We start from the raw sequence: 107369 nt of genomic DNA on the forward strand, positions 1-107369 counted from the left end.
AGCGGCAATGATTGGAGCGTGTAGATGGCATTCGTTCAGGAAATATCACCCTTAGCCACTCATGAACGCTCAGGGGCTTTGTTCCGTATCCTGCGTGGAATGTCGGCTTTCGGGCGGCGCGTGTTGGGGCACGGTCAATGCGCCAGCCGCGACGCGGAGTTGCTGCGGCTTGCGGAGTTGTCCCCGCATCTTCTGGCGGATATCGGTTTTCGGAAGGATGAGCACGGGACCAACGATGCCCATCAGGTCTGGCGCAAGGGTCACATCGTGCTGGAGGTTCCCGCGCCTGAATGAGTGCCCTCTCAGCCGCGGGGCCGCCTAGTGGATGCGCACGCCCTGCCGGGTCAGCTCCGCCTGAGCGGCGGACAGGTCCACATCCGCCAGACCCCGGTTCGATTTGAGCGACAGTGCCGCCGCCACGCCCGCGCCTTGCCCCGCGACCGCACAGCAGGCCATGTTGCGCACCGCTGCATGGGATACCTTGTCGCCGCCGATGGCGCGGCCCGTGACCAGCAGGTTGTCGATCCCCTTGGGCAGCATCGACCGGTAGGGGATCTGCATGTATCGCCCCGTCGTGGGCAGGATAAGGATGCCATAGCCGTCGATGAATTCGGGGTAGATGCCAATCGTGTCCTCGAACCGGCCCTGATGGCGGACATCCGCCTCGGTCATGTTGTAGACCGCGTCGATCTTGCGGCTGTCGCGGATGCCGATGGACATGCCGAAATTGCGCAGCCGCACGCCCTCGCAGCCAGGCGTGTAGCGGCGCAGCGCCTCGATGGCCAGCATCGCCTGTTTGCGGCCCTCGATCTCGAACTTCGTCAGGCTGTCGGGATCGACCCCGTCGCAGCCCGCGAGGTGGACGAGGTTCATGTAGGTCATCTCGCCACTGTCATGCACCGCGCCCCAGGTGCCGCCGATGGTATTGAGATGCGCGGGGATCACCCCGTCGCGGATCGCCTGCGCGAAGGGTTTGGCGAGGAAAGGCGAGAACATCTCGTCTTCCTTGCCGTCCGTTTCCACCTGCCATTCGCCGGTGGACCAGTTGGCATAGGTCTGCGGGTCGGCCTTGACGCCCTCCATGAACCGTTGCTTGTCGACGCCCGCAACGTGGAACATGACCGATGCGGCCTGCGTTTCCTCCAGCGGGGTCTTGCGGGTGGGGGCACCGGCGCGATGCGCAACGTCCGCGTCGCCGGTGGCGTCGATCACGCGCTTGGCCAGCACCGCCTCGCGCCCGGCTTTGCTTTCGACGATCACGCCCTTGATCACGTTGCCCTCCATGATCGGAGCCACGAAGACCCGGTGCAGCATCGGGTGAATACCCGCCTCCTCGACCAGCCGATCCGCGACCAGCTTGAAGCCTTCGCTGTCGAGCTCATAGGACAGCGACTGGCTTTCGGGCACCGCCGCGCCCATGGCCTTGGCGCGCTCCTCGAATTCCCAGCCGATGCCGCCAGCCTCGACGGTCTGTTCATGCCGGTACCAGGCGAAGCCTTCGACGCCGACCACCGTGATATTGCCCCCGAAACAGCCGAACCGGTCGAGCAGCGTCACCTCCGCCCCCGCCCGTGCAGCGGCCAATGCGGCGGCCAGCCCGCCAGGGCCGGAGCCCACGACCAGCACATCGGTCTGGTGCACGACGGGAACTTCGCGGGCCGGTTCTGTGATGGTCAGCATTTGGGGCGCTCCGCCTGTGGTGTCATCAAACGGTTACAATCACCATCCGCGCGGCGGGGTCAATCGACTTGACAGTTCCGGGCTGCTTGGCCCTGATGCGATCCAGCAGAAAGGACCCTAAATGCGCACAGACTTCGACGCCGAACTGGAGGACCGGTTGGTCCGCTACGCCGCCATCGACACCCAGAGCGATGAGGCTTCTCCGACCTCTCCCAGCACCGCGATCCAGCTGGATCTGGCGCGCGTCCTGAAGGCGGAGCTGGAGGAGATCGGGGCAAAGGACGTGACGCTGACCGAGTACGGCGCGGTTCTGGCGACGATCCCCGCTACGGTAGACGGCGCGCCGGTTATCGGGTTCTGCGCCCATATGGATACCGCGCCCGCCTTCAACGCGACCGGGGTGAAACCCGTGGTGCATCGCCATTACAACGGCGGCGACATCACCTTCGCCGATGCGCCGGGGCTGAAACTGTCCCCCGACAACGCGCCCTACCTGGCCGAGAAAGTGGGCGAGGACATTATAACCGCCAGCGGCACAACGCTGCTTGGGGCCGATGACAAAGCGGGCATCGCGATCATCATGACGATGGCGCGCAAGCTGCTGTCTGACCCGGATCGGAAACACGGAAAAGTCCGCATCGCCTTCACCCCGGACGAGGAAATCGGGCGTGGGGTGGACGCGCGCCTGCCCGCCGATCTGGGGGCCGATTTCGCCTATACGCTCGACGGGTCGATGCCCGGCGAGCTGGAATATGAAAGCTTTTCCGCCGATGGCGCGCTTGTGACCGTGAAAGGCGTCGCTGCGCATCCCGGTTGGGCGAAGGACAAGCTGGTCAACGCGCTGCATCTGGCGGCCAAGATCGTGCAGACCCTGCCGCATGTGACGATGACGCCCGAAACGACCGAGGGGCGCGACGGGTTCATTCACCTCTATGCCATGTCGGGCACCGCAGCCGAGGCCGAACTCAGCTTCATCCTGCGCGATTTCGAACTCGACGGCCTCGCCGCGAAAGGCGCGCTTCTGCAACAGGTCTGCGATACCGTCGCCGCCACAGAGCCCCGCGCAGAAATCTCCTGTGCGATCCGGCCCCAATACCGCAACATGCGCTACTGGTTGGAAAAGGATATGTCGCCCGTGGACCTCGCGCGCGAGGCATACAGGGAACACGGGATGGACCCGGACAGCACCGCCATTCGCGGCGGCACCGATGGCTCTCGCCTGACCGAGCTTGGCGTGCCATGCCCCAACATCTTCTGCGGGATGCAGGAAATCCACGGGCCGCTGGAATGGGTCAGCGTGCAGGATATGGCGCTGGCCACCAAGGTCTGTCTCAGCCTTGCCGCCCGCGCCGCGCAAGCCTGATTGCCCCCGCGCGCCCTTTCCCCTAATCAGGGGCCAAACGAACCTATAGGTCTGCCCACATGCGTCTGTCCCGCTACTTCCTGCCCGTTCTGAAAGAAACCCCGTCCGAGGCCCAGATCGTCAGCCACCGCTACATGCTGCGCGCCGGCATGATCAAGCAGCAGGCCGCCGGCATCTATTCCTGGCTGCCGCTCGGCTTCAAGGTGCTGCGCAAGATCGAGAATATCGTGCACGAGGAACAGGCCCGCGCCGGTCACATCGCGATCCAGATGCCGATCCTGCAACCGGCGGACCTGTGGCGCGAATCCGGGCGGTATGACGACTACGGTCAGGAAATGCTGCGCATGCAGGACCGGCACGAACGTGACCTGCTCTATACGCCGACCGCCGAGGAAATGGTGACGGATATCTTCCGCAGCCATGTCAGCAGCTACAAGGATCTGCCGCTGACGCTATACCAGATCCAGTGGAAGTTCCGCGACGAGATCCGCCCACGTTTCGGCGTGATGCGGGGGCGCGAGTTCTACATGAAGGACGGCTACAATTTCGACCTCACCAAAGAGGACGCGCTGCACGCCTATAACCGCCACCTCGTCAGCTACCTGCGCACCTATGAACGGATGGGGTTGCAGGCCATCCCGATGCGCGCTGACTCTGGCCCGATTGGCGGCGACGATACCCACGAGTTCCTTGTGCTGGCCGAAACGGGCGAGTCGGAAGTGTTCTATGACAGCGCCGTGACCGATCTGACCTTTGGCGACCGCGAGATCGACTACGACAGCGTCGAACAGTGTCAGGGCGTGCTGGAGGAGTTCACCTCGAAATACGCCCGCACCGACGAGACCCATGACGAAGCCCTGTTCAACCAGATCCCCGAAGAGCGCCGCCGCGTGGCGCGCGGGATCGAGGTGGGGCAGATCTTCTATTTCGGCACCAAGTATTCCGAGACCATGGGCGCCGAGGTGCAGGGGCCGGATGGGAAGAAGGTTCCTGTCCACATGGGCAGCCACGGCATCGGCGTCAGCCGCCTGCTTGGCGCCATCATCGAAGCGAGCCATGACGACAAGGGCATCATCTGGCCCGAGGGTGTGACTCCCTTCCATGTGGGGATCGTGAACCTGCGGCAGGGAGACGAGGCCACGGATGCCGCCTGTGAACAGCTTTACAAGGCGCTGACCGCTGCCGGTCTGGAACCGCTCTATGACGACACCAACGAACGGGCCGGGGGCAAATTCGCCACCATGGACCTGATCGGCCTGCCCTGGCGGATCACCGTGGGACCGCGTGGGTTGAAGAACGGCGTGGTGGAACTGACCAGCCGCCGGACGGGCGAGAGCGAAGAGATGAGCCCGGAGGCCGCAATTGCCCGTGTGCAGGAGATCTACGCGCCGCATATGGGCTGACAGCCGGACCAGTCCCACAAAGAAGAACCGCGCCCCGAGAGACTGGGGCGCGGTTTTTTACTTTCTGGGGGTAGAGGGCTCAGCGGATGTAGACATTCGCCGTGCTGTTGTGACGGCAGGTGAAGGTGTTGCCCTGCGCCCGGTGGTTGCCCCGCCACTGGCCGCTGCCATTGGTGGTGCGGTAACGGACGCGCAGCAGCGTGTCGGCGTTTTCCACGTCTTCGAGGTTCCGGGTGAAGCTGAAGTAGTAGCCATCCTGGATTACGCGGTTCTCGAACGGCTCGGACCGCCAGATGCCCTGGCCGTAATCGTAGTAGTCCACGTCGTAGATCTGGATCGCGGCACCGGTGTTGTTGTGGAAGCGCATGGTGACGTCTTCACAGATGTCGAAGCCCCAGGCGCTGGCGGTCGTGGCGGTAGCGGCGAGGGCAGCGGCGGCGAGGGCGGCTTTAGCGAAGGTCTTGATGGTCATTGGTCTAGTCTCCTTGGTGTCGGTGTTTTCCGTGTTTCGATGATCCTGTTGTGCCGGATGGGGGCCGCGCGGGGCATGGGGTCGATCCCCCAATATGCGCGCCTGATCTGTTAATTTCGGTGCAAGCCCCTGACGCCAAAGAAAAACCGCGCCCCGGTTTCCCAAGGCGCGGCGCATGACGGAAGGAGGGGTCTTCAGCGAACGCTGACGGTGACAGACCGGTTGTGGCGGCAGGTGAAGGTATTGCTCTGCGCGACATAGCCGCTTTCCCACCGGCCCTGGCTGTTCGTCGCGCGGTAGCGGAAGCGCAGCATGGTCTGGGCATTTTCCACGTCTTCGAGGTTGCGGGTGAAGGAGAAGCTGCCGCCGTTCTGAATGACGCGGTCGGGCAGCGGCTCGGACCGCCAGATGCTCTGGCCGAAATCGTAGTAGTCGAGGTCATAGATCTCGATCGCCTGACCGGAATTGTTGTTGAGGCGCATGGTGACATCCTCGCAGATGTCAAAGCCCCAGGCGCTGGCGGTCGTGGCGGTGGCGGCGAAGGCAGCGGCGGCGAGGGCGGCTTTGGTGAAGGTCTTGAAGGTCATCTTGGTGTCTCCTGAAGGATGCTGTGTTTCGATGACCCAGTTGTGCCGGATGAGGGCCGCGCAGGGCATGAGGTCGATCCCCCAATATGCAGGCGGCAGGGTTTTGCCGGGGCCGGGCAGGGGCCTCAACAGATGGGGACGTCCTGTGCTATGCTGGCCGAAAAGCAGAGAACAGGCAGACCCATGAGACTATTGGCACTGGCAGCCGGACTGGCAGGCGCGGGCGCTATGGCGCAGTTTCCTGAGGCGTCGCAGCATTACGTGCAGCGGCTGGCGGGCGCGGTGGATGAGCTGTCGGTCGTGGTGGCCGACTTCGACCGCTCCGCGCAATCCGCGGGCCTGACGCGGGAGGAGGCGCTGGCAGAGCTGTCCGGGTCAGCCTTCCTGGCTGCCCGCAATGCCGACATGACCCGGACGATCACACGATACGAGGCGCTGTCCTCTGACCTGACGCTGCTGCGCGCGGCGGGGCCGGTGGAACGCGCCCTGTTGCTGCCCGCCCGGCTGGACAGCGAAATCGGTCGCCGCGCGCTGGAGGATTTCCACCCCGCCCTGCCCCTGACCGCCAGCGGCGCGGGCTTCGCCGGGGTGGGGTTTGTGGGTGGCTATGGCCTGCTGGCTCTGATCCTGTCCGGTTTGGGGCGTTTGATGCGGCGGCGGCCTGTCGCCGAAACGTGAAACGGGCATGTGAAAGGGCGGTTCCCGCTGCCCGCGCCTTGCGCTAACCTGCGTCCCAAGCGCCCGAGCCATCAGCGGCGCAAGACAGGAGCAGCCATGCCAACCCCGCCCAAGCCCTTTGCCCGGTTCGAGTTCATGATCGCCTGGCGCTATATCCGTGCCAAGCGCGCCGAAGGTGGGGTCAGCGTCATGACCTGGATCAGCTTTCTGGGCATCATGCTGGCGGTCATGGCGCTGATTGCCACGCTCTCGGTGCGCGCCGGGTTCCGGCATGAATTCGTCGGCACCATCCTGGGCGCGAACCCCCATGCCAGCGTCATCCCCGTGGGCCGTCAGGTCGAGGGCGGGCGCAGTCTTAGGGTGCTGTCGGACTATGACGCCATCGCCGAGCGCCTGCGCGACGTGGAGGGAGTGACCAGCGCCTTCCCGGTCATTCGCGGGCAGGTCATGGCCACTGCAAACGGGCGCAATGCGGGTGTGGAAGTCATTGGAATTACGCCGGAAAATCTGGCTGAGGTGCCTCTGGTCGCCAACCCGGAACTGGCCTATGGTGCGCTCGGCGACTTTCCCTATGGCGTGGCGTTGGGCATCGGCGTAGCGCGGGAACTGGGCGTCAGCGTGGGCGACCGCATTCGCCTGATTTCCCCTGATGGCGCACGTACGGCCTTTGGCACCAGCCCAAGGATCAGCGCCTATGAAGTAACCTATATCTTTCAGGTTGGGCGTTACGACATAGATCGCATTCGCATCTATATGCCCTTTGGTGAGGCGCAGACCTATTTCAACCGCGACGAGGTGGCCGATGAGATCGAGGTCAGCGTGGCGGACCCCGATACCGTCCTGAACATGGTCATCCCCCTGACCCGAGCGGCTGAGGCAGACGTGATCATCTGGACCTGGCGAGACAGTTCCGGCGCGTTTCTGAGGGCCTTGCAGATGGAGGATAACGTGATGTTCATCATCCTGTCGGTCCTCGTCCTGATCGCCACGATGAACATCGTTTCGGGCTTGATCATGCTGGTGAAGAACAAGAGCCGAGACATCGGAATCCTGCGCACCATGGGGCTGTCAGAGGGCTCGATTCTAAGGGTTTTCTTCATCTGCGGGTCCTCCATTGGTGTCGCCGGGACGCTGGCGGGCGTCGCCCTTGGCTGCGCCTTCGCGATCTGGATCGACCCCATCTTCGCCGCCGTGAACTGGATGGCGGGGGGCGGGGTCTGGGACCCGTCGGTGCGGTTCCTCTCGACGCTTCCGGCGCGGCTGGAACTTGGCGACGTGTTGTCGGCGGTGACGCTGTCGCTTGGGCTGTCTTTCGTGATCACCATTTTCCCGGCCCGGCGCGCGGCGCGGATGAACCCGGTGGAGGCGCTGCGTTATGAGTGATCCGGTGCTGGCGCTCGACGGGATCGAGAAGGGCTACAAGCTTGGAAAGCCTGGGGAAATTCGGGTATTGCGGGGTGCGTCCGTGGCCATTCAGCCGGGCGAAGTGGTGGCGTTGGTGGCGCCCTCTGGCGCGGGGAAGTCGACGCTGCTGCATATTGCCGGGCTGCTCGATACGGCGGATGCCGGAACTGTGCGGATCGGGGGCGATGATCTGACCCGCGCAAGGGACCGGGCACGCACGACGGCGCGGCGGCAAGGTGTTGGATTCATTTATCAATTTCACCATCTGCTACCAGAATTCACCGCCGCCGAGAACGTCATCCTGCCGCAGCTGGCCAATGGCGTTCCCCGCACGGAGGCCGAGGCGCGCGCGGCGGAACTTCTGGCGCGCGTGGGGCTGGGAAACCGCGCCGATCACCGGCCCGCGGCGCTGTCTGGCGGCGAACAGCAGCGCGTGGCCTTCTGCCGGGCACTGGCCAATAAGCCTTTGGTTTTGCTGGCAGATGAGCCGACAGGCAACCTCGACCCCGGCACCGCCGACGTGGTCTTTGACGCGCTTTTGACACTGGTCAGGGAAACCGGGATGGGGGCGCTCATTGCCACCCATAACCTGGACCTGGCCGCCCGGATGGACCGGGTTTTGCACCTGCAGGACGGGGTTCTGGTGGCGCAGCCCGAGGGCTGAAAACAGGGGGGTGCCATGTGTACACCCCCTGTGCACCCCCCGTACACCCCCCGTGCAGACAGATGGCGGGTACAGGCACGGTCCTTTGCGGGCAGACGGCCTAGCCGGTCTTGCGTTTGACGGTCAGAACCTCGGCGCACCAGTCGGCGATCATCTTCACCACCGGGCCGCGCATCGCGTCGCCCTCCATCAGGATCTCGTGCCGCCCGCCGTCGATCTGCTGCAACCGGCTGCCCGGCCAGCTTGCGGCGCGGGTGTGGATGGCGGGTGTCTCGACGATACGCTCATCGCTGCCCAGAAACACCATCATCGGCAGATCGGGCGGGTCCATCTCCATCAGCGCGGCGGTTTCTTCCAGCGCCGCATTGACCCACCGGATCGAGGGGCCGCCAAGGGCCAGTTCCGGGTGTTTGGCGACCTGGCCTTCCATGTAGTTGAACATGTCGCGGTCATTGGTCAGCGGATTGTCGTTGTATTCCATCGCGGTGGCGGGGCCGGTGGTGGGGGCAAAGTTCTTGTCCAGCCCGAGCGGTTTGGACAGGCCCATGACCACGCCGGAAATCGCCTTGAGGAAGCCCGACATGCGGATGCCCCACATCGGCGAGGAAAAGATCACGCCCGACACCGGCAGCCCGTCATAGATCGCCCGCAGGCCAATCGCCCCGCCCATGGAATGGCCCAGAAGGAACCAGGGTTTTGGCAGGTCGAGTTTGTCGAGTACGGAGCGCAGGGCATCCACGTCTTCGCGGTATTCGTCGAAGCTGACCACATGGCCCATGTCGCGGCGATGCGCGGGCCGGTCGGACAGGCCCTGACCGCGCCAGTCCATCGCCAGCATGCCATAGCCGTGATCCGCCAGCTCGCGGGCGAGGCGGCCGTATTTCTCGATATATTCGGTCCGGCCCGGAAACATCAGGATGGTGCCCTTGGGCCCCGCCGGCCAGACGCCCACGCGCAGGCGCGTGCCGTCCCTGGCGCGCAGCCAGTAGGCATTGGCCCCTTCGGGACCTTCGGCGATATCCTGAAGAAACGGGGCCGGTTCCATCGTCGCTTATCCCAGAAGGCCACCCAGACGCATGGCGGTGCCCATGTCGCCGTCAAGGCGCAGGCGTCCGCCCATGAAGGCGGAGGTCGGGTTCAGCTCGCCCGACAGAATCTCCTGAAAGGTGTCGGCGTCGGCAGACAGGGTCACGTCGGCCTCGTCGCTGTCATCGGCGGCACGCACGCCGCTGCCGTCGACCATGATCGCGCCTTCGCCGTCGATGGAGAATTTCGCGGTTCCGTCAAAGCCGCCCGACAGTTTTTCGGAAAGTGCGGCCACGGCTGCTGTGATGATCTCGCTCATGTGATGCGTCCTTCGTCAGGTTCAGGCCGGAAATCACTGGAATGACCGGCCCCAGATGCTAAGTTCGGGAATGACCATGCGGAATATGCGTTCAACATACAACAGTGTCGTGACGGCATCCATTGCCTTGTGTCTGTGTCTGTGGCTGCTGCCGGGGCAGGGGCTTGCCGATCAGCTGGACGAACTGTTTCGGCAATTGGCCGACCCCGGCACCACCAATTGGCAGACGGTGGAACGCGATATCGAGATCCAGTTGAGTCTGTCGGGCTCGGCCTCTGCCGATCTGCTGCTGCGACGTGGGCAGGACGCGCTTGAGGAACAGGATTTCGAGGCGGCGATTGACCATCTGACCGCCCTGACCGATCACGCGCCGGAGTTCGCAGAGGGCTATAACAGCCGCGCGATTGCCTATTTCCTGGCCGGGCTGATCGGGCCTGCTCTGGAGGATCTGCGCCATGTGCTGGTGCTGGAGCCGCGCCATTACGGGGCGCTGGCCGGGATCGGGGCGATTTTGGAAGAAGTCGGTGATCAGGAGGCCGCACTTGCCGCTTATCGTGCCGCCTTCGCTATACATCCGCACCGCGCCGACCTACATGGTGCGATAGCCCGGCTGGAACGGGCGACCGAGGGCACCGCCCTTTAACGTTACGCGATCCCGGATAAAGGGCGACAGAGCAGAACCATGCAACGCCAGGGGCGCATCACGGCCGTTCTCGGGCCGACCAATACCGGCAAGACCCATTACGCCATCGAGCGGATGCTGGCGCATCGCACGGGGGTGATCGGCCTGCCGTTGCGGCTGCTGGCGCGCGAGGTCTATGACCGGATCGTTGCGCTGCGCGGGCCGCGCGTGGTGGCGCTGATCACCGGGGAAGAACGGATCGTGCCGGATAGTGCCCAATACTGGGTCTGCACGGTCGAGGCGATGCCTGCGGGGATGGGCTGCGATTTTCTGGCGGTCGATGAAATCCAGCTTTGCGCGGACCCCGAGCGGGGGCATGTCTTTACCGACCGGCTGCTGAACGCGCGGGGGCTGCATGAGACGCTGTTCCTCGGCTCTGACACCATGCGCAGCGCGATTGCGGCGTTGGTGCCGGGTGCGCAGTTCATGCGGCGGGAGCGGTTTTCGGAGCTGACCTATACCGGGTCGAAGAAACTGTCCCGCATGGTGACGCGGGCAGCGATTGTCGGGTTCTCGGTCGAGAATGTTTACGCGATTGCTGAATTGCTGCGCCGCCAGCGGGGTGGGGCCGCCGTTGTGATGGGGGCGCTTAGCCCACGCACGCGGAATGCGCAGGTGGAGCTCTATCAGAACGGCGATGTGGATTACCTGGTGGCGACGGATGCCATTGGGATGGGACTGAACCTAGATATCCGGCATGTGGCCTTTTCGGGCCTGCGCAAGTTCGACGGGCGCAAGATGCGGATGCTTGCCCCGAATGAGCTTGCCCAGATCGCGGGCCGTGCCGGGCGACACACGCAGCCGGGGACGTTCGGGGTGACGGGCGAGGCCAGCCCGCTGGAGGATGAGGTGGTGCAGGCGATCACCAATCATTCCTTCCGGCCCGTGGGCAAGCTCTTCTGGCGCAATGAGCGGATGGCGTTCGGCACCGTGGACCGGCTGATTGCCTCGCTGGAGGCCCCGGCAGAGGATGAATGGCTTACGCGCGCGCGCGAGGCCGACGATATCCGCGCGCTCAAGACCATCGCGGCGATGCCGGAAATGGCCGACCGGATCAGCGGTGCCAAGGATGTGCGCCTGCTCTGGGATATCTGCTGTATCCCCGATTTCCGGGGCATCAGCCACGCCGAACACGCGGCCCTGCTGGCGCGGATCTACGAATTCCTGCACGGGGTGGGCAGGGTGCCCGATGACTGGATGGCCCGTCAGGTCAAACGGCTGGACCGGACAGATGGCGATATTGACACGCTCTCGAAACGATTGGCGTATATCCGCACATGGACCTATGTGGCGCAACGTTCCGGCTGGGTTGATGACGAAAGCCATTGGCGCGGGGCCACGCGTGCCGTAGAAGACCGCCTGTCAGATGCTTTGCATGAACGTCTGACCCAAAGATTTGTTGACCGGCGCACCAGCGTATTGCTGCGCCGGTTGAAGCAGAAGGAGGGCCTTGTGGCCGACGTGAACGAAAAGGGTGAAGTGACGGTAGAAGGCGAATTCGTCGGCCGTCTGGAAGGGTTCCGCTTCCGGCAGGATGCCAGCGCAACCCCCGATGAGGCAAAGACGCTGCGCCAGGCGGCGGTTGCGGCTTTGCGGCCCGAATTCCACCTGCGCGCCGACCGGTTCTACAACGCCCCAGATACGGAGTTCGATTTCACCGAACAGGGCGGCCTGATGTGGGGCGACCAGGCGATCGGCAAGCTGGTGAAGGGTGCCGAGCCTCTGAAGCCCGTGGCCGAAGCCTTCGTGGATGAGGAAGCCGGCCCCGAGGTGATGCAGAAGGTGCAGCGCCGGTTGCAGCATTTCATCGACCGCAAAGTGGCGACCCTCTTTGAACCGCTGCTGGCGATGAGCCGGGATGAGGCGATCACCGGGCTTGCCCGTGGCTTTGCCTTCCGGCTGGTCGAGGCGCTTGGCGTGCTGCCGCGTGCCGAGGTGGCCGAGGACGTGAAGGCGCTCGATCAGGACGCACGCGGGCTGCTGCGCAAGCATGGTGTCCGCTTCGGTCAGTTCACGATCTTCCAGCAATTACTGCTGAAACCCGCGCCCACGCGCCTGCGCCTGGTGCTGTGGGGTCTGGCCAATGACCATGACGAGTTCCACGAAAGCCCGCCGCCGGGTCTGGTGACGATCCCCGCTGTAGAGGGCGCGCCGCGCGAGTATTATACCAATTCGGGCTATCGCCTGGCTGGCACCCGCGCGATCCGCATCGACATGCTGGAACGTCTGGCCGACATGCTGCGCCAGCAGGACAGCCGGTCGGGTTTTGAGGCCACCGCCGATATGCTGTCGATCACCGGCATGACGCTGGACCAGTTCGCCGATCTGATGGGCGGGCTTGGCTATGCCGCCGAGAAGGGCGAACGCGCCAAGGTGAAAGCCGCGCCTGCCGCCGGTGGCGAGCCCGAGGCCCCCGTCGAAGTGCCGGGCGACGCGCCTGCGGAAGCGCCCGAAGCGCCTGCCGAGACCCCGGCGGAAACGCCTGTCGAAGCACCGGTCGAGGCCCCGGTCGAACTGCCCGAGGAGGGCAGCGCCGAGGCCGCCGAGCCGGAGATGGAGACCTACTACACCTTCACCTGGGCACCCCGCCGCCGGTCCGGCCCGCAAGGCCCGCGCCGGGATGGTGGCAAACAGGGCGGCAAGCCCCGTGGCAAAGGTGGCCCGAAAGGCAAGGGCGGACCCAAGGGGCCCCGCAACGACAAGCCCAAGTCCTATTCCGCCAAGCCCGAGCGGCGTGAAAAGAAGATCGACCCCGACAACCCGTTCGCGCAGGCGCTGGCGGGGCTGAAGGGCAACTCCTGACCCAGGGGGCACCCCCTCGGCTGCGGCTTGACAAGTGGCTGTGGCATGCGCGGTTCTTCAAGACCCGCACCCTGGCCGCGCGCGTGGTTGCGGGCGGTCATGTGCGGGTGAATGCCCAGAAGGTCCACAAGCCTGCCGCGACCGTTAGCCCCGGCGATGTGCTGACCTTCGCGCAGGGGCGCGAGGTGCGGGTGGTGCGCGTGGCGGCGATCGGGGAAAGGCGCGGTCCGGCCCCTGAGGCGCAACAACTCTACGACGATTTGACACCGGTCAAGGAAACCGTCCCGCAAAACCCGTCATACGAGGGAAAGGGGCGGCCCTCTGGCAAGGATCGCCGGGCGCTTGGTTCTTTACGCCGCAGCCCGCTTGAATGATGCCCCGGCCCGGATTAAACCGGCCCAGGAGTTGCTGAACGGAAGTGCCATGACCTACGCCGTGATCGAAAACTGCATCAACTGCAAATACACCGACTGCGTCGAGGTATGCCCGGTGGATTGCTTCTACGAGGGGGAGAACTTCCTCGTCATTCATCCCGATGAATGCATCGATTGCGGCGTCTGCGAACCGGAATGTCCGGCGGACGCGATTCGGCCCGATACCGAGCCGGACATGGAAAAATGGGTGGAGCTGAACCGGAAATATTCCGAGATGTGGCCGGTTATTGTTTCCAAGAAGGATCCGCTGCCGACGGCAGAGGAATTTGACGGCAAGGACGGCAAGCTGCCGCTGCTGTCGGAAGCCCCGGGCGAGGGCGGCTGACCGATTCGCCCCGGCGCCGGCGGTGTTGCTGGTGCCAAATGTGATGTTGCACTGCGGCAAAACCCTGTGAAAACAGGGCTTTTGGCGATAGTTGCATTGCGAATCTTTGAAATGGTCGAATTTTGTGCTATATTCCTGTTACAAAGGATGTCTCGTGAACGCACAAGACGCGGTCGTGCCACACCGCGCATGAAATCAAAGAATGACAGCCCGTAGTGGAAAGTCCCGCTTTCCTCGCGGTGTTTTTGTCGCCCGTGACCGGGCTGTAAAAGGAAAACCATATGAGCAAATCGCGCAAATCGCAGGACTTTCGCCCGAACGACTATGTCGTCTACCCCGCGCATGGGGTCGGGCAGATCGTGTCCATCGAGGAACAGGAAATCGCCGGGCTGTCGCTCGAACTTTTCGTGATTTCCTTCGAGAAGGACAAGATGACCCTGCGGGTGCCAACGGCAAAAGCCACCGAGGTCGGGATGCGCTCGCTGTCCAGCCCCGATGTGGTGAAGAAGGCCATGGATACGCTCAAGGGCAAGGCCCGGGTGAAGCGCGCCATGTGGTCGCGCCGGGCGCAGGAATATGAACAGAAGATCAATTCGGGCGACCTGATTTCGATCGCCGAGGTGGTCCGCGACCTGCACCGCGCCGATGACCAGCGAGAACAGTCCTATTCCGAGCGTCAGCTGTATGAAGCGGCGCTGGAGCGTCTGACCCGCGAACTGGCTGCCGTGAACGGCATGGATGAGGCCGGGGCGCAGAAGCGCGTCGACGAAGTGCTGACCGCCCGCGCCGCCTGATCCGTCCCTTCGGTTGAACAGATTGACCCCGTTGCATTTTATGCGGCGGGGTTTTTTCTGGGCGGGGAAGGGCCTTCGAAGGCCCTTGAAAGCGGTTTCGAAACCGCTTCCCCAAAGGCGCTTGCAAGCGCCTTGTCACCCGGATCAAAGCGTTGTGGCCAGAATGGCGAGCGCCGCGATTTCGGCAAGCTGTTGGCTGGCACCCAGGATATCGCCGGTCTGCCCGCCGATCTTGGCCCGTGCCAGCGCACCGGTGCCGAGCGCCACGAGCGACACTGCCAGCGCCGCCCAGATCGCGGCCCCACCGGTCAGGATCAAGGCCAGCAGGAGCGCCACGCCTGCGCCGATCGCGGCCGACTCCAGAGGGGGGCGTCCCACCGCCCGAGACAATCCGCCCGCGCGGGCGGGTGGCATCCAGGCCATCAGCGCCACCATCGGCACACGTGACAGCATCGCGGTGGCCATCAGTGCGGGCAAAGCCTGCCCCGCCGCAATCAGCCCTGCCAGCAGCGACCAGCGCGCCAGCAGCGACAGGACCAGCGCCAGCACGCCATATGTGCCGATATGGCTGTCCTTCATGATCTCCAGCCGTCGCTCTGCCGTCCAGCCGCCCCAGAGCCCGTCCACCGTATCGGCCAGACCGTCCTCATGCATGGCACCGGTGACCATGGCCATGATCGCAAGCGCCAGGGCTGCCGACAGCCCGGCCCCGAGCCCGGAGCTCAGCCAGATCGTCAGACCGGCCAGCAGGGCAGGGGCCAGCCCCGCCAGAGGCCAGGCCCAGGCCGCTGCGGCGCCACGGGTCATATCCGGCTCACCCGGCAGGGGTAGGCGGGTCAGCAGCCCGAGAGCGAGGCGCAGATCGCCGGTAATCTGTTGCAGAATGTCGCGCGGGGCCATGATCCCGGATCCTTTCGGTCGCATTCCATTGGACAATCCGGCATATCCGCCCAAACGCCCCTTTGGCAATGACAGAGAGACCGACGCCGATGACCACGCCCTTCACCAGCCTTGCCGAGTTCCGCGCCCTTCTGGCGGAGGCCCCCGGCCCGGACAACGCCGCCGTTTCGGGTGCACAGGACCGCAACGGGCAGCTGACCAAGCCGCCGGGGGCGCTCGGTCGGCTGGAGGATCTGGCGATCTGGTATGCGGGTTGGCGCGGCGATGCGCGGCCGTCGCTCACCGCGCCGCAGGTGCTGATTTTCGCGGGCAACCACGGGGTGACGGCGCGCGGTGTCTCGGCCTTTCCGGCAGAGGTCACGGTGCAGATGGTCGCCAATTTCGAGGCGGGCGGCGCGGCGATCAACCAGCTGTCGAAAGCGGCGGGGGCCTCCATGCAGGTTCATGCGCTGGATCTGGATCGGCCCACGGCGGATTTCTCGGCCGGCCCGGCGATGAGCGAGGCGGAGGTATTGGCGGCACTGGTGACCGGCTGGACTGCGGTCGACCCTGCGGCGGACTTGCTGGTCACCGGCGAGATGGGCATTGGCAACACCACCTCCGCCGCTGCCATCGCGCTGGCGCTCTTTGGCGGGGAGGCCGCCGACTGGACAGGCCGGGGCACGGGCGTCGATGACGCGGGCCTGGCGCTGAAGGCGCAGGTCGTGGCCGAGGGGCTGGCGGCGAACCCGCAGGCGGGCGAGGACGCGCTGGAGGCGCTGCGCTGCCTTGGCGGGCGAGAGCTTGCGGCAATGGCGGGCGCGATTGCCCGCGCGCGTGTCCTGCGCATTCCTGTCATCCTCGACGGGTTCATCTGCACGGCGGCAGCGGCCACGCTGGAACAGGCCGTTCCGGGCGCGCTGGATCACGCGGTGGCGGGGCACCTGTCGGCGGAAACCGCCCATGGCGCCGTGCTCAAACGGCTTGGCAAAGAGCCGCTGCTGGCGCTGAACATGCGGCTTGGCGAAGGGTCGGGCGCGGCGCTGGCGATCAACGTGCTGAAAGGTGCGATTGCCTGCCATTCGGGCATGGCGACCTTTGCAGAGGCCGGTGTGTCGGACGGCTAAACGCCGTCCCGAGAGGACTCTTCGTCCTCAACCGGCTCCGGCAACTCGGCCTCGTCCAGATGCGTGGCGATGGCGGTTTCCAGATTGGCGTTCAACTCGCGCGAGCGGGCCACATAGGCGTCATTCTCGGCCAGAGGGATGCCGGGCTGCCACAGCTCGGCCAGTTCGCGCAGCACATGGCGGTCGTGGCGGTAGAAGGCCATCTCCATTTCATGCGCCTCGTATTCGGACAGCCCCATGTTTTCGAGCACGTAGCGCCCGGCGCGCAGCGAGCTGTCGAACATCTCGCGCACGATGTCGTTTGCGCCCGCTTGATACAGTTCATAGGTGTGCACCCGGTCATAGGCGCGGGCGACGATATGGATATCGGGGCGACGGCGGCGGGCGTAGCGTACCAGTTTCAGCACGTCTTCCTTGCCGTCCATGGCCACCACAAGCACCTTGGCATGGTCTAGCCCCGCCGCATGCAGCAGTTCGGGCCGCGTAGGGTCGCCGAAATAGCCGTGAATACCGAAGCGGCGCAAAAGCTGGATCGTGGCAAGATCCGCGTCCAGCACCACGGTCTTGAAGCCTGACAATTGCAGCATCCGGTTCACGACCTGCCCGAACCGGCCTGTGCCCGCGATGATGATGCTTTCGGGGTTGTCGATCTCATCGTGGGCGGGGCCTTCCTCGGCGGTGTCTTTCACCAGCTTTGACAGGAGCTCGTAGAGGATGAAGAAAAGTGGCGTCAGCAGCATCGACAGGGCGACGACCAGAAGCAGGATTTCAGAGATGTGATTGGGCAGAACGTGACTGCCGACCGCGTAGGAGATCAGCACGAAGCCGAACTCGCCCGCCTGCGCGAGGCTGAGGGTGAACAGCCATTGGTCGCGGCCCCGCAGGCCCGCTGCAAGGCCGATCCCGTAGAGGATGAGCCCCTTGGAGATCATCACTGCCAGCGTCAGGCCGATGATCGTGAAAAGATGCGTCCAGAGCACATCGAAATGAATGCCCGCGCCCACGGTGATGAAGAAAAGCCCCAGAAGAAGGCCCTTGAAGGGCTCGATATTCGCCTCAAGCTCGTGCTTGAACTCGGAATTGGCCAGCACCACGCCCGCGATGAAGGCCCCAAGCGCGGGGGAGAGGCCGACCAGCACCATCAGAAACGCGATGCCTACGACGATGACCAGCGCGACGGCGGTATACATCTCGCGTAGCCGCGCCATGTGGATGAACTGGAACAGCGGGCGTGTCAGGAAGCGGCCCCCGATAATGACGGCGGCGACGGCGGCGATGGTGATCAGCGTCACGCCCCAGGCGGGCAGGCCCTCGACCAGCGACAGGCCGGTCTCGGCGGCGGCCTCCATGCCGGGGCGCTGGATCGAGCCATCGGGGGAAAATTGCGCCGCCGGAACGGTGGCCAGCAGCGGCAGCAGCGCCAGCATCGGAATGACGGCGATATCCTGCGTCAGAAGGACGGAAAAGGCAGATCGCCCGCCACCGGTGCGCAGCAGCTTCTTTTCGGTCAGGGTTTGCAGGACGATCGCGGTTGACGACAGCGCGAAGATCAGCCCGACGGCCAGCGCCTGTTGCCAGGGCAGGCCGAGGATGAAGGCTCCGCCCCCCAGAACCGCCGTAGACAGGCCGATCTGTGCGCCGCCAAGCCCCACCAGCTTGTCGCGCATTTCCCACAGGCCCTTGGGGTTCAGTTCCAGCCCGATCAGGAACAGCATCATGACGACACCGAACTCCGCCACATGTTGCAGCCCGTGCGGATCGGCCCCCACCTGATAGAGGATCGGGGCCAGCGCGATGCCCGCGATGAGATAGCCCAACACGGACCCCAGCCCGAGCCGCACCGAAAGCGGCACCGCGATCACCATCGCGGCGAGGTAGAGCGTGGCCTCGAAAAGGATGCTGTCCATGGGGCGGGTCGTCCTGAAAATGTTCGCAGGTGCAGCATCGCGGGTCTGCGGCGGTTTGGCAACAGGACAGGCTGTCAGGTGGGCAGCGGCGCGTCGGGTTTCTGCTGGTCCATGACGATCTGGCTTTGCACCCGCGCGACGGCGGGGGTGGGCAGGATGACCTCGTGAATCAGCCGGTGCAGCGCGCCCAGATCGGTGCAGAAGACCCTGAGCAGGTAGTCGGCCTCGCCGGTCAGGGTCCAGGCCGAGATGATTTCGGGCCGCGTGTCGACGATCCGGGTGAAGGCGCGGACCTGCGCGGGATCATGGGTGGCCATCTGCACCTGCACGAAGGCCTGAACGGTGAGCCCGAGCGCTTCGGGCGAGACCACGGCGCGGGAGCCGGTGACAATGCCCGCCTGCTCCAGCCGCTGGCGGCGGCGGCCTGCCTGGCTGGCCGACAGGTTCAGCCGGTCGCCCAATTCCTGCGCGGTCAGTCCCGCATTGTGCTGAATCGCTTTCAGAAGGCGGCGGTCGATGTCGTCGATCATATGCGCTTATCTCGCGTGATGTTCCATCATCACGCTAGTTCATCGCACAGAATTCAGAAATGGCAATGAATTTCGCGCATTTCATGCGGAGTGTATGCGGTAATCTCTGCCCAAGCGAACACCAGACAGGAGGAAACGCCCATGGGCCCGTTCCCGCATGACGCCCCCCGCGCCACCATTTCCGAAGAGAACCCCGCCGGTACCGACGGGTTCGAATTCGTCGAATTTGCCCATCCCGAGCCGCAGGAATTGCGCGATCTTTTCGCCAAGATGGGCTTCGTGCACACCGCCAACCACAAGACCAAGGCGGTGGAGCTGTGGCAGCAGGGCGATATCTCTTACCTCCTGAACGCCGAGCCGGGCAGCTTTGCCGCCAAGTTCGTGGAAGAACACGGGCCTTGCGCGCCTGCCATGGCCTGGCGCGTCGTCGATGCGCAGCACGCCTATGAGCACGCGATTTCCAAGGGTGCAGAGGCCTATGAGGGCACGGACAAGACGCTCGACTGGCCCGCGATCAAGGGGATCGGCGGCAGCCTGATCTACTTCACCGACCGGTATTTCGATACCTCGCCCTATAACGAGGAATTCGACTGGATCAGCAGTGCCCACCCGCAGGGCGCGGGCTTCTACTACCTCGACCACCTGACCCACAATGTCCACAAGGGCAATATGGACGTCTGGTTCAACTTCTATGGCGACCTCTTCAACTTCCGCGAAATCCGCTTCTTCGATATCGAGGGCAAGTTTACCGGGCTTTATTCCCGTGCACTGACCTCGCCCTGCGGGCGCATCCGCATCCCGATCAACGAGGACCGGGGCGAGAAGGGGCAGATCGTCGAATACCTGCGCCGCTACAAGGGCGAGGGCATTCAGCATATCGCCGTGGGGACCGAGAATATCTATGCCTCGACCGACCTGATCTCGAACGCTGGCATCAAGTTCATGCCCGGCCCGAACGAGGCCTATTACGATCTGTCCTATGAGCGGGTCAAAGGCCATGACGAGCCGAAAGAGAAGATGATGAAGCACGGCATCCTGATCGACGGCGAAGGCGTGGTCGATGGGGGCGAAACGAAGATCCTGTTGCAGATCTTCTCCAAGACCGTGATCGGGCCGATCTTCTTCGAGTTCATCCAGCGCAAGGGCGATGACGGGTTCGGCGAGGGCAACTTCAAGGCGCTCTTCGAATCGATCGAGGCCGAACAGATCGAACGCGGGCTGTTCACGGACGAAGAAAAGGGTGACGCGGCCTGATCAGGGCAACGTGTCAAAGACCCGGGGAGGGACCCCCGTCCGGTGATCCGGGCGGGGGTTTTCATTTGCCGGAACAGGTTTCGGAGGGCAGAAGGGGACGCAAATAGCGGATGGGAGGCCCCTCAAGTGAAACGCTCCGAGATCAACGACATCATGGCCGAGGCAGATGCCTTCATCCGGTCCTTCGGCTTTGCCCTGCCGCCTTTCGCCTATTGGACCCCCGAAGAGATGCAGGCGCGCCGGGGCGAGATTGACGGGATCGTGCAGGGCCGAATGGGCTGGGATATCACCGATTATGGCGCTGGCCGGTTCGCGGATATGGGGCTGTTTCTGTTTACGCTCAGGAACGGGCGGCAGGCGGATCTGAAGCGGGGCGGCGGCATGTGCTATGCCGAGAAACTGCTGATTTCCCGCAAGGATCAGCTGAGCCCCATGCACCGGCACTACCTGAAGGCAGAGGATATCATCAACCGGGGCGGGGCGGTCATGGCGATCGAGCTTTTTGGCTCGGCCCCGGATGGCAGTCTCGACGAGAGGGCGGGCGGCACGGTTCTGTGCGACGGGATCGCGCGGGACTATGCGCCCGGTGAGGTGCTGCGGTTCCAGCCGGGAGAGAGCATCACCCTGATGCCCGGCGACTGGCATGCCTTCTGGGGCGAAGGAGGAGATGTGCTGATCGGCGAGGTGTCGACGGTGAATGACGACGAGACGGATAACTGGTTTCGGGACCCCATCGGGCGGTTTGCCAAGATCGAAGAGGATGTCGCGCCGGATCATCTGCTGGTGGCGGATTACGGGCGCTGGTTGGGCTGACCCTGAGGGGTTTCGCCGTGCCTTCGGCACGTCGACCCGCGCGCCCCTTCGGGGCGCGTTTGAGGCTGCGACAGGTTTCGAGCGGGGATGGGGGCGCTGCCCCCGTCGCCTGTCGGCGACTCCCCCGAGGTATTTTTGCCAAGATGAAAGGCGCATGTCGGGAGATATTGGATCTGCCGTTGGGGGCGATATGCGGGGGCGACTGGATGGCGCGTTAACCTTAACGAAAGCATTGATGTCGCAGGCTGATTGCCGCCGGAGTGTCGGGCGCGGCTTCCCAAGGGCGGGTGGGGCCGCTAAAACGCGCCGGACAGGTTACCAGAAGGTTCCGAAACATGACCCAGATCCGCCCGCAACCCGGCATTATGGAGATCGCGCTCTACCAGGGCGGGGGGGCCTCCATCGCGGGGCAGGAAAAGCCGCTCAAGCTCAGCTCGAACGAGAATCCGTTCGGGCCGGGGCCGAAGGCGGTGGCTGCCGTTCAGGCTGCGGCGGGGGCGATGCATCTTTACCCGTCCACCGATCATGCCGCGTTGCGAAACGCCATTGGCGAGGTGCATGGGCTGGACCCCGACCGGATCATCTGTGGCGTGGGATCGGACGAGATCATCACCTTCCTGTGTCAGGCCTATGCCGGGCCGGGCGACGAGGTGCTGTATACGGAACACGGGTTCCTGATGTACAAGATCTCCGCCCTTGCGGCGGGGGCAACGCCCGTGGTCGCGCCGGAACGGGAGCGGACGGTCGATGTCGACGCGATTCTTGACAAGGTGACCAGCCGCACGCGGCTTGTCTTCATTGCCAACCCCAACAATCCCACCGGCACCATGATCGGCGGAAACGAGGTGGCGCGGTTGGCCGCCGGGCTGCCGGACAATTGCCTGCTGGTGCTCGACGGGGCCTATGCGGAATATGTGGATGAGTTCGATGGCGGCGCGGGCCTTGTGGATGCGCGTGACAACGTGGTGATGACCCGGACCTTTTCCAAGATCTACGGGCTTGGCGGGCTGCGGGTCGGTTGGGGCTATGCCCCCCGCGCCGTGATCGACGTGTTGAACCGGGTGCGCGGGCCGTTCAACCTGTCCACGCTGGCGCTGGCGGGGGCCGAGGCTGCCGTGCGCGATACCGGATATGTGGATCATTGCCGGGCCGTGAACACCGTGCAGCGCCAGCGGCTGGCGGAGGGCATGGCGGCGCTTGGCTTTCCCTCCGATCCGTCCGAGGGCAATTTCATCCTCTGCCGGATGGGGGATGCTGCGACGGCAGAGGCGGCTGACGCGCATCTGAAGGCCAGGGGCATCATCGTGCGGCTGGTGGCGGGCTATGGCCTGCCCGACTGCATCCGCATCACGGTCGGGTCCGAGGCGGATGTGACCCGCGTTCTGGATGCGATGGCGGATTTCGGAGGCACGGCATGAGCGTGATTTACCAGAAGGTGGCGCTGATCGGCCTGGGACTTATTGCAGGCTCGATGGCCCATGCCATGCGGCGCGACGGGCTGGCTGGTGAGATCGTGGGCACCGCGCGGTCGGCGGAAACGCGCGCCGTGGCGAGGGATATCGGGCTTTGTGATAGGGTCGTGGACAGCGCTTCCGAGGCCGTGGAAGGCGCCGATCTGGTGGTTCTGGCGGTACCCGTGGGCGCCATGGGCCGCGTGGCCGGGGAAATCGCTCCGCACCTGGCCCCCGGCGCGACCGTGACCGATGTGGGATCGGTCAAGAAGGACGTGGTCGATCAGGTCGGCCACCATCTGCCCGAGGGCGTGCATTTCATCCCCGGCCACCCGCTGGCCGGGACGGAGCATTCCGGCCCCCGCTCTGGCTTCGCGGAGCTGTTCGAGAACCGCTACACCCTGTTGACCCCGGTCGAGGGCAGCGATCCGGAGGCGGTGGCGAGGCTGCGCGCGCTATGGGAGGGGATGGGCGCCAATGTCGAAGAAATGGACGCGGAACACCATGATCTGGTGCTCGCCGTCACGTCCCACACCCCGCACCTGATTGCCTACACCATGGTGGGCGTCGCCGATCACCTGCGCCGGGTGACGGAAAGCGAGGTCATCAAGTATTCCGCCGCCGGGTTCCGCGATTTCACCCGGATTGCCGCCAGCGACCCGACCATGTGGCGCGATGTGTTCCTGACCAACAAGGAGGCGGTGCTGGATATCCTCGGCCGCTTCACCGAGGAACTGTTTGTGCTGCAACGGGCGATCCGCATGGGCGATGGCGATGCGCTGCACGACTATTTCACCCGCACACGGGCGATCCGGCGCGGCATTATCGAGGCCGGGCAGGACACCGACGCGCCCGACTTTGGCCGGGTCAAGCCGCGCAAGGGCGGGGATGCGGGATGAAACTGGCGCGGGCGGCATTGGTGGCAGCATTGGGCTTTGCCCTGCCTGCCCTGGCCTATGCGCCCGCGCAATCCCTGCGGCCCTTGCCGCGCCCTGTCTTGGCTCCGGCGCCGCAAAGCCCGGCCGACCGGGTGATCGGCCCCTCCGATCCGCTTGTGGTGACGATCCGGGCCACCGATCTGGCGCCGTCGGCGTCCCTGCGGCCGATCTACAGGCCCGGACGGGCCGAGCAGGTGACGGAGATCCGCCCGGATCAGACCATCGTGGCGGAACTGCCCCCGGAAGAGACCGAGGAACGGGGGCCGCCGCGCGGGTTGCTGGCGCTTCTGACGGGACAAAACCGGCTCAACCCGCCGGGTATGACGGCGGTTCGCGTGTCCTTGCGCCCGGTTGAGCGGCCCGCGGGGCTGGCAGCGGCCATTCGCGCGGCGGAAACGCGGGGCACGCCGGGGCGGGTGACGCAGCCGGGCCTGCGCGGGGCGCTCTGCGGGCAGCGCGGTATCATCGGCGACCGGCTGGAGCGGATTCCGGGGCGGATCAACGGCTGCGGCATTGCGGACCCCGTAAGGGTGCGAGAGATCGACGGCATCACCCTGGCGCAGCCCGCCACGATCAACTGCGATACGGCTTTGGCGGTGCAGGAGTGGCTGAACGACGCGGTCATCCCCACGGTGGGGCGCTATGGGGGCGGGGTGGCGTCGCTGCGCGTCGTCGCCTCTTATTCCTGCCGGACGCGCAACAACCAGCCCGGCGCGCGGCTGTCGGAACATGCCACCGGAAACGCCATTGATATCGCCGGGATCGGACTGGTGGACGGGTCCGAGATTTCGGTTCTGGATGACTGGGACGGCGGGCGAGAGGGGCGCATCCTGAGACAGTTGCACGAAGCCGCCTGCGGCACGTTCGGCACGGTTCTGGGTCCGGGGTCGGACCGCTATCACCGCGACCATTTTCATCTGGATGTCGCCGCCTATCGCGGCGGGGCTTACTGCCGGTAGCGTTTGGCGGCTGAGACCCTGTTCCCAGACCGAATTCGAGTCGCACTCATTTGCTCGAACAATGGCGCGAGGGTTAGCAGTGCGGGATGAATACACCAGTGCAGGTCCGGGGACGAGCCGCGCATCGTCGACGCGCGCGGGGGCGATCCGACGTTGGAAGCAGGCAGTTTATGTCAGCCAAATCCGAGCAAATTCAATGCAGCGCGCCTGTGTCAGCCAAATCGCCTCCGCGTGGGGGCGCGTCGGCGATGCGCGGCGGCCTTCGGCCTTGATTCCGCGCCGGCAATGCCGAGGTTGGGCTCTCGGCTGACTTTCTCCGCTTCCCCTGGGAGTGCCGAACCAACCTCCAGCATCAATCATAGAGAAAATGTTTCTTTAGGTGCGAGGGTTAGCGCAGCACCAAGCGCGGGGCGGGGCCGAGGGGGATGGGGCCGAAATAGACCTGCCCGTCGGAGAAGCTGAGTGTTGTGTCCAGGTCTTCGGGCCTGCCTGACAAGCCCGCCAGCAGGCCAAGCCCGGTTTCCAGCGTGCCGCGGAACCCTGCGGGTATGGCCCCCGCATTCACCCCGATCTCGATCATCTGGCGCCAGTTCTGCGCCCGGACCGACAGGTCGCCCGTTGGCAGCCCCTCGGCATTCACATCCAGATCGCCCGAAAGGCGCAGCGCCAGGTCGCCCCAATCCGCACGCAGCTCGGCCAGTTCCACGCGGGTGATCGCCGGGCGGCTGCTTTCCAGCGCCGTAAGGTCCCAGGCGCGGGCGAAGCCCATGACGGCCTCGAAACGGACGGTCTCGATCTCTTGCGGCAGCAGCCCGGCGGGATCGAGCAGCGCCAGAACCTCGCCCGCTGGCGTCACGCCGCTGGCGTCGATACGGATGTCGTAGCGATGCCCCGGCTCGTCGCGTTCCACTACCATCGCCAGGGCCTGATCCACCCGGCTGGACCAGCCCAGGTCGCTCTCCATCTCCAGCGCCGCGATGCGGGTTTCGGACTGCACCGGCGCCAGATAGTCCAGCGGGCGGATATGCAGCATCGCCTCCAGTTGCTCGGCGCGGATGGTGATGCGTTCAAAGGGGGTGGAGAGGGTGTGTTCGGCGGGCCAGATCGCGCGGATCGCCTGCGGCTGGTAGCTGTCCTGTTCCAGGCGGAACCCGTCCGCCTCCAGCGCCCACCCGCTGAACGGATCGGCCAGCATCAGGCCGGGCAGTGTGGTGACGAAGCGGAACGGATAGCCCGAGGTCTGCACACTGTCATGGGAAACGACCCACCCGGCGGCCTCGCGGTCGTTCAGCCAATAGCTCACCAGCCGTTCCGTGGCGATGGACCCGGCCAGCCACACGACCGACCAGATCGCGACAAGCGCGCCGATCACCCAGGCCCAGACCTTCATGGCGCTCATCTCCTGTTTCATCCCGCCCGTGCTCTGCATATACGGGGTCGGGCACAGGTGACCATAGGACAAGGTGGTAAAGTCATGAGCACGGCGGATCTTTGGGTATTCGGATACGGATCGCTGATCTGGAACCCCGGTTTTGACGTGGCCGAGACCCGGATCGCACGGCTGCCGGGCTGGCACCGGTCCTTCTGCATGAGCTCGATCCACCATCGTGGCACGGTCGAGAGCCCCGGTCTGGTGCTGGCGCTGGATGCGGCGGAAGGGGCGCATTGCGATGGCGTCGCCTTTCGGGTGGAGGCCGCAAAGGCGTCGGCGACCATCGACTACCTGCGCGAGCGGGAGCTCATTTCCTCGGCCTATCTGGAACGCGAATTGCCGATTGTTTTCCATGACGGGGGAGAGGCCGTGGCCGTCACATATGTGATCGACCCAGAACATGAGCAATACGTGGCGGGGATGAGCCTTGAAAAACAGGCGCAGATCATTGCCCATGCGGTCGGCGGGCGCGGGCCGAATGATGAATACCTGTACAATACCGCCGCCCATCTGGCCGAGCTTGATCTGGCCGATGAGGATCTCGATTGGCTGGTTCACCGGGTTCGGGCGCTGAAACAGGGGTGACCTTGCGCCGCGTCACGCGCGACGGCCCCGCAACGCTTGGCAGATTGCTGCGGGCGGGGTAGGGTGTGCCCGAGAAAAACGGGATGGCCAGAACACCGTGACGAGCAGACCAGACGCGCCGCGCTTTACGCAACCGATCCGCCAGATCGCGATCATGCTGATGATCTGCGGGCTGGTCGGTTTCGGAACCTTCCTGGTCTGGGGCAGCATCCAGCCGGTCGTGACCGCCAATACCTATCTTAATGGGACCATCGCGCTTGTGTTCTTCGCGGGCGTACTGGCCTGTTTCTGGCAGGTTGTGCAGTTGTTCTCGTCGATTTCCTGGATCGAGGGGATCGCCAATGGCGCGGGTGAGGATCAGGGCAAACCGCCGCTTCTGCTGGCGGCGCTGTCGGGCATCTTTCAGGCACGTGGTTCGCGGCTGCAACTGACCTCGGCCTCGTCGCGCTCGGTGCTGGATTCCGTGGGCGCGCGGATGGAAGAAGCACGCGACATCACGCGCTACATTACCAGCCTGCTGATTTTCCTTGGGCTTCTGGGCACGTTCTACGGGTTGGCCGTGACGGTGCCGGCGGTGGTGGAAACGATCCGCTCGCTGCAACCCTCTGCCGACGAGTCCGGGATCGAAGTGTTTTCGCGCCTGATGGGCGGGCTGGAGGATCAACTGGGCGGCATGGGCACGGCCTTCGCCTCCTCGCTGCTCGGCCTCGCCGGGTCGCTGGTCGTGGGGTTGCTGGAACTGTTCGCGGGCCATGGCCAGAACCGGTTCTACCGCGAAATGGAAGAATGGCTGTCCACGATCACCCGCGTCAGTTTTTCGTCGGGAGAGGGCGAAGGCGGCGGGCTGGACCGGGCCGCGATTGCCACGGTGCTGGATCACATGGTCGATCAGATCGACACGCTGCAGGGGCTGTTCACCCAATCCGAGGCGCGCCATCAGGAAACCGAGGCACGGCTTGGCGAGATGACCGGCGTGCTGGCGGACCTTGCGGAACGGCTCGGACCCGGACAGGTTGCCGCGACCGAACGTCTGTCGGCCGCGCAGGACCGGCTGGCCGAGGTGCTGTCGGCCACGTCCGGCGAGGGCGGCATTGATGCGGAAAGCCGGATGCGGCTGCGGTCCATCGACGTGCAGTTGCTTAAGATCTTCGAAGAAATGGGCAGTTCGCGGCAGGAAGAGATTGGCGCCCTGCGCGCCGATATCGGCGAGCTGACCGGTGCGATCCGGGAACTGACGCGCTCGGCCTCGCAGCCCCGCCAACGCCCCGCTCCGCAACGTCGCGCGCCCCCCGAAGACCCGGCCCCGGAGGGCTGATCCATGGCCTTCCACCGGCGTTCCGGCACGCGATTTACCGCCTCGATCTGGCCCGGTTTCGTGGATGCCATCACCGCGCTCTTGATGGTGATGATCTTCGTCCTGACGATCTTCATGATCGTACAGTTCGTGCTGTCGGAAACGATCAACAACCAGGATGACGAACTGAACGTTCTCAACGCGCAGCTCAATGAACTGGCCGACGCGCTTGGGCTGGCGCAAAGCCGGTCGGCACAGCTTGAACAACGGGTGGCGACGCTTGGTGCCAGCCTGTCCGAGGCCGAGGGCGAATTGCAGATGCAGGCGGCGTTGATCGCCTCGCTGACGGCTGAAACCGAAGGGCAGGCCGCGCGGATTGCCGATTTCGAGACGCAGGTGGCCTCGCTCATCGCGGCCAACACGGATCTGACCGAGGAACGCGATGCAGTTCAGGCGGATCTGGAGGCGCGGGTGTCAGAGGTTGACGCGCTGACCCTGGCGTTGGCCACAGCGCGGGACGAGATCGACGCCGCCGCCGAACAGGCGCGCCTGGCCGCTGCCGAACGCGAGGCGCTGGAGGCGCTGATCGCCGATCTGGAAACCGAGGCCGCCGCGCAGGAGGCGACGCTCGCTGACACGCTGGCCGCCTTGCAGGCGCAGGAGGAGACATCGGCAGGGTTGCAGACCGACCTGACCACGGCGCTGGCCGCGCTGGCAGGCGAGGAAGCCCTGACCGCATCGCTCGAAGCGCAGATTGCCGAGTTGGAGCAGGAGCTGACCGCAGAGGAAGCGGCGCTGTTGGCGGAACAGGCGGCGGCTGCTGCGCTGCGCGAACGGCTCTCGGTCCTGGAAACCGATCTCGACAGCGAAGAGGCCGCGCGTCTGGCCGAAGCCGCCGCCGCTGCCGCCCTGCGCGACCGGCTGGCGGACACGGAGGCGCAGCTGTCTGACGAAGAGGCCGCGCGTCTGGCCGAAGCCGCCGCCGCCGAGGCCCTGCGCGCCCGCCTGCAGGAGGCCGATGCCGAGCTGACCGCCATGGCGTTGGCGTTGGAACAACGGCGGCAGGAGGCAGAGAACACGCTGACCCTGCTGGCCGCAGCCGATCAGGCGCGGGAGAACTTTGCAGCCCGTCTGGCCGCGGCGCTGGCTGACAACACCGCGCAGGGAGACCGGATCGAAGAACTGGAGACGAGCCTCGCCGCAGCCAGCGAGGAAGCGGGACGCTTGTCGGATCTGGAGGGTCAACTGGCGTTGGCGCTTGCCGCCCGCGCGCAGGACGCCGCCGCTCTGGCCGAGACACAGGCCGCTCTGGAAGCCGCGCAATCGGTGGCGGAGGATCGCGCTGGCGAGATGTCCTCGCTGGAGGAGGAACTGGCGCGCGCACTGGCCCGGTTGACGGCACAAGCCACGCAAAGCCGCACGCGGATCGCCGCGCTCGAAGAGGATATTGCAGCGGCCAATGCCAATGCCGCCGCGACAGCGGCCGCCCTGACGGCAAGCGAAGAAACGGTCGCCGGGTTGGAAACACAGCTTGCCACGGCCCTGCAACAGGCCGACCAGCGCGCGGAAGCGGATGCCGGGCGGCTCGCGGAGCTGGAGGCAGACGTGGCCGCCGCCGAGGGCACTGCCGCCGCGGCTCAGGCGGAACTGACCGAAAGCCGGGCCTCATTGACCCGACTGGAGGCCGAGCTGGCCGCAGCCCTTGTCCGCGCCGCACGCGACGCCGAACGGATCACGGCGCTGGAACAGGATCTGGGCACTGCGCGGGCCGAAGCCGCCGCCGCGCAATCGGATCTCGACAACAGCTCCGAAAGCCTCAATGCGCTGCAAACGCAACTGGCCGCAGCGCTTCAGTCGGCACAGGCGCAGGCTGGCGAGGATGCGGCGCGCATTGCCGCGCTGGAAACCGATCTGGTCGCCGCGCAGGCCGAAACCCAGGCCGCCGAAGAGGGGCTGGCCCGGCGCGGTGCGGAACTGACGGCGCTGGAGGCGGATCTGGCCGCGGCGCTTGCGCGGGCCACGCTGGCAGCGGCCCGGGTGGAGGAGGCTGAGGCCGATCTCTCTGCCGCACAGGCCGAAAGCGCTGTCCTCCGCGAAGAACAGGCCGCCAACCAGACGGCCCTGACCGCAATGGAGGCGGAGCTAACGCAGGCCCTGCTGGATCTGGCGCGGGCCGAGCAGTCGGCGGAATCGCGCATCGCGGCGCTTGAGGCGGAACTGGCCGCATCCGAGGCCGCGCGGGAATCGGCGGGAGCAGAAGCCGCAGGCGCCCTGTCCGACCTGGAGGAGCAACTGGCCGCCGCGCTGACCGCGCAGATGCTGGCCGAGACCACCGCCGAAGACCGGTTGAGCGAGGCCGAGCAGCAGTCGGCCTTGCTGGCGCAGGCCAATCTGGAACTGGAAACGGCAGAGGCGGCCTCGGCGGAAAGCCAGCGCCAGATCGCGGCGTTGAACGAACAGGTGGCGGCGCTGCGCACGCAGCTTGGCGAGTTGCAGGGTCTGCTCGATGCCTCGCAGGCGGCGGATGCGGCGGCTCAGGTGCAGGTGGAAACGCTCGGGGCCGATCTGAACGCGGCGCTGGCGCGGCTGGCTGCCGAAAGCGATGCGTTGGCCGCATCAGAGGCCGCCCGCGCCGAGGCCGAGGCCGAGGCCCGGCGCCTGGCGGAAGCCGAAGCCGAACGGCTGGCCGCCGAGGCGCAGGAGCTGGAGCGCTACCGGTCGGAATTCTTCGGTCGCCTGCGCGAATTGCTGGAAGGCCGCGACGGCGTGCGGATCGAGGGGGATCGCTTCGTCTTCGCCTCCGAGGTGCTGTTCGAGGTCGGGTCTGCCGATCTTTCCCCCGAAGGGGAGGCGCAGATTGCCAATGTGGCGGAATTGCTGTTCGACGTTGCAGGGGAAATCCCCCTGTCGGTGGATTGGATCGTGCGGGTCGATGGCCATACCGATGACCAGCAGCTGCGCCCGACCGCTGAATACGCCAATAACTGGGAGCTGAGCCAGGCCCGCGCCCTGTCGGTGGTGCTGTTCATGAGCGACGAGCTCGGCTTTCCACCCGCACGGCTGGCGGCGACGGGGTTCGGCGAGTACCGCCCGATTGCGTCCAACGACACGCCCGAGGGGCAGGCCCAGAACCGCCGGATCGAGCTGAAGCTGACCGAGCGATGAGCGCGCTTCTGGACGACTTGCTGGCCTGTGAAACCCGTGTGTGGGAGGCCCTGGTCACGGGCGACGCCGCAGCGGATGCCGCCGCCTTGTCAGCGGATTTTCTGGGCGTCTACCCGGACGGATTCGCCGGGAAGGGGGACCATGCCGGGCAGTTGGCGGATGGACCGACCGTGGCGCGGTTTCATCTGACCGATGTGCAGGTGAAACCGCTTGGCGCGGACCACGCGCTGCTGGCCTATCGCGCGCGCTATTTGCGGGTTGGACGGGCAGAGGAAGAGGAGATGTATGTCTCCTCCATCTGGCGTCGCAGCGGAGAGGGCTGGGTCAATATCTTCAGCCAGGATACACCCGCAACCGGTATTCCGCTTCCCTGAGAAAAAGGCGCCCCGGAGGGCGCCTTCTTTCGTTCCTATTCCGCCGTCAGAAGCGGTGGTTTCTTTGACGTGATCCGCCGCGCGCCCGGTTCTTCGATGCGCAGGTCGATCTCGCCATCCTTGACGCCAACCTTGACGTTGCCGCCCTTGGCGAGCTTGCCGAACAGCAGTTCCTCGGCCAGCGGTTTCTTGATGTGTTCCTGGATCACGCGGCCAAGCGGGCGGGCACCCATCTTGTCGTCATAGCCCTTGTCGGCCAGCCATTCGGCGGCGGGGCGCGTCAGTTCGATGGTCACGTTGCGGTCCAGAAGCTGCGCCTCCAGTTGCAGCACGAATTTCTCGACCACCTGCAGGATCACCTCTTTCGGCAGCGCGCCGAAGGAAATGACCGCGTCCAGACGGTTGCGGAATTCGGGCGTGAAGGTGCGCTCGATGGCGGCGGTATCTTCGCCTTCGCGCCGGTCGCGGCCAAAGCCGATGGCGGATTTCGCCTGTTCCGCCGCGCCCGCGTTCGAGGTCATGATCAGCACCACGTTGCGGAAATCGACCGACCGGCCGTTATGATCGGTCAGCGTGCCGTGGTCCATCACCTGCAGCAGGATGTTGAACACGTCCGGGTGCGCCTTCTCGATCTCATCGAGCAGCAGCACGCAATGCGGGTGCTGGTCGATGCCGTCGGTCAGCAACCCGCCCTGGTCGAAGCCCACATAGCCCGGAGGCGCGCCGATCAGGCGGGAAACGGCGTGTTTTTCCATGTATTCCGACATGTCGAAACGCAGCAGTTCCACCCCGAGCGTATCGGCCAGTTGCTTGGCCACCTCGGTCTTGCCGACACCGGTGGGTCCTGCGAACAGGTAGTTACCAATCGGCTTTTCCGGCTCGCGCAGGCCCGCGCGGGCCAGTTTGATGGCGCTTGCGAGCGCCTCGATGGCCTTGTCCTGTCCGAAGACCACGCGCTTGAGGCTGCGTTCGAGATCCTTCAGCACCTCGGCATCGTCTTTCGAGACGTTCTTGGGCGGGATGCGCGCAATCTTGGCCACGACGGCCTCGATCTCTTTCGCGCCGATGGTCTTGCGGCGCTTGGATTCGGCCACCAGATGCTGCGCGGCCCCGGCCTCGTCGATTACGTCGATGGCCTTGTCGGGCAGCTTCCGGTCATTGATGTAGCGCGCCGACAGTTCCACCGCCGCCTTGATGGCGTCATTTGTGTATTTGATGTCGTGGTGATCCTCGAAATAGGGTTTGAGGCCCTTGAGGATCTTCACGGTGTCTTCCACCGACGGCTCATTCACGTCGATCTTCTGGAACCGGCGGGACAGCGCGCGGTCCTTTTCGAAATGCTGGCGGAATTCCTTGTAGGTGGTGGACCCCATGCAACGCAGTTTGCCGCCCTGCAGCGCGGGTTTCAGCAGGTTCGAGGCGTCCATCGCCCCGCCCGAGGTGGCGCCCGCGCCGATCACGGTGTGAATCTCGTCGATGAACAGCACCGCGTCGGGGTGATCTTCCAGCTCGCTGACCACGGCCTTCAGACGTTCCTCGAAATCGCCGCGATAGCGGGTGCCCGCCAGAAGCGCGCCCATGTCGAGCGAGTAGATCGTGGCGCCCTGAAGTACCTCGGGCGTCTGACCCTCGACGATCTTCTTGGCGAGGCCTTCCGCGATGGCGGTCTTGCCCACGCCGGGATCGCCCACCAGCAGCGGGTTGTTCTTGCGGCGGCGGCAGAGCACCTGAATGCAGCGTTCCACCTCGTGCTCGCGGCCGATCAGCGGGTCGATATCCCCCTTCACGGATTTGGCGTTCAGGTCGACACAGTATTTCGCCAGCGCCGATTCCTTGCCGTCGCCCTCAGAGGCGGTTTCAGCATTGCCGTGAATGCTGTCCTCTTCATTGGCCCCGCTTACGGGACGGGATTCGCCGAAGGACGGGTCCTTGGCGACGCCATGGGCAATGAAATTCACCGCGTCATAGCGGGTCATGTCCTGTTCCTGCAGGAAATAGGCGGCATTCGATTCGCGCTCGGCGAAGATGGCGACCAGCACATTCGCGCCGGTCACTTCGGTCCGGCCAGAGCTTTGCACATGAATCGCGGCGCGCTGGATCACGCGCTGGAAGGCGGCGGTCGGCACCGCCTCGGAGCCTTCCACATCGGTGACAAGCGTCGACAGCTCTTCGTCGATGAATTCCACAAGGGTCTGGCGCAGCTCTTCAAGATCTACGGAACAGGCCTGCATGACCTTCATCGCGTCAGGCTCTTCCAGAAGGGCGAGCAGCAGATGTTCCAGAGTTGCGAGTTCATGACGGCGCGCATTGGCGTTCGCCAGTGCGGCGTGGATGGCCTGCTCAAGGGTGTTCGAAAACGACGGCACTGCCTGTGCTCCTTTCGTTGCGCCGGACGGGCGTGGGGGCGCTCGCGTCCGACAGTGGCCTCATACTGTTAAGGTTCGGTTTTTGTCCGTGCAGTTCAAGGCATTTCTCTTCAATTTTTCTTTGCGCCCCTGCCATTTTTCGTGATGTCGCCTAATCGGGTGGCAAATGGGGGCGAATGCGCGCCGCTCAGAATCGGTCCTTGCGGGCACGGATTTCAGTGAAGACGGCCACATCGTCGGCTGTCTCCAGTCCAAGCTGCGCGCGGATGGCAGGGTCATGGGCGCGCAGGAAGGGGTTGGTGTCGAGTTCTTCCTGCAGGGTCGAGGGCACCGTGGGCCGCCCTTCGGCGCGGGCGGTTTCGATGGCCTTGCTACGAGAGATAAGCGCCGGATTGCCGGGATCAATGGTCAGAGCGAATTTCGCGTTGCTGGCGGTGTATTCATGGCCGGAACAGACCAGCGTGTCGGGGGGCAGGGCGGCAAGGCGGGCAAGGCTTGCGTGCATCACCTCGGGGCTGCCCTCGAACAGCCGCCCGCAGCCAAGCGCCATCAGGCTGTCGGCGGTGAAGACGGCTTTGCTGTCCGGGAAGTGAAAGGCGATATGGCCGACGGTATGGCCGGAGACCTCGATCACCGTGCCGCTTTCGCTGCCAATGGCCACTGTGTCGTCGGGATTGATGGCGTGATCCAGCGGCGGCAGGCGGCCCGCGTCGGCGGCGTTGCCCCAGGTCTTTGCGCCAGTGGCCGCAACCAAGGGCGCGACCCCGTCGATATGGTCCCAGTGATGGTGGGTGATCAGGATATCGGTCAGCGTCCAGCCGCGCGCCTCCAGCTCCTTCTGAATCGGCTCGGGGTCCGGCACATCGACAACCGCCGTGGCCCCGGTCGCCGCGTCATGCAGCAGGAAGGCATAGTTGTCCGCAAGGCAGGGAACGGTGACGATCTGCAAGGGCATGGCAATTTCCTTCTTCCCGGTTAAGCTGCCCCCCGACCGTCGCCCAAACCCGAGGGGGTTGCAATGCATCTCGACGTGCTGGACCTGCGCCAGTTCTACTACCGGACCCGGCTAGGCCGCATTGCGCAAAAGGCGGTGCGCGATCAGGTCACCGCGTTCTGGCCCGAGGCGCGGGGGCAGACGGTGGTGGGATTCGGTTTCGCGGTGCCGCTGTTGCGCCCCTATCTGGGCGAGGCGGAGCGGGTCATCGGCCTGATGCCGGGCGCGCAGGGGGTGATGCCCTGGCCCGCCGGGCAGGACAATGTCAGTGTCCTGTGCCACGAAACCCGCTGGCCGCTGCCTGCGGGGCTTGTCGACAGGCTTGTCTGCCTACACGGGCTGGAAACCTCTCAGCATCCCGCGGCGGTGCTGGAGGAATGCCACCGCGTTCTGGCGCCGGGCGGCAAGGCGCTGTTCATCGTGCCCAATCGGGGTGGGCTTTGGGCGCGGCGCGATGCGACGCCCTTCGGCTTTGGCCGGCCCTATTCGCTTGGCCAGCTGGAGGAGCAGATCCGCAACCACGGGTTCGAGCCAGAACGCCATCGCGCCGCCCTGTTCGCGCCGCCCAGTCACGGGCGATTCTGGCTGAAAAGCTCTGAACTGGTCGAGAACATGGGTCGGAAACTGTCGAATTACTATGCGGGTGGCGTCATCATGCTGGAGGCCAGAAAGCACACATTCGCCCCCACGCGGCCCGGTTTGGCAGAACGCGTCAAACGTCCCCTGCGCATCCTCGATTCTGCGCCCCAGCCTGCCCGCGTGAGGGATAATGACGCCGCGCAGGGGCTTGTTCAGCTCTCACGGGACGGGTGAATCGAGCGCATACCGTGGTGTGCCAAGGCATACAGTTGCACCTGACTCGCGCCTTATCCACAGAAAAAGCTTGAAAATTCGTTAGCTTCAAAGCGTCGCAGGACAGCAAAATGCGTCAAAACCCCGGAAAAACAGGGGGTTCAGCGGATTCGTGCCAATTGCCGAGGCTGTTGCAGGCTGCAGAACCCTCTGATACATCCAGCGCGATTTCAGGTGGGCGGGGACAGATACCGCCTTTAGACAGAACCGCCGGGCACATCGCAGGATGTGGTCCCGGCCACTGTATCGGAAGGGTGGACGTGTCGGAAACAGCTTCGATCTCGACCGGCATTGCCTCGCGCTACGCGACGGCGGTGTTCGATCTTGCCACAGAGGATAAGGCGCTCGATGCGCTGGAGGCCGATCTGGCCACGCTGGAAGGCGCATTGGCCGACAGCGAAGACCTGCGGGATCTGATCGCGTCGCCGATCTATTCGCGCGAAGACATGCAGGCCGGTATTGCGGCCGTTGCCTCGGCCATGGGCCTGGGTGCGATCATGTCCAACACGCTGAAACTGATGGCCACCAAGCGCCGTCTGTTCGTGGTGCCGCAGATGGCCGCCGCGCTGCGTGGGATGATTGCGGATCACAAAGGCGAAGTGACCGCCGATGTCGTGTCGGCCAAGGCGCTGACCAAAACCCAGTCCGACAAGCTGGCAAAGGCCCTCAAGGCCGCCGTTGGCAAGGACGTGAAACTGAATGCGACCGTCGATGAAGGTATCATTGGCGGTCTTGTCGTTAAGGTGGGCTCGAAGATGATCGACACGTCGATCCGCTCCAAGCTCAACACCCTCCAGAACACTATGAAAGAGGTCGGATAAATGACTATCCAAGCAGCCGAGATCTCTGCGATCCTCAAGGAGCAGATCAAGAGCTTTGGCCAGGAGGCCGAAGTCGCCGAGGTGGGCCGTGTGCTCTCCGTTGGTGACGGTATCGCCCGTGTTTACGGTCTGGACAATGTCCAGGCAGGTGAGATGGTCGAATTCCCCGGCGGCATCATGGGGATGGCGCTGAACCTCGAAGCCGACAACGTCGGTGTCGTGATCTTCGGCTCCGACCGGGACATCAAGGAAGGCGACACCGTCAAGCGCACCAACTCGATCGTGGACGTGCCCGCGGGCGACGGTCTGCTGGGTCGCGTTGTCGATGGTCTGGGCAACCCGATCGACGGCAAGGGCCCGATCGACGCCTCCGAGCGTCGCGTTGCAGACAGCAAGGCACCGGGCATCATCCCGCGTAAGTCGGTGCACGAGCCGATGGCAACCGGCCTCAAGTCCGTTGACGCCATGATCCCGATCGGCCGTGGCCAGCGGGAACTGATCATCGGCGACCGTCAGACCGGTAAGACCGCCGTGGCGCTCGACGCGATCCTGAACCAGAAATCCTATAACGACGCCGCTGGCGACGACGAGAGCAAGAAGCTCTACTGCGTCTATGTGGCCGTTGGCCAGAAGCGCTCCACCGTTGCGCAGCTGGTGAAGAAGCTGGAAGAAACCGGCGCGATCGACTACTCGATCGTTGTGGCCGCCACCGCATCCGACCCCGCGCCGATGCAGTTCCTGGCGCCTTATGCCGCAACCGCCATGGCGGAATACTTCCGCGACAATGGCCGCCACGCGCTGATCATCTATGATGACCTGTCCAAGCAGGCCGTGTCCTATCGTCAGATGTCGCTGCTGCTGCGCCGCCCGCCGGGCCGTGAAGCTTACCCCGGTGACGTTTTCTACCTCCACTCCCGCCTGCTGGAGCGTTCCGCGAAGCTGAACGAAGACCACGGCGCTGGCTCGCTGACCGCTCTGCCGATCATCGAAACCCAGGGCGGCGACGTGTCGGCCTTTATTCCGACCAACGTGATCTCGATTACCGACGGCCAGATCTTCCTCGAAACCGAGCTGTTCTACCAGGGCATCCGCCCCGCCGTGAACACCGGTCTGTCGGTGTCTCGTGTGGGTTCGTCCGCTCAGACAAAGGCAATGTCCTCGGTTGCCGGTCCGGTGAAACTGTCGCTCGCTCAGTACCGCGAAATGGCGGCCTTCGCCCAGTTCGGCTCCGACCTCGACGCCGCAACTCAGCGCCTGCTGAACCGTGGTGCCCGTCTGACCAAGCTGATGAAGCAGCCCCAGTACTCGCCGCTGACCAATGCCGAAATCGTCTGCGTGATCTACGCGGGCACCAACGGTTACCTGGACAACGTTGCAATGTCCGACGTCGGTCGCTTCGAGGCCGGTCTGTTGGCACATTTGCGTGGCAAGAACCAGGATCTGCTGGACGACATCACCAACAATGACCGTAAGGTCAAAGGTGAGCTCGAAGACAAGGTCAAGGCAGCACTCGACGACTTCGCCGCCGATTTCGCATAAGGAGGTCAGGCAATGCCAAACCTCAAGGACCTAAAAAACAGGATCGAGTCGGTCAAATCGACCCGCAAGATCACCAAGGCGATGCAGATGGTCGCCGCCGCGAAACTGCGCCGCGCGCAGGATGCGGCGGAGGCCGGTCGCCCCTATGCCGAACGGATGCAGGCCGTCATGGGCGGTCTCGCCGCCTCGGTCGGCAATTCCGACGGTGCCCCGCGTCTTCTGGCGGGCACCGGGTCCGATCAGACCCACCTGCTGGTGGTGATGACGGCGGAGCGGGGGCTGTGCGGTGGCTTCAACTCGACGATCGTGCGTCTCGTGCGCAGCCGGATCGCCGATCTGCAAGCCCATGGCAAGACCGTCAAGCTGCTGACCGTTGGCAAGAAGGGCCGCGAACAGCTGAAGCGCGATTACGCCGATCTGATGGTGGGTCATGTCGACCTGTCGGATGTGAAGCGCGTGGGCTACGCCAACGCTGCCGAGATCGCCGGTGACATCCTCGCGCGTTTCGACGCCGGGGAATTCGACGTCGCCTCGATCTACTTCAACACCTTCCAATCGGTGATCAGCCAGATCCCGACCGAAACCCAGATCATTCCGGCCAAGTTCGATGCGCCCGAGGCGGACGATGCCTCGACGCTCTACGACTATGAACCGTCGGAAGAAGCCATTCTGGAAGACCTGCTGCCGCGCGGTGTCGCAACGCAGATCTTCTCGGCCCTGCTGGAAAACGGGGCGTCCGAACAGGGCGCACGGATGTCGGCGATGGACAACGCAACGCGGAACGCTGGCGAGATGATCGACAAGCTGACGATCGAGTTCAACCGCTCGCGTCAGGCCGTCATCACCAACGAGCTGATCGAAATCATTTCGGGCGCCGAGGCGCTCTGACGAAATCTGGAGAAACGACATGGCACAAGCAGTCGGCAAAATCACGCAGGTCATCGGCGCTGTCGTTGACGTGCAGTTCGAGGATCATCTGCCCGAGATCCTCAACGCGCTGAACACCGAGAACAACGGCAAAGCCCTTGTTCTGGAAGTGGCACAGCACCTGGGCGAGAACACCGTGCGGACCATCGCTATGGACGCCACCGAAGGTCTGGTGCGTGGCGCGACCGTCACCGACACCGGCGCCCCCATCTCGGTTCCGGTCGGCAACGCCACCCTGGGCCGCATCCTGAACGTGATCGGCGAGCCCGTTGACGAAAAGGGCCCGGTGAACGCGTCGGAAACCCGCGCCATCCACCAGCCCGCACCGGAATTCGAAGAGCAGTCCACTGCCTCTGAAATCCTCGTCACCGGCATCAAGGTGGTCGACCTTCTGGCCCCCTACTCCAAGGGTGGTAAGATCGGCCTCTTCGGCGGTGCCGGCGTGGGCAAGACCGTTCTCATCATGGAACTGATCAACAACATCGCAAAGGTGCACTCGGGTTACTCCGTGTTCGCCGGTGTGGGTGAACGGACCCGTGAAGGGAACGACCTTTACCACGAGATGATCGAATCCAACGTGATCAAGCCCGACAACCTGGAAGAATCCCAGGTGGCGCTTGTTTACGGTCAGATGAACGAGCCTCCGGGGGCCCGTGCCCGTGTTGCGCTGACCGGCCTGACCCTGGCCGAGCAGTTCCGCGACCAGTCCGGGACCGACGTTCTGTTCTTCGTCGACAACATCTTCCGCTTCACCCAGGCAGGCTCCGAGGTGTCGGCACTTCTCGGCCGTATCCCGTCCGCTGTGGGCTACCAGCCGACGCTGGCCACCGACATGGGCGCGATGCAGGAACGCATTACCTCGACCAAGTCCGGCTCGATCACCTCGATCCAGGCCGTCTACGTTCCCGCGGACGACCTTACCGACCCGGCTCCGGCCACCACCTTCGCCCACCTCGATGCAACCACCGTTCTGTCGCGCGCCATCTCGGAACTGGGGATTTACCCGGCTGTGGACCCGCTCGACAGCTCCAGCCGGATCCTCGATCCGCAGGTTGTCGGTGAAGAGCACTACAACGTTGCCCGCGACGTTCAGGGGATCCTCCAGCGCTACAAGTCGCTGCAGGACATCATCGCCATTCTCGGCATGGACGAACTGTCGGAAGAGGACAAGCTGACCGTGGCCCGCGCCCGGAAGATCCAGCGTTTCCTCTCGCAGCCCTTCGACGTGGCGAAAGTGTTCACCGGTTCCGACGGTGTGCAGGTTCCGCTGGAAGACACCATTGCCTCGTTCAAGGCGGTTGTGGCCGGCGAATATGACCACCTGCCCGAAGCGGCCTTCTACATGGTTGGCGGCATCGACGAAGTGATCGCAAAAGCCGAGCGCCTGGCCGCAGAAGCAGCCTAAGGAGTAACCGATGGCCGATATGATGCAGTTCGACCTTGTGTCGCCGGAAAAGAGGCTGGCCTCTTTCGAAGCGTCCTCGGTCCAGATTCCGGGTGCCGACGGCGACCTGACGGCGATGCCGGGGCACAGCCCCGTTATCACCACCCTGCGTCCGGGCGTGGTCCGGGTGCAGTCGGCCGACGGCGATAAAAGCTATGTCGTGACTTCCGGCTTTGTCGAGGTCACCGCAGGCTCCGTCTCGGTGATCGCCGAGCGCGCCCATGCCGGGGATGAGGTCCGCAAGGACGATCTCTCCGATCTTCTGGAAGAGGCCCGTGCAATGGCCGCTTCCGCCGAAGCCGACCAGAAAGACGGGGCCGAGAAGTTCGTCGCCGATCTGGTCCAGCTTCTGGAAGACATGGACTAAGCCCGTTGCCCGGCGGCATGACAGACAGGAACGCCCCGCGCCGGACCGGTTGCGGGGCGCTTCTTTTTCTACCATTTTGTGAACGGCTTTTTTCCCATTCCTGCCGTATTTTTCCTGCAAAAGCGGGTCGGCCATAGCGATTGAGCAGATGAAAAAGATCAGAAACAACCTCGTTGGCGTCGATCAGGGCAGTCATGTGCTGTTCGAGGATTACGATGTCGGCGGCGAAATGTGGACCGGTTCGGGCAACCGGGAGGTCTGGCATCCTGTGCGCTTTGCTCAACCCTTCAAGACACCGCCCGCGGTGCATGTTTCCGTCACCATGTGGGACATGTCGACCGAGGCGAACCAGCGCGCCGATATCCGCGCCGCCAATATCCGCAGCGACGGGTTCGAACTGGTGTTCACCACCTGGGAAGACACCAAGATCGCCCGCGTCCGTGCCGACTGGATGGCGATTGGCGAACTGCCTTACGAGGATGACTGGGATCTCTACTGATCCGGCCCGTCGGGAACCTCGATAGCCCTTGGCTTGGCCTTGTGCTCTGGCTCCACATGGATGGTGATATTGGCGTCAGACACCGCCGCCCTCAGCGCCGCCTCGACCCGGTCGCAGATTTCATGTGATGCTGTCACCGTCGTTTCCCCCGGCATCACCAGATGAAAGTCGATGAAGGTCATCCTGCCCGCGTGCCGCGTGCGCAAATCATGGGCCTGCACCGCGCCCGTGGCGTGGGAGGCGATGACATCGCGGATGACCTGAAGGGTCTCTTCCGGAACCGCCTCATCTAACAGACCATTGAGCGAATCCTTGATGACCTTGGACCCGGACCAGAGGATATTCACCGCCACGATCGCAGCCATGATCGGATCAAGCAGCCAGAACCCCGTGGCCCAGGCCAGCAGGATGCCCGCAGCAACGCCCGCAGATGTCACCACATCCGCCAGCAGGTGCTTGCCGTCGGCCACCAGGGCCGGGGACCGTTCCCGCCGCCCCCAGGTCAGCAGAATCCAGCACCAGACACCATTCAGCCCCGTTGCCAGCCCGTTGATCAGCAGACCCTCCAGCGGGGCGTCAATGGCACGGGGGGCAAGGACGCCCTCATAGGCTTCGCGCAGGATCAGCAGGGCCGCGATGACGATCATCACGCCTTCCAGCACCGCACTGAAGAACTCCGCCTTGTGATGGCCATAGGGATGGTTGGCGTCAGCGGGCAGGGCCGCGACCCGAACCGCGATCAGCGCGGCAATGGCGGTGACCACATTGACCGTACTTTCCAGCGCGTCCGACAGCAGCGCCACCGACCCGGTGATCCAATAGGCCAGCCCTTTCAGGGCCAGCACCACGAAGCCCAGGATCAGGCTGCCAATGGCGAGTTTGATGGTCGTCGACATGGGCCATGCCCCCCGACTAGGCATTTGAAACGTCAGGCCAGATCTCTGCCGAAGCCGATATCCGCGAGGTCAGATGCGCGAATACATGCCCTCATAGATCGGTGCGAGCGTCTCGTCCTGGAATAACGAAGATACAGACGTGCCCGACCAGGTGTTCAAGATGGCCTGCGCGAACATCGGGGCGGTCGGCACGATGCGGATATTGGGCGCGGATTTGGTGGCCTCTGTCGCCTCGATGGAATCCGTCACGACCAGCGATTTCATGACCGACTTGCTGACCCGTTCGATCGCGGGGCCGGACAGGACACCATGGGTGATATAGGAATGCACTTCCTTCGCGCCATGTTCCATCAGCACTTCGGCGGCTTTGCACAGCGTCCCGGCGGTGTCGCAGATATCGTCCACGATGATGCATTTCTTGCCGGTCACATCACCGATCACGGTCATTTCCGCCACTTCGCCCGGCTTCTCGCGGCGCTTGTCGACGATGGACAGTGGCGCATTGATCCGCTTGGCCAGCTCGCGGGCGCGGGCCACGCCGCCCACATCGGGCGAGATCACCATGATATCCTCCATCTGTCCCTTGAAGTGGTGCAGGATATCCAGCGCGAAAATCGGCGCGGCATAGAGGTTGTCGACGGGAATATCGAAAAAGCCCTGGATCTGGGTGGCATGCAGGTCGAGCGTGAGGATGCGTTCGATCCCCGCACCGACCAGCATATTGGCCACCAGCTTGGCGCTGATCGGCGTGCGGGCCTTGGTGCGGCGGTCCTGCCTTGCATAGCCGAAATAGGGGATCACGGCGGTGATCCGGCTGGCCGAGGACCGGCGCAGCGCATCGGCCATGATCAGCAGTTCCATCAGGTTGTCATTGGCGGGGTTCGAGGTGCTCTGGATGATGAACATGTCCTCGCCGCGCACGTTCTCGAACACCTCGACGAAAATCTCGCCATCGTTGAACCGTTCAACGCGGGCATCGACCAGACCCACGGACATGCCGCGATGAAGCGACATCCGGCGGGCGATGGCCTGGGCCAGAGGGCGGTTGGAATTGCCGGAAATGAGCTTGGGATCGGATGCGGACATGGCAGCTGTCTCTCGGTGTGCTTATGTAACAGGGCGTTGACACCCCCTAGCATCCGGCTACCAATCGCGAAAGACCAAAGGAAGACGCAGCATGGCTAACATCGACTACTATTTCTCCACCCTTTCGCCCTTCACCTATCTCGCCGGGACGCGGTTGGAGGAGATCGCTGCGAAACACGGGGCTTCGATCACCTACAAGCCGATGGATATCGCCACGCTCTTCACCCGCACCGGTGGTGTTGCGTTGCCCGACCGGCACCCGGCGCGAAAGGCCTACCGGCTGCAGGAATTGCGGCGGGGTGCGAAGAAAGCGGGGCTGGAGATCAACGAACAGCCCTTTTTCTTCCCGACCAACCCCGCGCCCTCCTCCTACGCGATCATTTCGGCGCAGAAGGCGGGGGGCGGCAATCTGGGCGGGCTGGTGCATGGCATCTTGGCCGCAGTGTGGGCAGGCAGCAAGGACATCGCCGATAACGAGGTGATCCGCGCGGTTCTGTCGGAAAACGGGTTTGATCCGGACCTGGCGGACAAGGGCATGCTGACGGCGGCCGAAGAATACGCCCGCAACCTCGAAGACGCGGTCAGCGCCAATGTCTTCGGCTCCCCCTTCTACATCGTGGACGAGGCCGAGTGCTTCTGGGGCCATGACCGGCTAGACGATCTGGATGCATATCTCGCGGGCGATCTGTGAGCGGATTTGCCCGAAGATGGGGGGACGGCCCGCGCGAGGTTCTGGCGCTGCATTGTTCGCTGGCCCATTCCGGCGCGTGGGAGGGTGTGGTTCGGGCGCTCGGGCCGGGTCTGCGGGTGACGGCACCTGACATCCTCGGCCACGGCAAGGCCCCCGATATCGACCCGGCGCGCGACCTGCATGACCAGTGCCATGAGGCCGTGCTGCCGCATCTGCCGGAGGGGCGCTTCGATGCCGTGGGGCACAGCTTCGGGGCGACGCTGGCACTGCGGCTGGCCGAGGAGATGCCGGATCGTATCCGCAGCTTGACGCTGATTGAACCCGTGCTCTTTGCGGCGGCGAAAGGCAGCGGGGAATTCCGCCCCTACCGCGAAACCATCTCGCACTACGATTGGCTGCTGGCGGAAGGGGCGCGTGAGGCAGCGGCGCGGGAATTTCTGCGCCTATGGGGAGCTGCGGGTGGGCTTGACGACATGCCAGAGGGCCAGCGGCGCTACATGGTCGACCGGATCCATTTCATCAAGGCATCGGATGATGCCCTGTTTCATGACAGCGCCGATCTGGTCTCGCGACTGGCACAGGTCCGGGCTCCGACCTTGCTTGTGCAGGGGGGGGAATGCCTGCCGATTACCGCCGCCGTCCTCGACCGGATGGAGCAGGACATCCCAGACACCACCCGCGTCAGCGTACCCGGCGCGGGCCATATGGTGCCCATCACCCATCCGGTGCCGGTGGCCGGGGCGATTGCCGATCTCTTCGCGCGGTCGGGGTAGGGCGCGGGAAGGCGCTTCGAAGCGCCTTGGCAAGAGTTTTCGAAAACTCTTGGCCCGCGCCACTGGCAACGCGATCACGCAACAAGAGGTTGTCCCGCGTTGTGAGGGTCAGCCGCGAAAGAGGGTCAGCAGACGTTCCACCGTTTCGCGCTCGCAGGACCAGTCGCAGACGAAGCGGCAGCGGATCGGCTCGTCCTCTGGCCCCTCCAGCGAGGCATTGAAGGGGAAGAGATAGTATTTCGCCCCCGCTGCCATCGCCCGTTTGTGCGCGCCGCGTGGGATATGGGCGAAGATCATGTTGCCGGCGGGTTCCGCCTCCAGCGAGGCGCCGGGCAGGGCCTTGATCCCCGCCGCGAGCTGTGCCGCCGCCGCATTGGCCTGCTCGGCCAGCCGCAGCCACAGCCCGTCGCTCACATAGGCGTCCATCTGCGCCGACAGGAACCGGTGCTTCGAGAAGAGATGCGCGCCCCGCTTGCGGCGCAACTCCAGCTCCCACGCCTGCGCGGGGTCGAAGAACACAACGGCCTCTACCCCCATGCAGCCGTTCTTGGTGCCGCCGAAGCTCACTGCATCGACCCCGGCTTTCCACGTCATTTCAGCGGGCGTGCAGCCAAGCGCCGCGCAGGCATTGGCGAAGCGCGCGCCGTCGAGATGCACCTTCAGCCCGTAGGATTTCGCCACATCCGTCACGGCGCGGATTTCATCGAGCGAATAGGCGGTGCCGATCTCGGTGATGTTGGTGATCGAGACCGGACCGCGCTGCACGCCATGCACCCCCTTGTCGCCCGTCGCCCTGATCGCGGCATCGAGCCGCGCCGGGTCCATCTTGCCGTCAGGCCCGTCGACCAGCACCAGCTTGGCACCGTTCGTATAGAACTCGGGCGCGCCGCATTCATCTTCCTCGGCATGGGCAATGCGATGCACGAAGACCCCGTCCCAGGGGTTGGCCAGCGTCGCCAGCGCCAGCGCATTCGCCGCCGTGCCGGTTGCCACCAGATGCACCGAGGCCTCGGGCGCCTCGAAGAGATCGCGGATCTTCTGCGTCACATCCGGCATGATGTCGTCATTGCCATAGGGCATCTGGTAGCCCTCGTTCGCGCGCAGCACGGCGTCCATGATTTCCGGCGCGGCGGGGCCGGTGTTGTCGGAGGCAAAAATCATGTGCCGGGCTCCTCGATGATGTAGTCTTCCCACTCCTCCTCCGGCACCTCGAACTCGGGCACCGTCAGCCCGCGCATCGACACGCCGGCGGAATGGACGCTTTCGGGGTCACCAGACACCAGCGGGTGCCAGTGGTAAAGGGGTTTGCCCTCGTGCCGCAGCCGGTAGGCGCAGGTTTCGGGCATGAAATAAGCCACGTCGCCCATGGTCTCGGGCGTCAGCTGGATGCATTCGGGCACCAGCGTCTTGCGGATCTCGTACTGCCCACAGCGGCAGGTCTGGTCGTCGAGCAACCGGCAGGCCACGCGGGTCAGGGCGACCTCGCCTGTCTCCTCATCTTCCAGCTTGTTCAGGCAGCACTTCCCGCAGCCATCGCAGAGCGCCTCCCACTCAGCAGGCGTGAGCTTTGCCAGCGGCAGCGTCCAGAACTCACGCCGCAAACGGCTCATTCCAGCGCCTTCAGGATCGCGCGGGCCGAGTCGCTGTCGGCATCCATCTGGGTGATCAGCGCGTCGAGCCCGTCGAATTTCAGCTCGGGCCGCAGATAGTCGATCAGCGCAATGGACAGGTCCGTGCCGTAGAGATCACCCTTGAAATCAAACAGGAAGGTCTCAAGGTTCGGCACATCGCCGTTGAACATCGGCCTTACCCCAAGCGAGGCAACGCCGTGGTAGTGGCCCGCATGGGGGCCGTCGAGCACATCGACCAGCACCGCGTAGACCCCAAGTTTCGGCAGGTGCAACCCGTCGAGATTCATATTGGCCGTGGGATAGCCCAGTTGCCGGCCCCGCTTTTCGCCATGCACGATCTGGCCCTCTATCCGGTGCCAATGCCCCAGCATCGCGGCGGCATCGCGCGGGCGGCCATCGGAGAGCGCATTGCGGATATTGGTGGAGCTGATGGCCCCGAGATCGCCATGCAGAATGGGTACGATATCGACGTCGAACCCGAAGCGTCTGCCGAACTCGGTCAGCATCTCGGTGTTGCCGACACGGCCCCTGCCAAAGCAGAAATCGGCCCCCACGATGACGCGTTTCAGGCCCAGACCCTCGGCCAGAACATCGCGGGCGAATTGTTCCGCCGTCAGGTGGGAGAGGGCGGTGTTGAAGGGCAGTTCATAGAGAATATCGACGCCGAGCTTTTCCAGCCGGTGCGCCTTTGCCTCGGCATTCATCAGCCGGAAGGGCGGGGCATCGGGGGCGAAGAACTGGCGCGGATGCGGCTCAAAGGTCAGGATGCCAAGCGGCAGATCCTCGACGCGGGCCCGGTCGATCACATGCTGGTGGCCCAGGTGAACGCCGTCGAAATTGCCGATGGCGGCAGAGGCACCGCGGTCTTCGGCCAGGGCATATTGATGGTCGCGCAGTATTCTCATGGCACCGGCTTAGCGGGCCTGATGGGCGAGGGCAAGCGGGGGCTGACCGGGAATTGCCTTGCTGGTCATGGGTGGCCCTTCCGCGCCTTCATGCAGGCCGGTTTCGCCGCCTTCGGCGTCGATCCGCGGGGGGCTAGCCCCCCGGACCCCCCAAGGTATTTTCGCCAAGATGAAAGGGTTAGTCGAACTTGCGGGACGGGGCGAGCACCATGGCCTCTCCCTTGAGAACCGGCTTGCCGCCGATGGTGCATTGGGTTTTCAGCGTCACGCGGCGCTTGGCGATGTCCATGTCCATCACCTCGACCTCGGCGCGGACCCAGTCGCCGGGGCGCACGGGGGCGAGGAATTTCAGGCTCTGGCCCAGATAGACCGTGCCATGGCCGGGCAGTTGTTCGCCGATCACGGCAGAGATCAGCCCGGCGGTCAGCATGCCGTGGGCGATGCGGCCTTCGAAGATCGTGTCCTGGGCATAGTCGTCATCCAGATGCACCGGGTTGCGGTCGGTGGAGACCTCGGCAAAGAGCTCGATATCGCGGTCTGTCACCTGTTTCATCAGGTGGCGGGTCATGCCGATCTCGATATCTTCGATACAGATCGTTCCACGGGGGAAGTTGTCGAGCATATCTGGGGCCTCGCGAGTCATCTTGACCCGTCTCATAGCGGAAACAGGCGAATGCTGCAATGCAGAAGTAACAATGTTCTTCAATAAGCCCCTTATGTCGCAACTATGTTGCTTGAAGCCTAGCGCAGAAAGCCGATGGACCAGGTGGCCTCGACCTGCGCCGCGACCAGGGCGCGGTCCAGTTTCACCGGGTCCGGCTGGTCGGTGGTGCCGGTGTCCTCGCGGCTGAGGCCGCCGGAAATGAACAGGGAATCAATGGGTTCGCCCTGTGCCCCCAGGATATCGGTTTTCAGCCCGTCGCCTACGGCAAGGATGCGCTCGGGCGGGCAATCGACCCCCGCCTGCGCCAGCCGCATCCGCGCCAGTTCGTAAATCGGCGCGTGGGGTTTGCCGAAATAGAGGCTCTCGCCGCCCATCTCGGTATAAAGCTGCGCCAGCGCGCCCGCGCACCATTCGCGGGTCTCTCCACGATCGACAACGATATCGGGATTCGCGCAGAGGAGTTTGAGGTTTTTCTGTTTTGCATACAGGAACTTAGGGCGCATAATCTCGGGATCGGCGGAGGGGTCTTCGGGGCCGGTGCAGACAATGCCCTCGGCCTCTTCCAGCGGCACCTGGGTGATCTCGACCGCGTCGCTGACGACCTCCATTGGGGCGAAAAAGCTCTGGTCATGGGGCTGGCCGATGAACCAGACCTTGCGGCCCACCAGACCGCGCAGCATGGCCGCGCGGGCGCTGTCGCCGGAGCTGGCGATCGCATCCCAGCAATCGCGGGGAACGCCGATCTTTTCCAATTGTTTCTCGACACTTGCACGCGGGCGCGGGGAGTTCGTCAGAAGCAGGACATAGCCGCCCTTGGCCTTGAAGGCGCGCAGCGCCTCGACCGCCTCGGCAAAGGGGGTGTAGCCATTGTGCAGGCAGCCCCAGAGGTCGCAATAGAGCACGTCGTAGCGGTCGGAAATCTCGGATAGCGAGCGGATGATGGTGGTCATTTTTGCCGGGCTCCTTCTGGGTCGGTGCCTGATTACGGGAGCGGTCCGTGGAAGGGAAGGGGCGGCGAAATCGGGGGGTGCCGGGCGTACACCGGGCGTACACCCCCTGTACACCCCCCGTGCAGACGCGAAGCTGTTTTCGCAAGGTGGCCGCCTAGCGGAACACGCAGACCGTGCCGGACCACATATGGCTGACGATGCCTTCCCTGTCGGACAGAAGGCCGGAGATTTCACCGGCCTGGAATTCCCATCCCAGCGTGGATTCCATGACCTCCAGCGTTGCGAAACCGCCAAGCCCGGCCAGCGGCGTGCCAAGGCCGACCCCCGATTGCGTGGTCAGGGTCGAGCCGGGGCGCAGCATCCAGCCCGCCAATCGGTCCTCTTGATAGATCAGGTCGATCTGGCGGGTGAAGCTGGCGACGACAACGGGGCCCGCGGGGCAGTCTTCCGGCAGGTAGACCGAGAAATCATGGCCCATGATCATGGTCAGGGTCCGCAGGCTGTCATGAAAGGGCGTGCCGAAGGGCAGGGTGGCGGTGGCGGTCGCATCGGCAGATGACAGGCCAAGCCCGCCCTGGCCTATGGTCACGATATCGCCGGGGGCCGGGCTGTAGCTGTCGGCCAGCACGGGCGCGGCCAGCAGAAGGGTGAAGACAGCGGGCAGGATGGGTCGCATGAGGCACCTCTGGTTGGGCGCCTTCAGTTTCTGCCGGGGGCGCAGACGCAACAAGGGGCAGCCAATGGCCGCCCCTTGCATAAGCCGAAACTGGCCGATCCGGGATCAGAGCGCGAGGTTCGGGATGATCTGCTTTTTGCGGCTGACGACGCCGGGCAGGACCACGGTATCGGCATCGCCCACGACGGTGGCGAAGCTCTTCTCGGCCACGGTCTTCACCAGATCGTTGGGAACCAGCAGGGTGGATTCCTCGTTCAGGATATCGACGACGAACAGAAGCACCTGATCGACGCCGTCTTCCTCGGCCACCTGCGGCATGGTGGCGACAAGGCTGTCTTTGCGGGACAGGACGGTGCCGGGCGAGGTGGTTTCCAGAACCGAGACGCGGAACTTGGTGCCGGAAACCTCGTAGGCCTTGGAATCCATGCGCAGCAGTTCGGCATCCGAGAAGGCGGAGACGTCGGATTTGGCGGCGAACATCTCGGCGGCATAGGCGGCGGTGTCGATGCCCAGATCGGCGGCCAGCGCCTCGACCACTTCGCGGTCACGCTCGGTGGTGGTGGGGCTGCGGAATTCCAGCGTGTCGGACAGGATGCAGGACAGCATCGCGCCCTTGATCGCCTCGGGCATCTTGGCGGCGTCCTCGCCCATCAGGTCATGCATGATGGTGGCGGTGCAGGCCACGGGGCGGATGGTGATGTCGATCGGGCCCTTGGTCTCGATCCCGCCGACCAGCTTGTGGTGGTCGATGATCGCCTGAATATCGGCGTCGTTGATGGCGTCGGGCAATTCGGCGGGGTTGTTGGTGTCGACGATGACGACCGGCGCGCCGGCGTCCACGGCGTCGATGGTGCGCGGCTTGGGCAGGTCCCATTTCTGCAGCACGAAGGCGGCTTCGGTATTGGGCTCGCCCAGAAGGACGGCTTCGGCGTCGGTGCCTTTCACTTCGTTCAGATACCAGGCCCAGATGATGGGAGAGCCGGTGGAATCGGTGTCGGGGGATTTGTGGCCGAATACGAGCGTGGTCATGGGGAGGTTCCGTTTATCTTGCGTTTGCGCGCGTCATACAGAAGCCGGGCAGGCTTGTCAGGTGGAAGTTGTGCCGCAGGACTGGGGGCGGTCAGCGGGACGGCGCGGCGCGGTCCTTCAGCCGACGGGCGATCCGGGCGGCGAGTCGTTTGAGGCCGATACCGGTGCGGAACTCGAACTCCTCGTAATGGATGTCGCGGGCGCTGATGCCGTGGCGGGCAAGGCCCGAGTGCAGCGCCCGGCGCAGACCGGCGGGGCCGCAGAACCAGAGCTTCAGCGGCCCATTGGCAGCGGCGGCGATCCGGTCGGCGGTCAGCCGGTCGCCCGTGTCGGAGGCGAGGATATGGAGCGTCAGGTTGTCCACGCGGTTGGCGGCGGCCTCGACCCGGTCCAGCTGAGGGGCATCAGAGCGAGACCGGACGCACCAGAACAGCGTGACCGGGGCGGGCAGCGTGTCGGGCAGCGCCTCGGCCCAGGCCAGGAAGGGGGTGATGCCGATGCCGCCTGCGACCCAGACTTCAGCGGCCCTTGAAGGCGCGCGTCGCTGGAACCGCCCGAACGGCCCCTGAACGCGCAGCGGGGTGCCCGGTGTCAGATCGCGGCCAAGACGCTGGGTGAAATCGCCAAGCGCCTTGACGGTGATCTGGAGCGAGCCGTCCGCCACCGGAGGGGCCGAGAGGGAAAACGGGTGCGGTTCCGTCAGGCCGCGCGACCCGAAGGTGAAGACGGCGAACTGGCCGGGTGCAAAGCGCAGCGGGCGGCCGGTCGGGGTCATGGTGATCTCGGTCGCGCCGCCGGTCTTGCGGATGCCGCTGACCTGATAGCCAGCCGACCGGCGCAGGGCAGGGGGCAGCAGCGTGACCGCATAGGCCAGCACCCCCGCGGCGCAGATCGCACCGACATAAAGCCCAAGCGCGGAGCCATTGGCGAAGGGCTTGAGGATGAACAGGTAGTGGATGGCCCCGGCGATGAAGAAGCCACCCATGGCCTTATGGGTCCAGCGCCACAGGTGGTAGGGGACGAAGGTGGCGATGGAGATCACCACCAGAACCAGCAGCCCATAAAGGCTCAGCTCCCCAAGTGTTTCGGCGATTTCGGTCAGCGCGGTTTCCCGCCCGATCCCGTCCATATCGGCGTCAATCGTATCATGCAGCAGGATCGCGGTCATCGCGACGATGCCGGACCATTTATGCAGCACATAGACCCGGTCCATCGGCCCCATCAGCGTCTCGATGCCCGGCGCACGCGTTGCCATGATCTGCGCCCAGGCCATGAGGATCAGCGCAAGCGTGCCAAGATACTGGCTGAACAGCGCCACGGGGTCGGCAATATCGGGCAGCATGGCGAAGAGATAGGCGGGGATCAGGCAGGAGAGGACAATGGTGACAAGCCCGGCGGCGCGCATGGCTGTGGCCCTTTTGTTGTGCGGATCGGATCGTTGCGACGGGCTAGCGGGCCGGGAGCGATTTGTCAGGCCGGCATGCAACCCTGGCGCGACTCGGCGAGGGGGTGGTGCCCGAATGCCACGTCCCGGGCACGATTTCGGGCCACGGGTCTCTGCGCAGCTGCGATGCTATTCGGCGGCGATCTGTCCCTCGTCGCCAAGGGCAGAGACCACGCGGTTGCGGCCCTGGTCCTTGGCCCGGTAAAGCGCGAGATCCGCATGTTTCAGCATGTCGGCCACGTGATCTCCGCAGGCCGGGTAGCTGGTCACGCCCGCCGAGGCGGTGATGCGGGGCAGCTTGCCATCGCCATAGGCCAGTTCCAACTCGCTTAGCGCAATGCGGAAGCGCTCCGCGATCTCCAGCGCGGCGGCGTGATCGAGGCCGGGCAGCAGCGCGACGAATTCCTCCCCCCCGAGGCGGCAGGGGGCGAGCGGCGGTGTAAACACCTCTCGCATAAGGGCACCGACCTCTCGCAGCACGATATCGCCCGCGTCATGGCCGTGATGATCGTTGAACTTCTTGAAGTGGTCCACGTCGAGCGAAATCAGAGACAAGGGACTGCCCTGACGCCGGGCGCGGCCGATCTCCTTATGGGCGGCATCGAGGAACCAGCGGCGGTTCCACAGGCTGGTCAGCGGGTCGCGCACGGATTGGTCCATCAACTCCTGCCTCAGCTGGACATTGGCCACCGCAAGGCTGATCTGCTCGGCGCAAAGAAGGCCCAGTTCCCATCGTTGCTGCAGGAAGGTTTCCACCATCTCGCGGGACATGATCGACCGGTCGAAGGCGGAAAAGGCCAGGTGCAGCAGGCCGATGGTTTCGCCATGGGCGATGATCGGCAGACAGAAATAGGGGGTATCTTCGCCCTCGACATGGGTGCAGGGAAATTCGATGGCGCGGGTGCCATAGGAATAGGCCCGACCGCGGCGCAGGGCCCAGCAATCCTCTGCATCTATGTGTTTGTGAGGCTCGTGATCGCCCCAGCAGGTTTCCAGATCCAGCGTGTCGCGGGAATTGGAATAGATATAAAGCTGCCCCTCTGATTCCGGGATCAGGGTATACATGGATTTCTGCACGACCTTCAGAAGCTCCTCCAGCGATTTGGCGGAATAGAGCCATTCGCTGACCTGGCTGAGCAGCTTGCGTTCATGCTGGCGCTGTTCTTCGTTGGCCATCACCTCGCGCGTCTTTTCCTCCATCTTGCGGCGCTTGGAGATGTCGCGGTTGATCGACATGTGATGGGTGTGATTGCCGTTCTCGTCGAAAATGGGCGTCAGGGTCTTGTCGACCCAGATCGGGTCGCCACTGGCGGAATAGTGCAGGATATCGACCGTCAGGGTTTCGCGCCCTTCAATGGCGCGCAGGACCTTGTCGCGCGCGGCGGGGTCCGTATCGGGGCCGTCCAGCAAGCCGCGCGCAGGCTGGCCGATGATGTTTTCCAGCCGGTGGCCGAACATCCGTTCGAACCCGGTATTCACCCAGACGATGTCATTGGCCAGATCGGTCACCAGCACCGCGTCGAGAATATGGCGCAGGGTCAGTTCCGCATATCTGCGGTAATCCTCGGACTGGTCCGGTTTGTCGTCTTGGGTCTGTGTCACATGCATGTCCTGCAGGATGCGGGTATCGCGCCCGACGCTATGGCCAAAGCGTGAAGAAAGTCCTGACAGCCCCGGCTTTTCCGGGTGCATTTTAGGCAAATCGCGGATCAGGCGGTGGTCAGGCCCGTCGCTTCCGGGTCTTGTCGGCCTCGGGTCCGCGCCCCAGCAGATGATCGCGATATCGTTGCAGATGCTTGCGCAGCAGCAATGGGCGGGCCCGTTCCGACATCGGGCGGCTGGACGGGTGGCGCAGCAGCAGGCGCAGCACCGGGTCGGCACGCAGGGCCTGGACCCCGGTAAAGACGCTTTCGGTCCAGACCCCTTCGGCGCAGATCAGCTGGTGCCGGTCGAACAGCAGGTGGAAATAGGTCAGCCCCCGAATGGGGCAGGGTGCATGGCTGGCCTTGCCCAGTTCCTCGGCGATGTGGCGGGCGCGGATCAGCACCTCGCCCTTGCCGCTGGGCCGCGGATCATGGGCCAGGAACGCATGTTGACGCGACACGAGAAGCGGACGGAGCGGCAGCCCCCCGCCGAACGCCCCTGCCTCGATCAGGATCGGCCGCAGGGCGGGATCGGCGCGCTGGGCGGCGGCGGGCACATGGCGGTGCAGATTGGCGCGCAGCGGTTGCAGGCCCGCATCGCGGGTCAACACCAGATCGCCGGGGCGCAGCGCCTCGACCGGGCGGGGGCCGGTGGCGGTGGCAATCATGGCACCTGTCGTCAGGCAGATCGGCGGGCCATAGGGATCTTCGGGCATTGGCCCGTCGTCATCGGTCAGGATACGGTCGAGCAGGTCGGCCTCGTCGATGCCACTGTTCCAGTGATAGGTGAAATCGAGCGTCAGGCTGGCGCCCGGCACCCCGTCCAGCGTCAGAACCCAGATCCTGGGATCGCCGGTCGCGGTCAGGATCACATCCTCGGGCGCGGCGCCGCCGATATGGATGTGGTCGCTGTCGGGGCTGAAGCCTGAGGCGGTGTCATGGCCGCTGCCCGGCCCGAAGGCGATGGTGTCGCTGCCCCCGGAATAGCCGCCCATGGAAATCTGGTCGTCGCCCGCGCCGCCATCGACCACGTCGCCGCCGATGGCATGGATGGTGTCATTGCCCGCGCCGCCGAACAGGGTGTCCGCCCCCCATCCGCCATCGAGCGAGTCGTCGCCATCGCCGCCGGACAGCAGGTCGTCGCCGCTTTGGCCTTCCAGCGTGTCAGCGCCGTCGCCCCCCGACAATGTGTCGTGACCGGAGCCGCCATCGAGTGCGTCCTGACCGTCGCCGCCAAGCAGCACGTCCTGACCCGACGCGCCCGACAGCGTGTCATTGCCAGCGCCCCCGTCCAGAGTGTCATGGCCGGACTGGCCGTTGATCTGATCGTCACCGGTGGTGCCCGTCAGGCTATCGTCGATCCAGCTTCCGTTGATGGTGGTCGGCATCCGCTGCTCACAGGTTCCCGCTTGCCCGGCCGAGGCCTCGGGTTATTCGTTACTCCGCAAGGATAGCACGAAGAATGCTTGCTGTTGAGTGAATCGAGGCATGCCGAATTTTTTGTCGATCGGGCGTGTTGACTCGCCCATGGCCCCCCCTTATCTACGCCTCGTTATCACTCTCCTACGGTGAGTGCTAACATGGGAGAAACAACGAACCTAAGGAGTGTTCGAGAGATGGCATTCAAACCGCTGCATGACCGCGTGCTGGTGCGCCGCATCGAAAGCGACGAGAAGACCAAGGGCGGTCTGATCATCCCCGACAGCGCCAAGGAAAAACCGTCCGAAGGCGAAATCGTCGCCTGCGGCGAAGGCGCGCGCAAGGATTCGGGCGAGCTGATCGCAATGGCCGTGTCGGCCGGCGACCGCGTCCTGTTCGGCAAATGGTCGGGCACCGAAGTGACGGTCGAGGGCGAAGAGCTTTTGATCATGAAAGAGTCGGACATCCTCGGCATCATCGCCTGAGCCGTCCCTTTTTCGACTGAAACCAAGACATTCCAAGGAAGGAGCCACCGATGGCTGCTAAGGACGTCAAGTTCAACACCGATGCCCGCAACCGTATGCTCAAAGGCGTCAACATCCTCGCCGACGCGGTGAAGGTGACCCTCGGCCCCAAAGGCCGCAACGTCGTGATCGACAAATCCTTCGGCGCTCCGCGCATCACCAAGGACGGCGTGTCCGTGGCGAAGGAAATCGAACTGGAAGACAAGTTCGAGAACATGGGCGCTCAGATGGTGAAGGAAGTCGCTTCCCGCACCAATGACGAAGCCGGCGACGGCACCACCACCGCGACCGTGCTGGCCCAGGCCATCGTGAAAGAAGGCATGAAGCAGGTTGCCGCGGGCCTGAACCCGATGGATCTGAAGCGCGGCATCGACCTCGCCGTGTCCAACGTGATCGAGTCGATCAAAGCCTCTGCCCGCCCCGTGAACGACTCCGCTGAGGTCGCTCAGGTCGGCACCATTTCCGCCAATGGCGAAGCCGAGATTGGCCGCCAGATCGCCGACGCGATGCAGAAAGTGGGCAATGACGGCGTCATCACCGTCGAGGAAAACAAGGGTCTGGAAACCGAGACCGATGTCGTGGAAGGCATGCAGTTCGACCGCGGTTACCTGTCGCCCTACTTCGTCACCAACCCCGACAAGATGGTTGCCGAACTCGACGACTGCATGATCCTGCTGCACGAGAAGAAGCTCTCGTCGCTGCAGCCGATGGTTCCGCTGCTCGAGTCCGTGATCCAGAGCCAGAAGCCGCTCCTGATCATCGCGGAAGACGTCGAAGGCGAAGCGCTGGCGACCCTCGTGGTCAACAAGCTGCGCGGCGGCCTGAAAATCGCGGCCGTCAAGGCACCGGGCTTCGGCGACCGCCGCAAGGCCATGCTGCAGGACATCGCGATCCTGACCGGCGGCCAGGTGATTTCCGAAGATCTCGGCATGAAGCTCGAGTCCGTGACCATGGACATGCTTGGCACCGCCAAGAAGATCTCGATCACCAAGGACGAAACCACCATCGTTGACGGTGCCGGTGAGAAAGCGGAAATCGAAGCGCGCGTCGCCCAGATCCGTGGCCAGATCGAGGAAACCACCTCTGACTACGACCGCGAGAAGCTGCAGGAACGTGTTGCCAAGCTGGCGGGCGGCGTTGCCGTCATCCGCGTCGGCGGCATGACCGAAGTGGAAGTGAAAGAGCGCAAGGACCGCGTCGATGACGCCCTGAACGCAACCCGCGCGGCCGTTCAGGAAGGTATCGTTGTGGGCGGCGGTGTTGCCCTGGTTCAGGGCGCCAAGGTGCTCGAAGGTCTGGAAGGCGTGAACTCCGACCAGAACGCCGGTATCGCCATCGTGCGCCGTGCACTGGAAGCCCCGCTGCGCCAGATCGCTGAAAACGCAGGTGTTGACGGTGCCGTTGTCGCCGGCAAGATCCGCGAAAGCGAAGACAAGGCCTTCGGCTTCAACGCCCAGACCGAAGAATATGGCGACATGTTCAAGTTCGGCGTGATCGACCCGGCCAAGGTTGTGCGCACCGCCCTGCAGGACGCCGCGTCCATCGCAGGTCTGCTGATCACCACCGAAGCGATGGTGGCCGACAAGCCGCAGAAAGAAGGCGCAGCCGGCGCAGGCATGCCCGACATGGGCGGCATGGGCGGCATGGGCGGCATGATGTAATCTGCCGATCCGTCAGGAACAGGGAAGGGGCTCGCCATTGGCGGGCCCCTTTCTGTTTCTGCCCGACCTTGGCGATCCGGGCCGAGGGGACGCGCCGTGCCAGGGCGTTGCCCTCAGTGATGTCAGTCCGTGCCATCCGCCCGCGGGTTCAGCTCCTGCTGCCACTGGTCCACGGCCTCGATGGGCCAGATCAGGCTGAGCGTGGACAGGCTCAGGCTGTCGCGCGCGATCAGGGATGCGGTCAGCTCCAGCACCACGATCAGCAGGACCGACCAGAGCGGGCGGATGGCAGAGGCCAGCGCGAAGCCCCCCATCATGAAGACGTAATCCGCGACCGCATTCAGCACGCTGTCGCCCAGATAGCCTTGGTTGATGGTCGTGGCGCGGAAGGCATCGAGCACCCAGGTCGTGTGCTCGATGATCTCCCATCCCACGCCGGTCAAAATGGCCAGTGCGTAGGTCCAGCCAAAGGGCAGGCGGCCCGCCAGCGCCCATCCCAGAAGGCCGATCAGCAGCCCATGGATGATGTGGGACAGCGTGTACCAGTCCGCGATATGCTGGGAATTGCCACTGTCCCAGATCGACCCGACCCAAAGCTGAACATAACCGCAGGTGCAGATCAGCGGCTGGCCCCAGGCCCAGAGTGTCAGGCCGATGGCAGGCAGTCCCAGCACGGCCAGGATGGTCAGCGCGGGATGGTGTGTCATGCGTGGTCTTTCTTCGCCCGGTTTCAGCACCTTAGACCTGTCCTGCGCGGCTGGATAGTCGGGCCTTGCGGACCGGTGCTTGCCCTTGGCCTCTTCCCTTGTTCCCCGGAATCGGGCAGGCAGGTCGCATGACCCTGCCACCCCTGACCCTGACCAACGCCCGCGTTCTGCGCCCCGACGGGTTTTCATCCGCCACGGTTTCCGTGACCGATGGCCTTGTCAGCGACAGGCCCGGCAAGGCCGTGGACCTCGCGGGATACATGATTCTGCCCGGCATCATCGACCTGCATGGCGACGGGTTCGAACGCCACGTTGCCCCGCGCCGGGGGGCGGTGACCGATCCGGGCGAGGGGCTGGCGACGCTCGATGCGGAACTTGCCGCGAACGGCATCACCACCGCCGTTCTGGCCCAGTTCTTCAGCTGGGAAGGGGGCATGCGCGGACCGGATTTTGCCGAGACCCTGGCGGGCGTGCTGGCCCGTGCGCAGCCCCTGACGGACATGCGGATGCAGTTGCGGCTGGAGGTGAACCTGCTGGCGGACTACCCCCGCGCGCGCGATCTGATCCGCAAGGCCGGGATCGGCTACATGGTGTTCAACGATCACCTGCCGCACGCGGCTCTGGCCGCTGGCAAACGCCCGCCGCGGCTGACCGGGCAGGCCCTGAAAAGCGGCCGCAGCCCCGAGGCGCATCTGGCGCTGCTGCACAAGCTGCACGAGATGCGCGATGAGGTGCCGGGGGCGCTGGCGGCGCTGGCCGCTGCGCTCAGGGCCGATGGCGTGATCCTCGGCAGCCATGACGATGCCAGCCCCGAGACCCGTGCCCGGTTTCGCGCCATGGGCGCCCGGATCGCGGAGTTTCCCGAAACCGCCGACACCGCCGCAGCCGCCCATGGGGCGGGCGACGGGGTGATCATGGGCGCGCCCAACGTGGTCCGGGGTGGATCGCATGACAAGAAGGTCGCGGCAGAGGAGATCATCCGCGCGGGCCATTGCGATGCGCTGGTGTCGGATTATCACTACCCGACCCCTCGGCAGGCGGCGTTTGCGCTGGCCGCGAAAGGTTTGTTGCCGCTGGAGGACGCATGGGCGCTGATCTCCAGCCGCCCGGCAGATGTGATGGGCTGGACCGACCGGGGACGGCTGGACACGGGCTTGCGCGCCGACCTTGTCATCGTGGAGGATTCGACCCGCCGGGTCGCGGCCACGATCTGCGCCGGGCAGGTCAGTTGGATGGCAGGCGGCGTTGCCGCGCGGTTCCTGTAGGGCGCTTTCGTCAAGCGCGGCGAAATCGGAAGGCAGGGGCGCTTTCCCTTGCGCCCGGAGCCATGCTGGGGTGTTCTGGCCCCCTCTTACCTTCGGACAGTCCCCATGCGCCTTGCCTTGCTCACCGCCCTCACCATGCTGGCCTTCGCGGCCAATTCGATCCTCAACCGCATGGCACTGGCCGGGGGCGATATCGACGCGCTCGGCTTTGCCATCATCCGGGTGCTGTCGGGCGCAGGCATGCTGGTGGCGCTGGTGCTGATCCAGCAGCGCGGGCTGCCGATGTTCCGGCCCGGACGCCTTGTGGGGGCGCTGTCGCTCTGCCTCTACCTGCTTGGCTTTTCCATTGCCTACCTGCGGCTCGATGCGGGGCTTGGGGCGCTCATCCTCTTCGGCTGTGTCCAAATCACCATGTTCGCGGGCGCGATCCTGGGCGGCGAGTCCGTGCCGCCCTCGCGGTGGATCGGGGCGGGGCTGGCCATGGCAGGGCTCGGCTGGCTGGTTTGGCCGGCAGGCGAGGTTGCGGTGCCGCTGACGGGCACCGTTTTCATGGCGCTCGCAGGCGTGGGCTGGGGTGTCTATTCGCTGGCGGGGCGCAAGGCGGGCGATCCTCTGGCGGCGACGGCGGCGAATTTCCTCTGGGCCGCGCCGGTCTGCCTGATCATCCCGATCTTCCTGCCGGTGCAGATGGAACCGGTGGAAGCGACCACGCGGGGCATCCTGCTTGCCTGCCTGTCGGGCGCGGTGACCTCTGGTCTCGGTTACGCGCTGTGGTATTCCCTGCTGCCGCAGCTCAAGGCCACGGTGGCGGGGCTGGTGCAGCTTTCCGCCCCGGTGATCGCCATTCTGGGGGGCGTGGCGCTGCTTGGCGAAGGCCTGTCGCCGCGTCTGGTGCTGGCGGCGGCCATCGTTCTGGGGGGGATTGCCTTCGGCCTTGTGGCGCCTCAGCGCAGGATCGGCTCCAGCGGGTCGTAGAAGATCGCCTCGCCCCAGGCCACGGCGGCGAGGCTGTCGGGCTTGACCTTGATCCGCGCGATTTCGTCCCGGCTGAACAGCCTGCGTTCGCAGACCACCCGTTCGGGGTCTTTCCAATTGTTGTCGAGCTGGCCTGCCAGCAGCGTGCACCGGAAATAGACATCGACCTGGTGGAACGTGCCCTCGGGGTCATGGAACTCGTTGACCAGGCAAGGGTCGCCGACGCCGACCGTGAGGCCGGTTTCCTCGTGAAACTCCCGCGCCAGATTGTCGGGCAGGGAACTGCCCCGCTCGACCCCTCCGCCGGGCGCGCACCACAGGTTGCCCCGGTGCTTGGGCCAGGCGTTGACCAGAAGCAGGCGGTTGTCGATCAGGAGAAGGCCGCGCACGGCAAGGCGGGGAGAGGGGACTGGCATGAGCGGGATGCTGCCCGGCTTGTCGCCGCTGCGCAAGGGGGCTTGGGAAATCCGCGGTCTGGCCTAGATAGGGGGAATGAAAGTGGTTTTCGCCCTGCTGGCCGCCTTGTGTCTGGCCCCGATCCCGGCCCGCGCCGACTGCGTGGTGCTGCTGCATGGGCTGGCGCGGAGCACGAATTCGCTTTGGGTGATGGAGGAGGTGCTGGAGGCGGAAGGCTACCAGGTGGTGAATCTCGGCTACCCATCCACCGAAGGCACGATCGGTGAGCTGTCGGCTGCCGCGATCGAACCGGCGCTGGCCAGCTGCGCACCCGGCACGGTGCATGTGGTCACCCATTCCATGGGCGGCATCCTGCTGCGTCACTGGCTGGCGGAACACGATCTGCCGGTGCTTGGCCGGGTGGTGATGCTGGCCCCGCCGAACCAGGGGGCGGCGCTGGTGGATCGGTTCGACGATCTTGCGGCGTTCGACTGGGTCCATGGCCCCGCCGGGCAGCAATTGGGCACCGGCGAGGACAGCGTGCCCTTGGCTCTGCCGCCGGTGGATTTCGAGCTTGGGGTGATCGCGGGATACGGGTCCATCAACCCGGTGACCTCGGCGCTGATCGAGGGGCCGGATGACGGCAAGGTCTCGGTCGAGGAGACCATGGTCGAGGGGATGCGCGATTTCATTGCCTTGAGGGTCAGTCACACCTTCATGATGAACAACCCGCTGGTGGTGGCCGAAACGCTGACCTTCCTGCAAACGGGTGCGTTTGAACAGGATCTCGACCTGCTGGATGCGGTGGAGCAATTGCTTCCCTGACGGGACCCGAGAGCGCGCCTCGTCGACCCCCGCTGGCGCGGGGGCACTCCTCGACCCGCGTTGCCACGGTTTTGTGGTGCGGGATGAGGGCCTGTCCTGGCGGTTGCGGCGGTGGCTGGTGTTGGATGCCTCCGGCGGGAGTATTTTTACCAAGAAGAAGAGGTTACGCGGGGCCGGTCACCGTGTTCACATGGCCCATCTTGCGGCCCGGGCGGGTGTCGGCCTTGCCGTAGAGATGGATCTGGGTGCCGGGTCGGGTAGCGAGTTGCGGGGCCTTGTCGATGGCGTCGCCGATCAGGTTTTCCATCACCACATTGGCGTGGCGTTTGCCGTCGCCAAGGGGCCAGCCGGTCACCGCGCGGATGTGTTGTTCGAACTGGTCGACGGCGCAGCCGGCTTGCGTCCAGTGGCCGGAATTGTGTACGCGCGGGGCGATTTCGTTGACCACAAGGCCCGTGGGCGTCACGAAAAGCTCCACCCCCATCACGCCCACATAATCGAGCGCGTTGAGGATGCGGGCGGCGAGCAGCACGGCGTCGCTTCTGAGCCCGGGCGCGATGGCGGCGGGCACGGTGGTGGTGGCGAGGATGCCGTTTTCGTGGACGTTCTCACCGGGATCGTAGCAGGAGATCGACCCGTCCTGCCCGCGCGCGGCGATGACGGAAATCTCTCGGCTGAAGTCGATGAAGCCTTCGAGGATCGCGGGCGCGCCGTTCATGTCGGCGAGGGCCTGCGGCGCGTCATCCGGCGTCATGATCCGCGCCTGTCCCTTGCCGTCATAGCCGAAGCGGCGGGTTTTCAGGATGGCGGGCGTGCCGATCTGCTCGATGGCCTGGGCCAGATCGTCGGCGCTGTCCACCGGGGCGAAGGGGGCGGTGGTGAGGCCGATGTCGGTTAGGAAGGTCTTCTCGGTCAGCCGGTCCTGGCTCACCTCCAGCGCGCGGCGGGAGGGGGAGAGCGGCGTGGTGGCCGAAAGCACGTCGAGCGCGTCGGCGGGGATGTTCTCGAACTCATAGGTGATGAGATCGACGGAGGCGGCAAAGCGCGCCAGCGCGTCTAGGTCGTCATAGGCACCCTGCGTGACCTTGGCGGCCACGTCGCCCGCGGGGGCGGCGCCGGGTTCATAGATATGGGTCTTGTAGCCGAGGCGCGAGGCCGCGACCGAGAGCATCCGGCCAAGCTGGCCGCCGCCGAGGATGCCGATGGTGGAGCCCGTGGGCAGCATGTCACTCATCGACCGGCACCTCGGGGATGGAGGCCGAGAGCGCCTCGCGCCAGGCGTCGAGCCGTTCGGCCAGGGCCGGGTCGCCAAGGGCGAGGATGCCCGCCGCCATCAGCCCCGCGTTCTTGGCACCCGCCGCGCCGATGGCCATGGTGGCAACAGGATAGCCGCGCGGCATCTGCAGGATGGAATAGAGGCTGTCGACGCCCGACAGCGCCTTGGTCTGGACCGGCACGCCGATCACGGGAACACGGGTTTTCGACGCCATCATGCCGGGCAGATGCGCCGCGCCGCCCGCGCCTGCGATGATCACTTTCAGGCCCCGACCCACGGCCTCGCGCCCATAGGACCACAGCCGGTCCGGGGTGCGGTGTGCCGACACGATGCGCGCCTCGAAAGGAACGCCCAGTTCGTCCAGAATATCGGCGGCTTCCTTCATGGTGGGCCAGTCCGACTGGCTGCCCATGATGATCCCGACCTCGACCCGATCCATGGCGGTTATCCTCGCTGTCCCTCAGGAAGCGCGCACTATAGTCATGGCGCGGGGTTACGCAATGATATCCGGGGTCAGTTCATCCTCGATGCGCTGAATCGCGTCCTTCAGCGCCAGCTTGCGCTTTTTCAGGCGGCGCAAAGTCAGCTGATCGGGCAGCGGGCGTTCCTCCAGCGCGCCGATCGCCTCGTCCAGGTCGCGGTGTTCGCGCGTCAGAACCCCCAGCTTCACACGCAGGACATCTTCATGAGTCATCTCGTTGGGGGCGTTCATGGGCGCTGGACCTGTGACTGAGTCGCCTTGCGGCAGGGCCTTGAGAATACCGGATTATCCCCAACGGGCAAAGCGTTGCGCGCCTTGCAAGGGCCATGAAGCGCCCCCATATTGAGGCAAATGGCCGCCATAACGGGGCCGACAGATGCAGATCGCTTGGTAAAGGATGTGCCCGATGACGAAACTGACCCTTGGTTCGCACCCCTTCCTTCTGGGATTCGACCAGCTTGAACGGCTAGTGGAGCGGACCGCGAAATCCGGCAATGACGGATACCCCCCCTATAATATCGAAGCAAAGGGCGAGAATGCCTTTCGCATCACGCTGGCCGTTGCGGGCTTTGCCGAGGAGGACCTGGCGATCACGCTGGAGGACCGCCAGCTGGTGATCCGGGGTCGTCAGGGCGATGACAGCGAGGGCCGCGTCTTCCTGCACCGGGGCATTGCCGCGCGCCAGTTCCAGCGCAGTTTCGTGCTGGCCGACGGGGTCGAGGTGACGGGCGCTGCCATGGAACACGGGCTGTTGCATGTGGATCTGAAACGGTCCGCCCCCGAAAACGTGGTGCAGACGATCAAGATCAGGACGGGAGGGGCATCCGATGCATGAACCCAGTGACAAGATGAAAGCCGGTGAACGCCCCATCGTCTATGTCCGCAAGGTTCGCGTCGATGATCTGCCCGAGGAGATCCGGGCGCAGGCCAGCGGCGCAGGGTTGAAAGAGCTTTATGCCATCGGCAACGAGGCGGGAGAGCGACTGGCGCTGGTCAAGGACCGCAAGCTGGCCTTCGTGGTGGCGCGGCAAAACGACATGACGCCGGTCAGCGTGCACTGATCCCCGCGATGCGAAATGCAAAATGGGCGCCCCGAAACAGGGCGCCCATCTTCGTTTTCCCTACGAGGTACAGGTCGCAGGGAGGTTATAGCGGTATGACAAGGCGCAGGAACCCGGACAGGCCGCGATCCTCGATGCCGCCGAAATCGAACAGCCGGTAGGACACGCCCGGCGTCAGCAGCACACCGCCCGCCAGCGGAATGGCGAGATAGGCATCGGCACGGCCATAGAGGCCCGAGTCGTTGATCTGGAACGATCCGCCGAAGCCGTCAACAGCGGCCCAGCCATAGCCCAGGTTCAGGCCGAAGCCGAAGGTCGGCACCGCGATGGAACTGCTGGAATAGCCACCGCCAAGCGGGGTTTCATAGGCGGCGCCCACGAAAATTCCGGTGAAGGTGGAACTGCCGCTTGTCGGAAACAGCCAGCCGCCTGCCTCGAAGGCATTGACGTCGGAGTTCATGTGCTCCAGCCCGAGCGTATAGGCCAGGACCGGGGCCGAGGAAGATGCCGAGGCCCCGCGCGCGGCGGCATTGAGCCAGGTGGCGGCAACCATCAGGCCAAGCGCATTTCCGACATGGATGTTTTCCGGTCCACCAAGCCCGGCCACGGTCCGGCAATCGGAACAGAACGGCGACATGAAGCCGAAGGTCAGCCTGTCGGGCCCACGCGCAAAGCTGCTTGGGCCGCTGAAGCTGAATGGCAGGCTTTGCGCAACAGCGCTTCCCGCAATGGTGACGGACAGGATCAGGCCTGCCAGAATGGTGACGAGTTTCTTCATGGTCCCAATCCCCCCAAGATTGATTGACCCGACAAGCTTCGCGCTGCGCCCCGATTCCTTCAAGCCACCCCGAAGACGGAGATCGGGGGTGTTGCAGAAAGGTTGACGCAGCGTAAAGTTCCGCGTGGAATCAGGGGATTGGCAAGACCGCCCTCGCCTCTGCCGCGCCAATCGCGGGGCGGGCGAGCGGTCCGTAGGCGGTGGCTGTGCTGCGCAACTCCGGGAAGATCCGCAGCACTTCCTCGCGCGCGGCGTGGTCCAGCGCATTGATCGACTGGTCCGCCGGGTGAAAGCTTTCGGCGGCGATGCCCTCGGCCAGGACGATCTGGTGACGGTCGAACAGCAGGTGCCAGTATTCCACGTGGTCACAGGGTTCGAACCGAATGCGCCTGCCGTCGATCAGGTGTTTCGCGGCGACCAGAACCTCCCTTTCGCCAAACAGCAATTCGGCGCGTGGCCCGTCGATCAGCAGCCGGTGCTGCGGCGAGACCACCAAACGGCGGCGATTGCCCAGAACACCCTTGCCGATCACCACAGGGGCCAGATCGCCCCGGCCGGGCACCCGCCGCCCGCCGATCCAGCGCAGGGGTTGCGGGCCGTCATCGCGGGTGCGGATCAGCTCGCCGGGATGCAGGGTTTCCACCGGGCGGTCGCCCTCGACCGTGCCGATCAGCGTGCCGCGCGCGAAGCAGACGAAGAAATCCGAATATTGCGGGGTCGCGTTGAACCCGCCATTGGAGAAGTTGACCGACAGGTCTTCGCTGGTGATCGTGTAGGTCGTGCCCGGCACGATGCCGCCGCCACCCGGATTGGCCGGGTCTTCCATCACCACGAAATAGCCGTCGCTGGTCACTGCCTGGTTGTTGCCCTGCTGGTTGGGCCCGGTATTGACCCAGACCATGATGAAACTGTTGCTGCCATCCGTGACCTGAAAGGCGATCTCATACTGGTGCAGGGCATTGCTGTAGGTCGTGCCATCCACGGTGCCGCTGACCAGCTGGTCGCTGTCCACCGGGTTGAAATCGTCCGGCGTGTCATCCGTGCCGCCATCGGTGACGGTCACGATATCTGCCGTGGCAGAGGCGCCGACGGTAAAGCTGTCCCCCACGGTGAAACTTGCGGGGTTTCCCAGATCCTGAAGGCTCCAGGCCTGCATGTCATAGCTTGGCATCGCACACACATCCTTGCACTGGCCGCACGGTTGCCCATGGGCCGGATGCCCCCGCCCGTCTTGTACCGCGCGAATATGGACGGACCGGGGCGCAATCCTGCCGCGATCTGGACAATTCCGGGCAGCATCGGCCGCAAGACTTTCCAACCGATAAACAGCGGACAGAAAAACGCCCCGGTCAGACAGGCTGGCCGGGGCGTTTCAGGATGTTTCGGATCGCGATGGATCAGGCGGAGATCAGCCCCATGGATTCCAGCTTCAGCAGCACCTGCTGCGCGCAGTAATCCACGTCCATGCCCTCGGTATCCACCACCAGTTCGGCGGCGGTCGGCGCCTCGTAGGGGTCGGAGATGCCGGTGAATTCCTTGATCTTGCCTTCACGCGCCAGCGCATAGAGCCCCTTGCGGTCACGGCGTTCGCATTCCTCCAGCGAGGTCGCCACATGCACCTCGACGAAGGCCCCGAAGGCTTCGATCATCTCGCGCACGGCGCGGCGGGTCGCGGTATAGGGCGCGATCGGCGCACAGATGGCGATGCCGCCGTTCTTGGTGATCTCGGAGGCGACATAGCCGATGCGGCGGATGTTGATGTCGCGGTGTTCCTTCGAGAAGCCCAGTTCCGAGGACAGATGCTTGCGCACCACGTCACCATCGAGCAGCGTCACCGGACGTCCGCCCTGTTCCATCAGCTTGACCATGATGGCGTTGGCGATCGTGGACTTGCCAGAGCCGGAAAGGCCGGTGAAGAACACGGTAAAGCCCTGCTTGGAGCGCGGCGGCGACGTGCGGCGCAGTTCCTGCACCACCTCGGGGAAGCTGAACCATTCCGGAATTTCCAGCCCCTCGCGCAGACGGCGGCGCAGCTCGGTGCCCGAGATGTTCAGGATCGTCACGCTGTCCTTGTCCGCGATCTCGTCGGCGGGTTCGTACTGGGCGCGCTCCTGCACATAGACCATGTGTTTGAAATCGACCATTTCGATGCCCATCTCGGCCTGATGTTCGCGGAACAGGTCCTGCGCATCATAGGGGCCGTAGAAATCCTCACCGGCGGAGTTCTTGCCGGGGCCGGCGTGGTCGCGGCCGACGATGAAATGGGTGCAGCCATAGTTCTTGCGGATCAGCCCGTGCCAGACGGCCTCACGCGGGCCGGCCATGCGCATGGCCAGCGGCAGCAGGCTCATGGTGGTGGTGGCGCCGGGGTACTGGTCCAGAACCGCCTCGTAGCAGCGCACGCGGGTGAAATGGTCCACATCGCCCGGCTTGGTCATGCCCACGACCGGGTGGATCAGCAGGTTGGCCTGTGCCTCTTTCGCGGCGCGGAAGGTCAGTTCCTGGTGGGCGCGGTGCAGCGGATTGCGGGTCTGGAAGGCAACGATCTTGCGCCAGCCCAGTTTGCGGAAATAGGACCGCAGTTCATTGGGCGTGTCGCGGCGGGCGCGGAAATCGTAGTGCACGGGCTGCTGGATGCCGGTCACGGCACCGCCCAGATAAACCGGGCCCGCGACGTGATGCAGGTAGTTCACCGCCGGGTGGGCGACGTCATCGGCCCCGAACACCATTTCGGCCTCGCGCGCCTTGTTGGGCACGTATTTGTCGCTGATCGACAGGATCGCAAGGATCACGCCTTCCTGATCGCGCAGCGCAATGTCCTGACCGGCTTCGATCCCGTCGGCGAAGGCCTGGCTGACGTCCAGCGTGATCGGCATCGGCCAGAGCGTGCCATCGGCCAGACGCATGGTTTCGACGACGCTTTCATAGTCTTCCTGACCCAGAAAGCCCTTGAGCGGGTTGAAGCCGCCATTCATCAGCAGTTCCAGATCGCAGATCTGGCGCGGGGTCAGATCCCAGCTGACCAGTTCGGATGCCTCGCGCTTGAGTTTCTGGGCGCTGTCGGCGGAAACGAAAAGTTCCTGAACGGGGGCAAGGTGGTTCTGCATCACTTGGGTCCTGTACTTGGGGGAAAGAAGCCCGCTGGCCGCACCGGTCAGTTCGGCATGAAGCGCGTCATATTCGGCCAGTTTGCGGGAAAGAAAACGATCGGTGAGACGGGCCTTTTCAGCCGCCCCGCGAGAGGTGAGCGCATAGGCGAAGCGCTGGCGCTTGTCGGTGCTGTCGCGGTCGGTGACCTTGATCAGCCCGGCGTCGGTCACCGCGCGCAATACCGCATTGAGCCGCCCGAGCGAGATGCCAAGCGCCGCCGCCGTCGCCCGCTGAGACGCGTCCGGCGCCAGATCCAGCTGGCGCAGAAGGCGGAAGAGCAGGTCGTCTTCCGGCAGGGTGGGCGTTGGTGCGGGCATCGCGGGCGACTCAAAGTTTGTTCACGAATGAACATATGTCACATGATGCAGGTGCAGAAAAGGGGAAATCTGACAAGCCGATTGGAAAAACAAAAGGGCAGGTCCGATTTGATGCCGAACCTGCCCTGATAGGCTTGGATGATGGGGGCACGCAGAATGCCGCCCGTGATCTTAGTCAAACCGGCCTTCGTTCACCTGCCAATAGGCATCCGTGCCTTGCAGGGGCGAATTGTCGGCGATCAGGTCGATGGCAAGCTGCCCCTGGCCGTTGCGCGCCCTGACATCAGCCCCGGCGGCGATCAGGGCCTCAACGATCTGCGGGGCTTCATCTATGAACCGTCTCATGGCGCGGTGCAGGGCGGTGTTGCCGGTCTGGTCACGGGCCTCGGTACTTGCCCCGGCTTCCAGCAAGGCGACAGTGACCGCACTGCTTTCGTTGAGGGACACGGCGATATGCAGCGGTGTCGCCCCCCGCAGGTCGCGGGCATTCGGGTCCGCGCCATGTTCCAGCAAAAGACGGGTCACCTCCGGGTTGGAATTGTGCCAGGCCGCCAAATGAAGGGCGGTGAACCCGCGTTCTTCTCGCGCAGACAGATCGCTGCCCGCAGCAAGCAGCCGTTCCGTCGCAGCAGGGTCAGGGTTGAGGCCAGCAACCAAGTGAAGCGCGGTCGAGCCGTCACTCCGGCGGGCATTGGGGTCGATCCCCCGAGACAGGAGAAACTGAATGAGATCCGGGCTGGCACTACTGGCGGTATCGTGAAGGAATGTCGAGCCGTGTTCCGACCGGGTGAGCACATCAAATCCCTGATCGACGACATGCATCAGAAAGATGCTATTGGCCCCCATGGCCAGAAGCTCGCGGACCGAGGCCGGGTCTCGCGCCTGAAGGTCGAACTCAGCGCCTGCATTCAGCAACAGCGTGGTCACGGAATGATCGGGGTTCAATACTGCCGCGGCAACCAGCGGACTGAACCCGTCCGGGGTCGAGAAGGACAGGTCAAACCCCGCATCCACCAACAGCTGCACAATTCCCGGCGGGGCAGAGGCCGCCGCGGCCAGAAGCGGGGTTATGCCGGTTTCATCGGGTGCCATGCTCTGCCCTTGGGCGATGCAGGCGGCCACATCATCGGCGGTTGCCGTTTGATAGAATTCCAGTGTCGTCATGCCGTCACAGGCAAAAGCCGCCGTCGCGGCGACAGAGAACAAGGCGGAAATCGTCGGTGCTAACAGCTTTCTCATTAAAATTCCTAGGTTGTTATAGCTCGGCTAATACGCGAACGTTCCACATTTCTTGCATTCATGGCAACAGCCTTCCGCCAGTGGCTCAGCCCCGGATGCGCCCCCCGGCCCTTTCGGCCCGCGAGTGGTTGGCATCCGGCGCGGGGGCTCAGAACAGCGGGCGGTTGCCGCGCAGGCAGGCCACGGACAGCTGCCGCGTCTGCGGGAAGTCGCCGTTGAAGTTCTCGTATTGCGTATGCAGCCGGTCAATCTCGCCACTGTCGAACAATTGCAGGATCTGCCCGTTCCACTGTGCCAGCAGATCGGGCCTCTGGCGTGACACCATGAAGGCCGCGCCCACAGGCGGCATCTCCATCCGGTCCACCTCGACCAGCATCTGTGCGGCCCCGGCCACGGTCTCTAGCGAGCGCGTGGTTCCAAAGACGGCATCCACCTGCCCGGACAGGGCGGCCTGCACCGCTGCCTCGGTCGTCTCATACACCGCCAGCCGCAGCCCCCGCTGCACAAGCGCCCATTCCTGTAGCGACCCGCGCACCGTGGCGATGGTGGCCGTGGTCACGTTCAAAGCGGGCGTGCGGGCATAGAACATCTCGTCCCGGCTTTGGAAATACAGCAGGGGGCAGGTCAGGTTGCCCATTTCCGCCCGTGCGGGCGTTGCCGCCAGACCGCCAATGGCGATATCGAGCGTGCCCTCGGATATCCCGCGCAGAAGCCCCGCCAGCGGGTGCATCTCCAACCGGCAATCCTGCCCAAGCCGCGCGCAGATCCGGGAGGCCACATCAACATCGAACCCGGTGATCTGCCCAAGGTTGTCGCGGTAGGCATAGGGCGGATAATCCTCGGACACGCCGATCACCACCGGCTGCGCGGCGGCGGCTGTGGTCCAGAGCATCAGGGACAGGGCGAGAAAACGCAGAAGCTTCACGTAGGTCATTCAATTTCCTTGGGCTTGTGTCAAAACTGGATGTGCGCAAAGGCATGGCTCGTGAGCCTAGACCGCCCCTGACCGCAGGGCAATATCGCCCGCCCGGTCCTATTCGGCAGCCGAGACCGACGGAACAGCGGTGCCCTCCCTAGCCACCTGATCGAACAGCCAGTCGCGGAAGGCCCGGATGATCGGGTCGCCTGCCCGGTCTTCGCGATACGCCACGGAATAGATGATCATCGGCATCGTCACGGTCTCGAACAGGCGCACCAGTCTGCCAGAGGCGAGCGTGCCCCGCACGACCGAGTCGTAGGCCAGCGACACGCCCTGTCCACGTTCTGCGGCGGTGGTGGCCAGCTCGCAATTGGGAAAGACAGGGCCTTTTGGCAGCACCGGGTCCAGCAGGCCCGCGGCGGCGAACCAGTCGCCCCAGGCATCGTCGGTCTCGTCATACATCAGCCGCAGGCGCAGCAGGTCCTCGGGCCGCTCCACGCCTTCCGAGTCGCGCAGATGCGGGCTGATCACCGGGTAGCGGTTGGACTGCATCAGCGGTTCCGTCACCACACCGGGGGTAAGGTCGGTCGACCACTGGATCACCACGTCGCTGTCATTGCTGGCGAAATCGGTCGAGGGCGCGCCGGTCGAGACCCGCAGCCGCACCCGGTCTCCGAACTCCAGCCGGTCGAGCCGGGGCACCAGCCAGCGCGCCGCCAGACCGGGCGTGCACAGCACCCGCAGCGGGCGCTCCCCGGCCTGCCGGATGGCGCGGGTGCTGTCCTCCAGCCCGTTCAGAAGCCCGGTCAGCCGGCCCGCATAGCCGCGCCCGGTCAGCGTCAGCTCCAGCCGGTTGCCGACCCGTTCGAAAAGCGCGGTGTCCAGATACTCCTCCAGCGCGCGGATCTGGTGGCTGATGGCCGAGGGCGACAGGCACAGCTCCTCGGCGGCTGTCTTGAAGCTTTTGTGCCGCGCGGCGGCCTCGAAGGCGCGGACGGCGGCGAAAGGGGGCAGCTGGCGTCCCATGGCGGGTGAATTCCCTTCATGCGCCAATGAAAAAAGGTCTTTTGCGTCTGGCGCGGGTTGGACCTTAGCATGATTTCATTCCTGATCCAAACCCACGGAGGTCACCATGACCATCCCTTTCCGGGCCAGCCACCGGCTGGTGCGCTCTCTCTCCTTGTGCGCGGCACTGGCGCTGACGCCGGTCACCGCAGCGGCGCAGGATCTGCTGGCATGGCGCGAGGCCCCGACGATGCAGGCGCTTGTCACCCATATGGAAGACTGGCTGGATGCCCACACCGATCTGCCAAGGCGCGAGGCCCCGCCGCTGATCCAGCTGACCAGCCACGCCCATGCCTCGGGCATCGCCCATAGCCACCAGACCTCGGCCAGCCCGACCCTGCGGGGGCTCTACGACCCCGAGGCAGAAACGGTCTGGCTGGTGCAGCCCTGGGACGCCCGCAACCCCTATGACGTCAGTGTGCTGCTGCACGAACTGGTGCATCACCGGCAGGCGGCGGCGGGCCATTGGTATTGCCCCGGCGCGCAGGAACTGCCCGCCTACCGCATCCAGCAGGAATGGCTGAACGACCTCGGGCTGGAACCCGATGTGAACTGGATCGCCGTGGTGATCGAGGCCGGGTGCACGCCGCGCGACATCCACCCGGATTGATGCGTCACTCCTGCTCGGCCAGCCAGTGTTCGGCGTCGAGCGCGGCCATGCAGCCCATCCCGGCGCTGGTCACGGCCTGGCGGTACTTGTGGTCGGTCAGGTCGCCCGCCGCGAAGATGCCGGGGATCGAGGTGCGGGTGCTGCCCGCCTCGACCTTCACATAGCCGCCATTGTGCAGGTCCAGGACGTCCTTGACCAGCTCGTTCGCAGGCGCATGGCCGATGGCGACGAAGACACCCTTGCAGGGGATCTCGGTGATCTCGCCGGTCTCCACATGCTTGACGCGCACAGCCTCGACGCCCTTGGGGTTGTCGCTGCCCACGACCTCCTCCAGCACGTGGTGCCACAGGGGTTCGATCTTGGGGTTCTTCATCAGCCGGTCGATCAGGATCTTTTCGGCGCGCAGCTCGTCCCGGCGGTGAATGAGCGTGACCTTGGAGGCGAAATTGGTCAGGAACAGCGCCTCTTCCACGGCGGTGTTGCCGCCGCCGATCACCACGATCTCCTGCCCGCGATAGAAGAAGCCATCACAGGTGGCGCAGGCCGACACGCCGAAGCCCTTGAACGCCTCTTCCGAGGGCAGGCCGAGCCACTTGGCCCGTGCGCCGGTGGCAAGGATCACCGCGTCGGCGGTGTAGGTGGTGCCGCTGTCGCCCTGCGCCACGAAGGGACGAACGGAGGTATCCAGCGAGGTGATGATGTCGCCGATGATCTCGCAGCCCATGGCCTTGGCATGGGCCTCCATCCGCACCATCAGGTCAGGCCCCTGCACCTCGGTGTCGCCGGGCCAGTTCTCGACCTCGGTCGTGGTGGTCAGCTGCCCGCCCGGTTCGATCCCCTGCACCAGAATGGGGTTCAGCATCGCGCGGCTGGCATAGACGCCGGCGGTATAGCCAGCCGGGCCGGAGCCGATGATCAGAACGCGGGTGTGGCGGGTGTCGGACATGGAGGCTTCCTTGGGTGTGTCATGAGTCGCCGCCAATGTAGCCACCCCGCGCGGGAGGCAAAAGGGGGGGCAGGGCCGGATCGCGCCGGGCCTGTGCCTGCCCGTGTCCTAGTAGTCCGAATCCCCGCCGCCCCGGGTCATGGCTCCGCGCACGGCCTCGATGCAACCTTCCGCCGTGGGTGCTTCGCATTCATAATAGCGCCCGTTGACGAAGACGAAATACTGCTCGCTGCCGCCGAATTCCGCCGGTCGCGTGGCCACTGTGTAGGTCTGCCCGTCGATTGCCACGACTGTCCTGTCGTAGAACGTGGACTCCGGTAGGTCCGGCATGCGCAAGGAGTCGCCGCAACTCGCAAGGGCGACAGCCGGGATCAGGATCAGGCTGTGCAGCTTCATCATAATTCTCCTTTGTTTGAATCCGCTCATAAACATTCACACCATAACACATTCTTCTGCGCGATGCCGGGTCGTGTGGTGGCACTTGCATTTCCGACTTGTCCGGTACATATCTTGCGCGCCCTTGAAATATTCTTGCGCAAAGGGCATGTCCGATAACAGGAATATTAAACGTCTGGGGAGGCGAGCAGAAACATGCCAGGGGCAAAACTGGACCAAACCGACCGCATGATCCTGGCGGAGCTTCAGGGCAATGGCCGCATGACCAATGTGGAACTGGCCAGCCGCGTCGGCATTTCCGCCCCCCCCTGCCTGCGCCGGGTCCGCACGCTGGAGGAACAGGGCTTCATCAAGGGGTATCACGCCGATGTGGATGCACGGCAACTGGGCTTCGAGGTTCAGGTCTTCGCCATGGTCGGGCTGCACAGCCAGGCCGAGGCCGATCTGGTCGCCTTCGAGGACCGCTGCCGGGCGTGGCCGCTGGTCCGCGAATGCCACATGCTGAACGGCGAGATCGACTTCATCCTGAAATGCGTGGCCCCCGACCTGTCCACTTTCCAGAGCTTCTTGACCGAACAGCTGACCGCCGCCGACAATGTCGCCCATGTGCGCACCTCTCTGGTCATTCGCGGGGCCAAGGACGACCCCGGTGTGCCCTTCGACGTGCTGGAGGAACGCATCGCGCGCGAGGGTTAGGCCATGCTTCCCGTCAATCCGGCGCGGATCAAGCAGCTCTACGGGCAGGCGATGGCCGCCCAAACCGCAGGCCGGACCGAGGAGGCGCTGGCGCTTTATGCGCAGGTGTTGCAGGCCCGTCCCGATCTGGCCGAAGCGCATTTCCAGGTGGGCCGCATCCATGCCGCGCGCGGGGATGCCGCCAAGGCCGAGACCGCCCTGCGCAAGGCGCTGAAATCCCGGCCAAAGGAACCCGCGATCTGGCAGGGGCTGGCGGCCGTCCTGACCGGTGGCAAGCTGAAGAAACTGCAACGGGAGGCTGCTGCGGCGGGCATTCCCCTGACCTCCGGCCCTGACATCGCCCCGATCCTGCGCCAGATCGAACAGGGGCAGGCCAAGGCCGCCGAAACCGCCGCATTCGCACTGGTCACCCGGTTTCCGAATGCGGCCGGGCCCGCGCTTGCACTTGGTCTTGCCCGAATGGCTCTGGGACATTGGGCGGGGGCCATCGGACCGCTCGAAAAATCCGTGGACCGCGCCCCGGACGATCCCCGCGCGCTGCTGGCTCTTGGCGAATGTCATGTGCATCTGGGGCAATGGCTGCGGGCCGAAACGGTCCTGACCCGCGCCGCTGATCGGGGGGCGGATGTGACATTGCCGCTGGCCCGAGCCTTGCGCGAAACCTGCCGCGTGGAAGAGGCCGAGGCGCTCTTGGCAAGCGCCATCGCGCGGCACAGGAAACGCCCCGACCTGCATCTGGATCACGGCGATACGCTTGCCGCCCTGCGCCGCCCGAAAGAGGCACGCCGCGCCTATGACGCCGCCATCCGCCTTGGCCGGTCGCGCGGCTTTCTGGCGCGGCTGTCGGAAACGCTGGCCGCCGAAGGCGAAAGTGGGGCCGCTGCGGCGCTGATGGACGAATTGGTAAGGTCGGACCCGAAGAACGTCGCCTTCCGCACCATCCGGGGCCAGCAGCGCCAGACGGCGGGCGACATGGATGGCGCGCGCGCCGATTTGCTGGAGGCCACGCGGATCAGCCCCGACGCGGCCGAGGCGATCCGGTCCTATGTCGGGGGCGGCAAGATCAAACCCGATGACCCGATCCTGCCGATCCTTGAGGCGCGGGCAGACAACGCGACCCTTCCCGCGCTCAGCCGCCGGGTGCTGGCCTTCGCCATGGCCAAGGCGCAGGAGGATCTGGGCCATCACGATCGGGTCTTCCGCTATCTCAACCGCGCAAACCGGATGATGCGGGCCGAGTTCTCCTACCGGTTCGAGGCCGATCTGGACGCAGCCCGAGCGCTTGTTGGCAGCTATGATGCCCTGCGCAAGGCCCCCGTCCCGCGCGATTGCCCGGACGATGCGCCGGTTTTCGTCACCGGTCCGCCCCGGTCGGGAACGACGCTGGTGGAAACCATCCTTGCCGCGCATCCGCGTGTGACGGCGGGGGGCGAAATGCCGTTTCTCGTGCGCGCTCTGCACCTGCCACTGGACCGGGTGGCCGATGGCCTCATCGCTGACGAGGCAGGCTTTGCCGAGGCGGGCAGGGCCTACATGACGGCTGCACGGCGGCGCTCTGGGGCCGTGGATATCCTGACCGACAAGGCCATCTCGACCTTCTCGCGCATCGGGCAAGCTTCGCTGGCACTGCCCAATGCCCGGTTCCTGATGCTGCGCCGCGATCCGCGCGATGTGGGCCTGTCGATCTACCGCAACATGTTCCCGCCGGGGCGGCAGCTCTTTGCCACCGATCTGGCCGATATCGGGCGCTACCTGCGGCTTTACGAGGCGATGCTGGACCATTGGGCCGAGGCGCTGCCCGACCGGGTGCATGTCGTGGACTACGAGGCGCTGACCGCCGAGCCGGAGCCGCAGATCCGTGCCCTGGTCGCGGCCGCCGGACTGGACTGGGACGCCGCCTGTCTGGAACCGCACAAGGCGCGGCGCAATGTGGCGACTCTCAGCTTCGCGCAGGTGCGCCAGCCCATCTACCGGGCCTCGGTCGCGGGCTGGACACGCTATGAAACGGACCTGGAACCGCTGTTGGAGGCGCTTGAAAAGCCCGTTTCGCTGTAGCGCCGCGCCGCGCCGTGCAGCGCCGGGGGCGGTTAAGCGGGAAGGGGCGCCTCGTGCATCGCATGGGCTGCCGGATCGAAGCAATGCCCGATCACCTCCGATCCGCGCAGTTCGATGGCACGACCCGGCGGCAGTTCGGTCCAGACCCCGGCCACCTCGTCCAGCGGTTCCGAGGACACCACCACCCCCTTTCGGCAATGGCGGTAGTAGAGGCTTGGGGCATAGCGGTCCGACGCGTAGCGCGCGGCGAACAGCCGGGCACCATCGGACCAGCAGGCGGCAAAGCGCATATGGGGCATGCTGCCATGCCTGCGCGCCAACCCTTCCACCTGCCCCACGGCGCGGGCCATTGCCCCGACCGGATCAGCCGCCATCCCATGCCCGAGGGCGATCAGGAAGATCGCCTCGCTTTCGGTCGCGCCGAGGCGCTGCGCATAAAGATGCTCGGGGATCATCGCGTCCAGACGCTGGCGGAACCGATCGTGCCCGCCCGCCTGACCGTTATGCATGAAGCTCCAGCGGCCAAGGCCGAACGGGTGGCAATTGTTGCGCGATGTCGCCGTCCCGGTCGAGGCGCGTACATGCGCCATGAAAAGGCCCGCCTTCGTGTGATGGGCAAGCTGTTTCAGATTGGCATCGGACCATGCGGGGCCGGTATCCTTGTAGAAACAGGGCACTGTGCGCTCGGGCGAATACCAGGCCAGCCCGAACCCGTCCGCGTTGATCGGAGTCTTGCCGATCAGCGCATTGCGGCTCTGCTCGACCAGCGATTGTTTCTGCTCGATCACCAGCTCCTCAAGATAGCGCGGCGCGCCCGTCCAGGCGAGGAACCGGCACATCAGGCAGCGGTCCGTGCAAACCGGGCGGTGGTTTCGTCGCAGCTATAGAGCGCGGCATGGTCTTCGGCGGTTTCGGCCAGTTGCTCGACGCAGTCGATGACGAAATTCGCCTTCTCATCGGTCATCAGCGCCGACAGGTTCAGCCGCACCCAACCGGGTTTGGCCAGTTCCTCGCCCGCTTCCAGCGCCGCGAAGAGCGCCTCGGATTGCGCCTGCCCGATGCCAAGCAGCCGGTGCGCATAGGGCCCCGCGCAGGCACACCCGCCGCGCGCCTGAATGCCGTGAATGTCAGACAGCATCCGGGTGAACAGCTGATGATGAATATAGCCCCCGCGCCCGTCGCGGATGCGGAAGGCGAAGATCGGCAGGGCCTTGGCATCGGTGTTTCCCAGCAAGTCCAGCCGCGGATGGGACCGCCACCGCAACAGCGCGCGGGCGCGCAGATCGGCCTGCCGCCGGTCCAGCCAGCCTTGACCGAGCGCCGCCTTTACCATCATCACCAGCGCCGCGCGGATATCGCCGACGACATTCGGCGTGCCCGCCTCTTCGCGGGTCGACAACCGGTCCGAATACCTGTGCCGCCAGGGCGAGACGAAGCTGACCGTTCCCCCGCCGGGCAGGGTGGGCGTGACCCGCGAGGTCATCGAGTCGCGCAGGATCAGCACGCCCGACGCGCCCGGCCCGCCGGGAAACTTATGGGCCGAAAAGACGATGGCATCCTTGGCGAAATCGGTGCCGCCCTGCATCGACATCTCCATATAGGGGCCACCCCCGGCGAAATCCCAGATCGCCAGCGCGCCGCCCTGTTTCAGCACTCGCGTGACCGCATCGGTATCGGTCACGATCCCGGTGACGTTCGATGCCGCCGAGAAGCTGCCGACGATCAGGTCCGCGCCCCGCGCCGCGTCAAGCTGCGCCCGCAGATCACCCAGATCCGGGCCGCCTGCCGCATCCTCGGCCACCTCGATCACCTCGGCCCCGCTTTCGCGCCAGGGCAGCAGGTTGGAATGATGTTCATAGGGGCCGACCAGCACCACCACCCGGTGCCCACGCGCCAGCCGCGACGGAATGTCGAGCAACGCCACCAGCCGGTTCAGCCCCGCCGTCGCGCCGGACCCGGTGAACACCACGCTGCACCCGTCATCCGCCCCGGCCAGCGCCCCGATCCGCGCGCGCGCCTCTTCCCGCATCCGGGTCATGGCCGCGCCGCAATAGGACGCCTCGGTATGGCTGTTGGCGTAATAGGGCAGCACCGCGTCGCGCACGAAATCCTCGACCACCGTCAACGCCCGGCCAGAGGCGACGTAATCGGCGTAGATCAGGGGCTTCTGCCCGAACGGCGTGTCGATCAGGATGCCGTCGCCGATGACCCCGGAGCGCAGGACATCCACCAGGTCGCTTCGGTCGAGAGAGGCTTGAAAACGGGCAAGGGGGGTCATGTCGGGCTCCAGTTCGCTGATTTCGGGAATCTGACACCCGGATGGCGCGATTTCATCACCGTTCTTTTCATGATATAGGGCAAAATTGGGTCATTTGATCGGAGAGAACCTGTGAAACTAGATCAGATAGATTGTCTCCTGCTGGAGGCACTTCAGCGGGATGCCAGCCTGTCGCAACGGGCACTGTCGGAAAAGGTGGGCCTGTCGCAGAACGCCTGCTGGCGACGTCTGCGCGCGCTGGAGGATCGAGGCGTGATCCGGGGGCGCACCGTGCTGCTCGATCGGGCACAGTTGGGGGCCACGCTGGTGGTCTTCGTGATGGTCAAGACGCGGCATCATTCTGCCGACTGGCTCAACGCCTTTCGCCGCCATGTGCGGACGATCCCCAATGTGGTGGATTTCTTCCGGATCGGCGGGGAGTACGATTACATGCTGAAGATCGTGGCGCGCGACATGGCCGATTACGACCTTTGCTACAAACGGCTGATCGAGGGGGTAGAGCTGGACACCGTGACATCCTTCTTCGCGATGGAAGCGATTGAGGAACAGCGCCCGATTCCCCTCCGACCGATCGGGTAGGGCGTCCATCTGGACCGCGCAAAGAAAAAGCGGCCCCGGAAGGCCGCCATTTTTTCAGCGTTCTGCTGGTCGGGCCGTGTCCGGCCCGTGCGTGGAATCAGGCCGATGCCGCCTTGCGCAGCATGCTCCGGCGACGATGGCGTTTGCCACGCGACCAGGGCATTTCGATCTGTTCCTTCTGGCTTTCTTCCAGAACCTTTTCCATCCAGCGCCGTTTCAGCATCTCTCTCGTCCTCTTTTCATGCCGGCCCTTTCCGGGCCATCTGTTGTCCCGTTTCCGGGTTGAGGACAATCTGGCGGAGCTTTCGGGCAGTCTTACGGCCCCGGTCCTAATTTTCCGTAAAAGGCAGGGGCGAAAATGTGGCAGGCGCGGGCCTTGTTTTCTTGGCATAAACCGGCCACGCGCCAGGGCTTCTGGGCAGCATTGGGGCAGGGCCTGTCAAGGATGCGCCAGATTCAGTCGGCCATAGAGCCAAGCGTGGCAGTCTCGCCCGATTTCCAGATTGGCATCAAAGCCGAATCGCGGAGATGAGTCGCCCGTAATCGGCCTCGCCCTGATGCACGGACCGGCGGTAGGAAAAGAACCGATCCGGGTCCGAATAGGTGCAATGCCGCGTCCATTCCGCTTGCCCCACCCCTGCCCGACGCAGCCGGTGCAGCCCATAGGCGGGCAGGTCGAACAGGAACCGGTCGCCCTCGCCATTGATGAAGAACATGGAATTCTCGCGGTCTTCGTCAAAAAAGGTCTCGAAAAACTCCGGCCCCACCTCATAGGCGCGCTGGCTGATCGAGGGGCCAATGACGGCGTGGATGTTTTCCCGCCGCGCGCCAAGCTCCTCCATGGCCTCCAGCGTCGAGTCCAGCACCCCGTCCACCGCCCCGCGCCAGCCCGCATGGGCCGCGCCGATGACGCCCGCCGCGCGGTCGGCGAACAGCACCGGCTGGCAATCGGCGGTCAGGATGGCGATGGCGGTGCCCGGCGTGGCGGTCACGATGGCGTCGGCCTCGGGCCTTGGCAGGGGCTGCGCATCCTCGACGGCCACGGCGCGGGTGGAATGGGTCTGGTGGACGGTGACCAGCCGCAGCACGGGCACCCCCATGGCGTCGGCCACGCGGGCGCGGTTTGTATCGACCATGCTGGTCTGATCGGATGATCCGGTGCCGCAGTTCAGCCCCTTGAAGATGCCCGAGGACGCCCCGCCGCGACGGGTGAAGAACCCGTGCCGGACGCCGTCCAGCAGGTCTGACGTGATGATTTCCAGGCTGGTGGTCACGGTCATCGGATTGCGGGGCCTTTCATGGGTCGAGGCCGGGGGGCAGGGCGGCGTCGGGCGGTGTCAGGGACATCACCTTGAACAGCGTTCCCATTTCCTGCCCATGCGTCAACCGTCTGTGTGCAGCGATATGTGAATCGAGAGCCGGGCCGCTCAATCGGGTGGCCAGCGCCTGCGCCCGTGCCGTGATGCCGAGCCGTTCGAGGAACACGCCCTGCGGCGTGGGGGCGGAGGCGCGCGCAGGCGCGGCGGCCTTGGCCAGCGGGGCAAAGGCCACATGCGCGGTCAGGTCGGCCTCTCCCGGACAGGTCAGGGGGTCGACGGGTTTGTGCGCCTTGAGGGCCTGAAACGTGTCGCCATGGCTCACGGCCGCGCCATAATCGACGATCAGCGCCGCGCCGCCATGGGTGGCGATCCTACGGCCGATATCCTCGGCCAGCGGCAGGGCCGGGGTGTTGACCTCGACGATCTGGCCCTCGGTCCTGTCGGCCAGCCGGTCCTCCAGCATCTCGAAGGCGCTTTCCGGCCCCAGACCCCAGATCAGCCGCCCGTCCTCGGCCCCGATCATCCGTTCATGCCAGCCGGTCTTGCCGCGCTGGAACTGGCGGACCGGCAGGGCGTCGAAGAACTCGTTGGCGAGCAGGAAGATCGGCCCGTCGGGCAGATCGGCCAGATGATCGTGGAAACTGACCTGATGCCCCGTCAACGCCTCGGCCTGTTTCGTGCGGAGCGCGGGAGAGACCTCGACCAGATGCAGCCGCGCCGCATCGTGAAAACCGGGCACGGCCCGCGTGGCGCGCAGCACATCGGCCATCAGCGTGCCGCGCCCCGGCCCAAGCTCGGCCAGCAGGAACGGCGCGGGCGCACCCTGATCCATCCAGACCTGCGCGAGCCACAGGCCCAGAAGCTCGCCGAACATCTGGCTGATCTCCGGCGCGGTGGTGAAATCGCCGGATGCCCCGAGCGGATCGCGGGTGGTGTAATAGCCGTGCTTTGGATGCAGCAGGCTTTCGGTCATGAACTCTGCCAGTGTCATCGGGCCGGTGCGGGCGATGCGCGTCAGCAAGCTGTCCAAAAGGGCGCTCATGCCTTGCGCCTGCGGGACAGAAGGACAAAGGCCAGACCCACGATCAGCATCGGCAGCGACAGGATCTGGCCCATGGTCAGGCCGATGCCGGGCGACAGGGACAGCACGTGGCCAAGCGGGTTGTCAGCGGTAATGAACTGCGGATCGGCCTGCCGAAAGAGCTCCACGATGATCCGCGCAAAACCATAGCCCGCAAAAAATACCCCCATGGTCAGCCCCGGCCGCGTCAGCGCCCCGCGCCGGTAGGCCAGCCAGATCAGCAGCGCGCCAAGGAGCAGCCCCTCCAGCGCCGCTTCATAGAGCTGAGAGGGATGGCGGGCGCAGAAGACCGCGTCGTCGATGGTCACCAGCCCCTGTGGCCAGGGGCAATCCTGCGCCGCGCTTCCGGGAAAGATCACCGCCCAGGGCACGTCCGACGCGCGGCCCCAAAGCTCGGCATTGATGAAATTCGCCAGCCGCCCGAAGAGCAGCCCCGGCGCGGTGCAGAGTGCCATCAGGTCGCCCGCCTGCAGCATCGGGATGCCGTGGCGCCAGCAATAGAGCCCGCCGCCGATGACCACGCCCAGGAAACCGCCATGGAACGACATGCCGCCTTGCCAGAGGATCAGGATCTCGCCCGGATTCTGCAGGTAATAGCCGGGCTGGTAAAAGAGCACATAACCAAGCCTACCGCCCGCGACGATACCAAGGATGATCCAGGTCATCAGCCCTTCCAGCTGTTCGCCGGTCATCGGGGCGGTGCCTTGTGGCCAAAGCGCCGGACGGCGCAGGGTGACCAGCGCCAGCCGCCAGCCCAGAAGGATGCCGACGATATAGGCCAGCGCGTACCAGCGCAGGGCGAACTCCATCCCGGCAATGGAAATCGAGAAGATCTCGGGCGAGATATCGGGAAAGGGGATCGCGGCTGGCAGCATCTTTGGCCTCGTCTGCTCGGGTCGCCGATTGGATGGCTGGCCCCTGCGGCGAAGTCAACCTTGATGCCGGACGCCTGCGGGGCCATATGAGGGACAAGCGACAGGAGGCCCCTCATGCAGACCCGCAACAAGTTCATGGAAGACATGTCCCAGCTGATGACCAACGCCATGGGCGTGGCGCAGGGGGCCAAGGACGAGGCGGAAACCGCGATGCGTTCGCTGATGGACCGCTGGCTGGCCGACCGCGACTTCGTCACCCGCGAGGAATTCGACGCCGTGCGCGCCATGGCCCAGAAGGCCCGCGAGGAAAACGAAGCCCTGAAGGCGCGGATCGCGGCGCTGGAGGAGAAGGGCGCGTAGCGTCGCCCGGTTCTCTGCATCCATCGTTTCAGATGCCTTAGAGGGCGGTTTCGCCGCGCATCGCGCGTCGATCCGGGGGCGGCCCTCCTCAACCCCCGCTTGCGCGGGGGCCTCAAAGGGCCGCTTGGGGTTCCACCCCAAACCCCGGAGGTATTTTTACCAAGATGAAAGGGCAGGGTGGGTGTTTCCGGGGTGATCCTGACGGGTTATCCGGTGAAAAGCGGTTCTTTGTGAATAACTTGGCCCCGATGCGAGAATCTTGTGGATAGGTCCGTGCACAGCGGATTCCTGCCTCGACTCCCAAAGTTTATCCTTTACAGACATTCCCATTGGCTCCACCATATCTGGTATGGGGTCGGGCCTGCCCCGGCGACCCATAGTCAGACACCCAGCTTCTAGTGGGTCGTTCTGGTCGCCAGACCAGCGGCGCGCGAAGCTGCCAAAACAAAGAGGCCTGGGCAATGTCGCTATCCGAGCAGTATATCGAGGTCGACGACCTCCATCCCATCGACATCGTGGAAACGCTGGCGACGCATCACGAATGGGATTTCGACCGCGTCGCCGATGACCAGATCGCCATGGCGATTGAGGGGCAATGGCGGACCTATTCCGTCACCCTGGCCTGGTCCGCCTATGACGAAACCCTGCGGATGATCTGCACGTTCGACATGGAGCCGCCCGAGGCCGCGCTTCCGGCGCTCTATGAGGTGCTGAACCTCGCCAATGACAAATGCTGGGCCGGTGCCTTCAGCTATTGGCGCGAGCAGCGGCTGATGGTCTATCGCTATGGCCTGGTCCTGGCGGGCGAGCAGATGGCCAGCCCCGACCAGATCGCCTGCATGGTGGAAACCGCCGTGCTGGCCGCCGAGCGGTTCTACCCGGCCTTCCAGCTGGCCTGCTGGACCGACAAGACCCCGGCCGAGGCGATGCAGGTCGCCATTGCAGAGAGCTACGGCCGCGCCTAACCTGCCCGGCAACTGAAGCGGGTGCCTGTCGGCGATCGGGCCGGGGGTGCCGCAATGCCGGGAGAGGACATGACTTTCGACGAGATCGCGCGCCGCGGGCTGGTGATGCTGGGCTGTGGCAAGATGGGGCAGGCGATGCTGGAGGGCTGGCTGGCGGGCGGGCTGCCGCCCGGTGCCGTCTGGGTTCTGGACCCGCACCCCTCGGACTGGGTGCGCGCACAGGGGCTGCATGTGAATGAGGGGCTGCCCGAGGATCCGGCCGTGGCCATCGTCGCCGTGAAGCCTCAGTTCATGGCCGAGGCGCTGCCGCAACTGCAGCCGCTTGGCGGCGGGGCGACGCTGATCGTCTCGGTCGCGGCGGGCACGCCCATTGCCTATTTCGAGACCGTTCTGGGGGCAGGAACGCGGGTGATCCGCGCCATGCCCAACACGCCCGCCGCCGTGGGCAAGGGGATCACCGCGATCATCGGCAATGCGGCGTCAGGCCCGGCGGATGCGGATATGGCCGAGGCGCTGCTGTCAGCCGTGGGGCAGGTGGTGCGCCTGACGGACGAGGACCAGATCGACGCGGTGACGGGTGTATCCGGGTCCGGCCCGGCCTATGTCTTCTACATGATCGACGCCCTGGCCGCCGCCGCGCGGGCCGAGGGGCTGCCGGAGGATATGGCGATGCAGCTGGCCAAGGCCACCGTCGCGGGCGCAGGGGCGCTGGCGGAGGCTGCGGCGGAAAGCCCGGAGCAATTGCGGGTCAACGTGACCAGCCCCAATGGCACCACGCAGGCGGGGTTGGAGGTGCTGATGGCCGAGGATGGGCTGATGCCACTGATGCGCGCCACCGTGGGCGCGGCGGCGGGCCGGTCGCGGGAGCTGAAGGGTCGCGGGAGCTGAAGGGATGAGTGACGAGATTTCCTTCGACGACTTCCTCAAGGTCGATATCCGCGTGGGCGAGGTCGTGCGGGCCGAGCCGTTCCCCGAGGCAAGGAAACCGGCGATCAAGCTGTGGGTGGATTTCGGCGGCGATCTGGGGGTCAGGAAAAGCTCGGCCCAGATCACCGCGCATTACGACCCGTCGGGGCTGGTGGGCAAGCAGGTGATGGCGGTGGTGAACTTCCCACCTCGCCAGATCGGGCCGGTCAGGTCGGAAATCCTGGTGCTCGGCCTGCCCGATGAGAACGGCGAGATCGTGCTGATCGGCCCCGACCGAAACGTGCCCAAGGGGGGGCGGATGCATTGAAACTGCTGATTTCCCGCCGCCTGCCGGAAAGCGTGATGGAGGCCGCCGGGGCGCGGTTCGACGTGACCTGCCGGGCCACGACGCAGCCGATGACCCATGCGGAATGCGTGGCCGCGCTGGCGGATTATGACGCGGTGCTGCCGACGCTTGGCGATGCCTTCCGGGCCGAGGCCTTCGCCGCCGTGCCCGAACCGCGCTGCGGGCTGCTGGCCAATTTCGGGGCCGGGTTCAACCATATCGACGTGGCGGCCGCGCGGGCCTCTGGCATCGAGGTCACGAACACGCCCGGCGCGGTGACGGGGGCGACCGCCGATATCGCCCTGACGCTTATTCTGATGACCGCGCGGAGGGCTGGCGAGGGCGAGCGGCTGGTGCGCGCGGGCGGCTGGACCGGCTGGCATCCGACGCAGCTTCTGGGGTTGCATGTTAGCGGCAAGACGGTCTGTATCATCGGCATGGGCCGGATCGGGCAGGCGATCGCGCGGCGCTGCCATTTCGGCTTCGGCTGCCGGGTCGTCTATGTGAACCGGTCGGTCAAAGCGGTGGATTTCCCCGCCGAGCAGATGGAGATGGCGGATGCGCTGGCCGTGGCCGATGTGGTCGTGGTGGCGACGCCGGGCGGGGCCGAGACGCATCACCTTGTGGGCGCCGATGTCTTTGCCGCGATGCAGCCTCATGCGATCTTCGTCAATATCGCGCGCGGGGATATCGTCGATGAGGCGGCGCTGATCGCGGCGCTTCAGGCGGGCCGGATCGCGGGGGCGGGGCTCGATGTCTACGAGTTCGAGCCGGAGGTGCCCGAGGCGCTGCGGGTGATGGAGAACGTGACGCTGCTGCCGCATCTGGGCACCTCGGCGCTGGAGCCGCGCGAGGATATGGGGCGCATGGCGCTCGACAATATCATCGCCTTCGCCGAGGGCCGCGCCCTGCCCAACCCGGTATGAGATGGGCGGCGCTGCTGGCGTTGGCGGCCCCGGCGCTGGCGGAAAACGCCGTGGTTCTGGAGGGCTATCAGTTCCGCCTGCTCTGGCCCGCGACGGGGGCGCTGTCGCCTGACCTGATCGCGGAACAGGCGGGGCAGGATCAACCGGGTGTCTTCTGTGGCGAAGCGGCGTTTGCGAACGGGGACAGCTGGCAGGATCTGGGTGCGCCCTTTCGCGGGCTGCTGCTGGTCGGGGTGCGCGGCGTGGGGGATCAGCCGAACCGCACGGGGGCGGCGCTGTTTACACTTGCCGAGGGCGACACGGTGACGGAGCTTTCCGTTCATGCCCATCCGGGCGAGCTGGTCTGGTATCCGGTCGGGTTCTACCCGGTTGAGGTCAGCCTGCATCGCCTGCGCGGCGGGCTGGACGGGGATCTGCAGCCGCTGCCCCGCGTTTTCAGCAGTTGCAATGAATAGGGACTGCCAATTGCCCGATTGAAACCTGTTCCATCGGGAGTTGCGTCAGTCTCTGGCTGGAAAGTCCCGGAATGTCGGGGTGGAGCAATCGGATGGGCGGCGCCGCCCGTTGGGGCGTGCGTAGCAGGATGGTCTGGCGAAGCTTCTGGCGCGTCTCGTCACCTGCACCCTTGTCGGGGTGGTCTGGGGGTCGGATCGGCGGACCGGGCCACGCAATGGGAATCGGTTAACCGGCGCTCAGCGTGACAGATCGGGGTTAAGATCAGGTGAAGGCGGGGGCGACGCGGTTTCGAAACCGCGTTTTGGCGCATCGCGGGAAGCGCCGGTCCCGGCCTCACAGGTTGCACGCTGTCCTGTCCGCTGGCGAAAAAGGGCCTTCGAAGGCCCTTCCACGCGGTTTCGAAACCGCGTCCCTACCGATCCCCGACCGCCTCGCGCCAGTGTCGACGGCACAAGGACACATAGCGGTCGTTGCCGCCCACCTCGATCTGCGCCCCTTCGCGCAGCGCCTTGCCGTCCTCGCCCACGCGGATCACCATCGTGGCCTTCTTGCCGCAATGGCAGATCGTGCGCACCTCGCGCATTTCATCGGCCAGCGCCAGCAGCGCCGCCGAGCCGGGGAAAAGCTCGCCCCTGAAATCCACCCGCAGCCCGTAGCACATGACCGGAACCCGCAGGTCATCCACCGCGCGCGCCAGCTGCCAGACCTGGTCCCGCGTCATCCACTGCGCCTCGTCGACCAGAACGCAGGCGCAGGGGCCGTCCGACAGTCGCGCCGCGATCTTGGCGTAGAGATCGTCGGATTGCGTGTAGGTGTCGGCCTCGGCGGAGATCCCGATTCGGCTGCCGATCTGGCCCATGCCCGCCCGGTCGTCGAAATTCGCCGTCAGCAGATAGGTCTGCATGCCGCGTTCGATATAGTTGTAGGACGCCTGAAGCAGCAGGGTCGATTTGCCTGCGTTCATGGTCGAGTAGTTGAAATAGAGCTTGGCCATGGGGAAGGATTTGCCCCAAGCCTGCGCCCTGCGCAAGGCCGGCGCGTCAGTCGCCCGACAGCTTGTCGAGATTGCCGAGGCATCGGGTCAGGAAGCCGGTGAACTGCGCCACCTCCTTTGGCGTGAACCCGTCCAGCAGCGCCTTCTGCCGGTTCAGCGCCTCGCTCAGAACCTGCCGGTGCAGCGCGATGCCAGCGTCGGTCAGCACCCATTCGCGTCCCAGACGGCCCTGGTCGGGATCGGCGGGGGCCACGAGGCCCTTGGTTTCCAGCCGTGCCAGCGCCCGGCTGACGGCGGCCTTGTCGATGCCGATTGTGCGGCTGGCATGGGCGGCGGTGCTGCGCGGCTCTCGTGCCAGCATGACCAGCATCCGCCAGTCCATCGCGCCGATGCCGAACCGATCCTGATAGGCGCGGGCGGCACTGCGGGTGAAGCGGTTGGCGGTGAAGTTCAGCAGCACCGTGGGGCTGCGCGAAAAGCTGAGCGTGGGCGTGGCGGGGCCGCCCGAGTCATCGGGGTGGATCAGGAACAGCTCGTCGGGCAGGTCGGTGGTCATGCCGGAAGGGTAGGGGAACTCTGTTGACATGACAACAGAGATGCGGCACCGTAGCCTGTGTTGACATGACAACACTGGAGGAGAGCCATGTCCGACGCCCCGGTTTTCGAGATCGACCCGCCCGCCTTCTGGGCCGATCCCTATCCCACGCTCAAACGCATGCGGGCCGAGGCGCCGATTGCCTATGTGCCGCAGCTCAATGCCAAGCTGATCACCCGGCGCGACGATATCTTCACCCAGGAAAAGCGGGTGGAGGTCTTTTCCTCGGACCAGCCCGAGGGGCTGATGACGGTGCTGATGGGCCAGAACATGATGCGCAAGGACGGGGCGGATCACGCGGCGGAGCGCAAGGCGGTGTTCCCCACGGTCTCGCCCAAAACGGTGCGCGATGTCTGGACCGCGCAGTTTCGCGCGCGAACGGGCGAGGTGCTGGACCGGATCGCGCCCATGGGCGCCTGCGATCTGGTCAAGGACTTCGCGCTGCCGGTGTCGGGCGAGGCGCTGAAGGCGATCACGGGGCTCACCAACATGAGCTACGCGGAAATGGACCGCGTCAGCCAGGGCATGATCGACGGCTGCGCGAATTACGCGGGCGACCCGGAGGTCGAGGCGCGGTGCCATGACTGCACGGCGTCGATTGACCGGCACATTGACGACCGGATGCCGGAGCTTCGCACAAGCCCGGACCACTCGCTTTTGTCGGTGCAGATGCAGGCGGGGCTGTCGGACGCGCAGATCCGGGCCAATGTGAAGCTGGCCATTTCCGGCGGCCAGAACGAGCCGCGCGATGCCATCGCGGGCACGGCCTGGGCGCTGCTGACCCATCCCGATCAACTGGCGATGGTGCAGAGCGGTCAGGCCACATGGATGCAGGCCTTCGAGGAATATGCCCGCTGGATCAGCCCCATCGGCATGTCACCGCGCCGGGTGGCAAGGCGCGATACGGTGAACGGCGTGACGTTCGAGCCCGAGGACCGCGTCTTCCTGATGTTCGGATCGGGCAACCGCGACGAGGCGGTATTCGCCCGGCCCGATCTCTACGACCTGACGCAGGATTGCAGCGCCTCCATCGCCTTCGGGGCGGGGCCGCATTTCTGTGCCGGGGCATGGGCCTCGAAGGCGCTGATCGGCGAGGTCGCCTTGCCGATGCTGTTCGACCGTCTCAGGGGCCTGCGCCTTGACCCGCCGGAGGCGAGCCGATTCGGTGGCTGGGCGTTCAGAGGGCCCCTGTCGATGCCGGTGTCCTGGGACGCGGCGGGCTGAGTTCGGCGGAAATTGGCCGAAGATCACTGTTGAACCTGCCGATCACCTTTGCGTGACCATCGGTCCTCTTGCTTGCCGGTCCATTCCCATGCTGTCCATTCTGACATTGAGAATAGTTGGGTTCAGGATTTTATGACGACACTTACGGGACGATGCCTGTGCGGCCAGGTGACCTGGTCTGCCACTGGGCAAATGCGATGGACTGCCTATTGCCATTGCGAGAGCTGCCGCCGGGCAGGGTCCGCGCCTTTCGTGGCACTGTTCGGGATGGCGGACGAGGGATTGACGTGGTCGGGACCGGTGGGCAGCTACGCGTCTTCCGAGGATGTGGAACGCGGTTTCTGCCGCTCCTGCGGTTCGCCGCTCTTTTACCGCAACCCGGTGCGCTGGCCGAATGAAACCCATATCCCTGCGGCAACGCTGGAGGATCCCTCGGTCTATGCTCCCAAGGCGCATGTCTATTATTCCGAACGGCTGCCCTGGATCGAGATGCGCGACGGGCTGCCCAAATACGACGGCACCGGCGATGACGGGACGCGGCCGTTGTCGGATGACGAGGCGCATGGGTAGCGGCGGTCTTTACCTTGGCGCTCGCCTGTCGCAGGCTGTCACTGGACAGCCGACAGGAGCGCCGACATGAGCATGACCGCCGATATCGCCCCCCATCCCAACATGTCCCACTGGCAGGAGAGGGTGGACCTTGCCGCCGCCTTCCGCTGGACGGAACGGCTGAACTTTCACGAGGCCGTGGCCAACCATTTCAGCCTTGCGGTGAACGAGGATGGCACGCGCTTCCTGATGAACCCCAACCAGATGCATTTCCGGCGCATCAAGGCCTCGGACCTGTTGCTGCTGGATGCCAATGACCCCGACACGCTGGAGATGCCCGGCGCGCCCGATCCGACGGCCTGGGGGCTGCATGGCGCGATCCACCGCCGTTGCCCGCACCACCGCTGCGCGATGCATGTGCATTCGATCCATGCCACCGTGCTGGCGAGCCTTGCGGACAGCACCCTGCCGCCGATCGACCAAAACACCGCGACCTTCTTCAACCGCTATGTGGTGGATGAACATTTCGGCGGGCTGGCCTTCGAGGACGAGGGCGAACGCTGTGCCGCCGCGCTGCAGGACCCGTCGAAGAAAGTCATGATCATGGGCAATCACGGCGTCATGGTTCTGGGCGACAGCGTCGCCGACACGTTCAACCGGCTCTATTATTTCGAGCGCGCGGCGGAAACCTATATCCGCGCGCTTCAGACCGGCCGCCCGCTGCGGGTGCTGTCCGACGAGATCGCGGAAAAGACCGCGCAGGAGATAGAGACCTATCCCGGTCAGGCAGAGCGGCACATGGCGGAGCTGAAGGCGATCCTTGACGAGGAAGGCTCGGACTACGCGAGCTGACCGGGGTGAACTGCCTCTTCCTGATGGTCGATGAAATGGCGTGGTGGGCCGTGGGGTCTGCGTCGGCGCTTGGCGCGAAGACGCCGAACATAGACGCGCTGGCCGCGCGGGGGATGGTCTTCGACGCGGCCTATACGCCGTCGCCCATCTGCGTTCCGGCGCGGGCGGCGATTGCGACGGGGCGGGACGTGCATGAGACCGGCCATTGGTCCTCGGCGGAGCCCTATGACGGCGCGCTGCCCTCATGGGGGCATCGGTTGCGCGAAGGCGGGGTGGAGGTCGTGTCCATCGGCAAGCTGCATTACCGGGATGAGGGCGACGACACCGGGTTCGAGCGGCAGATCCAGCCGCTGCATGTGCATGAGGGCAAGGGTTGGCTGCTTGGCCTCGTCCGTCGCCCGGTGCCGCCTTACGACGCCACGGCGGGGCTGGCGGAGGAATTGGGCGCGGGCTGGACCGGCTATACGCGCTATGACCTTGGGGTGACGGAGGCCGCCTGCGCATGGCTGGCGGAGCCGGAGCGCGTGACAAGGCCATGGGCGGCCTTCGTGTCGTATCTCAGCCCGCATTACCCGCTGATCGCGCCGGAGGAATTCCTGTCGCTTTATGATCCTTCGGATTATGCCTGTCCGGCGGAGCCTGTCCCCGACCACCCGATCCTGCGCGAGATCGCCGGGTTCTTCGCCCATGATCGGCATTTCACGGATGACAGGCGGGGGCTGGCCCATGCCGCCTATCGCGCGCTGTGCAGTTTCGTGGATGCCGAGGTGGGCAAGGTTCTGGCGGCGCTGGAGGCAGCCGGGCAGGCCGACGAGACGCTGGTGATCTTCACCTCGGACCATGGCGACATGATGGGGGAAAAGGGCTTCTGGACGAAATCCGTGATGTATGACAGCGCGACCCGCGTGCCGCTGATCGTTGCGGGGCCGGGGGTGATGCCGGGGCGGCGGGCCGATCCGGTCAGCCTGATCGACATCGCGCCGACGATTGCCGGGGCCATGGGGCAAAGCTGTGCGGGGTTCTCGGGCCGGTCCCTGCTGGCTGCGCCCGAACCGGGGCGCACGGTGCTGTCGGAATATCATGACGGGGGATGCTTGGTCGGCGTGACCATGCTGCGCTGGCAGGCCCCGGACGGAACCCAGTGGAAATACGTCCACTACGCCGAGGGCCATCCGCCGCAGCTTTTCGACCTGACCACCGATCCCGGCGAGACCACGGACCTTGCCACCGCGCGCCCCGATATCCGCGCCGAGGCGGAGGCGCGGTTGACGGCGATCATGGACCCCGAGGCCGTCAATGCCCGCGCCCATGCGGATCAGGCCCGGAAAATGGCCGAACAGGGCGGGCGGGCCACCATTCTGGGCATTCCGCAGTGGAACTTCACCAAGGTCGCGGACAGCTGACCCCGGCCCCACTTGGCGCGGCCGGTCAAACCGGGTAAGTCTGGCGCCCACAGGCAGGATGCGCATGAGGAACGGGGGGCAGCGACGCATGGCACATGTGGCGGAGGACCCTTGGGGCAACGCTCCTCTCAGGGGGGGGGGCATTGATGACGGGAAGCGCGGGTAGGTCCCCAGAATGAGTGAAACGCCCCTTCGTCTTTGCGCGGTCGCCACGTCCTCTCCGGGTGTCGATGTGGTGCGCGAGATCATGCGCCAGCCTGACAGCGGCATTGAACACCTTGTCACCTTTGGCGGCACGGATGCGGACTACAAGGCCTCCAGCCTGCTGCGGATGACCGATGCCAGGGGACGCCGGGGCCATGTCATGGCGGGCGACCGGTTCTGCGGGGCGGCGGCCAGCTTTACCCGCGCGCCCGGTTTCGACCGGATCCTGCACGAGGCGATGGACAGCCTGCAACGCGGTGCGGCGGGCCATGCCTATCGCAGTCACGATCTGAAACACCCTTCCGACTACGCGAATTACGTCGGCATCGTCGCGGACCGGCTGGCCGGCATTCTGCAATCGGAGCGGATCAACGCGGTGGTCTTCTTCGATATCCCGCACCTGTTCTACGATATCATGCTGTACCGGCTGGCGCGCCATCTGGGGATACGCACGCTGATCTTGCGGGTCGGCTATGACCCGGCGACCTTCTATTCCATGGATCGGATCGAGGATCTGGGCCGCCTGTCGCCAAAGGCGGACCCCGCGCCGCCCGTTGCGATCGAACCGGGTGCCGCGTCGGATCTATATTACATGAAGGGCATCTCGCAAGAGCAGGGGCCGCGCGGGCGCCTTTCGGGGCGGGCGCTTGGCCAGCTTGCCGCGCATGTCATGATGCAGGAGCCGTCGCTGCTGGTGCGGCCCCTGTCGCTGGCCCGGACGATCCGCCGGATGTGGCGTGTGGCACGGCGACTGCCGGACTGGCGCGATCCGTTCGCGCGGTTCTTCCACACCGATGCGCTGGACTATGCCGAAACGCTGGCCGAACTGGAGGAGGCCCCGGTCGATCTGGATCAGCGCTTTGTCTATTTCCCGCTTCAGATGCAGCCCGAAATGACGACCGCCATCCTTGGCGGGATCTACCGCGATCAGGCTCTGGCCATCGAGCAACTGGCGGCGATCCTGCCCGAGGATGTCCGCATCCTGGTCAAGGAAAACCCCAAGCAGAACGGCCAGTATCGCAGCCCGATGTTCTTTCACCGCCTGCGCCGGATTCCTTCGGTCCGCCTGCTGCCTTCGCATGCGAATACGCACAAGCTGACGGCCGCGTCGGAATGCGTCGCGACGATTTCCGGCACCGCCGCATGGGAGGCGGTAACCTCTGGCAAGCCCGCGCTGCTGTTCGGGGTCAGCTGGATGGCGGACATGCCGGGTGTGCACCGGTTCGACGAGCGGCTCGACTACGCCACCCTTACCGGCGGGAGTGTCGATCACGCGGCGCTGGAACAGGCCTTCGGTCAATTGGCTGCCGCCAGTCATGACGGGGCGGTCAGCCGTTGGGCCCTGCGGCATCTGCCCGAGATTGATCCGGACCAGAACCGACAGGCGATCGCCAGAACGCTGATTGCCCTGCTGAAGGGCGAGATTGCCACGACCTTCGTCTCGGACGCGGCGGGACGCGACGCGGGGTAGGCTGCGCCTTGCGGGAAGGGCCATCTGCATACGCGGGATGCGGTCCGGGCTTTGAGCCGGGCGCGCGCAGGTCGCGCCCGGACAGTCAGCCCCGCAGCCGGTGATGCAGCAGGATCGGCACGATCAGGTCTTCCTCATCGGTCAGGTGCCGGTGAAGAAAGCCGCCCAACTGCTCGGCCATGTCGCGCACCGGCCCGGCCTCTTCCGCCATCTGCGCGGGGTCGAGTGTGGCCAGTTGCACCACGCGGTTGGCCCCGCGCGTGAACCGGTCGAGCAGCGCGTCCAATTCCGCGTGATCGCTTTCCAGCATCTCCAGCCCGTCGGCAAAGCGCGGGTCGGCGGCCTGAAGCTCCGGGAAATAGCTGCGGTCCTCCCATGTGTGGTGCCCGTGCAGGTTGCGCACCAAGAGATTGCCGAAATGCGCCAGCCGCCCGGCGTATCGGTCGGTCTCCATCCCCTTGTCGAGGAAGGTCTCGCTATCCTCCTGCACGATTTCGCCAAGCTGGCGGAACATCTGGTGGGCGCCCATCCAGTTTCGGATGGAGCGGGCGAACGCGGGATGCGCCTGCCAGCTATCGCGTGGCAGGTCCCGCAGGAGGCTCCGCATCTCGGGCGGAAGGCCCTCCCGCATGGTGATGTGGTGGGTCATGCCAGCCCAGATGGGGGGCACACGGGAACGTGACAATCTGCGCCCGCGCACAGGGGCAGGGCCGGATTGCAGAGGTGGCGATTCCGTGTACTCTGAGCGAAAGGGAGATTTGACAATGACAATCAGTCCAGTTGCCGGAAGGCTCGCCACAACGGCCCTCGCCCTGTCGCTGACGGCCTCTGCCGCCATGGCGCAGATGCATGGGCACGGACACGGTGGCGGCCATGGCATGATGCATGGAAATGGTGGCGGGCATGGCGCTGGCCAGGGCATGATGCATCACGGTCAGGACGGCACCGGCCATGACGAGGTGAACATGCCCGGGCTTCAGGGCCTGAACGCCACACCGGGAGAGAGCGACGACCTGCGCATCATGTTCCACCATTTCGACACGCTCTATCGCGAGGTCGAGAACCTGCCCAACGGCATCCGCACCGTCACCGGCGCGACCGATCCTTACGTGATGGACGCACTGGTGCGCCACGTCACCCAGATGATTGGCCGGGTGGAGGCGGGGGATGATCCCCAGATCTTCATCCAGAGCCCCACGCTCGACATTTTCTTCGCCCGCTATGACGGTCTGGTGAATGATATCGAGGTGACGGAAGAGGGCATTATCGTCACCCAGACCTCCGACGATCCGGAGCTTGTCACGGCGCTGCAGACCCATGCTGCCGAGGTCAGCGACATGGCCGCGCGCGGTATGCAGGCGGTGCATGAGCGGATGATGCAGGGGGGGTAGGCGAGACCTCGCCTGACTCCGGACACCTGGCCCAATACACAGATTTCAGAGGACTTCCCGCGCAATTTGGCGGTCCGCCGTCCAATGCGGTCGGTGACGCCAAGCCCGCTGGCCTAGGTCAGCTCGACAACCTGTGGTAGATTGGCGCATCCCAAACCCGAGAGGTGCCCGAATTGCGTGTTTTCCTATGTCTGGTCTTCGCCCTTGCCATCGTTCCGGCCACGGTCCTTGCTCAGTCCAGAACTGCGATGATGATCATCGAGAACAATACCTCTGAGGATCTGGAGCTTCGGGTCACACGCTCTGGGTCGCAGATCGATCTGGTCGAGTATATTGCTCACGGCGAAATCGCTTTCATCGATGTGCCGGCAGGTGCTGTTTCCTTGTTCCTGGCGTATTCTTCAAACGGACAGGTCTACCTGTATAGCGACGACGCAGTCCTTTCGACAGGTCGTCGGTATGAGGTCGAATTCGACCGGAACTTTCTGGAGAATTTTCGCGTGTCAGAGGGCTATCAGATCGGGTCGGAAGACAGCGACGATACCCTCACTTCACCTGCCGGTGAATTCAGGGCTTACTGCGCCCACATCAACGTAAACAGTCCTGTTGCCTGGACATTCTTCAACCCAAACAACAACATGTCACGCGCAACCTTCTTCGAAGGACTCGGAGGCGTTTACTGTTCTGAGGCCGGTGACTTGGTGCTTGAGCGACGGGGAAGCCAGATGGAAGCCTACCGATGCGAAGACTATGGATCGTGCAGCCGGGACAACAGTTGGGACGGCACGCTGCAGGCAACGGGCGGGGATGAAACGGTCATCCAGGGCCGCCGGTATGACAGGGATTATTACGACTATGTTTGGTCTCAGGGCAGCTATAGCCCGTGGCGGGCTGTGCATATCCACTAGGACGGGTGCCCCGAGGCCCGCGACGCCACGCGGAGGGCGGCGTCGCGGAGTGATTTTCGGATCGGATCGCCGTCAGTTCTTGGCCTTGTCGACCATCTTGCCGGCGGAGATCCACGGCATCATGGCGCGCAGCTTTTCACCGACCTCTTCGATCTGGTGGGCGTCGTTCATACGGCGGGTGCCTTTGAAGAACGGCTGGCCCACCTGGTTCTCCGCCATGAAGTCGCGCACGAATTTGCCGGTCTGGATGTCGTGCAGGATGGCCTTCATCTCTTTCTTGGTCTGCTCATAGGGCAGGACGCGCGGGCCGGAGACATATTCGCCATACTCGGCGGTGTTCGAGATCGAGTAGTTCATGTTGGCGATGCCGCCTTCGTAGATCAGGTCCACGATCAGCTTCACTTCGTGCAGGCACTCGAAATAGGCCATTTCGGGGGCGTAGCCTGCTTCCACCAGGGTCTCGAAGCCCATGCGGATCAGCTCAACCAGACCGCCACACAGAACCGCCTGCTCGCCGAAGAGGTCGGTTTCGCATTCTTCGCGGAAGTTGGTCTCGATGATGCCCGAGCGGCCGCCGCCGATGGCGGAGCAGTAGGACAGACCGATTTCCAGCGCCTTGCCGGAGGCGTCGTTGTTCACGGCCACCAGGCAGGGCACGCCGCCGCCCTTGGTGTATTCGCCGCGCACGGTGTGGCCGGGGCCTTTCGGGGCCATCATGATCACGTCGACGCCGGGCTTGGGCTCAATGAGGCCGAAATGCACGTTCAGGCCGTGGGCGAAGGCAATCGCCGCGCCGTCACGCAGGTTGTCGTGGACGTATTTCTTGTAGGTTTCTGCCTGCAGTTCATCGGGCATGGTGAACATGATCAGGTCGCACCAGGCGGCGGCTTCCGCGATGCCCATGACCTGCAGGCCTTCGCCTTCGGCCTTGGCGGCGGAGGCAGAGCCTTCGCGCAGGGCGACGACGACATTCTTGGCGCCGGAGTCGCGCAGGTTCAGCGCGTGGGCGTGGCCCTGGGAGCCATAGCCCAGGATGGCCACTTTCATGTCCTTGATCAGGTTGATGTCGCAATCGCGGTCGTAGTAAACGCGCATCAGATCTTTCCTCCGTTGGATTAAACTCTGGCGCCTTGTGTATCTGCCCTTCCGGGCGGGCGCGAGGTTCGGCTTGGAACAAATCGCGCGTTCTGATAGAAAGTTATTCAGAAGCTAGCTAAAAAGTATCCAAATCATGCTGGATGACACTGACAGACGTATCCTGCGTCACCTTCAGACCGACCCCGCGATGGCCGTGGCCGATCTGGCCGAGGCCGCCCGCATCGCGCCCGCCACCTGCTACAAGCGGCTCGACCGGTTGCGCGAAGACGGCGTGCTGCGTGCCACCCGCGCGGTGATCGACTGGCGCGCGCTTGGCTTTTCCGTCGAGGTCAGCCTGCGCATCACGCTCGACAAGACCCAGAGCCGCGCCTTTGACGAGGTGATGGCGGCGGCACGCGAGATCCCGGAAGTGGTGGAGATCCAGACCTTCCTGGGCCGCGTCGACCTGCGCCTGTCGGTGCTGGCCCGCGACATGGCCCATTACCAAGAGGTCTATCGCGACCGCATCCTGGCGCTGCCGCATATCACCGATATCGAGGCGCTGATGCAGGTGGCAACGCTGAAAGACGTGAAGACATTGCCGATATGAGCGATTGGGACGAGGTGGATTTCGCCATTCTTCGGGCGTTGCAGGAGGAGGCGGGCCAAAGCTCTGCCACGCTGGCGCGGCGGTTGGGGCTGAGCCAGCCCGCGGTGTGGCGACGGGTCAAGCGGCTGGAAGAGGCAGGGGTGATCGCGGGCCGGGCGCTTGACCTCGACATCGCGCGGCTCGGCTTCGGGGTGACGGTGTTCCTGGGCGTGAAACTGGCAACGAAGGGGCGGGTGTCTCTGGATGATTTCGAGCGGGCGGTAAGCGCGATCCCCGAGGTGCAGCAGGTCAGCCATGTGCTGGGGCTTTATGATTACCGGCTGCGGGTGGTGGCCCGCGATATCGCCGATTTCGAGAGGGTTTTGCGGCGGCGGATCATGACCCTGCCCGGCGTGGGCAATGTGGAGGCCAATGTGCTGCTGAGCGAGGAGCGCCGGCCGGGGCCCTTGATGGCGGGGTGACGCTCGGCCCGCCCTTCGGGACGGACCATCGCCCCACCCGCCATCCCGTGTGGCGCCCTTGCCGTGAAACCGGCGCTGGCGTTTTTCGTCGGATCGTGAGTATTTGAACCAAGAAGAAATTCATGCCGCGAAAGGGAGGCTTTCATGTCCGCATTGCTTGAGACCGTCGATCCTGATGGGTTGCTGGAGTTTTCGGTGGTCTTCACAGACCGGTCGCTCAACCACATGTCGAAGCAGTTTTGCGAGGTCATGCGCGATATCGATGCGGGGCTGAAGCAGGTCTACAATGCCGATGCGACGGCCCTGGTGCCGGGAGGCGGCACCTATGGGATGGAGGCCGTGGCGCGGCAGTTCGCGACCGGACAGAAGGTGCTGGTTGTCAGGAATGGCTGGTTCTCGTTCCGCTGGTCGCAGATTGTCGATGCGGGGCAGATCGCGGCGGACACCGTGGTGATGAAGGCCCGCCAGACCGGGAATGAGGCGACAGCGCCCTTTGCGCCGGCCCCGATCGACGAGGTCGTGGCGCGGATCCAGGCTGAGAAGCCTGCCGTGGTGTTTGCCCCGCATGTGGAGACCTCCTCAGGCATCATTCTGCCCGACGGCTATGTGTCGGCGCTGGCGGAGGCGGCCCATGAGGTGGGGGCGCTGATGGTGCTGGACTGCATCGCCTCGGGCTGTGCCTGGGTCGACATGAAGGCCACTGGCGTGGATGTCCTGATCTCGGCCCCGCAGAAGGGCTGGTCTTCGACCCCCTGCGCGGGGCTGGTGATGCTGTCGGAGCGGGCGCTGACGCGGATGGAGGAAACCGAAAGCAGCAGCTTTGCCGTCGATCTGAAGAAGTGGCGGTCGATCATGGCGGCCTATGAGGGTGGCGGTCATGCCTATCACGCGACCATGCCCACGGATGGGCTGAAAGCCTTCCGCGATACCATGGTCGAGACGCTGGATTATGGCACCGAGCGCCTGCGCGATGCGCAATGGGAACTGGGGACCAAGGTGCGCGCTCTGCTTGCTGCGCGCGGCATCCGCTCGGTTGCGGCGGAGGGGTTCGGCGCGCCGGGGGTGGTGGTGAGCTATACCGACGATCCGGGCATTCAGAACGGGTCCAAGTTCAGTGCCCAGGGGGTGCAGATCGCGGCGGGCGTGCCGTTGCAGGTGGACGAGCCGCAAGGGTTTTCCACCTTCCGGCTGGGGTTGTTCGGGCTCGACAAGCTCTATGACGTGGATGCGACCGTGGCCCGGTTGGAAAACGCGCTCGACAGCGCCATGGGCTGAACTGTCCTTTTCCGGCCGGTTCCGTATGACGGCGGGTGCTATTCTGCCGCGTCGCGGGGCAGGTCGAGGCGGGAACGGGGCCGGGCGTCCGGGTCCGTGTCCATGACCCGGTGCAGCTTTTCCATGATCGTGGACAGCATCGCCTGTTCCTCGGGCGACAGGGCGTGCAGCAGGCGGCGTTCATAGGCCCGCGCCGGGGGCAGGATGCGGGCCAGAAGGCCCTGTCCTTCTTCGGTCAAGGAGATCGAAAGCAGGCGCTGATCCGTGGCGCTGCCGGTCTTGGCGACGAGTCCTGCCTCGGTCAGGCGGCTGACGGCGCGGCTGACGCGCGGCTTGTCGAGGTTCACGCAGTCGTGGATCTCGCGCACCGAGACCTCTCGGCAGCGCGCCAGGTGCACCATCACCCGCCATTCCGCCATGCTGATCCCCGCCTCGGCCCCGTAGATCAGCGACAGGCGGCGGCTGATACGCTCGGACAGGACCGCGATTCGGTAGGGCAGGAATTCTGCCAGCATGAAGTCTCCGCTCGCCATCCGTCCGATTTTCCCCGATAATTCGTTGCAGTTGCAACGGCGTTGACATTTGTTGCATTTGCAACGATACCAGAGCCAAGGACCGGCGGGAAGGGCCAAGGGGCCGCACCGCCAACGCGCGAGACACGGGGAGACACAGGATATGGCCAAGGCCTTCGCGTCCCAGGGGGACATGTCGGAAAAGAAGATTTCCTTCACGGAAGTGGGCGAGGGGCTGTGGGCCTTCACCGCCGAGGGCGACCCGAATTCGGGCGTCATCATCGGCGATGAGTCGGTGATGATCGTCGAGGCGCAGGCGACGCCGCGTCTGGCGAACAAGGTCATAGACTGCGTGCGCGGCGTGACCGACAAGCCGATCAGCCATCTGGTGCTGACCCATTACCACGCGGTGCGGGTGCTGGGGGCCTCGGCCTATGGCGCGGGGCAGATCATCATGTCGGACACGGCCCGGTCGATGGTCGTCGAGCGCGGGCAGGAGGACTGGGACAGCGAGTTCCAGCGTTTTCCGCGCCTCTTCGAAGGGCATGAGAGCATTCCGGGCCTGACATGGCCCACGACGACGTTCTCCGACGCGATGACCGTCTACCTGGGCAATCGCCGGGTCGATATCATGCATCTGGGGCGTGCCCATACGGCGGGCGATGCGGTGATCCATGTGCCCGATCAGAACGTCATGTTTACTGGCGATATCGTGGAATACCACTCCGCCTGCTATTGCGGCGACGGGCATTTCGGCGACTGGGGCAATACGCTCGACAATATCAAGTGGTTCGACGTGGACGCGATTGCACCGGGGCGGGGCGATGCGCTGGTCGGGAAAGAGATGGTGAATGCCGCCATCGAAAACACCCGCGATTTCGTGGGGTCGACCTATCGCCCGGCGGCCCGTGTCGCGGCACGCGGTGGCAGCTTGAAAGAGGCCTGGGACGCAGTGCGTGCCGAATGCGACCCCAAGTTCGGCGACTATGCGATCTATGAACACTGCCTGCCCTTCAACGTCGCCCGCGCCTATGACGAGGCCCGCGGCATCGACACGCCGCGCATCTGGACGGCGCAGCGCGATATCGAGATGTGGGAGGCCCTGCAGGGGTAAGCGGCGATGCGCGATCCGTTCCTGACCATGGCGCTGAACAATGCCTGGGCGAATGCGACGCTCTACGGGGCGATTGCGGGGCTGTCGGCGGCGGATTTCGCGGCAGAGCGCCCGGGGTTCTTTCCGTCGCTCAAGGCCACGCTCAACCACATCTACGAGGTCGATCTCTACTATGTGGATGCGCTGGAGGCGGGCGGGCTTGGCCGGTCGGTCTATGACCGCGACGAGATCGCGTCGGTGGCGGAACTGGCCAAGGCGCAGGCTGATGTGGACATGCGGCTGGCGCGGTTCTGTCAGGGTCTGACACCCGAAAGGCTGGACGAGGACCGCGTTACCGAACGCCGTGACGGCAGGGTGACGGAGAAGGTCGGCGCGCTACTGCTGCACCTGTTCCAGCACCAGATCCACCACAGGGGGCAGGCGCATACGATGGTGGCGGATGCCGGGATCGCGCCGCCGCAGCTTGACGATTTTCACCTGGACTATGGCCGCGTGCCAAGCGCGCAGGCCTATTGGAATTGATCCTCGGGGAGGAGGAGCCGATGAACCAGATCAGCGACAAGAAGATTTTCGAGGTGCCGCTCTATGCCTATGAACGGTCCCCCGATCAGGACGCGCCCGCGCCCGTGCGCCACAAGGTGGTGGTGATCGGCGCAGGCCCCATCGGGCTTGGGGCCGCCATCGACCTTGCGCAGCAGGGGGTGGAGGTCGTCGTTCTGGACGACAATGACAAGGTCAGCTTCGGCAGCCGCGCGGTGTGCTATGCCAAGCGCCCGCTGGAAATCCTCGACCGGCTGGGATGCGGGCACGAGATGGTTGCGAAGGGAGTCGAGTGGAACCTCGGCAAGGTCTTCTTCGACGAGCGGCAGGTTTACGATTTCAACCTGCTGCCCGAGGGTGGCCACGAATTTCCGGCCTTCATCAACCTGCAACAGTATTACTTCGAAGAATACATGGTGAACCGGGTCCGCGCGATGCAGGCCGAGGGCGCGCCCATTGAAATCCGGGGGCTGAACAAGGTGCTCTCGGTCAAGGACAAGGGCGACCATGTCAGCCTGATCGTGGACACGCCAGACGGCGACTACACGGTAGAGGCCGACTGGCTGATCGCCTGCGACGGGGCGGCCTCGCCCACGCGGGCGATGATGGGGCTCGATTTCGTGGGCCGGGTCTTCGAGGACAATTTTCTGATCGCCGATGTGATCATGGAGGCCGATTTCCCGACCGAGCGTTGGTTCTGGTTCGACCCGCCCTTCAACCGTGGGCAATCGGCGCTTTTGCACAAACAGCCCGACGGGGTCTGGCGGATCGACCTGCAACTGGGCTGGGACATCGACAAGGAGGAAGAAAAGAAGCCGGAGAACGTCATTCCGCGCCTCAAGGCGATGCTTGGGGAGGACGTGAAATTCGAGCTGGAATGGGTCTCGATCTACACCTTCCAGTGCCGCCGGATGGAGAAGTTCCGCCATGGCCGGGTGATCTTTGCTGGGGACGCCGCGCATCAGGTTTCACCTTTCGGGGCGCGCGGAGCCAATTCCGGGCTTCAGGATACGGACAATCTGGGCTGGAAGCTGAAGCTGGTGATGGAGGGCACCGCGCCCGAAAGCCTGCTGGACAGCTATGATGTCGAGCGGGTGCATGGCGCGGACGAGAATATCCTGAATTCCTCGCGTTCTACCGATTTCATCACGCCGAAGTCGGAGATGAGCCGGGTGCTGCGCGATGCGGTGCTGGACCTGTCCGAACATTATGCCTTCGCCCGGCCCTTGGTGAATTCCGGCCGCCTCAGCGTGCCCTGCACCTATGATGGCTCGCCCTTGAATACGCCTGACGCGCTGCCGGGTGGCCCGGCACGCTCGCGCCCCGGCAGCCCTTGCGCGGATGCACCTCTTGGGGACGGCTACCTGCTGCCTCAACTTGGGGACCGCTTTACGTTGCTGACCTTCGGGGCGGACGCGCCCGAAAGCCTAGAGATCGACGGCGTGACCGTGACCCGTCTGGCACTGGAGGCAAGCCCCGAGATCGCCGCGCGCTATCTTGGCGAGGCGGCAAGTGCCGTATACCTGATCCGCCCCGACCAGCACGTTGCCGCACGCTGGCCCGCCTATGACGCCGCCGCCGTGGAAACCGCGCTGAAACGCGCCATCGGCAAGGAGTGAGCCCCATGTCCGACCTGATCCTGACCCCCAATATTCCTGGCGCGGATGATTTTTATGCCGAGCTTCTGGCCAGCCATGAGGGCCTGAGCAAAGCCGAAAGCGATGCACTGAACGCAAGGCTGGTGCTGGTGCTGGCCAACCATATCGGCGACCGGGCCGTCCTGAGTGACGCCCTGAAAGCCGCCGCCCTGTCCAAGGAGGACGCCGCATGAAGATCGAACAGATTCACCACGTCGCCTATCGCTGCAAGGACGCGAAGGAGACCGTCGAGTGGTACAACAAGATGCTGAAGATGGATTTCGTGCTGGCGATTGCCGAGGACCACGTGCCCTCGACCCACGAGCCCGACCCGTACATGCATATCTTCATGGATGCGGGGAACGGCAACGTTCTGGCCTTCTTCGAGCTGCCGACGAAGCCCGAAATGGGCCGCGATCCCAACACGCCCGTCTGGGTGCAGCATATCGCCTTCAAGGTGAAGGACCGCGATGAACTCATTGCCTTCAAGGAACATCTGGAGGCCAATGGTGTCGAGGTTCTGGGCGTCACCGACCATTCCATCTTCCATTCCATCTATTTCTTCGATCCCAACGGCCACCGGATCGAACTGGCCTGCCCGGACCCAGAGGAAGAAGCGCTGCTGAAACGCATGGATGAGGTAAAATGGGATATGCTGGAGGAATGGTCTCGGACCAAGAAAGCCCCGCAGCATGCCGCCTGGCTCCATGCCAAGGAGCTGAACAAGGCCTGAATTTCAGGACCGGGGCAGGGGGGAGAGGACCTACCCCGGTTCTTACGCAGAAGGAAACGCGCGATGACCACCCATGATCTGCCCAAGGGCATGGTGACGGCGGCGACCCGTCCCAATGAACTGCAATACATGCCGGGTTTCGGCAATGATTTCGAAACCGAGGCGCTGCCCGGCGCCCTGCCTCAGGGCATGAACAGCCCACAGAAATGTAATTACGGGCTTTATGGCGAGCAGCTGTCGGGCACGGCCTTCACCGCGCCGTCGCACCAGAACGAACGGACCTGGTGCTATCGCATCCGGCCCTCGGTCAAGCATTCGGGGCGCTACAGCAAGATCGACCTGCCCTACTGGAAATCCGCCCCGCATGTGGACCCGGACGTGATCTCGCTCGGCCAGTACCGGTGGGATCCGGTGCCCCATTCTGACGCGGGGCTGACCTGGCTCACGGGCATGCGGACGATGACCACGGCGGGGGACGTGAACACACAGGTGGGCATGGCGAGCCATATCTACCTGGTGACAGAGTCCATGCAGGATGCCTATTTCTACTCCGCCGACAGTGAATTGCTGGTGGTCCCGCAGGAAGGGCGGCTGCGATTCTGCACGGAGCTCGGTGTGATCGACCTGGAGCCGAAAGAGATCGCCATCCTGCCGCGCGGGCTGGTCTATCGGGTGGAGGTTTTGGAAGGCCCCTGCCGGGGCTTCGTCTGCGAAAACTATGGCCAGAAATTCGACCTGCCGGGGCGCGGGCCCATTGGGGCCAACTGCATGGCCAACCGGCGCGATTTCAAGACGCCGGTCGCGGCGTTTGAGGACCGCGAGGTGCCCTCGACCCTGATGATCAAATGGTGCGGGCAGTTCCACGAAACCAGGATCGGGCACAGCCCGCTCGATGTGGTGGCATGGCATGGCAATTACGCGCCGGTGAAGTATGACCTGACCACCTATTGCCCGGTCGGTGCGATCCTGTTCGATCACCCGGACCCGTCGATCTTCACCGTGCTGACCGCGCCCTCGGGCGTGGAGGGGACGGCGAATATCGACTTCGTGCTGTTTCGCGAACGCTGGATGGTGGCCGAGGACACGTTCCGCCCGCCCTGGTACCACAAGAACGTCATGTCGGAGCTGATGGGCAATATCTACGGCCAGTATGACGCCAAACCGCAGGGCTTTGTCCCCGGCGGGATGTCTCTGCACAACATGATGCTGCCGCACGGGCCGGACAAAAGCGCCTTCGAAGGCGCTTCCAACGCCGCGCTGAAACCCGAGAAGCTGGACAACACCATGAGCTTCATGTTCGAAACGCGCTTCCCGCAGCATCTGACGGCCTTCGCGGCCAAGGAAGCCCCCCTGCAGGACGACTATATCGACTGTTGGGAGAGCCTGGAAAAGAAGTTCGACGGCACGCAGGGGGTGAAGTAGGGTGACCAAGAATTTTCGAAAATTCTTGGGAACTTTCTTCGAAGAAAGTTTCGCGGAGACGAGATGAAGCTCTACACCTATTGGCGGTCCAGCTGTTCCTACCGGGTGCGCATCGCGCTTGGCCTGAAGGGGCTGGCGTGGGAGAGTATCCCTGTCCACCTGGTGAAAGGGGAACAGCGCGATCCCTCCTACCTGGCGCATAACCCGTCCGGTTTCGTTCCTACGCTGGTGTTGGAGGATGGGACAGAACTTGTGCAGTCGCTGGCCATTCTGGACTACCTGGAGGCGGCCTGGCCCGATCCGCCGCTATTGCCCGCCGACCCGCTGGCCCGTGCCCGCGTGCTGGCTGCGGCCCATGTCATTTCCATGGACACGCAGCCGGTCACCAATGTGGGCGTTGTGGGGCATCTCAAAGCCGCCTATGGAGCCGATCAGCAGGGCGGCATCGACTGGATGGTGCATTTCATGGAGCGCAGCTTTGCGGCCTTTGAGACGCTGATCGGCGCCGATGGCCGTTTCTGCTTCGGCAACGCGCCGACCTGGGCCGATATCTGCCTGATCCCGCAGCTCTACAACGCTCACCGGTGGGGCGTGGGCCTGTCCCGCTTCCCCCGCCTGCTTGACATCGAGCGCGCCGCGCTGGCCCTTCCGGCCTTCGACGCGGCGCGCCCGGAAACCCAACCCGACGCCGAATGAGGACCGCATGACCGGATTACGCCAAAGCTGGGTCGACAGCGCCAATGACCCCGAGACCGATTTCCCTCTCAACAACCTGCCCTATGGCGTGTTTTCGCCCAAGGGCGGTGATGCACGCTGCGGAGTTGCGATTGGCGAGATGATCCTTGACGTGGCGGGCCTGGAAGCGGCGGGAATCCTGACGGCGGGTGATCCGCCGGTCTTTTCGGACCCTTCGTGGAATGCCTTCATGGGGCTGGGGCCGGAAGGATGGGCCGGGTTCCGGGGCGCACTTATGGCCCTGCTGGCGCAGGGATCGACCCTGCGCCAGCGGGTGGAGCCTTTCCTGCATCCGATGGACGAGGCGCGGATGCACATGCCCTTCGCGGTGTCGGAATACACCGATTTCTACGCGGGCAAACATCACGCGATGAATGTGGGCACCATGTTCCGCGGACAGGAAAACGCGCTGCCGCCCAACTGGCTGCACATCCCCATCGGCTATAACGGGCGGGCCTCGTCCGTCGTGGTCTCGGGCACCGATATCCGCCGTCCCTGGGGGCAGTTGAAGGGCCTCGATATGGAGGCGCCGGTCTTCGCCCCCTGCAAGCGCTTCGATCTGGAACTGGAGATGGGGGCGATCGTGGGCGTTCCCTCTGACGGGCCGGTCACGGTGCAGGAGGCCGATGACATGATCTTTGGCTATGTGCTGCTGAACGACTGGTCGGCGCGCGATATCCAGGCCTGGGAATACCAGCCGCTCGGGCCGTTTCAGGCCAAGGCGACGGCCACCTCCATTTCCCCGTGGATCGTCACCAAGGCCGCGCTGGAGCCGTTCCGGGCCTCGACCCCCGAGCGCGAAAAAGAGCTGCTGCCGCATCTGCGGGAACCGGGGCCGATGCTCTATGATATCGACCTGATGGTAACCTTGGCCCCCGCGCAGCAGGCCCCGAGCGTGATCGCGGAAACCAATTACCGGCAGATGTACTATTCCGCCGCGCAGCAATTGGCCCACCACACGACCTCCGGCTGCCCGATGCGGGTTGGGGATCTGCTTGGATCGGGAACGATCTCGGGGCCGGAGAAGGCGGAACGCGGGTCGCTTCTGGAACTGAGCTGGGGCGGCAAGGAGCCACTGACGCTGGATAGCGGCGAAGAGCGGTGCTTTCTGGAGGATGGCGATACGCTGACCTTGCTGGGGGCGGCGAAGGGCGAGGGATATCGCATCGGCTTCGGGGCCTGCGCGGGCACCGTCCTGCCCGCGTTGACAGACCCCTACGACCGGTAGCACAGCAGTTTCGCCCTGCCTTTGGCAGGTCGACCCGTGGCGGG

112 protein-coding genes are annotated in these 107369 nt (G+C 64.8%); 65 read left to right on the forward strand and 47 right to left on the reverse strand.

Going from position 1 to position 107369, the window contains the following annotated elements; translation table 11 throughout:
* Positions 1-78: 78 nt before the first annotated feature.
* The gene (locus RBB16_RS01935) at positions 79-294 is read left to right on the forward strand and encodes a hypothetical protein (protein WP_306044531.1); all 216 of its coding nucleotides are present in this window, start codon (positions 79-81) and stop codon (positions 292-294) included.
* 24 nt (positions 295-318) lie between these two features.
* On the opposite strand, the gene RBB16_RS01940 is transcribed toward RBB16_RS01935, so the two are convergent.
* Complete coding sequence (locus tag RBB16_RS01940) at positions 319-1680, reverse strand: FAD-dependent oxidoreductase (RefSeq protein ID WP_306044532.1); 1362 nt, start codon at positions 1678-1680, stop codon at positions 319-321.
* 121 nt (positions 1681-1801) lie between these two features.
* On the opposite strand from RBB16_RS01940, the gene pepT reads away from it, so the two are divergent.
* Both pepT and proS read left to right on the forward strand, forming a co-directional pair.
* On the forward strand, positions 1802-3043 hold the full coding sequence (gene pepT, locus RBB16_RS01945; protein WP_306044533.1) for a peptidase T: 1242 nt from the start codon (positions 1802-1804) through the stop codon (positions 3041-3043).
* Positions 3044-3102: 59 nt separating this feature from the next.
* A complete protein-coding gene (proS, locus tag RBB16_RS01950) occupies positions 3103-4446 on the forward strand; it encodes a proline--tRNA ligase (protein WP_306044534.1) in 1344 nt (447 codons plus the stop codon).
* Positions 4447-4525: 79 nt separating this feature from the next.
* On the opposite strand, the gene RBB16_RS01955 is transcribed toward proS, so the two are convergent.
* Both RBB16_RS01955 and RBB16_RS01960 read right to left on the reverse strand, forming a co-directional pair.
* On the reverse strand, positions 4526-4918 hold the full coding sequence (locus tag RBB16_RS01955) for a hypothetical protein (RefSeq protein WP_306044535.1): 393 nt from the start codon (positions 4916-4918) through the stop codon (positions 4526-4528).
* A 194-nt stretch (positions 4919-5112) separates the two neighbouring features.
* On the reverse strand, positions 5113-5505 hold the full coding sequence (locus RBB16_RS01960) for a hypothetical protein (RefSeq protein ID WP_127557449.1): 393 nt from the start codon (positions 5503-5505) through the stop codon (positions 5113-5115).
* A gap of 183 nt (positions 5506-5688) precedes the next feature.
* Here RBB16_RS01960 and RBB16_RS01965 point away from each other — a divergent pair, with 183 nt between their 5' ends.
* From RBB16_RS01965 to RBB16_RS01975, 3 genes are all read left to right on the forward strand, one after another.
* Positions 5689-6183 (forward strand): DUF2937 family protein, encoded by a 495-nt coding sequence (locus RBB16_RS01965; protein ID WP_306044536.1) that lies wholly within the window; start codon positions 5689-5691, stop codon positions 6181-6183.
* A 96-nt stretch (positions 6184-6279) separates the two neighbouring features.
* Positions 6280-7566 carry a lipoprotein-releasing ABC transporter permease subunit gene (locus RBB16_RS01970; protein WP_306044537.1) on the forward strand — a complete coding sequence of 429 codons (1287 nt, stop codon included), beginning with the start codon at positions 6280-6282 and terminating at the stop codon, positions 7564-7566.
* A complete protein-coding gene (locus RBB16_RS01975; protein WP_306044538.1) occupies positions 7559-8251 on the forward strand; it encodes an ABC transporter ATP-binding protein in 693 nt (230 codons plus the stop codon). The genes RBB16_RS01970 and RBB16_RS01975 overlap by 8 nt, the downstream gene beginning before the upstream one ends.
* A gap of 100 nt (positions 8252-8351) precedes the next feature.
* Here RBB16_RS01975 and RBB16_RS01980 read toward each other — a convergent pair whose 3' ends face one another.
* Positions 8352-9296 (reverse strand): alpha/beta hydrolase, encoded by a 945-nt coding sequence (locus RBB16_RS01980; protein ID WP_306044539.1) that lies wholly within the window; start codon positions 9294-9296, stop codon positions 8352-8354.
* Between the two features lie 6 nt (positions 9297-9302).
* A complete protein-coding gene (locus RBB16_RS01985; protein WP_071688654.1) occupies positions 9303-9596 on the reverse strand; it encodes an SCP2 sterol-binding domain-containing protein in 294 nt (97 codons plus the stop codon).
* An 85-nt stretch (positions 9597-9681) separates the two neighbouring features.
* Here RBB16_RS01985 and RBB16_RS01990 point away from each other — a divergent pair, with 85 nt between their 5' ends.
* The 5 genes from RBB16_RS01990 (at position 9682) to RBB16_RS02010 (ending at position 14633) form a co-directional block, all read left to right on the forward strand.
* On the forward strand, positions 9682-10239 hold the full coding sequence (locus RBB16_RS01990) for a hypothetical protein (protein ID WP_306044541.1): 558 nt from the start codon (positions 9682-9684) through the stop codon (positions 10237-10239).
* Between the two features lie 39 nt (positions 10240-10278).
* Entirely contained in the window at positions 10279-13080 is a 2802-nt protein-coding gene (locus RBB16_RS01995) for a helicase-related protein (protein WP_306044542.1), read from the forward strand.
* Positions 13077-13454 (forward strand): RNA-binding S4 domain-containing protein, encoded by a 378-nt coding sequence (locus RBB16_RS02000; protein WP_306044634.1) that lies wholly within the window; start codon positions 13077-13079, stop codon positions 13452-13454. The genes RBB16_RS01995 and RBB16_RS02000 overlap by 4 nt, the downstream gene beginning before the upstream one ends.
* Before the next feature lie 49 nt (positions 13455-13503).
* Positions 13504-13839: a ferredoxin FdxA gene (gene fdxA / locus RBB16_RS02005; RefSeq protein ID WP_071688651.1), complete on the forward strand. Its 336-nt coding sequence runs from the start codon at positions 13504-13506 to the stop codon at positions 13837-13839.
* A gap of 281 nt (positions 13840-14120) precedes the next feature.
* The gene (locus tag RBB16_RS02010; protein WP_071688650.1) at positions 14121-14633 is read left to right on the forward strand and encodes a CarD family transcriptional regulator; all 513 of its coding nucleotides are present in this window, start codon (positions 14121-14123) and stop codon (positions 14631-14633) included.
* Between the two features lie 144 nt (positions 14634-14777).
* Here RBB16_RS02010 and cobS read toward each other — a convergent pair whose 3' ends face one another.
* Positions 14778-15533 carry an adenosylcobinamide-GDP ribazoletransferase gene (cobS, locus tag RBB16_RS02015; RefSeq protein WP_306044543.1) on the reverse strand — a complete coding sequence of 252 codons (756 nt, stop codon included), beginning with the start codon at positions 15531-15533 and terminating at the stop codon, positions 14778-14780.
* An 89-nt stretch (positions 15534-15622) separates the two neighbouring features.
* On the opposite strand from cobS, the gene cobT reads away from it, so the two are divergent.
* Entirely contained in the window at positions 15623-16639 is a 1017-nt protein-coding gene (gene cobT / locus RBB16_RS02020; RefSeq protein WP_306044544.1) for a nicotinate-nucleotide--dimethylbenzimidazole phosphoribosyltransferase, read from the forward strand.
* Here cobT and RBB16_RS02025 read toward each other — a convergent pair.
* Both RBB16_RS02025 and RBB16_RS02030 read right to left on the reverse strand, forming a co-directional pair.
* Complete coding sequence (locus tag RBB16_RS02025; protein WP_306044546.1) at positions 16636-18546, reverse strand: monovalent cation:proton antiporter-2 (CPA2) family protein; 1911 nt, start codon at positions 18544-18546, stop codon at positions 16636-16638. The genes cobT and RBB16_RS02025 overlap by 4 nt on opposite strands.
* Positions 18547-18620: 74 nt before the next feature.
* On the reverse strand, positions 18621-19076 hold the full coding sequence (locus tag RBB16_RS02030; protein ID WP_306044547.1) for an Lrp/AsnC family transcriptional regulator: 456 nt from the start codon (positions 19074-19076) through the stop codon (positions 18621-18623).
* 141 nt (positions 19077-19217) lie between these two features.
* On the opposite strand from RBB16_RS02030, the gene hppD reads away from it, so the two are divergent.
* From hppD to RBB16_RS02055, 5 genes are all read left to right on the forward strand, one after another.
* Complete coding sequence (gene hppD / locus RBB16_RS02035; RefSeq protein ID WP_306044548.1) at positions 19218-20330, forward strand: 4-hydroxyphenylpyruvate dioxygenase; 1113 nt, start codon at positions 19218-19220, stop codon at positions 20328-20330.
* Between the two features lie 126 nt (positions 20331-20456).
* Positions 20457-21143, forward strand: coding sequence for a D-lyxose/D-mannose family sugar isomerase (locus tag RBB16_RS02040; RefSeq protein ID WP_306044549.1), 687 nt, complete (start codon positions 20457-20459; stop codon positions 21141-21143).
* Positions 21144-21478: 335 nt separating this feature from the next.
* Entirely contained in the window at positions 21479-22561 is a 1083-nt protein-coding gene (gene hisC, locus RBB16_RS02045; protein WP_306044550.1) for a histidinol-phosphate transaminase, read from the forward strand.
* Positions 22558-23493 carry a prephenate/arogenate dehydrogenase family protein gene (locus RBB16_RS02050; protein ID WP_306044551.1) on the forward strand — a complete coding sequence of 312 codons (936 nt, stop codon included), beginning with the start codon at positions 22558-22560 and terminating at the stop codon, positions 23491-23493. The genes hisC and RBB16_RS02050 overlap by 4 nt, the downstream gene beginning before the upstream one ends.
* A complete protein-coding gene (locus tag RBB16_RS02055) occupies positions 23490-24491 on the forward strand; it encodes an extensin family protein (protein WP_306044552.1) in 1002 nt (333 codons plus the stop codon). Before RBB16_RS02050 ends, RBB16_RS02055 begins: the two co-directional genes overlap by 4 nt.
* A gap of 388 nt (positions 24492-24879) precedes the next feature.
* Here the strand turns inward: RBB16_RS02055 and RBB16_RS02060 are convergent, their stop codons facing one another.
* Positions 24880-25890, reverse strand: a complete 1011-nt coding sequence (locus RBB16_RS02060) for a DUF2125 domain-containing protein (protein ID WP_306044553.1) — start codon at positions 25888-25890, stop codon at positions 24880-24882.
* 75 nt (positions 25891-25965) lie between these two features.
* On the opposite strand from RBB16_RS02060, the gene RBB16_RS02065 reads away from it, so the two are divergent.
* The 4 genes from RBB16_RS02065 (at position 25966) to RBB16_RS02080 (ending at position 31341) form a co-directional block, all read left to right on the forward strand.
* Entirely contained in the window at positions 25966-26508 is a 543-nt protein-coding gene (locus RBB16_RS02065) for a gamma-glutamylcyclotransferase (protein WP_306044554.1), read from the forward strand.
* A gap of 154 nt (positions 26509-26662) precedes the next feature.
* Complete coding sequence (locus tag RBB16_RS02070) at positions 26663-27823, forward strand: biopolymer transporter ExbB (RefSeq protein ID WP_371931204.1); 1161 nt, start codon at positions 26663-26665, stop codon at positions 27821-27823.
* Positions 27824-27826: 3 nt separating this feature from the next.
* Positions 27827-30967, forward strand: a complete 3141-nt coding sequence (locus RBB16_RS02075) for a peptidoglycan -binding protein (protein WP_306044556.1) — start codon at positions 27827-27829, stop codon at positions 30965-30967.
* Positions 30964-31341 carry a nuclear transport factor 2 family protein gene (locus RBB16_RS02080; protein ID WP_306044558.1) on the forward strand — a complete coding sequence of 126 codons (378 nt, stop codon included), beginning with the start codon at positions 30964-30966 and terminating at the stop codon, positions 31339-31341. Before RBB16_RS02075 ends, RBB16_RS02080 begins: the two co-directional genes overlap by 4 nt.
* 35 nt (positions 31342-31376) lie before the next feature.
* On the opposite strand, the gene clpA is transcribed toward RBB16_RS02080, so the two are convergent.
* Both clpA and gloB read right to left on the reverse strand, forming a co-directional pair.
* Positions 31377-33707 (reverse strand): ATP-dependent Clp protease ATP-binding subunit ClpA, encoded by a 2331-nt coding sequence (clpA, locus tag RBB16_RS02085; RefSeq protein WP_306044559.1) that lies wholly within the window; start codon positions 33705-33707, stop codon positions 31377-31379.
* Positions 33708-33894: 187 nt separating this feature from the next.
* Positions 33895-34662: a hydroxyacylglutathione hydrolase gene (gloB, locus tag RBB16_RS02090; protein WP_306044560.1), complete on the reverse strand. Its 768-nt coding sequence runs from the start codon at positions 34660-34662 to the stop codon at positions 33895-33897.
* Between the two features lie 63 nt (positions 34663-34725).
* Here gloB and RBB16_RS02095 point away from each other — a divergent pair, with 63 nt between their 5' ends.
* The 7 genes from RBB16_RS02095 to RBB16_RS02125 all read left to right on the forward strand — a co-directional run bounded on the left by RBB16_RS02095 (position 34726) and on the right by RBB16_RS02125 (position 41150).
* Positions 34726-35514: a class I SAM-dependent methyltransferase gene (locus tag RBB16_RS02095; protein ID WP_306044561.1), complete on the forward strand. Its 789-nt coding sequence runs from the start codon at positions 34726-34728 to the stop codon at positions 35512-35514.
* A gap of 299 nt (positions 35515-35813) precedes the next feature.
* The gene (locus RBB16_RS02100) at positions 35814-36374 is read left to right on the forward strand and encodes a F0F1 ATP synthase subunit delta (RefSeq protein ID WP_306044562.1); all 561 of its coding nucleotides are present in this window, start codon (positions 35814-35816) and stop codon (positions 36372-36374) included.
* A complete protein-coding gene (atpA, locus tag RBB16_RS02105; protein ID WP_306044563.1) occupies positions 36375-37913 on the forward strand; it encodes a F0F1 ATP synthase subunit alpha in 1539 nt (512 codons plus the stop codon).
* A gap of 12 nt (positions 37914-37925) precedes the next feature.
* On the forward strand, positions 37926-38801 hold the full coding sequence (locus RBB16_RS02110; RefSeq protein WP_306044565.1) for a F0F1 ATP synthase subunit gamma: 876 nt from the start codon (positions 37926-37928) through the stop codon (positions 38799-38801).
* A 19-nt stretch (positions 38802-38820) separates the two neighbouring features.
* A complete protein-coding gene (gene atpD, locus RBB16_RS02115) occupies positions 38821-40245 on the forward strand; it encodes a F0F1 ATP synthase subunit beta (protein ID WP_306044566.1) in 1425 nt (474 codons plus the stop codon).
* A 10-nt stretch (positions 40246-40255) separates the two neighbouring features.
* Complete coding sequence (locus RBB16_RS02120; RefSeq protein WP_306044567.1) at positions 40256-40651, forward strand: F0F1 ATP synthase subunit epsilon; 396 nt, start codon at positions 40256-40258, stop codon at positions 40649-40651.
* A gap of 148 nt (positions 40652-40799) precedes the next feature.
* Entirely contained in the window at positions 40800-41150 is a 351-nt protein-coding gene (locus tag RBB16_RS02125) for an H-type lectin domain-containing protein (RefSeq protein ID WP_306044568.1), read from the forward strand.
* Here RBB16_RS02125 and RBB16_RS02130 read toward each other — a convergent pair.
* Together RBB16_RS02130 and RBB16_RS02135 are read right to left on the reverse strand one after the other, a co-directional pair.
* A complete protein-coding gene (locus RBB16_RS02130; protein WP_306044569.1) occupies positions 41144-42046 on the reverse strand; it encodes a cation diffusion facilitator family transporter in 903 nt (300 codons plus the stop codon). The two genes, RBB16_RS02125 and RBB16_RS02130, sit on opposite strands and share 7 nt — an antisense overlap.
* A gap of 69 nt (positions 42047-42115) precedes the next feature.
* Entirely contained in the window at positions 42116-43132 is a 1017-nt protein-coding gene (locus RBB16_RS02135) for a ribose-phosphate pyrophosphokinase (protein WP_306044570.1), read from the reverse strand.
* A 91-nt stretch (positions 43133-43223) separates the two neighbouring features.
* Here RBB16_RS02135 and RBB16_RS02140 point away from each other — a divergent pair, with 91 nt between their 5' ends.
* Complete coding sequence (locus tag RBB16_RS02140; RefSeq protein ID WP_306044571.1) at positions 43224-43823, forward strand: 2-hydroxychromene-2-carboxylate isomerase; 600 nt, start codon at positions 43224-43226, stop codon at positions 43821-43823.
* Positions 43820-44596: an alpha/beta fold hydrolase gene (locus RBB16_RS02145; RefSeq protein ID WP_306044572.1), complete on the forward strand. Its 777-nt coding sequence runs from the start codon at positions 43820-43822 to the stop codon at positions 44594-44596. The genes RBB16_RS02140 and RBB16_RS02145 overlap by 4 nt, the downstream gene beginning before the upstream one ends.
* Before the next feature lie 108 nt (positions 44597-44704).
* Here RBB16_RS02145 and RBB16_RS02150 read toward each other — a convergent pair whose 3' ends face one another.
* The 10 genes from RBB16_RS02150 to RBB16_RS02195 all read right to left on the reverse strand — a co-directional run bounded on the left by RBB16_RS02150 (position 44705) and on the right by RBB16_RS02195 (position 54926).
* Complete coding sequence (locus RBB16_RS02150; RefSeq protein WP_306044573.1) at positions 44705-45757, reverse strand: low specificity L-threonine aldolase; 1053 nt, start codon at positions 45755-45757, stop codon at positions 44705-44707.
* Positions 45754-46206, reverse strand: a complete 453-nt coding sequence (locus tag RBB16_RS02155; RefSeq protein WP_306044574.1) for a YcgN family cysteine cluster protein — start codon at positions 46204-46206, stop codon at positions 45754-45756. Before RBB16_RS02155 ends, RBB16_RS02150 begins: the two co-directional genes overlap by 4 nt.
* Positions 46203-47132, reverse strand: coding sequence for a bifunctional riboflavin kinase/FAD synthetase (locus tag RBB16_RS02160; RefSeq protein ID WP_306044575.1), 930 nt, complete (start codon positions 47130-47132; stop codon positions 46203-46205). The genes RBB16_RS02155 and RBB16_RS02160 overlap by 4 nt, the downstream gene beginning before the upstream one ends.
* Positions 47133-47310: 178 nt before the next feature.
* Positions 47311-47754 carry a MaoC family dehydratase gene (locus tag RBB16_RS02165; RefSeq protein ID WP_071688615.1) on the reverse strand — a complete coding sequence of 148 codons (444 nt, stop codon included), beginning with the start codon at positions 47752-47754 and terminating at the stop codon, positions 47311-47313.
* A gap of 119 nt (positions 47755-47873) precedes the next feature.
* Entirely contained in the window at positions 47874-48746 is an 873-nt protein-coding gene (locus RBB16_RS02170) for a TIGR01459 family HAD-type hydrolase (protein ID WP_306044576.1), read from the reverse strand.
* Positions 48747-48900: 154 nt separating this feature from the next.
* On the reverse strand, positions 48901-49422 hold the full coding sequence (locus RBB16_RS02175; RefSeq protein WP_306044577.1) for a hypothetical protein: 522 nt from the start codon (positions 49420-49422) through the stop codon (positions 48901-48903).
* Positions 49423-49527: 105 nt separating this feature from the next.
* Complete coding sequence (locus RBB16_RS02180; RefSeq protein ID WP_306044578.1) at positions 49528-50451, reverse strand: manganese-dependent inorganic pyrophosphatase; 924 nt, start codon at positions 50449-50451, stop codon at positions 49528-49530.
* Positions 50452-50542: 91 nt separating this feature from the next.
* Positions 50543-51856 carry a ferredoxin reductase family protein gene (locus RBB16_RS02185; RefSeq protein WP_306044579.1) on the reverse strand — a complete coding sequence of 438 codons (1314 nt, stop codon included), beginning with the start codon at positions 51854-51856 and terminating at the stop codon, positions 50543-50545.
* Positions 51857-52024: 168 nt separating this feature from the next.
* Positions 52025-53497 carry a diguanylate cyclase gene (locus RBB16_RS02190; protein WP_306044580.1) on the reverse strand — a complete coding sequence of 491 codons (1473 nt, stop codon included), beginning with the start codon at positions 53495-53497 and terminating at the stop codon, positions 52025-52027.
* Between the two features lie 118 nt (positions 53498-53615).
* Positions 53616-54926 carry a Hint domain-containing protein gene (locus RBB16_RS02195; protein WP_306044581.1) on the reverse strand — a complete coding sequence of 437 codons (1311 nt, stop codon included), beginning with the start codon at positions 54924-54926 and terminating at the stop codon, positions 53616-53618.
* A gap of 228 nt (positions 54927-55154) precedes the next feature.
* Between RBB16_RS02195 and RBB16_RS02200 the strand changes: the two genes are divergently transcribed.
* Entirely contained in the window at positions 55155-55442 is a 288-nt protein-coding gene (locus RBB16_RS02200; RefSeq protein WP_071688608.1) for a co-chaperone GroES, read from the forward strand.
* A gap of 50 nt (positions 55443-55492) precedes the next feature.
* A complete protein-coding gene (gene groL / locus RBB16_RS02205) occupies positions 55493-57142 on the forward strand; it encodes a chaperonin GroEL (RefSeq protein ID WP_071688607.1) in 1650 nt (549 codons plus the stop codon).
* 122 nt (positions 57143-57264) lie between these two features.
* On the opposite strand, the gene RBB16_RS02210 is transcribed toward groL, so the two are convergent.
* Positions 57265-57849 carry a DUF2585 family protein gene (locus RBB16_RS02210; RefSeq protein ID WP_306044583.1) on the reverse strand — a complete coding sequence of 195 codons (585 nt, stop codon included), beginning with the start codon at positions 57847-57849 and terminating at the stop codon, positions 57265-57267.
* 128 nt (positions 57850-57977) lie between these two features.
* On the opposite strand from RBB16_RS02210, the gene RBB16_RS02215 reads away from it, so the two are divergent.
* Both RBB16_RS02215 and RBB16_RS02220 read left to right on the forward strand, forming a co-directional pair.
* Entirely contained in the window at positions 57978-59114 is a 1137-nt protein-coding gene (locus tag RBB16_RS02215) for an alpha-D-ribose 1-methylphosphonate 5-triphosphate diphosphatase (RefSeq protein ID WP_306044584.1), read from the forward strand.
* Positions 59115-59219: 105 nt separating this feature from the next.
* On the forward strand, positions 59220-60089 hold the full coding sequence (locus RBB16_RS02220; RefSeq protein WP_306044586.1) for a DMT family transporter: 870 nt from the start codon (positions 59220-59222) through the stop codon (positions 60087-60089).
* Here the strand turns inward: RBB16_RS02220 and RBB16_RS02225 are convergent.
* The gene (locus RBB16_RS02225) at positions 60059-60505 is read right to left on the reverse strand and encodes an NUDIX domain-containing protein (RefSeq protein ID WP_071688609.1); all 447 of its coding nucleotides are present in this window, start codon (positions 60503-60505) and stop codon (positions 60059-60061) included. The two genes, RBB16_RS02220 and RBB16_RS02225, sit on opposite strands and share 31 nt — an antisense overlap.
* A 76-nt stretch (positions 60506-60581) precedes the next feature.
* Between RBB16_RS02225 and RBB16_RS02230 the strand changes: the two genes are divergently transcribed.
* Positions 60582-61310 (forward strand): triacylglycerol lipase, encoded by a 729-nt coding sequence (locus RBB16_RS02230; RefSeq protein ID WP_306044587.1) that lies wholly within the window; start codon positions 60582-60584, stop codon positions 61308-61310.
* A 163-nt stretch (positions 61311-61473) separates the two neighbouring features.
* Here RBB16_RS02230 and RBB16_RS02235 read toward each other — a convergent pair whose 3' ends face one another.
* From RBB16_RS02235 to RBB16_RS02245, 3 genes are read right to left on the reverse strand one after another with little or no spacing between them, the layout of a single operon-like run.
* Entirely contained in the window at positions 61474-62544 is a 1071-nt protein-coding gene (locus tag RBB16_RS02235; protein ID WP_306044588.1) for a 5-(carboxyamino)imidazole ribonucleotide synthase, read from the reverse strand.
* Positions 62537-63025 carry a 5-(carboxyamino)imidazole ribonucleotide mutase gene (purE, locus tag RBB16_RS02240; protein WP_306044590.1) on the reverse strand — a complete coding sequence of 163 codons (489 nt, stop codon included), beginning with the start codon at positions 63023-63025 and terminating at the stop codon, positions 62537-62539. The genes RBB16_RS02235 and purE overlap by 8 nt, the downstream gene beginning before the upstream one ends.
* 54 nt (positions 63026-63079) lie before the next feature.
* The gene (locus RBB16_RS02245) at positions 63080-63298 is read right to left on the reverse strand and encodes a YdcH family protein (RefSeq protein WP_071688600.1); all 219 of its coding nucleotides are present in this window, start codon (positions 63296-63298) and stop codon (positions 63080-63082) included.
* 175 nt (positions 63299-63473) lie between these two features.
* Here RBB16_RS02245 and RBB16_RS02250 point away from each other — a divergent pair, with 175 nt between their 5' ends.
* On the forward strand, positions 63474-63902 hold the full coding sequence (locus tag RBB16_RS02250) for an Hsp20 family protein (protein ID WP_071688599.1): 429 nt from the start codon (positions 63474-63476) through the stop codon (positions 63900-63902).
* Positions 63895-64128 (forward strand): DUF1150 domain-containing protein, encoded by a 234-nt coding sequence (locus RBB16_RS02255; protein WP_306044591.1) that lies wholly within the window; start codon positions 63895-63897, stop codon positions 64126-64128. Before RBB16_RS02250 ends, RBB16_RS02255 begins: the two co-directional genes overlap by 8 nt.
* 85 nt (positions 64129-64213) lie before the next feature.
* Here the strand turns inward: RBB16_RS02255 and RBB16_RS02260 are convergent, their stop codons facing one another.
* The 6 genes from RBB16_RS02260 to RBB16_RS02285 all read right to left on the reverse strand — a co-directional run bounded on the left by RBB16_RS02260 (position 64214) and on the right by RBB16_RS02285 (position 71557).
* Positions 64214-64906, reverse strand: coding sequence for a hypothetical protein (locus RBB16_RS02260; protein WP_306044592.1), 693 nt, complete (start codon positions 64904-64906; stop codon positions 64214-64216).
* A 130-nt stretch (positions 64907-65036) separates the two neighbouring features.
* Complete coding sequence (locus RBB16_RS02265; RefSeq protein WP_306044593.1) at positions 65037-66077, reverse strand: Hint domain-containing protein; 1041 nt, start codon at positions 66075-66077, stop codon at positions 65037-65039.
* A gap of 226 nt (positions 66078-66303) precedes the next feature.
* The gene (locus RBB16_RS02270) at positions 66304-68373 is read right to left on the reverse strand and encodes a bifunctional sulfate adenylyltransferase/adenylylsulfate kinase (RefSeq protein ID WP_306044594.1); all 2070 of its coding nucleotides are present in this window, start codon (positions 68371-68373) and stop codon (positions 66304-66306) included.
* Positions 68374-68544: 171 nt separating this feature from the next.
* Entirely contained in the window at positions 68545-69612 is a 1068-nt protein-coding gene (locus RBB16_RS02275; RefSeq protein WP_306044595.1) for an ankyrin repeat domain-containing protein, read from the reverse strand.
* Positions 69613-69760: 148 nt separating this feature from the next.
* On the reverse strand, positions 69761-70546 hold the full coding sequence (locus tag RBB16_RS02280) for an ABC transporter substrate-binding protein (protein WP_306044596.1): 786 nt from the start codon (positions 70544-70546) through the stop codon (positions 69761-69763).
* A gap of 99 nt (positions 70547-70645) precedes the next feature.
* Positions 70646-71557: a LysR substrate-binding domain-containing protein gene (locus RBB16_RS02285; RefSeq protein WP_306044597.1), complete on the reverse strand. Its 912-nt coding sequence runs from the start codon at positions 71555-71557 to the stop codon at positions 70646-70648.
* Positions 71558-71663: 106 nt separating this feature from the next.
* Between RBB16_RS02285 and RBB16_RS02290 the strand changes: the two genes are divergently transcribed.
* A complete protein-coding gene (locus tag RBB16_RS02290; RefSeq protein WP_306044598.1) occupies positions 71664-72206 on the forward strand; it encodes a DUF6647 family protein in 543 nt (180 codons plus the stop codon).
* Between the two features lie 4 nt (positions 72207-72210).
* On the opposite strand, the gene trxB is transcribed toward RBB16_RS02290, so the two are convergent.
* Positions 72211-73152, reverse strand: a complete 942-nt coding sequence (trxB, locus tag RBB16_RS02295) for a thioredoxin-disulfide reductase (RefSeq protein WP_306044599.1) — start codon at positions 73150-73152, stop codon at positions 72211-72213.
* Positions 73153-73260: 108 nt separating this feature from the next.
* The gene (locus tag RBB16_RS02300; protein WP_306044600.1) at positions 73261-73548 is read right to left on the reverse strand and encodes a hypothetical protein; all 288 of its coding nucleotides are present in this window, start codon (positions 73546-73548) and stop codon (positions 73261-73263) included.
* A 195-nt stretch (positions 73549-73743) separates the two neighbouring features.
* On the opposite strand from RBB16_RS02300, the gene RBB16_RS02305 reads away from it, so the two are divergent.
* The gene (locus RBB16_RS02305) at positions 73744-74244 is read left to right on the forward strand and encodes an Lrp/AsnC family transcriptional regulator (RefSeq protein WP_071688587.1); all 501 of its coding nucleotides are present in this window, start codon (positions 73744-73746) and stop codon (positions 74242-74244) included.
* A 3-nt stretch (positions 74245-74247) separates the two neighbouring features.
* The gene (locus tag RBB16_RS02310; protein ID WP_306044601.1) at positions 74248-76299 is read left to right on the forward strand and encodes a tetratricopeptide repeat-containing sulfotransferase family protein; all 2052 of its coding nucleotides are present in this window, start codon (positions 74248-74250) and stop codon (positions 76297-76299) included.
* Positions 76300-76331: 32 nt separating this feature from the next.
* Here RBB16_RS02310 and RBB16_RS02315 read toward each other — a convergent pair whose 3' ends face one another.
* Both RBB16_RS02315 and RBB16_RS02320 read right to left on the reverse strand, forming a co-directional pair.
* On the reverse strand, positions 76332-77138 hold the full coding sequence (locus RBB16_RS02315; RefSeq protein ID WP_306044602.1) for a class II glutamine amidotransferase: 807 nt from the start codon (positions 77136-77138) through the stop codon (positions 76332-76334).
* Positions 77138-78577, reverse strand: a complete 1440-nt coding sequence (locus tag RBB16_RS02320) for an aminotransferase class V-fold PLP-dependent enzyme (protein ID WP_306044603.1) — start codon at positions 78575-78577, stop codon at positions 77138-77140. Before RBB16_RS02320 ends, RBB16_RS02315 begins: the two co-directional genes overlap by 1 nt.
* 111 nt (positions 78578-78688) lie before the next feature.
* Here RBB16_RS02320 and RBB16_RS02325 point away from each other — a divergent pair, with 111 nt between their 5' ends.
* Positions 78689-79156 carry an Lrp/AsnC family transcriptional regulator gene (locus RBB16_RS02325; protein WP_306044604.1) on the forward strand — a complete coding sequence of 156 codons (468 nt, stop codon included), beginning with the start codon at positions 78689-78691 and terminating at the stop codon, positions 79154-79156.
* A gap of 97 nt (positions 79157-79253) precedes the next feature.
* Here the strand turns inward: RBB16_RS02325 and RBB16_RS02330 are convergent, their stop codons facing one another.
* The 4 genes from RBB16_RS02330 to lgt all read right to left on the reverse strand — a co-directional run bounded on the left by RBB16_RS02330 (position 79254) and on the right by lgt (position 82428).
* Positions 79254-79379: a hypothetical protein gene (locus RBB16_RS02330; RefSeq protein ID WP_281249797.1), complete on the reverse strand. Its 126-nt coding sequence runs from the start codon at positions 79377-79379 to the stop codon at positions 79254-79256.
* Positions 79380-79665: 286 nt separating this feature from the next.
* Positions 79666-80436 carry a peptidoglycan editing factor PgeF gene (pgeF, locus tag RBB16_RS02335; protein WP_306044605.1) on the reverse strand — a complete coding sequence of 257 codons (771 nt, stop codon included), beginning with the start codon at positions 80434-80436 and terminating at the stop codon, positions 79666-79668.
* A gap of 16 nt (positions 80437-80452) precedes the next feature.
* Positions 80453-81517: a class I SAM-dependent methyltransferase gene (locus tag RBB16_RS02340; RefSeq protein ID WP_306044606.1), complete on the reverse strand. Its 1065-nt coding sequence runs from the start codon at positions 81515-81517 to the stop codon at positions 80453-80455.
* Positions 81514-82428 carry a prolipoprotein diacylglyceryl transferase gene (gene lgt / locus RBB16_RS02345; RefSeq protein WP_306044635.1) on the reverse strand — a complete coding sequence of 305 codons (915 nt, stop codon included), beginning with the start codon at positions 82426-82428 and terminating at the stop codon, positions 81514-81516. The genes RBB16_RS02340 and lgt overlap by 4 nt, the downstream gene beginning before the upstream one ends.
* A gap of 117 nt (positions 82429-82545) precedes the next feature.
* Here lgt and RBB16_RS02350 point away from each other — a divergent pair, with 117 nt between their 5' ends.
* The 6 genes from RBB16_RS02350 to RBB16_RS02375 all read left to right on the forward strand — a co-directional run bounded on the left by RBB16_RS02350 (position 82546) and on the right by RBB16_RS02375 (position 86389).
* Positions 82546-82791 (forward strand): accessory factor UbiK family protein, encoded by a 246-nt coding sequence (locus RBB16_RS02350; protein WP_071688580.1) that lies wholly within the window; start codon positions 82546-82548, stop codon positions 82789-82791.
* A 461-nt stretch (positions 82792-83252) separates the two neighbouring features.
* On the forward strand, positions 83253-83756 hold the full coding sequence (locus RBB16_RS02355) for a YbjN domain-containing protein (protein WP_071688579.1): 504 nt from the start codon (positions 83253-83255) through the stop codon (positions 83754-83756).
* 69 nt (positions 83757-83825) lie between these two features.
* Positions 83826-84644: a pyrroline-5-carboxylate reductase gene (gene proC / locus RBB16_RS02360; RefSeq protein ID WP_306044607.1), complete on the forward strand. Its 819-nt coding sequence runs from the start codon at positions 83826-83828 to the stop codon at positions 84642-84644.
* A gap of 4 nt (positions 84645-84648) precedes the next feature.
* Positions 84649-84990 (forward strand): tRNA-binding protein, encoded by a 342-nt coding sequence (locus RBB16_RS02365; RefSeq protein WP_306044608.1) that lies wholly within the window; start codon positions 84649-84651, stop codon positions 84988-84990.
* Positions 84987-85934, forward strand: coding sequence for a D-glycerate dehydrogenase (locus RBB16_RS02370; protein WP_306044609.1), 948 nt, complete (start codon positions 84987-84989; stop codon positions 85932-85934). The genes RBB16_RS02365 and RBB16_RS02370 overlap by 4 nt, the downstream gene beginning before the upstream one ends.
* Positions 85931-86389, forward strand: coding sequence for a hypothetical protein (locus RBB16_RS02375; protein ID WP_306044610.1), 459 nt, complete (start codon positions 85931-85933; stop codon positions 86387-86389). Before RBB16_RS02370 ends, RBB16_RS02375 begins: the two co-directional genes overlap by 4 nt.
* 413 nt (positions 86390-86802) lie before the next feature.
* On the opposite strand, the gene RBB16_RS02380 is transcribed toward RBB16_RS02375, so the two are convergent.
* Both RBB16_RS02380 and RBB16_RS02385 read right to left on the reverse strand, forming a co-directional pair.
* A complete protein-coding gene (locus RBB16_RS02380; RefSeq protein WP_306044611.1) occupies positions 86803-87384 on the reverse strand; it encodes a thymidine kinase in 582 nt (193 codons plus the stop codon).
* A gap of 46 nt (positions 87385-87430) precedes the next feature.
* Positions 87431-87970, reverse strand: coding sequence for a MarR family winged helix-turn-helix transcriptional regulator (locus RBB16_RS02385; protein WP_306044612.1), 540 nt, complete (start codon positions 87968-87970; stop codon positions 87431-87433).
* Positions 87971-88027: 57 nt separating this feature from the next.
* On the opposite strand from RBB16_RS02385, the gene RBB16_RS02390 reads away from it, so the two are divergent.
* The 5 genes from RBB16_RS02390 to RBB16_RS02410 all read left to right on the forward strand — a co-directional run bounded on the left by RBB16_RS02390 (position 88028) and on the right by RBB16_RS02410 (position 93682).
* Entirely contained in the window at positions 88028-89203 is a 1176-nt protein-coding gene (locus RBB16_RS02390; RefSeq protein ID WP_306044613.1) for a cytochrome P450, read from the forward strand.
* A 192-nt stretch (positions 89204-89395) separates the two neighbouring features.
* The gene (locus tag RBB16_RS02395; RefSeq protein ID WP_306044614.1) at positions 89396-89773 is read left to right on the forward strand and encodes a GFA family protein; all 378 of its coding nucleotides are present in this window, start codon (positions 89396-89398) and stop codon (positions 89771-89773) included.
* 72 nt (positions 89774-89845) lie between these two features.
* Positions 89846-90604: a class II aldolase and adducin N-terminal domain-containing protein gene (locus tag RBB16_RS02400; protein WP_371931205.1), complete on the forward strand. Its 759-nt coding sequence runs from the start codon at positions 89846-89848 to the stop codon at positions 90602-90604.
* Between the two features lie 5 nt (positions 90605-90609).
* On the forward strand, positions 90610-92007 hold the full coding sequence (locus RBB16_RS02405) for a sulfatase-like hydrolase/transferase (RefSeq protein ID WP_306044616.1): 1398 nt from the start codon (positions 90610-90612) through the stop codon (positions 92005-92007).
* A gap of 175 nt (positions 92008-92182) precedes the next feature.
* On the forward strand, positions 92183-93682 hold the full coding sequence (locus tag RBB16_RS02410) for a hypothetical protein (protein ID WP_306044617.1): 1500 nt from the start codon (positions 92183-92185) through the stop codon (positions 93680-93682).
* A gap of 85 nt (positions 93683-93767) precedes the next feature.
* On the opposite strand, the gene RBB16_RS02415 is transcribed toward RBB16_RS02410, so the two are convergent.
* The gene (locus RBB16_RS02415; protein WP_306044618.1) at positions 93768-94331 is read right to left on the reverse strand and encodes a hemerythrin domain-containing protein; all 564 of its coding nucleotides are present in this window, start codon (positions 94329-94331) and stop codon (positions 93768-93770) included.
* A 115-nt stretch (positions 94332-94446) separates the two neighbouring features.
* Between RBB16_RS02415 and RBB16_RS02420 the strand changes: the two genes are divergently transcribed.
* Entirely contained in the window at positions 94447-95073 is a 627-nt protein-coding gene (locus RBB16_RS02420; protein WP_306044619.1) for a hypothetical protein, read from the forward strand.
* A gap of 251 nt (positions 95074-95324) precedes the next feature.
* Positions 95325-95981, forward strand: coding sequence for a hypothetical protein (locus tag RBB16_RS02425; protein WP_306044620.1), 657 nt, complete (start codon positions 95325-95327; stop codon positions 95979-95981).
* 72 nt (positions 95982-96053) lie between these two features.
* Here the strand turns inward: RBB16_RS02425 and ilvC are convergent, their stop codons facing one another.
* Complete coding sequence (gene ilvC / locus RBB16_RS02430; RefSeq protein ID WP_306044621.1) at positions 96054-97076, reverse strand: ketol-acid reductoisomerase; 1023 nt, start codon at positions 97074-97076, stop codon at positions 96054-96056.
* 136 nt (positions 97077-97212) lie between these two features.
* Between ilvC and RBB16_RS02435 the strand changes: the two genes are divergently transcribed.
* The 3 genes from RBB16_RS02435 (at position 97213) to RBB16_RS02445 (ending at position 99404) form a co-directional block, all read left to right on the forward strand.
* The gene (locus RBB16_RS02435; protein WP_306044622.1) at positions 97213-97668 is read left to right on the forward strand and encodes an Lrp/AsnC family transcriptional regulator; all 456 of its coding nucleotides are present in this window, start codon (positions 97213-97215) and stop codon (positions 97666-97668) included.
* A complete protein-coding gene (locus tag RBB16_RS02440) occupies positions 97665-98129 on the forward strand; it encodes an Lrp/AsnC family transcriptional regulator (RefSeq protein WP_306044623.1) in 465 nt (154 codons plus the stop codon). Before RBB16_RS02435 ends, RBB16_RS02440 begins: the two co-directional genes overlap by 4 nt.
* Before the next feature lie 144 nt (positions 98130-98273).
* Positions 98274-99404 (forward strand): aminotransferase class V-fold PLP-dependent enzyme, encoded by a 1131-nt coding sequence (locus RBB16_RS02445; RefSeq protein ID WP_306044624.1) that lies wholly within the window; start codon positions 98274-98276, stop codon positions 99402-99404.
* Positions 99405-99442: 38 nt separating this feature from the next.
* Here the strand turns inward: RBB16_RS02445 and RBB16_RS02450 are convergent, their stop codons facing one another.
* Positions 99443-99919, reverse strand: coding sequence for a MarR family winged helix-turn-helix transcriptional regulator (locus tag RBB16_RS02450; protein ID WP_306044625.1), 477 nt, complete (start codon positions 99917-99919; stop codon positions 99443-99445).
* Positions 99920-100079: 160 nt separating this feature from the next.
* Here RBB16_RS02450 and RBB16_RS02455 point away from each other — a divergent pair, with 160 nt between their 5' ends.
* The 8 genes from RBB16_RS02455 (at position 100080) to fahA (ending at position 107325) form a co-directional block, all read left to right on the forward strand.
* A complete protein-coding gene (locus RBB16_RS02455; protein ID WP_306044626.1) occupies positions 100080-101030 on the forward strand; it encodes an MBL fold metallo-hydrolase in 951 nt (316 codons plus the stop codon).
* Positions 101031-101036: 6 nt separating this feature from the next.
* Positions 101037-101552, forward strand: coding sequence for a DinB family protein (locus tag RBB16_RS02460; RefSeq protein WP_306044627.1), 516 nt, complete (start codon positions 101037-101039; stop codon positions 101550-101552).
* 20 nt (positions 101553-101572) lie between these two features.
* Positions 101573-103189 (forward strand): FAD-dependent oxidoreductase, encoded by a 1617-nt coding sequence (locus tag RBB16_RS02465; RefSeq protein ID WP_306044628.1) that lies wholly within the window; start codon positions 101573-101575, stop codon positions 103187-103189.
* Between the two features lie 5 nt (positions 103190-103194).
* On the forward strand, positions 103195-103401 hold the full coding sequence (locus RBB16_RS02470) for a DUF2783 domain-containing protein (RefSeq protein ID WP_306044629.1): 207 nt from the start codon (positions 103195-103197) through the stop codon (positions 103399-103401).
* Entirely contained in the window at positions 103398-103940 is a 543-nt protein-coding gene (locus RBB16_RS02475) for a VOC family protein (RefSeq protein WP_127557634.1), read from the forward strand. The genes RBB16_RS02470 and RBB16_RS02475 overlap by 4 nt, the downstream gene beginning before the upstream one ends.
* A gap of 63 nt (positions 103941-104003) precedes the next feature.
* On the forward strand, positions 104004-105362 hold the full coding sequence (hmgA, locus tag RBB16_RS02480; protein ID WP_371931203.1) for a homogentisate 1,2-dioxygenase: 1359 nt from the start codon (positions 104004-104006) through the stop codon (positions 105360-105362).
* A 63-nt stretch (positions 105363-105425) separates the two neighbouring features.
* The gene (maiA, locus tag RBB16_RS02485; RefSeq protein ID WP_306044630.1) at positions 105426-106058 is read left to right on the forward strand and encodes a maleylacetoacetate isomerase; all 633 of its coding nucleotides are present in this window, start codon (positions 105426-105428) and stop codon (positions 106056-106058) included.
* 7 nt (positions 106059-106065) lie between these two features.
* Positions 106066-107325 carry a fumarylacetoacetase gene (gene fahA / locus RBB16_RS02490; RefSeq protein WP_306044631.1) on the forward strand — a complete coding sequence of 420 codons (1260 nt, stop codon included), beginning with the start codon at positions 106066-106068 and terminating at the stop codon, positions 107323-107325.
* Positions 107326-107369 lie beyond the last annotated feature (44 nt).

This window comes from Nioella sp. MMSF_3534 (assembly GCF_030732985.1).
Taxonomy (GTDB): Bacteria; Pseudomonadota; Alphaproteobacteria; order Rhodobacterales; family Rhodobacteraceae; genus Nioella.

Bases quoted from the DNA above. Each gene is read 5' to 3' on its own strand.
- gloB (WP_306044560.1), bottom strand. From the start codon at position 34,662: ATGCCCTTGCAGATCGTCACCGTTCCCTGCCTTGCGGACAACTATGCC.
- RBB16_RS02200 (WP_071688608.1), top strand. From the start codon at position 55,155: ATGGCATTCAAACCGCTGCATGACCGCGTGCTGGTGCGCCGCATCGAA.
- RBB16_RS02235 (WP_306044588.1), bottom strand. From the start codon at position 62,544: ATGAGTGACATGCTGCCCACGGGCTCCACCATCGGCATCCTCGGCGGC.
- RBB16_RS02270 (WP_306044594.1), bottom strand. From the start codon at position 68,373: ATGCCCGCACCAACGCCCACCCTGCCGGAAGACGACCTGCTCTTCCGC.
- maiA (WP_306044630.1), top strand. From the start codon at position 105,426: ATGAAGCTCTACACCTATTGGCGGTCCAGCTGTTCCTACCGGGTGCGC.
- RBB16_RS02390 (WP_306044613.1), top strand. From the start codon at position 88,028: ATGTCCGACGCCCCGGTTTTCGAGATCGACCCGCCCGCCTTCTGGGCC.
- RBB16_RS02180 (WP_306044578.1), bottom strand. From the start codon at position 50,451: ATGACCACGCTCGTATTCGGCCACAAATCCCCCGACACCGATTCCACC.
- RBB16_RS01980 (WP_306044539.1), bottom strand. From the start codon at position 9,296: ATGGAACCGGCCCCGTTTCTTCAGGATATCGCCGAAGGTCCCGAAGGG.
- pgeF (WP_306044605.1), bottom strand. From the start codon at position 80,436: ATGACCGTGACCACCAGCCTGGAAATCATCACGTCAGACCTGCTGGAC.
- RBB16_RS02120 (WP_306044567.1), top strand. From the start codon at position 40,256: ATGGCCGATATGATGCAGTTCGACCTTGTGTCGCCGGAAAAGAGGCTG.
- trxB (WP_306044599.1), bottom strand. From the start codon at position 73,152: ATGTCCGACACCCGCCACACCCGCGTTCTGATCATCGGCTCCGGCCCG.
- RBB16_RS02450 (WP_306044625.1), bottom strand. From the start codon at position 99,919: ATGCTGGCAGAATTCCTGCCCTACCGAATCGCGGTCCTGTCCGAGCGT.
- RBB16_RS02455 (WP_306044626.1), top strand. From the start codon at position 100,080: ATGGCCAAGGCCTTCGCGTCCCAGGGGGACATGTCGGAAAAGAAGATT.
- RBB16_RS01960 (WP_127557449.1), bottom strand. From the start codon at position 5,505: ATGACCTTCAAGACCTTCACCAAAGCCGCCCTCGCCGCCGCTGCCTTC.
- RBB16_RS02330 (WP_281249797.1), bottom strand. From the start codon at position 79,379: ATGCTGAAACGGCGCTGGATGGAAAAGGTTCTGGAAGAAAGCCAGAAG.
- RBB16_RS02305 (WP_071688587.1), top strand. From the start codon at position 73,744: ATGCCAGGGGCAAAACTGGACCAAACCGACCGCATGATCCTGGCGGAG.
- RBB16_RS02275 (WP_306044595.1), bottom strand. From the start codon at position 69,612: ATGAGAAAGCTGTTAGCACCGACGATTTCCGCCTTGTTCTCTGTCGCC.
- fdxA (WP_071688651.1), top strand. From the start codon at position 13,504: ATGACCTACGCCGTGATCGAAAACTGCATCAACTGCAAATACACCGAC.
- RBB16_RS02355 (WP_071688579.1), top strand. From the start codon at position 83,253: ATGTCGCTATCCGAGCAGTATATCGAGGTCGACGACCTCCATCCCATC.
- RBB16_RS02465 (WP_306044628.1), top strand. From the start codon at position 101,573: ATGAACCAGATCAGCGACAAGAAGATTTTCGAGGTGCCGCTCTATGCC.
- hisC (WP_306044550.1), top strand. From the start codon at position 21,479: ATGACCCAGATCCGCCCGCAACCCGGCATTATGGAGATCGCGCTCTAC.
- RBB16_RS02300 (WP_306044600.1), bottom strand. From the start codon at position 73,548: ATGAAGCTGCACAGCCTGATCCTGATCCCGGCTGTCGCCCTTGCGAGT.
- cobT (WP_306044544.1), top strand. From the start codon at position 15,623: ATGACCACGCCCTTCACCAGCCTTGCCGAGTTCCGCGCCCTTCTGGCG.
- RBB16_RS02195 (WP_306044581.1), bottom strand. From the start codon at position 54,926: ATGCCGACCACCATCAACGGAAGCTGGATCGACGATAGCCTGACGGGC.
- RBB16_RS02385 (WP_306044612.1), bottom strand. From the start codon at position 87,970: ATGTCAACAGAGTTCCCCTACCCTTCCGGCATGACCACCGACCTGCCC.
- RBB16_RS01965 (WP_306044536.1), top strand. From the start codon at position 5,689: ATGAGACTATTGGCACTGGCAGCCGGACTGGCAGGCGCGGGCGCTATG.
- RBB16_RS02250 (WP_071688599.1), top strand. From the start codon at position 63,474: ATGACGAAACTGACCCTTGGTTCGCACCCCTTCCTTCTGGGATTCGAC.
- RBB16_RS01970 (WP_306044537.1), top strand. From the start codon at position 6,280: ATGCCAACCCCGCCCAAGCCCTTTGCCCGGTTCGAGTTCATGATCGCC.
- RBB16_RS01940 (WP_306044532.1), bottom strand. From the start codon at position 1,680: ATGCTGACCATCACAGAACCGGCCCGCGAAGTTCCCGTCGTGCACCAG.
- ilvC (WP_306044621.1), bottom strand. From the start codon at position 97,076: ATGCGCGTTTACTACGACCGCGATTGCGACATCAACCTGATCAAGGAC.
- RBB16_RS02400 (WP_371931205.1), top strand. From the start codon at position 89,846: ATGACCGCCGATATCGCCCCCCATCCCAACATGTCCCACTGGCAGGAG.
- RBB16_RS02460 (WP_306044627.1), top strand. From the start codon at position 101,037: ATGCGCGATCCGTTCCTGACCATGGCGCTGAACAATGCCTGGGCGAAT.
- RBB16_RS02010 (WP_071688650.1), top strand. From the start codon at position 14,121: ATGAGCAAATCGCGCAAATCGCAGGACTTTCGCCCGAACGACTATGTC.
- RBB16_RS01955 (WP_306044535.1), bottom strand. From the start codon at position 4,918: ATGACCATCAAGACCTTCGCTAAAGCCGCCCTCGCCGCCGCTGCCCTC.
- RBB16_RS02475 (WP_127557634.1), top strand. From the start codon at position 103,398: ATGAAGATCGAACAGATTCACCACGTCGCCTATCGCTGCAAGGACGCG.
- RBB16_RS02225 (WP_071688609.1), bottom strand. From the start codon at position 60,505: ATGCCAGTCCCCTCTCCCCGCCTTGCCGTGCGCGGCCTTCTCCTGATC.
- proC (WP_306044607.1), top strand. From the start codon at position 83,826: ATGACTTTCGACGAGATCGCGCGCCGCGGGCTGGTGATGCTGGGCTGT.
- RBB16_RS01985 (WP_071688654.1), bottom strand. From the start codon at position 9,596: ATGAGCGAGATCATCACAGCAGCCGTGGCCGCACTTTCCGAAAAACTG.
- RBB16_RS02055 (WP_306044552.1), top strand. From the start codon at position 23,490: ATGAAACTGGCGCGGGCGGCATTGGTGGCAGCATTGGGCTTTGCCCTG.
- RBB16_RS02350 (WP_071688580.1), top strand. From the start codon at position 82,546: ATGCAGACCCGCAACAAGTTCATGGAAGACATGTCCCAGCTGATGACC.
- RBB16_RS02060 (WP_306044553.1), bottom strand. From the start codon at position 25,890: ATGAGCGCCATGAAGGTCTGGGCCTGGGTGATCGGCGCGCTTGTCGCG.
- RBB16_RS02220 (WP_306044586.1), top strand. From the start codon at position 59,220: ATGCGCCTTGCCTTGCTCACCGCCCTCACCATGCTGGCCTTCGCGGCC.
- RBB16_RS02155 (WP_306044574.1), bottom strand. From the start codon at position 46,206: ATGAGCCGTTTGCGGCGTGAGTTCTGGACGCTGCCGCTGGCAAAGCTC.
- RBB16_RS02050 (WP_306044551.1), top strand. From the start codon at position 22,558: ATGAGCGTGATTTACCAGAAGGTGGCGCTGATCGGCCTGGGACTTATT.
- hmgA (WP_371931203.1), top strand. From the start codon at position 104,004: ATGACCACCCATGATCTGCCCAAGGGCATGGTGACGGCGGCGACCCGT.
- RBB16_RS02320 (WP_306044603.1), bottom strand. From the start codon at position 78,577: ATGACCCCCCTTGCCCGTTTTCAAGCCTCTCTCGACCGAAGCGACCTG.
- RBB16_RS02440 (WP_306044623.1), top strand. From the start codon at position 97,665: ATGAGCGATTGGGACGAGGTGGATTTCGCCATTCTTCGGGCGTTGCAG.
- RBB16_RS02365 (WP_306044608.1), top strand. From the start codon at position 84,649: ATGAGTGACGAGATTTCCTTCGACGACTTCCTCAAGGTCGATATCCGC.
- RBB16_RS02415 (WP_306044618.1), bottom strand. From the start codon at position 94,331: ATGACCCACCACATCACCATGCGGGAGGGCCTTCCGCCCGAGATGCGG.
- RBB16_RS02470 (WP_306044629.1), top strand. From the start codon at position 103,195: ATGTCCGACCTGATCCTGACCCCCAATATTCCTGGCGCGGATGATTTT.
- RBB16_RS02125 (WP_306044568.1), top strand. From the start codon at position 40,800: ATGAAAAAGATCAGAAACAACCTCGTTGGCGTCGATCAGGGCAGTCAT.
- RBB16_RS02110 (WP_306044565.1), top strand. From the start codon at position 37,926: ATGCCAAACCTCAAGGACCTAAAAAACAGGATCGAGTCGGTCAAATCG.
- RBB16_RS02170 (WP_306044576.1), bottom strand. From the start codon at position 48,746: ATGACCACCATCATCCGCTCGCTATCCGAGATTTCCGACCGCTACGAC.
- RBB16_RS02185 (WP_306044579.1), bottom strand. From the start codon at position 51,856: ATGCGCGCCGCCGGGCTTGTCACCATTGTCCTCTCCTGCCTGATCCCC.
- RBB16_RS02130 (WP_306044569.1), bottom strand. From the start codon at position 42,046: ATGTCGACGACCATCAAACTCGCCATTGGCAGCCTGATCCTGGGCTTC.
- RBB16_RS02435 (WP_306044622.1), top strand. From the start codon at position 97,213: ATGCTGGATGACACTGACAGACGTATCCTGCGTCACCTTCAGACCGAC.
- RBB16_RS02375 (WP_306044610.1), top strand. From the start codon at position 85,931: ATGAGATGGGCGGCGCTGCTGGCGTTGGCGGCCCCGGCGCTGGCGGAA.
- RBB16_RS02285 (WP_306044597.1), bottom strand. From the start codon at position 71,557: ATGGGACGCCAGCTGCCCCCTTTCGCCGCCGTCCGCGCCTTCGAGGCC.
- RBB16_RS01995 (WP_306044542.1), top strand. From the start codon at position 10,279: ATGCAACGCCAGGGGCGCATCACGGCCGTTCTCGGGCCGACCAATACC.
- RBB16_RS02420 (WP_306044619.1), top strand. From the start codon at position 94,447: ATGACAATCAGTCCAGTTGCCGGAAGGCTCGCCACAACGGCCCTCGCC.
- RBB16_RS02140 (WP_306044571.1), top strand. From the start codon at position 43,224: ATGGCTAACATCGACTACTATTTCTCCACCCTTTCGCCCTTCACCTAT.
- proS (WP_306044534.1), top strand. From the start codon at position 3,103: ATGCGTCTGTCCCGCTACTTCCTGCCCGTTCTGAAAGAAACCCCGTCC.
- pepT (WP_306044533.1), top strand. From the start codon at position 1,802: ATGCGCACAGACTTCGACGCCGAACTGGAGGACCGGTTGGTCCGCTAC.
- RBB16_RS02290 (WP_306044598.1), top strand. From the start codon at position 71,664: ATGACCATCCCTTTCCGGGCCAGCCACCGGCTGGTGCGCTCTCTCTCC.
- RBB16_RS02410 (WP_306044617.1), top strand. From the start codon at position 92,183: ATGAGTGAAACGCCCCTTCGTCTTTGCGCGGTCGCCACGTCCTCTCCG.
- RBB16_RS02075 (WP_306044556.1), top strand. From the start codon at position 27,827: ATGGCCTTCCACCGGCGTTCCGGCACGCGATTTACCGCCTCGATCTGG.
- RBB16_RS02165 (WP_071688615.1), bottom strand. From the start codon at position 47,754: ATGCTCGACAACTTCCCCCGTGGAACGATCTGTATCGAAGATATCGAG.
- RBB16_RS02215 (WP_306044584.1), top strand. From the start codon at position 57,978: ATGACCCTGCCACCCCTGACCCTGACCAACGCCCGCGTTCTGCGCCCC.
- RBB16_RS02030 (WP_306044547.1), bottom strand. From the start codon at position 19,076: ATGATCGACGACATCGACCGCCGCCTTCTGAAAGCGATTCAGCACAAT.
- RBB16_RS02445 (WP_306044624.1), top strand. From the start codon at position 98,274: ATGTCCGCATTGCTTGAGACCGTCGATCCTGATGGGTTGCTGGAGTTT.
- RBB16_RS02080 (WP_306044558.1), top strand. From the start codon at position 30,964: ATGAGCGCGCTTCTGGACGACTTGCTGGCCTGTGAAACCCGTGTGTGG.
- RBB16_RS02395 (WP_306044614.1), top strand. From the start codon at position 89,396: ATGCGATGGACTGCCTATTGCCATTGCGAGAGCTGCCGCCGGGCAGGG.
- groL (WP_071688607.1), top strand. From the start codon at position 55,493: ATGGCTGCTAAGGACGTCAAGTTCAACACCGATGCCCGCAACCGTATG.
- cobS (WP_306044543.1), bottom strand. From the start codon at position 15,533: ATGGCCCCGCGCGACATTCTGCAACAGATTACCGGCGATCTGCGCCTC.
- RBB16_RS01990 (WP_306044541.1), top strand. From the start codon at position 9,682: ATGCGTTCAACATACAACAGTGTCGTGACGGCATCCATTGCCTTGTGT.
- RBB16_RS02310 (WP_306044601.1), top strand. From the start codon at position 74,248: ATGCTTCCCGTCAATCCGGCGCGGATCAAGCAGCTCTACGGGCAGGCG.
- RBB16_RS02245 (WP_071688600.1), bottom strand. From the start codon at position 63,298: ATGAACGCCCCCAACGAGATGACTCATGAAGATGTCCTGCGTGTGAAG.
- RBB16_RS02210 (WP_306044583.1), bottom strand. From the start codon at position 57,849: ATGACACACCATCCCGCGCTGACCATCCTGGCCGTGCTGGGACTGCCT.
- RBB16_RS02025 (WP_306044546.1), bottom strand. From the start codon at position 18,546: ATGGACAGCATCCTTTTCGAGGCCACGCTCTACCTCGCCGCGATGGTG.
- RBB16_RS02095 (WP_306044561.1), top strand. From the start codon at position 34,726: ATGCATCTCGACGTGCTGGACCTGCGCCAGTTCTACTACCGGACCCGG.
- purE (WP_306044590.1), bottom strand. From the start codon at position 63,025: ATGGATCGGGTCGAGGTCGGGATCATCATGGGCAGCCAGTCGGACTGG.
- RBB16_RS01975 (WP_306044538.1), top strand. From the start codon at position 7,559: ATGAGTGATCCGGTGCTGGCGCTCGACGGGATCGAGAAGGGCTACAAG.
- hppD (WP_306044548.1), top strand. From the start codon at position 19,218: ATGGGCCCGTTCCCGCATGACGCCCCCCGCGCCACCATTTCCGAAGAG.
- RBB16_RS02315 (WP_306044602.1), bottom strand. From the start codon at position 77,138: ATGTGCCGGTTCCTCGCCTGGACGGGCGCGCCGCGCTATCTTGAGGAG.
- RBB16_RS02160 (WP_306044575.1), bottom strand. From the start codon at position 47,132: ATGAGAATACTGCGCGACCATCAATATGCCCTGGCCGAAGACCGCGGT.
- RBB16_RS02175 (WP_306044577.1), bottom strand. From the start codon at position 49,422: ATGCGACCCATCCTGCCCGCTGTCTTCACCCTTCTGCTGGCCGCGCCC.
- RBB16_RS02065 (WP_306044554.1), top strand. From the start codon at position 25,966: ATGAGCACGGCGGATCTTTGGGTATTCGGATACGGATCGCTGATCTGG.
- RBB16_RS02425 (WP_306044620.1), top strand. From the start codon at position 95,325: ATGATCATCGAGAACAATACCTCTGAGGATCTGGAGCTTCGGGTCACA.
- atpA (WP_306044563.1), top strand. From the start codon at position 36,375: ATGACTATCCAAGCAGCCGAGATCTCTGCGATCCTCAAGGAGCAGATC.
- RBB16_RS02340 (WP_306044606.1), bottom strand. From the start codon at position 81,517: ATGAGCGCCCTTTTGGACAGCTTGCTGACGCGCATCGCCCGCACCGGC.
- RBB16_RS02230 (WP_306044587.1), top strand. From the start codon at position 60,582: ATGAAAGTGGTTTTCGCCCTGCTGGCCGCCTTGTGTCTGGCCCCGATC.
- fahA (WP_306044631.1), top strand. From the start codon at position 106,066: ATGACCGGATTACGCCAAAGCTGGGTCGACAGCGCCAATGACCCCGAG.
- RBB16_RS02265 (WP_306044593.1), bottom strand. From the start codon at position 66,077: ATGCCAAGCTATGACATGCAGGCCTGGAGCCTTCAGGATCTGGGAAAC.
- atpD (WP_306044566.1), top strand. From the start codon at position 38,821: ATGGCACAAGCAGTCGGCAAAATCACGCAGGTCATCGGCGCTGTCGTT.
- RBB16_RS02260 (WP_306044592.1), bottom strand. From the start codon at position 64,906: ATGAAGAAACTCGTCACCATTCTGGCAGGCCTGATCCTGTCCGTCACC.
- RBB16_RS02280 (WP_306044596.1), bottom strand. From the start codon at position 70,546: ATGACCTACGTGAAGCTTCTGCGTTTTCTCGCCCTGTCCCTGATGCTC.
- RBB16_RS02150 (WP_306044573.1), bottom strand. From the start codon at position 45,757: ATGATTTTTGCCTCCGACAACACCGGCCCCGCCGCGCCGGAAATCATG.
- RBB16_RS02135 (WP_306044570.1), bottom strand. From the start codon at position 43,132: ATGTCCGCATCCGATCCCAAGCTCATTTCCGGCAATTCCAACCGCCCT.
- RBB16_RS02070 (WP_371931204.1), top strand. From the start codon at position 26,663: ATGCTGATGATCTGCGGGCTGGTCGGTTTCGGAACCTTCCTGGTCTGG.
- RBB16_RS02380 (WP_306044611.1), bottom strand. From the start codon at position 87,384: ATGGCCAAGCTCTATTTCAACTACTCGACCATGAACGCAGGCAAATCG.
- RBB16_RS02255 (WP_306044591.1), top strand. From the start codon at position 63,895: ATGCATGAACCCAGTGACAAGATGAAAGCCGGTGAACGCCCCATCGTC.